The 115,343-nt window shown below is 44.5% G+C and carries 114 protein-coding genes, 5 tRNA genes and 1 riboswitch (2 of these 120 running past the window's edge); of the genes, 99 read left to right on the forward strand and 20 right to left on the reverse strand.

Features of this window, described 5'->3' with window-relative positions:
• From MHI32_RS05840 to MHI32_RS05855, 4 genes are all read left to right on the forward strand, one after another.
• Window positions 1-1,052, forward strand: the 3' portion of a protein-coding gene (locus tag MHI32_RS05840; RefSeq protein WP_076219625.1) for an extracellular solute-binding protein. The gene continues 271 nt to the left of window position 1, outside the view; only the last 1,052 of its 1,323 coding nucleotides appear in the window; the start codon falls outside the window, past its left edge; the stop codon is at window positions 1,050-1,052.
• 101 nt (window positions 1,053-1,153) lie between these two features.
• Window positions 1,154-2,035, forward strand: coding sequence for a sugar ABC transporter permease (locus MHI32_RS05845; protein ID WP_036686803.1), 882 nt, complete (start codon window positions 1,154-1,156; stop codon window positions 2,033-2,035).
• Window positions 2,036-2,048: 13 nt separating this feature from the next.
• Complete coding sequence (locus tag MHI32_RS05850; protein ID WP_076219626.1) at window positions 2,049-2,939, forward strand: carbohydrate ABC transporter permease; 891 nt, start codon at window positions 2,049-2,051, stop codon at window positions 2,937-2,939.
• Window positions 2,940-3,060: 121 nt separating this feature from the next.
• Entirely contained in the window at window positions 3,061-3,255 is a 195-nt protein-coding gene (locus MHI32_RS05855; protein WP_036686806.1) for a hypothetical protein, read from the forward strand.
• A gap of 26 nt (window positions 3,256-3,281) precedes the next feature.
• Here the strand turns inward: MHI32_RS05855 and MHI32_RS05860 are convergent, their stop codons facing one another.
• The 3 genes from MHI32_RS05860 to MHI32_RS05870 form a co-directional block, all read right to left on the reverse strand.
• Complete coding sequence (locus tag MHI32_RS05860) at window positions 3,282-3,767, reverse strand: hypothetical protein (RefSeq protein WP_076280204.1); 486 nt, start codon at window positions 3,765-3,767, stop codon at window positions 3,282-3,284.
• A 96-nt stretch (window positions 3,768-3,863) separates the two neighbouring features.
• Window positions 3,864-3,995 carry a cortex morphogenetic protein CmpA gene (gene cmpA, locus MHI32_RS05865; protein ID WP_094903512.1) on the reverse strand — a complete coding sequence of 44 codons (132 nt, stop codon included), beginning with the start codon at window positions 3,993-3,995 and terminating at the stop codon, window positions 3,864-3,866.
• Window positions 3,996-4,059: 64 nt separating this feature from the next.
• Window positions 4,060-4,422, reverse strand: a complete 363-nt coding sequence (locus MHI32_RS05870; protein ID WP_036686808.1) for a hypothetical protein — start codon at window positions 4,420-4,422, stop codon at window positions 4,060-4,062.
• Between the two features lie 120 nt (window positions 4,423-4,542).
• Between MHI32_RS05870 and MHI32_RS05875 the strand changes: the two genes are divergently transcribed.
• Window positions 4,543-5,004, forward strand: a complete 462-nt coding sequence (locus tag MHI32_RS05875) for a SprT family protein (protein WP_081383508.1) — start codon at window positions 4,543-4,545, stop codon at window positions 5,002-5,004.
• Here MHI32_RS05875 and MHI32_RS05880 read toward each other — a convergent pair.
• Window positions 4,994-5,632 (reverse strand): pentapeptide repeat-containing protein, encoded by a 639-nt coding sequence (locus tag MHI32_RS05880; protein ID WP_076282038.1) that lies wholly within the window; start codon window positions 5,630-5,632, stop codon window positions 4,994-4,996. The genes MHI32_RS05875 and MHI32_RS05880 overlap by 11 nt on opposite strands.
• 203 nt (window positions 5,633-5,835) lie before the next feature.
• On the opposite strand from MHI32_RS05880, the gene MHI32_RS05885 reads away from it, so the two are divergent.
• Window positions 5,836-12,681, forward strand: a complete 6,846-nt coding sequence (locus MHI32_RS05885) for an S-layer homology domain-containing protein (RefSeq protein ID WP_340012017.1) — start codon at window positions 5,836-5,838, stop codon at window positions 12,679-12,681.
• Between the two features lie 439 nt (window positions 12,682-13,120).
• Here the strand turns inward: MHI32_RS05885 and MHI32_RS05890 are convergent, their stop codons facing one another.
• Window positions 13,121-13,549: an Lrp/AsnC family transcriptional regulator gene (locus MHI32_RS05890; RefSeq protein ID WP_076277914.1), complete on the reverse strand. Its 429-nt coding sequence runs from the start codon at window positions 13,547-13,549 to the stop codon at window positions 13,121-13,123.
• Window positions 13,550-13,678: 129 nt separating this feature from the next.
• Between MHI32_RS05890 and MHI32_RS05895 the strand changes: the two genes are divergently transcribed.
• The 14 genes from MHI32_RS05895 to MHI32_RS05960 all read left to right on the forward strand — a co-directional run bounded on the left by MHI32_RS05895 (window position 13,679) and on the right by MHI32_RS05960 (window position 22,691).
• On the forward strand, window positions 13,679-14,431 hold the full coding sequence (locus MHI32_RS05895) for an MBL fold metallo-hydrolase (protein ID WP_340012018.1): 753 nt from the start codon (window positions 13,679-13,681) through the stop codon (window positions 14,429-14,431).
• 143 nt (window positions 14,432-14,574) lie between these two features.
• A tRNA-Asn gene (locus MHI32_RS05900) sits at window positions 14,575-14,650 on the forward strand.
• 7 nt (window positions 14,651-14,657) lie between these two features.
• Window positions 14,658-14,746 (forward strand) — tRNA-Ser (locus MHI32_RS05905).
• A 174-nt stretch (window positions 14,747-14,920) separates the two neighbouring features.
• On the forward strand, window positions 14,921-15,349 hold the full coding sequence (locus tag MHI32_RS05910; protein WP_340012019.1) for an oxidoreductase: 429 nt from the start codon (window positions 14,921-14,923) through the stop codon (window positions 15,347-15,349).
• An 84-nt stretch (window positions 15,350-15,433) separates the two neighbouring features.
• Window positions 15,434-15,904, forward strand: a complete 471-nt coding sequence (locus tag MHI32_RS05915; protein WP_280752569.1) for a hypothetical protein — start codon at window positions 15,434-15,436, stop codon at window positions 15,902-15,904.
• A gap of 51 nt (window positions 15,905-15,955) precedes the next feature.
• A complete protein-coding gene (locus MHI32_RS05920) occupies window positions 15,956-16,561 on the forward strand; it encodes a class I SAM-dependent methyltransferase (RefSeq protein ID WP_076278193.1) in 606 nt (201 codons plus the stop codon).
• Window positions 16,562-16,852: 291 nt separating this feature from the next.
• The gene (locus MHI32_RS05925; protein ID WP_076280575.1) at window positions 16,853-17,314 is read left to right on the forward strand and encodes a DinB family protein; all 462 of its coding nucleotides are present in this window, start codon (window positions 16,853-16,855) and stop codon (window positions 17,312-17,314) included.
• A 472-nt stretch (window positions 17,315-17,786) separates the two neighbouring features.
• Window positions 17,787-18,692, forward strand: coding sequence for a branched-chain amino acid ABC transporter permease (locus MHI32_RS05930; RefSeq protein ID WP_038569087.1), 906 nt, complete (start codon window positions 17,787-17,789; stop codon window positions 18,690-18,692).
• A gap of 10 nt (window positions 18,693-18,702) precedes the next feature.
• A complete protein-coding gene (locus MHI32_RS05935; RefSeq protein ID WP_076128228.1) occupies window positions 18,703-19,671 on the forward strand; it encodes a branched-chain amino acid ABC transporter permease in 969 nt (322 codons plus the stop codon).
• Window positions 19,640-20,422 carry an ABC transporter ATP-binding protein gene (locus MHI32_RS05940; RefSeq protein WP_076309316.1) on the forward strand — a complete coding sequence of 261 codons (783 nt, stop codon included), beginning with the start codon at window positions 19,640-19,642 and terminating at the stop codon, window positions 20,420-20,422. Before MHI32_RS05935 ends, MHI32_RS05940 begins: the two co-directional genes overlap by 32 nt.
• A 6-nt stretch (window positions 20,423-20,428) precedes the next feature.
• Complete coding sequence (locus MHI32_RS05945; protein ID WP_076106949.1) at window positions 20,429-21,130, forward strand: ABC transporter ATP-binding protein; 702 nt, start codon at window positions 20,429-20,431, stop codon at window positions 21,128-21,130.
• A 71-nt stretch (window positions 21,131-21,201) separates the two neighbouring features.
• Window positions 21,202-22,392, forward strand: a complete 1,191-nt coding sequence (locus tag MHI32_RS05950; protein ID WP_076099058.1) for an ABC transporter substrate-binding protein — start codon at window positions 21,202-21,204, stop codon at window positions 22,390-22,392.
• 138 nt (window positions 22,393-22,530) lie between these two features.
• Window positions 22,531-22,602 (forward strand) — tRNA-Glu (locus MHI32_RS05955).
• Between the two features lie 6 nt (window positions 22,603-22,608).
• Window positions 22,609-22,691: transfer RNA gene (locus MHI32_RS05960), tRNA-Leu, on the forward strand.
• A gap of 87 nt (window positions 22,692-22,778) precedes the next feature.
• Here the strand turns inward: MHI32_RS05960 and MHI32_RS05965 are convergent.
• Window positions 22,779-23,402 (reverse strand): hypothetical protein, encoded by a 624-nt coding sequence (locus MHI32_RS05965; protein ID WP_076128220.1) that lies wholly within the window; start codon window positions 23,400-23,402, stop codon window positions 22,779-22,781.
• 226 nt (window positions 23,403-23,628) lie between these two features.
• Between MHI32_RS05965 and MHI32_RS05970 the strand changes: the two genes are divergently transcribed.
• A complete protein-coding gene (locus MHI32_RS05970) occupies window positions 23,629-23,994 on the forward strand; it encodes a helix-turn-helix domain-containing protein (protein WP_036681672.1) in 366 nt (121 codons plus the stop codon).
• 88 nt (window positions 23,995-24,082) lie between these two features.
• A tRNA-Leu gene (locus MHI32_RS05975) sits at window positions 24,083-24,165 on the forward strand.
• Between the two features lie 67 nt (window positions 24,166-24,232).
• On the opposite strand, the gene MHI32_RS05980 is transcribed toward MHI32_RS05975, so the two are convergent.
• Both MHI32_RS05980 and MHI32_RS05985 read right to left on the reverse strand, forming a co-directional pair.
• Entirely contained in the window at window positions 24,233-24,742 is a 510-nt protein-coding gene (locus MHI32_RS05980) for a GyrI-like domain-containing protein (RefSeq protein WP_076280058.1), read from the reverse strand.
• Window positions 24,743-24,911: 169 nt separating this feature from the next.
• Window positions 24,912-25,391 carry a glutathione peroxidase gene (locus MHI32_RS05985; protein WP_038569095.1) on the reverse strand — a complete coding sequence of 160 codons (480 nt, stop codon included), beginning with the start codon at window positions 25,389-25,391 and terminating at the stop codon, window positions 24,912-24,914.
• 180 nt (window positions 25,392-25,571) lie between these two features.
• On the opposite strand from MHI32_RS05985, the gene MHI32_RS05990 reads away from it, so the two are divergent.
• The 15 genes from MHI32_RS05990 to MHI32_RS06060 all read left to right on the forward strand — a co-directional run bounded on the left by MHI32_RS05990 (window position 25,572) and on the right by MHI32_RS06060 (window position 38,979).
• On the forward strand, window positions 25,572-25,994 hold the full coding sequence (locus MHI32_RS05990) for an organic hydroperoxide resistance protein (RefSeq protein ID WP_036681676.1): 423 nt from the start codon (window positions 25,572-25,574) through the stop codon (window positions 25,992-25,994).
• 190 nt (window positions 25,995-26,184) lie between these two features.
• Entirely contained in the window at window positions 26,185-26,463 is a 279-nt protein-coding gene (locus MHI32_RS05995; RefSeq protein ID WP_036681678.1) for a hypothetical protein, read from the forward strand.
• 94 nt (window positions 26,464-26,557) lie between these two features.
• Entirely contained in the window at window positions 26,558-26,977 is a 420-nt protein-coding gene (locus MHI32_RS06000; protein ID WP_340012020.1) for a thiol-disulfide oxidoreductase DCC family protein, read from the forward strand.
• 79 nt (window positions 26,978-27,056) lie between these two features.
• Window positions 27,057-27,962 carry a copper amine oxidase N-terminal domain-containing protein gene (locus MHI32_RS06005; RefSeq protein WP_076307111.1) on the forward strand — a complete coding sequence of 302 codons (906 nt, stop codon included), beginning with the start codon at window positions 27,057-27,059 and terminating at the stop codon, window positions 27,960-27,962.
• Between the two features lie 35 nt (window positions 27,963-27,997).
• Window positions 27,998-28,432, forward strand: a complete 435-nt coding sequence (locus tag MHI32_RS06010; protein ID WP_076185827.1) for a DUF6526 family protein — start codon at window positions 27,998-28,000, stop codon at window positions 28,430-28,432.
• A gap of 185 nt (window positions 28,433-28,617) precedes the next feature.
• Window positions 28,618-29,781, forward strand: coding sequence for a hypothetical protein (locus MHI32_RS06015; protein WP_340012021.1), 1,164 nt, complete (start codon window positions 28,618-28,620; stop codon window positions 29,779-29,781).
• Window positions 29,774-31,006, forward strand: coding sequence for a CpaF family protein (locus tag MHI32_RS06020; protein ID WP_076099051.1), 1,233 nt, complete (start codon window positions 29,774-29,776; stop codon window positions 31,004-31,006). The genes MHI32_RS06015 and MHI32_RS06020 overlap by 8 nt, the downstream gene beginning before the upstream one ends.
• A 30-nt stretch (window positions 31,007-31,036) precedes the next feature.
• Window positions 31,037-31,840: a type II secretion system F family protein gene (locus MHI32_RS06025; protein ID WP_076280062.1), complete on the forward strand. Its 804-nt coding sequence runs from the start codon at window positions 31,037-31,039 to the stop codon at window positions 31,838-31,840.
• 13 nt (window positions 31,841-31,853) lie between these two features.
• A complete protein-coding gene (locus MHI32_RS06030) occupies window positions 31,854-32,726 on the forward strand; it encodes a type II secretion system F family protein (RefSeq protein ID WP_340012022.1) in 873 nt (290 codons plus the stop codon).
• A 13-nt stretch (window positions 32,727-32,739) separates the two neighbouring features.
• Window positions 32,740-32,928, forward strand: a complete 189-nt coding sequence (locus MHI32_RS06035; RefSeq protein WP_036681690.1) for a Flp1 family type IVb pilin — start codon at window positions 32,740-32,742, stop codon at window positions 32,926-32,928.
• Entirely contained in the window at window positions 32,925-33,596 is a 672-nt protein-coding gene (locus MHI32_RS06040; protein ID WP_340012023.1) for a TadE family protein, read from the forward strand. The genes MHI32_RS06035 and MHI32_RS06040 overlap by 4 nt, the downstream gene beginning before the upstream one ends.
• Before the next feature lie 27 nt (window positions 33,597-33,623).
• Complete coding sequence (locus MHI32_RS06045) at window positions 33,624-35,852, forward strand: hypothetical protein (protein WP_340012024.1); 2,229 nt, start codon at window positions 33,624-33,626, stop codon at window positions 35,850-35,852.
• 18 nt (window positions 35,853-35,870) lie between these two features.
• Window positions 35,871-36,851, forward strand: a complete 981-nt coding sequence (locus MHI32_RS06050; RefSeq protein WP_340012025.1) for a TadE/TadG family type IV pilus assembly protein — start codon at window positions 35,871-35,873, stop codon at window positions 36,849-36,851.
• A gap of 25 nt (window positions 36,852-36,876) precedes the next feature.
• Window positions 36,877-37,386, forward strand: a complete 510-nt coding sequence (locus MHI32_RS06055) for a prepilin peptidase (protein ID WP_312149731.1) — start codon at window positions 36,877-36,879, stop codon at window positions 37,384-37,386.
• 15 nt (window positions 37,387-37,401) lie between these two features.
• Window positions 37,402-38,979, forward strand: a complete 1,578-nt coding sequence (locus MHI32_RS06060) for a DUF6382 domain-containing protein (RefSeq protein WP_340012026.1) — start codon at window positions 37,402-37,404, stop codon at window positions 38,977-38,979.
• 27 nt (window positions 38,980-39,006) lie between these two features.
• Here MHI32_RS06060 and MHI32_RS06065 read toward each other — a convergent pair whose 3' ends face one another.
• Window positions 39,007-39,918 (reverse strand): TIGR01777 family oxidoreductase, encoded by a 912-nt coding sequence (locus MHI32_RS06065; RefSeq protein ID WP_076282024.1) that lies wholly within the window; start codon window positions 39,916-39,918, stop codon window positions 39,007-39,009.
• A gap of 39 nt (window positions 39,919-39,957) precedes the next feature.
• On the reverse strand, window positions 39,958-40,419 hold the full coding sequence (locus tag MHI32_RS06070) for a DUF2621 domain-containing protein (RefSeq protein ID WP_076128197.1): 462 nt from the start codon (window positions 40,417-40,419) through the stop codon (window positions 39,958-39,960).
• Between the two features lie 172 nt (window positions 40,420-40,591).
• Between MHI32_RS06070 and MHI32_RS06075 the strand changes: the two genes are divergently transcribed.
• The 14 genes from MHI32_RS06075 to MHI32_RS06140 all read left to right on the forward strand — a co-directional run bounded on the left by MHI32_RS06075 (window position 40,592) and on the right by MHI32_RS06140 (window position 56,143).
• Window positions 40,592-41,701 carry a deoxyribonuclease IV gene (locus MHI32_RS06075; protein WP_076206523.1) on the forward strand — a complete coding sequence of 370 codons (1,110 nt, stop codon included), beginning with the start codon at window positions 40,592-40,594 and terminating at the stop codon, window positions 41,699-41,701.
• Between the two features lie 65 nt (window positions 41,702-41,766).
• Window positions 41,767-42,666: a formyltetrahydrofolate deformylase gene (purU, locus tag MHI32_RS06080; protein ID WP_340012027.1), complete on the forward strand. Its 900-nt coding sequence runs from the start codon at window positions 41,767-41,769 to the stop codon at window positions 42,664-42,666.
• 175 nt (window positions 42,667-42,841) lie between these two features.
• A complete protein-coding gene (locus MHI32_RS06085) occupies window positions 42,842-43,591 on the forward strand; it encodes an SAF domain-containing protein (protein ID WP_076277691.1) in 750 nt (249 codons plus the stop codon).
• A 12-nt stretch (window positions 43,592-43,603) separates the two neighbouring features.
• Window positions 43,604-44,668 (forward strand): hypothetical protein, encoded by a 1,065-nt coding sequence (locus MHI32_RS06090; protein WP_340012028.1) that lies wholly within the window; start codon window positions 43,604-43,606, stop codon window positions 44,666-44,668.
• The gene (locus tag MHI32_RS06095; protein ID WP_340012029.1) at window positions 44,665-46,110 is read left to right on the forward strand and encodes an ATPase, T2SS/T4P/T4SS family; all 1,446 of its coding nucleotides are present in this window, start codon (window positions 44,665-44,667) and stop codon (window positions 46,108-46,110) included. Before MHI32_RS06090 ends, MHI32_RS06095 begins: the two co-directional genes overlap by 4 nt.
• Before the next feature lie 13 nt (window positions 46,111-46,123).
• Window positions 46,124-47,173 (forward strand): hypothetical protein, encoded by a 1,050-nt coding sequence (locus tag MHI32_RS06100; RefSeq protein WP_076282023.1) that lies wholly within the window; start codon window positions 46,124-46,126, stop codon window positions 47,171-47,173.
• An 11-nt stretch (window positions 47,174-47,184) separates the two neighbouring features.
• Window positions 47,185-48,054 carry a hypothetical protein gene (locus MHI32_RS06105; RefSeq protein WP_036681711.1) on the forward strand — a complete coding sequence of 290 codons (870 nt, stop codon included), beginning with the start codon at window positions 47,185-47,187 and terminating at the stop codon, window positions 48,052-48,054.
• Window positions 48,055-48,111: 57 nt separating this feature from the next.
• Window positions 48,112-48,321 carry a hypothetical protein gene (locus MHI32_RS06110; protein WP_076137569.1) on the forward strand — a complete coding sequence of 70 codons (210 nt, stop codon included), beginning with the start codon at window positions 48,112-48,114 and terminating at the stop codon, window positions 48,319-48,321.
• Window positions 48,322-48,326: 5 nt separating this feature from the next.
• Entirely contained in the window at window positions 48,327-48,470 is a 144-nt protein-coding gene (locus MHI32_RS06115; protein WP_162636675.1) for a hypothetical protein, read from the forward strand.
• Window positions 48,471-48,485: 15 nt separating this feature from the next.
• Window positions 48,486-48,866: a hypothetical protein gene (locus MHI32_RS06120; protein ID WP_076282022.1), complete on the forward strand. Its 381-nt coding sequence runs from the start codon at window positions 48,486-48,488 to the stop codon at window positions 48,864-48,866.
• A 20-nt stretch (window positions 48,867-48,886) separates the two neighbouring features.
• On the forward strand, window positions 48,887-49,384 hold the full coding sequence (locus tag MHI32_RS06125) for a hypothetical protein (RefSeq protein WP_076282021.1): 498 nt from the start codon (window positions 48,887-48,889) through the stop codon (window positions 49,382-49,384).
• A 35-nt stretch (window positions 49,385-49,419) separates the two neighbouring features.
• Window positions 49,420-50,070: a hypothetical protein gene (locus MHI32_RS06130; protein ID WP_340012030.1), complete on the forward strand. Its 651-nt coding sequence runs from the start codon at window positions 49,420-49,422 to the stop codon at window positions 50,068-50,070.
• 7 nt (window positions 50,071-50,077) lie between these two features.
• A complete protein-coding gene (locus MHI32_RS06135) occupies window positions 50,078-52,336 on the forward strand; it encodes a PKD domain-containing protein (protein ID WP_340012031.1) in 2,259 nt (752 codons plus the stop codon).
• Window positions 52,337-52,348: 12 nt separating this feature from the next.
• The gene (locus tag MHI32_RS06140; protein WP_340012032.1) at window positions 52,349-56,143 is read left to right on the forward strand and encodes a hypothetical protein; all 3,795 of its coding nucleotides are present in this window, start codon (window positions 52,349-52,351) and stop codon (window positions 56,141-56,143) included.
• Window positions 56,144-56,230: 87 nt separating this feature from the next.
• Here the strand turns inward: MHI32_RS06140 and MHI32_RS06145 are convergent, their stop codons facing one another.
• Window positions 56,231-56,863, reverse strand: coding sequence for a hypothetical protein (locus MHI32_RS06145; protein WP_076206555.1), 633 nt, complete (start codon window positions 56,861-56,863; stop codon window positions 56,231-56,233).
• A 303-nt stretch (window positions 56,864-57,166) separates the two neighbouring features.
• Between MHI32_RS06145 and tkt the strand changes: the two genes are divergently transcribed.
• From tkt to MHI32_RS06160, 3 genes are read left to right on the forward strand one after another with little or no spacing between them, the layout of a single operon-like run.
• Window positions 57,167-59,209 carry a transketolase gene (tkt, locus tag MHI32_RS06150; protein ID WP_340012033.1) on the forward strand — a complete coding sequence of 681 codons (2,043 nt, stop codon included), beginning with the start codon at window positions 57,167-57,169 and terminating at the stop codon, window positions 59,207-59,209.
• A 33-nt stretch (window positions 59,210-59,242) separates the two neighbouring features.
• Complete coding sequence (locus tag MHI32_RS06155; protein WP_036681729.1) at window positions 59,243-59,560, forward strand: pyrimidine/purine nucleoside phosphorylase; 318 nt, start codon at window positions 59,243-59,245, stop codon at window positions 59,558-59,560.
• Window positions 59,561-59,604: 44 nt separating this feature from the next.
• A complete protein-coding gene (locus MHI32_RS06160) occupies window positions 59,605-59,811 on the forward strand; it encodes a hypothetical protein (protein ID WP_340012034.1) in 207 nt (68 codons plus the stop codon).
• Window positions 59,812-61,323: 1,512 nt separating this feature from the next.
• Here the strand turns inward: MHI32_RS06160 and MHI32_RS06165 are convergent.
• Window positions 61,324-62,226: an NAD(P)-dependent oxidoreductase gene (locus tag MHI32_RS06165; protein ID WP_340012035.1), complete on the reverse strand. Its 903-nt coding sequence runs from the start codon at window positions 62,224-62,226 to the stop codon at window positions 61,324-61,326.
• Window positions 62,227-62,461: 235 nt separating this feature from the next.
• Between MHI32_RS06165 and MHI32_RS06170 the strand changes: the two genes are divergently transcribed.
• The 3 genes from MHI32_RS06170 (at window position 62,462) to MHI32_RS06180 (ending at window position 65,181) form a co-directional block, all read left to right on the forward strand.
• Window positions 62,462-63,817, forward strand: a complete 1,356-nt coding sequence (locus tag MHI32_RS06170; protein ID WP_036681734.1) for a glucose-6-phosphate isomerase — start codon at window positions 62,462-62,464, stop codon at window positions 63,815-63,817.
• Window positions 63,818-63,963: 146 nt separating this feature from the next.
• Window positions 63,964-64,596 carry a YigZ family protein gene (locus MHI32_RS06175; protein WP_076128170.1) on the forward strand — a complete coding sequence of 211 codons (633 nt, stop codon included), beginning with the start codon at window positions 63,964-63,966 and terminating at the stop codon, window positions 64,594-64,596.
• Between the two features lie 3 nt (window positions 64,597-64,599).
• On the forward strand, window positions 64,600-65,181 hold the full coding sequence (locus tag MHI32_RS06180; RefSeq protein WP_036681739.1) for a TetR/AcrR family transcriptional regulator: 582 nt from the start codon (window positions 64,600-64,602) through the stop codon (window positions 65,179-65,181).
• Window positions 65,182-65,327: 146 nt separating this feature from the next.
• Here MHI32_RS06180 and MHI32_RS06185 read toward each other — a convergent pair whose 3' ends face one another.
• Window positions 65,328-65,729 (reverse strand): secondary thiamine-phosphate synthase enzyme YjbQ, encoded by a 402-nt coding sequence (locus tag MHI32_RS06185; RefSeq protein ID WP_340012036.1) that lies wholly within the window; start codon window positions 65,727-65,729, stop codon window positions 65,328-65,330.
• Window positions 65,730-65,937: 208 nt separating this feature from the next.
• Between MHI32_RS06185 and cysT the strand changes: the two genes are divergently transcribed.
• From cysT to MHI32_RS06220, 7 genes are all read left to right on the forward strand, one after another.
• Entirely contained in the window at window positions 65,938-66,753 is an 816-nt protein-coding gene (gene cysT, locus MHI32_RS06190) for a sulfate ABC transporter permease subunit CysT (protein ID WP_076128166.1), read from the forward strand.
• Window positions 66,750-67,547 (forward strand): sulfate ABC transporter permease subunit, encoded by a 798-nt coding sequence (locus MHI32_RS06195; protein ID WP_340012037.1) that lies wholly within the window; start codon window positions 66,750-66,752, stop codon window positions 67,545-67,547. The genes cysT and MHI32_RS06195 overlap by 4 nt, the downstream gene beginning before the upstream one ends.
• A 1-nt stretch (window position 67,548) precedes the next feature.
• Complete coding sequence (gene cysA, locus MHI32_RS06200) at window positions 67,549-68,613, forward strand: sulfate ABC transporter ATP-binding protein (protein ID WP_076104838.1); 1,065 nt, start codon at window positions 67,549-67,551, stop codon at window positions 68,611-68,613.
• A gap of 317 nt (window positions 68,614-68,930) precedes the next feature.
• Window positions 68,931-69,998, forward strand: a complete 1,068-nt coding sequence (locus MHI32_RS06205; RefSeq protein WP_340012038.1) for a sulfate ABC transporter substrate-binding protein — start codon at window positions 68,931-68,933, stop codon at window positions 69,996-69,998.
• A 139-nt stretch (window positions 69,999-70,137) separates the two neighbouring features.
• The gene (locus tag MHI32_RS06210; RefSeq protein WP_076185771.1) at window positions 70,138-70,923 is read left to right on the forward strand and encodes an MBL fold metallo-hydrolase; all 786 of its coding nucleotides are present in this window, start codon (window positions 70,138-70,140) and stop codon (window positions 70,921-70,923) included.
• Window positions 70,924-71,235: 312 nt separating this feature from the next.
• Window positions 71,236-71,817: a GNAT family N-acetyltransferase gene (locus MHI32_RS06215; protein WP_340012039.1), complete on the forward strand. Its 582-nt coding sequence runs from the start codon at window positions 71,236-71,238 to the stop codon at window positions 71,815-71,817.
• A 17-nt stretch (window positions 71,818-71,834) separates the two neighbouring features.
• Window positions 71,835-73,619, forward strand: coding sequence for an ABC transporter ATP-binding protein (locus MHI32_RS06220; RefSeq protein WP_340012040.1), 1,785 nt, complete (start codon window positions 71,835-71,837; stop codon window positions 73,617-73,619).
• Between the two features lie 71 nt (window positions 73,620-73,690).
• Here the strand turns inward: MHI32_RS06220 and MHI32_RS06225 are convergent, their stop codons facing one another.
• Together MHI32_RS06225 and MHI32_RS06230 are read right to left on the reverse strand one after the other, a co-directional pair.
• Entirely contained in the window at window positions 73,691-74,494 is an 804-nt protein-coding gene (locus MHI32_RS06225) for a Cof-type HAD-IIB family hydrolase (RefSeq protein ID WP_036681768.1), read from the reverse strand.
• 12 nt (window positions 74,495-74,506) lie between these two features.
• The gene (locus MHI32_RS06230) at window positions 74,507-75,454 is read right to left on the reverse strand and encodes a DMT family transporter (RefSeq protein WP_076280081.1); all 948 of its coding nucleotides are present in this window, start codon (window positions 75,452-75,454) and stop codon (window positions 74,507-74,509) included.
• Between the two features lie 228 nt (window positions 75,455-75,682).
• Between MHI32_RS06230 and MHI32_RS06235 the strand changes: the two genes are divergently transcribed.
• The 6 genes from MHI32_RS06235 (at window position 75,683) to MHI32_RS06260 (ending at window position 82,821) form a co-directional block, all read left to right on the forward strand.
• On the forward strand, window positions 75,683-76,396 hold the full coding sequence (locus tag MHI32_RS06235) for a metal-dependent hydrolase (RefSeq protein ID WP_076128159.1): 714 nt from the start codon (window positions 75,683-75,685) through the stop codon (window positions 76,394-76,396).
• A 59-nt stretch (window positions 76,397-76,455) separates the two neighbouring features.
• On the forward strand, window positions 76,456-78,267 hold the full coding sequence (locus tag MHI32_RS06240) for a sensor histidine kinase (protein ID WP_076307126.1): 1,812 nt from the start codon (window positions 76,456-76,458) through the stop codon (window positions 78,265-78,267).
• Window positions 78,260-79,459, forward strand: coding sequence for a response regulator (locus MHI32_RS06245; RefSeq protein ID WP_076128155.1), 1,200 nt, complete (start codon window positions 78,260-78,262; stop codon window positions 79,457-79,459). Before MHI32_RS06240 ends, MHI32_RS06245 begins: the two co-directional genes overlap by 8 nt.
• Before the next feature lie 189 nt (window positions 79,460-79,648).
• Complete coding sequence (locus MHI32_RS06250; protein WP_076128153.1) at window positions 79,649-80,980, forward strand: extracellular solute-binding protein; 1,332 nt, start codon at window positions 79,649-79,651, stop codon at window positions 80,978-80,980.
• A gap of 107 nt (window positions 80,981-81,087) precedes the next feature.
• Window positions 81,088-81,963, forward strand: coding sequence for a sugar ABC transporter permease (locus MHI32_RS06255; protein ID WP_038569153.1), 876 nt, complete (start codon window positions 81,088-81,090; stop codon window positions 81,961-81,963).
• Between the two features lie 30 nt (window positions 81,964-81,993).
• A complete protein-coding gene (locus MHI32_RS06260) occupies window positions 81,994-82,821 on the forward strand; it encodes a carbohydrate ABC transporter permease (RefSeq protein WP_036681776.1) in 828 nt (275 codons plus the stop codon).
• A gap of 88 nt (window positions 82,822-82,909) precedes the next feature.
• Here MHI32_RS06260 and MHI32_RS06265 read toward each other — a convergent pair whose 3' ends face one another.
• Window positions 82,910-83,911 (reverse strand): lipoate--protein ligase, encoded by a 1,002-nt coding sequence (locus tag MHI32_RS06265; protein ID WP_076128152.1) that lies wholly within the window; start codon window positions 83,909-83,911, stop codon window positions 82,910-82,912.
• A 227-nt stretch (window positions 83,912-84,138) separates the two neighbouring features.
• On the opposite strand from MHI32_RS06265, the gene cobD reads away from it, so the two are divergent.
• The 4 genes from cobD to MHI32_RS06285 all read left to right on the forward strand — a co-directional run bounded on the left by cobD (window position 84,139) and on the right by MHI32_RS06285 (window position 87,792).
• A complete protein-coding gene (gene cobD / locus MHI32_RS06270) occupies window positions 84,139-85,227 on the forward strand; it encodes a threonine-phosphate decarboxylase CobD (protein WP_076307127.1) in 1,089 nt (362 codons plus the stop codon).
• 129 nt (window positions 85,228-85,356) lie between these two features.
• Window positions 85,357-86,094: an adenosylcobinamide amidohydrolase gene (locus MHI32_RS06275; protein ID WP_076128148.1), complete on the forward strand. Its 738-nt coding sequence runs from the start codon at window positions 85,357-85,359 to the stop codon at window positions 86,092-86,094.
• A gap of 49 nt (window positions 86,095-86,143) precedes the next feature.
• Window positions 86,144-87,103 (forward strand): adenosylcobinamide-phosphate synthase CbiB, encoded by a 960-nt coding sequence (gene cbiB, locus MHI32_RS06280; protein ID WP_340012041.1) that lies wholly within the window; start codon window positions 86,144-86,146, stop codon window positions 87,101-87,103.
• Window positions 87,104-87,111: 8 nt separating this feature from the next.
• Window positions 87,112-87,792 (forward strand): histidine phosphatase family protein, encoded by a 681-nt coding sequence (locus MHI32_RS06285; protein WP_340012042.1) that lies wholly within the window; start codon window positions 87,112-87,114, stop codon window positions 87,790-87,792.
• Window positions 87,793-87,897: 105 nt separating this feature from the next.
• Here the strand turns inward: MHI32_RS06285 and catA are convergent, their stop codons facing one another.
• Window positions 87,898-88,557 carry a type A chloramphenicol O-acetyltransferase gene (gene catA, locus MHI32_RS06290; RefSeq protein ID WP_248547842.1) on the reverse strand — a complete coding sequence of 220 codons (660 nt, stop codon included), beginning with the start codon at window positions 88,555-88,557 and terminating at the stop codon, window positions 87,898-87,900.
• 142 nt (window positions 88,558-88,699) lie between these two features.
• On the opposite strand from catA, the gene MHI32_RS06295 reads away from it, so the two are divergent.
• The 8 genes from MHI32_RS06295 to MHI32_RS06330 all read left to right on the forward strand — a co-directional run bounded on the left by MHI32_RS06295 (window position 88,700) and on the right by MHI32_RS06330 (window position 96,138).
• Window positions 88,700-89,248 carry an ATP-binding protein gene (locus tag MHI32_RS06295; protein ID WP_339281772.1) on the forward strand — a complete coding sequence of 183 codons (549 nt, stop codon included), beginning with the start codon at window positions 88,700-88,702 and terminating at the stop codon, window positions 89,246-89,248.
• 112 nt (window positions 89,249-89,360) lie between these two features.
• Window positions 89,361-90,812, forward strand: coding sequence for a PLP-dependent aminotransferase family protein (locus MHI32_RS06300; RefSeq protein ID WP_340012043.1), 1,452 nt, complete (start codon window positions 89,361-89,363; stop codon window positions 90,810-90,812).
• 13 nt (window positions 90,813-90,825) lie between these two features.
• Window positions 90,826-91,758, forward strand: a complete 933-nt coding sequence (locus MHI32_RS06305) for a D-alanine--D-alanine ligase (protein ID WP_340012044.1) — start codon at window positions 90,826-90,828, stop codon at window positions 91,756-91,758.
• Window positions 91,751-92,914: an aminotransferase class I/II-fold pyridoxal phosphate-dependent enzyme gene (locus MHI32_RS06310; RefSeq protein WP_036681793.1), complete on the forward strand. Its 1,164-nt coding sequence runs from the start codon at window positions 91,751-91,753 to the stop codon at window positions 92,912-92,914. Before MHI32_RS06305 ends, MHI32_RS06310 begins: the two co-directional genes overlap by 8 nt.
• A gap of 95 nt (window positions 92,915-93,009) precedes the next feature.
• Window positions 93,010-94,071 carry a nicotinate-nucleotide--dimethylbenzimidazole phosphoribosyltransferase gene (cobT, locus tag MHI32_RS06315; RefSeq protein WP_340012045.1) on the forward strand — a complete coding sequence of 354 codons (1,062 nt, stop codon included), beginning with the start codon at window positions 93,010-93,012 and terminating at the stop codon, window positions 94,069-94,071.
• On the forward strand, window positions 94,068-94,616 hold the full coding sequence (cobU, locus tag MHI32_RS06320; protein WP_076137512.1) for a bifunctional adenosylcobinamide kinase/adenosylcobinamide-phosphate guanylyltransferase: 549 nt from the start codon (window positions 94,068-94,070) through the stop codon (window positions 94,614-94,616). The genes cobT and cobU overlap by 4 nt, the downstream gene beginning before the upstream one ends.
• Complete coding sequence (cobS, locus tag MHI32_RS06325) at window positions 94,613-95,428, forward strand: adenosylcobinamide-GDP ribazoletransferase (RefSeq protein WP_340012046.1); 816 nt, start codon at window positions 94,613-94,615, stop codon at window positions 95,426-95,428. The genes cobU and cobS overlap by 4 nt, the downstream gene beginning before the upstream one ends.
• Window positions 95,429-95,811: 383 nt before the next feature.
• Entirely contained in the window at window positions 95,812-96,138 is a 327-nt protein-coding gene (locus MHI32_RS06330) for a YnfA family protein (protein WP_076128128.1), read from the forward strand.
• Window positions 96,139-97,463: 1,325 nt separating this feature from the next.
• On the opposite strand, the gene MHI32_RS06335 is transcribed toward MHI32_RS06330, so the two are convergent.
• Entirely contained in the window at window positions 97,464-99,152 is a 1,689-nt protein-coding gene (locus MHI32_RS06335) for a methyl-accepting chemotaxis protein (RefSeq protein ID WP_076282004.1), read from the reverse strand.
• A gap of 366 nt (window positions 99,153-99,518) precedes the next feature.
• Window positions 99,519-99,564: riboswitch (PreQ1 riboswitch) on the forward strand.
• A gap of 10 nt (window positions 99,565-99,574) precedes the next feature.
• Here MHI32_RS06335 and MHI32_RS06340 point away from each other — a divergent pair.
• The 10 genes from MHI32_RS06340 to MHI32_RS06385 all read left to right on the forward strand — a co-directional run bounded on the left by MHI32_RS06340 (window position 99,575) and on the right by MHI32_RS06385 (window position 108,145).
• Window positions 99,575-100,288, forward strand: coding sequence for a queuosine precursor transporter (locus tag MHI32_RS06340; RefSeq protein WP_076128125.1), 714 nt, complete (start codon window positions 99,575-99,577; stop codon window positions 100,286-100,288).
• A 278-nt stretch (window positions 100,289-100,566) separates the two neighbouring features.
• Entirely contained in the window at window positions 100,567-102,048 is a 1,482-nt protein-coding gene (locus tag MHI32_RS06345; protein ID WP_340012047.1) for an AMP-binding protein, read from the forward strand.
• On the forward strand, window positions 102,045-103,196 hold the full coding sequence (locus MHI32_RS06350; protein WP_340012048.1) for a thiolase family protein: 1,152 nt from the start codon (window positions 102,045-102,047) through the stop codon (window positions 103,194-103,196). Before MHI32_RS06345 ends, MHI32_RS06350 begins: the two co-directional genes overlap by 4 nt.
• A complete protein-coding gene (locus tag MHI32_RS06355) occupies window positions 103,193-103,594 on the forward strand; it encodes a MaoC family dehydratase N-terminal domain-containing protein (protein ID WP_340012049.1) in 402 nt (133 codons plus the stop codon). Before MHI32_RS06350 ends, MHI32_RS06355 begins: the two co-directional genes overlap by 4 nt.
• On the forward strand, window positions 103,569-103,910 hold the full coding sequence (locus tag MHI32_RS06360; RefSeq protein ID WP_052096837.1) for a MaoC family dehydratase: 342 nt from the start codon (window positions 103,569-103,571) through the stop codon (window positions 103,908-103,910). The genes MHI32_RS06355 and MHI32_RS06360 overlap by 26 nt, the downstream gene beginning before the upstream one ends.
• Window positions 103,911-103,912: 2 nt before the next feature.
• Complete coding sequence (locus MHI32_RS06365) at window positions 103,913-104,734, forward strand: SDR family NAD(P)-dependent oxidoreductase (protein WP_340012050.1); 822 nt, start codon at window positions 103,913-103,915, stop codon at window positions 104,732-104,734.
• Window positions 104,735-105,535 (forward strand): energy-coupling factor transporter ATPase, encoded by an 801-nt coding sequence (locus tag MHI32_RS06370; protein ID WP_076128113.1) that lies wholly within the window; start codon window positions 104,735-104,737, stop codon window positions 105,533-105,535.
• Entirely contained in the window at window positions 105,520-106,377 is an 858-nt protein-coding gene (locus tag MHI32_RS06375; RefSeq protein ID WP_340012051.1) for an ATP-binding cassette domain-containing protein, read from the forward strand. Before MHI32_RS06370 ends, MHI32_RS06375 begins: the two co-directional genes overlap by 16 nt.
• Window positions 106,370-107,173 (forward strand): energy-coupling factor transporter transmembrane component T, encoded by an 804-nt coding sequence (locus tag MHI32_RS06380; protein ID WP_340012052.1) that lies wholly within the window; start codon window positions 106,370-106,372, stop codon window positions 107,171-107,173. Before MHI32_RS06375 ends, MHI32_RS06380 begins: the two co-directional genes overlap by 8 nt.
• Before the next feature lie 6 nt (window positions 107,174-107,179).
• Entirely contained in the window at window positions 107,180-108,145 is a 966-nt protein-coding gene (locus tag MHI32_RS06385; RefSeq protein ID WP_076142180.1) for a nitronate monooxygenase family protein, read from the forward strand.
• Window positions 108,146-108,229: 84 nt separating this feature from the next.
• On the opposite strand, the gene MHI32_RS06390 is transcribed toward MHI32_RS06385, so the two are convergent.
• Window positions 108,230-109,324: a Xaa-Pro peptidase family protein gene (locus MHI32_RS06390; RefSeq protein ID WP_340012053.1), complete on the reverse strand. Its 1,095-nt coding sequence runs from the start codon at window positions 109,322-109,324 to the stop codon at window positions 108,230-108,232.
• A 225-nt stretch (window positions 109,325-109,549) separates the two neighbouring features.
• Here MHI32_RS06390 and MHI32_RS06395 point away from each other — a divergent pair, with 225 nt between their 5' ends.
• Both MHI32_RS06395 and MHI32_RS06400 read left to right on the forward strand, forming a co-directional pair.
• Entirely contained in the window at window positions 109,550-110,392 is an 843-nt protein-coding gene (locus tag MHI32_RS06395; protein WP_340012054.1) for an SDR family oxidoreductase, read from the forward strand.
• Window positions 110,393-110,417: 25 nt separating this feature from the next.
• Window positions 110,418-110,921, forward strand: a complete 504-nt coding sequence (locus tag MHI32_RS06400) for a GNAT family N-acetyltransferase (RefSeq protein ID WP_076142169.1) — start codon at window positions 110,418-110,420, stop codon at window positions 110,919-110,921.
• Window positions 110,922-110,938: 17 nt separating this feature from the next.
• On the opposite strand, the gene MHI32_RS06405 is transcribed toward MHI32_RS06400, so the two are convergent.
• Window positions 110,939-111,283 (reverse strand): helix-turn-helix domain-containing protein, encoded by a 345-nt coding sequence (locus tag MHI32_RS06405; protein ID WP_076128100.1) that lies wholly within the window; start codon window positions 111,281-111,283, stop codon window positions 110,939-110,941.
• A 91-nt stretch (window positions 111,284-111,374) separates the two neighbouring features.
• On the opposite strand from MHI32_RS06405, the gene MHI32_RS06410 reads away from it, so the two are divergent.
• The 5 genes from MHI32_RS06410 to MHI32_RS06430 all read left to right on the forward strand — a co-directional run.
• Window positions 111,375-111,635, forward strand: a complete 261-nt coding sequence (locus MHI32_RS06410) for a YqkE family protein (protein ID WP_036681837.1) — start codon at window positions 111,375-111,377, stop codon at window positions 111,633-111,635.
• A gap of 229 nt (window positions 111,636-111,864) precedes the next feature.
• Window positions 111,865-112,812, forward strand: a complete 948-nt coding sequence (locus tag MHI32_RS06415; protein ID WP_036681839.1) for an ABC transporter permease — start codon at window positions 111,865-111,867, stop codon at window positions 112,810-112,812.
• 2 nt (window positions 112,813-112,814) lie between these two features.
• Window positions 112,815-113,759: an iron chelate uptake ABC transporter family permease subunit gene (locus MHI32_RS06420; RefSeq protein ID WP_036681842.1), complete on the forward strand. Its 945-nt coding sequence runs from the start codon at window positions 112,815-112,817 to the stop codon at window positions 113,757-113,759.
• Complete coding sequence (locus tag MHI32_RS06425) at window positions 113,753-114,508, forward strand: ABC transporter ATP-binding protein (protein ID WP_036681845.1); 756 nt, start codon at window positions 113,753-113,755, stop codon at window positions 114,506-114,508. Before MHI32_RS06420 ends, MHI32_RS06425 begins: the two co-directional genes overlap by 7 nt.
• A 122-nt stretch (window positions 114,509-114,630) precedes the next feature.
• Window positions 114,631-115,343, forward strand: the 5' portion of a protein-coding gene (locus tag MHI32_RS06430) for a siderophore ABC transporter substrate-binding protein (RefSeq protein ID WP_282579687.1). Its footprint extends 292 nt past the window's final position; the window shows 713 of its 1,005 coding nt (coding positions 1-713); it begins with the start codon at window positions 114,631-114,633; its stop codon lies beyond the right edge, outside the window.

The raw sequence follows: 115,343 nt of genomic DNA on the forward strand, positions 1-115,343 counted from the left end.
ATAAGCTGAAGGTATTGTCTGCTTCTAACGAATTGCCAGACGTTGGGGTAACTTGGGCCGCTGGCTTTTTGCAGCCTTACGTTGAAGGAAATCTGTTCGCACCTGTAGATGACTTGTTGAATGGTGAATTGAAAGACAAGTTCGTCGCAGGAACTACAGAAGCTTATGCTATTAACGATAAAACGTATGCGCTTCCACTTGAGTTTAACATCGCACCTATCTACTACAATAAAGCTATTTTTGAAAAGTATAATCTTGAGGTTCCACAAACCTACGATCAGTTTAAGCAAGTTGTAAAAACACTATCTGATGGGGGCATTGCACCGATTGCTCTCGGCAATAAGGATCGCTGGACAGGATCGCTTTGGTATATGTATCTGGCTGATCGGATCGCAGGCCAACAGGCACTTGCAGGTGCGATCAGTGGATCAGGCTCATTTATGGATGAAGGATTAGTAAAGGCGGCATCAGAGGTCCAATCACTTGTAGACAGCAATGCATTTGTTAAGGGATTCAACGGTTTATCAAATGAAGAGGCAAAATCAGAGTTCGTAAATGGCAAGGCGGCAATGTACATGATGGGATCATGGGATCTGCCAAACTTCACAACGAATGAAGAAATTCCACTGGAATTCCGTAATAGTGTTGGTTTCTTCAAATTCCCGACAGTTGAAGGCGGGAAGGGAGACATTAACAGCTGGGTAGGTGGACCAGGTGTAGGATTATTTGTCGCTGAGAACTCTGAGGTAAAAGAAGAAGCAAAATTATTCGTCGAGTATTTCGTATCCAAATGGGGAGAGCAATCCGTAACTGGAGCAGGCGTTATTCCAGCTACGAAGGTGGACACCGCCACACTGGATCTACCACAGCTCTACATCGATTTGTTTAACGAAATGAACAAAGCTAGCAGCATCACTTTATTCGCAGATGTTCAAATGCGTGCCAATGCAGCAGAAACGCATCTGAATATGATCCAGGCTCTTTTTGGCAAAGCGGTGACGCCAGAGAAGTATTCCGAGGAGCATGACGCGGCCATCTCCAAAGGCAACTAAAGCTTCGACAACTAGGCGAAGGGGACAATTAGCTTATCCGGCAGCGTGATGCCGGATAAGCCTTTCCTCAAACGGTTTATGAAGGAAAGGAGTCGGACACTTTGGATAAAGTGATGTCTAACAAAAAAATAATCGCGTTATATGTATTTCCCGCCTTGCTTCTCATTCTGGCTATTGTATATATTCCGATTGTTCTAACGGGTTATTATGGACTGAATAAGTGGAATGGCATAGGTGCTCTGACTTTTATTGGATTTGATAACTATAAAGCTTTGCTAACAGACCAAACCTTCTGGAATAGTGCTTGGCATTCTCTGCAGTTAGCGTTGTTTTCTACCCTAAGTCTCATTATTTATTTGGCAATTGCTATGGTATTAGCCGCCCGGATCAAGGGAGCTAACTTGTTTCGCAAAATATATCTGATTCCGATGCTGCTATCGTCCGTTGCGATTGCGCAGCTTTGGCTAAGAATTTATCATCCGACGAACGGAATTGTGAACAGTTTATTAGTATCCATTGGTTTTGCTAATCCTCCTGCATGGCTTGCAGAGCCTACATTAGTTTTGTTTGCTTTATTTATTCCCATTCTGTGGCAATATGCTGGTTTCTATATTCTGATCTATTACGCAGCACTCAAGAATATCCCGACCTCTCTGGAAGAGGCGGCAAAGATTGACGGAGCCTCTGCCTTACAAATCGCTTGGAAAATAAAGCTCCCACTCGCAATGGAAGTCATTAAAGTTACGATTGTTCTGGCCGTTGTAGGTTCTCTGAAGTATTTTGACTTAATCTTTGTTATGACGGATGGAGGTCCTAATGGCTCTAGTGAAGTGATGGCGTCTTATATGTATCATCAGGCTTTTCGGGCTTATGATTTTGGCTACGGGAGCGCAATTGGTTTCTTCCTGCTCGTCATCTGTCTCGTCATTACTTGGGTCATTCGCAAATTAACTGCTACGAAAGATTCGATCCAATACTCATAAGGAGGGGCGCTTCATGATGTCTGGAACTGCAGGAAGGCTAGAAATCGGGCCAAAGACAGGCGGCGCTGGCACGGAGATCACACGTAAATTAGGCTACTCATTGCTATATATCGTGTTGATTGCCGTTGCTGCTCTGCAATTGTTTCCGCTTGTATGGCTGCTGTTTTTCTCATTAAAAAATAATCAGGAAGTGTTCAACCTTCCTGCTCTATCGTTGCCGATGAATCCTCATTGGGAGAATTACGCGAAGGTCTGGAATGTAGGGAACATCAACGTGTATTTCTTCAATAGCGTATGGATTACCATCGTGGCTACGGTGTTAACGGTTATCTTCGGGAGCTTGGTTACGTATGCAGTTACCAGGATGAAATGGAAGGGAAGCTCGTTCGTACTGGGATTGTTTATGGTAGCGATGATGATTCCTGTTCACTCCACGCTTATTCCGTTATTTAGTATATTCAATAAGATTGGCTTAACGGATCACCCTTTGTCACTTATTTTGTCTTATGTCGCTTTTAACATGCCGATAACGATTATGATTTTGCTGGGTTTCTATTACGCACTGCCACGCGAAGTGGAAGAGGCTGCAGTAATTGATGGTTGTTCCGTGAACAGAATGTTTTTTAGAATTATACTTCCTATGACAAGCTCGGTGATCGCGACTACAGCCATTATTAATATGATCTATAACTGGAACGAATTTATTTTTGTAAACACATTTATTAGTTCTGATTCTTACAAGACGCTGACCGTGGGGGTGCAAAACTTCATTGGTCAATATACGACGGATTGGGGTGCGATCGGGGCAACGCTTATGATCAGTATTTTGCCTATCCTGATTACATTCCTGTTCCTCAGTAACCGTATCGTTGAGGGAATTGCGGCGGGTTCGGTTAAAGGGTAAGTAGAAAGAAGACCTGAATTTCTCAGCTCGAAAAGCTGAAGAGAATTCCGGTCTTTTTTTTAATCCAATCTAGAATTTTGATTCAATCTTGAAAGCCTCGGGTTAATGGAGGCTATCAAAGATGAACATTCGAAAGGAGAGATTGCTGATGGAACCGGGCTATAAGGATAGAAGTGTTGAAGTGGAGCATAGGGAGGTACAACGGAAATCGGATTCCAGCGTTGTCGCATCTACCTTTATTAAATATGCTGCTTACATTATTATATTTTTTGGTTTTCTGTTCTTTTTGGTTAAATATGTATTTCCTAAGTTTTAATAAGGATTGATTCTTAAGGCGGAGTCTTATTGTTTCTCTGCGATGATCTTTTTTATTACTGCTATAGTTTCTGGTGCAGCATTCTCCAGCATAAACTCAATTGCAGCGAACTGCCGCATAACGTATCTGTGCTCAAGCTTTTCTAAAGGGTTGAAAAAGCCTTCTGGATAATCGATAATCTCCAGATCCCGCTCCGTGACCTGTCCTATGTATTCAAAGGCGTATTCGAATGTACCTTCCGAAATATATAAATCGACGATTTCTTCAATTCGCTTGCGATCAATATGATCCACTACAGTTAGATAATTAGGTGCACTCCAGTAGGCCCCATTTAGACAAGCACCACTTTGGATGTAGTCTTGTCGGATCGCTTCGATGTTCTTGAAGGTGTAGAAATCCGATGCCCAGCGGGAGCGGTCAGGGAATGTGACTATGACATAGAGATTATAATTGTCCTCTTCCTCAGTCCCACTTTCCGGAGACAGCTGTATATGTCTTGTTCTACTGATCATGACTATAAGTCCCCTTTCTTAACAAAAACGGATACCGTCTTTTTAAAAGACGATATCCGCTGCTTTAAATATGACCTAGATCTTAATCATCCGAGGCTATAACTTCATCTCATTACTCGATTCCGCAGAATTACGATAAAAGAACCAGCACTCATTCAGCAGCTTGATCTGACGGCGGTCTTTTTTGTAATAAGCTTTCATTAGCTGATGGCAGAGCCACTGTGGCAAGCGAATCCCTCCTCTAACAACTTACGTAAGTTAGAATATGGAGAAATAAGCCTAAAGGTGCGGATTACAGTAGGCTTTCTGCTTCCTCTTCATACCACTGCTCCAATTGAGCCTGTAGTGCTCGTATCTCAGTAAGCAGGGAGATCAGTGGGTAGTTCTTCTGCTCTTGAACAGAGGCGAAGGCTTGTTCCAATCTATTGATATAATCCAGACCGGACTCCAGGGAGTAATCCTCACGTAACAGATCCAGCGAATCGCACTCGGCGATGGCTAAGGGCAGATCCGGAACATTATCGGCTGTCAGCTTGTCGATTTCTTTATTCAGGCGTAAATTGAGCGCACTTAGTTGGTACGCATATTCCTCAGGCATTTCCACGAATTGTAATTCTTGATTTTGCTGCAAAATTACATACCGCATTTTCGGCATTGTTCATTCTCCCTCCGTACTTGTCTTCCTTCTTGACAGTTTAGCCTATGCACAAGTTACAATTCAAGTAGAGATCTTATTTCCCGTGGAAAGGACTTGTGATAGAACGCTATGGAAACTATGAGCAACGAAGAGCTGCAGCTGTGGATTGAGCAGGTATCACGGGACAGCTTTGGCGTGCCGTTTAGGCATAAGGCCAGCTTTAACAGCCGGTTGTCCTCAACGGGTGGCCGATATTTTACCAAAAGCCATAATATAGAGATTAATCCCCATCAGCTTGCCATGTTTGGCAGAGAAGAGACGGAGCGGATTATAAAGCATGAGCTCTGCCATTATCATTTGCATTTGGCTAAGCGAGGGTATATGCATCGTGACGCTGATTTCAAAAGCCTGCTGGCGCAAGTCGGCGGAAGCCGCTACTGTCAGACACTGCCGGGTGCAAAAGCTCGGAAGCCGCTGCCCTATCGATATAAGCTTGTATGCAGTGCCTGTGCCATGGAGTATCCGCGTAAGCGAAAAGTAGACCCTAAGCGTTATCGCTGCGGTAAATGTTCGGGCAAGTTGAAGTTATTTATTTTATAACCAAACCTAATAATCCGACAAAAGAAACAGCTTGCTGAGGCGAAATGATACATCCTTCTAAATCTTTGATATCCACGATCAAGCCACTGAACTCGCAGTCACTAAGGTCGATCCCATTAAGCTTTGATCCTGACAATGTGGCTTGATCCATATTACACTCGCTGAAGCTGATTTTTTGGAAATTTGACTGATAGTAGTCGGAACTCATTAATGAGCTGTTCTCAAAAGCAACCTGCTTCAGATTAGCGAATCGAAACGTAGCAAAATCCCCGATACAATCTACTACACGAACATTCTGGAATCTGCCTCTTGTAAAGTCTGTGCCGATGAGCTTGCAGTTTCTAAATTCAGTTCGATGAATAATGCCATTCGTAAAATCCACATTAGATAGATCACAGTGATCAAATATCACGTCCATAAGCTCGATCCCAGTTAGGGAGCACTCCGTAATCGTTACATTTTTAAAAATCACGCGATCAAAGCTGACCTTATTAGCCTCTTGATTATCAATAACCGTATCGCTGATGCTGCAACAGCTGAATTCGTCTTTAGTTTGCAGTGAATATATTTGCTCAGGAAGAAGAGAGTCTGGATCTGCTATTTTTGGCGAATCAATTTTGAAATTCATATGTACCTCCGTTTGTTTACTCCTTGCGGGTAGCTAAAACTAACTATCATCGCGTTAAACCGATTTGTCAATCTTCATGAAGGTTGTAGGGATTGGATATCCGTACAAATACACCTTTTTCTGGATAAAATCGCACATCGTTTTGTAAGCGTTCCCAAACTAATATGAAAAGGAAGTCCATATTAATTAGAGGGGGCACATGTATGAAACGAATCAGGTCCGCAATGGCGGGTCTGCTCGCGCTGCTGCTGATTTTTTCAAGCTTGCCTGTAATGGGAACCGGTAGTGGTTCCGTGGGAGCAGAAGGGGTTGGAGGAACAGGCGCTGAGCAAATTCCATCAGGTACGGTACTCATCAAGAATAAGTGGAAAAACAACTTTTTATATGAGACATCCGCAGGAATCGTGCGTTATGGCATGACCAATCCAGCCGATGCTTCAGCGCATTGGACGGTTGAGACGGTGAACGGGCTGTCACGAATCAAGAATGTGAAGACAGGCCATTACATTACAATGGCTGGTAACAACGGCAAAGAGGATTCACTTAAGGCGGCAGAACACCAAGGTTCAGGAAGTGTTGCGGATCAGTGGCTAATTGATACTTCCAATCGCAATGGATACATGATCATCCGAAGTGCGACTGTGCCAGAGGGGAAGTTGGTTATCCACGAGGAGAATCAGCTTGGTTATGCGCAAGTAAGCTCGGATATCAATGTTACGTTTGAGAGTCCGCAGTGGGCTTTTATAGATCTAAATGCAGCACCTGTACGGCTAGAGAGTCGTCTCCGCCCCGGTCAGGTAATGTATGAAAGTGAAGGGAATGTTCTTTACGGTAAACTGCCTGTCAGCAATGAAGCGGCCCAGTGGTATCTTGAATCAGGGACGGATGACGGAACAGTAATGATTCGCAACCGTGCGACAGGTCATTATATTAAGCAAAATGAAGTGACCTGGGCTGGGGTTTTTTCGCAGGAAGTCGATATGGATCACGTGAAGCTAAGTGAATGGGTCCAAGAGCATGCACCAGGCCCTGATGGGACGGGCTTCATTACCCTTCGTAACAGTGGTTTAACTGAAGAGGGGAGTCCATTATGGCTAAATCCACAATTCAGCGATGACAATAATGTGCGATCTAACAGCTGGCCGGGTTCAGCCTCTAATCCAAGCGCGCAGTGGAGAATCGTGCCTATTTCCGAATTACAGCCTGTACGACTGGCAACTTATACGGATGCACAAGTGGCTACAGATTTCTTATATGAATCCGCAAACGGCGAGCTTAAGCATGGAATTATTGCGCCAGATGCCGCTAACACCTCTGACTATCTATGGTATATAGAAGATTATGACGGTAATAAGCGTATCCGTAATGCGGCAACCGATCATTATGTTTCTTATAGTGAAGGTACTGCCAAGGCCTTGCAGATTAGTGGAAGTCAGCCGTCGGATCAATGGATTTTTAATGATTCCGATGATTATGATGATTACCAGACGCTTCAGAATCTCGAAAGCACAGGCATTTATTTGTCTACATTGGGTGGAGAACATGCGGGTGCGATTGGGGATGCGACTTCTTTGAGCGCTCAGTGGCAGCTTTTAGATCCTAACACACCGACTGACGGCACCGTGCCCTATTACCGGATTCAGAATGGCTGGAAGTCATTTTATTGGTATGAGAGTGTTGATGGTCTTTTAAAATATGGAAATATGCAGAAGGACGGCTCCGATCAGTGGCTCGTGGAGAAATATAACGGCCGCAAGCTGTTCAAAAACAAGAAAACAGGCCATTACATGAACACGATGAATATGCCAAATGGCCACCTTCAGGTCACAGAGCTTCCAGACAGAAATCATGTGGAACGAGAATACATCTGGACAGGCAAAAATGTTGGGAACAACACCTACGTAATCAGTAGCGTTCTCGACAAGGAACCTAATAAAATCCCAGAGAAGTATATTTCACTTCAAAACCTCACTAAATATGCTGAGTACGGAGTGATCAATCCAGGTTGGGGCAGTCCGCAGTGGAGATTTGTTCCGGTCACCGAGAAAAAACAAGATTTGTTCCGTTTTCAGCTAGATGCTGTAAATGGAGAAGATCAATATCTTAAGGATGGTCCTTTGCTGACTTCTTCAGCCGCACTAGAGGAATTGCCAGAATCCAAGACGGTTACTGAAGCTGTCTATGCTGACCTGGAATCTGCACACTCTAACGAAAATCTTGCACCTCTAGCTGCTGAGAACGAGGATGTAACAGTAGGCCAGGCTACTTATGGTCCACTTGATTTGAATGACGATTCCTTTGTCTGGCAGTTGCAAGAAATAGCGGGCAGCAATGGATCGGTGAAGATAAAAAATAAAGGCACTGGACGTTATCTCTCCCTTGAGCATATAGGTGGGGCTGTAGATGAGATTGATCCTAAAGTTAGCGTTCAAACTTTGCAAACAGTGTACGATGTATGGGCCAGCATTAAGTGGAAGGTTGATATGCAACCGTCCGGTGTGACTACCATTATGAGCTCATGGGCTGGTCACTATATCTATGGTGCGCCGGATGATAACGGCAACCCAATTCTCCGAATCAGTAAAGCTGCAGATACAGCGGAAAAAAGCAGTGCACATTTTACTGCTGAAGCGGTTGAAGCGATTGCTCCGCCACTGCCTGATTACCCTGTAAGATTCAAGAATGCAAGCAGCGGAGAGTATTTATACGAAAATGAGCATGGGGTTGTTCTGTACGGGCAGCCGTCAGCAGACAATGGATTTTCGCACTGGAATGTATCTGTGCAGGAGGGTAAACAGACGATCACCAACCGGGCAACAGGTCATTTTTTAACGCTGAATGGTGATTATTCATATTTGGAGAGCAGTAGTACAGATCCTGCTGTAGACGGAGCATCCGCCTGGGAAGTAAGCTTGGCTTCCGATTATACACATTACACCATTCGTAGTCTCTTTGGAGAATACGACGATGAATTAATAAATATTGCCAATAAGACAGGATATGCTGAACGTGCGCTTTTGCTAGAAAGTGAGGGTACGGCACTATGGACACTTGAGGCGGCTCCACAGGAGTTTACTACTCCATCTGGAGAACTGCGCAATAACAATACAACAACTCCAGTTCAAAATGATACCAACATCATAACCATTGTACCGAAAGGCATGGCTGGTAAAGTATTGGCCGAAAAAGAGGGGGCTGTCCTATATGCAGATGCTTCCGATATGGCGGCTCAATCCCAGTGGCTGGTCCAGGAGATAAACGGACGCAAACGGATTATGAATGTTCAGACACAACATTATCTTTCGCTCAATGAATCGGGCCAAGTGGTCTTGTTAGCTGCTGGAGATACAGAAAGATCCCAATGGAAGCTGGAAGAGAAGTTAGGTTATGCTCTTCTGCTAAGTGCGAACGGAACAGGTCTTCTTTCTCACAGCACATCGGCTGTTCAGCTTGGTTCTGCTGCAAATGGAACTGATAGTGAGCTCTGGAGCTTCTTACCTATCCCTGCTGATGCAATTTATGCAGGAGGAGAAGCATTCAAAGGGGAACGTGTTATACGGTTTGCAGTCAACGCCCAGCAGGCTGGGGAATACGATGCTGTTATTCGATACAAAAATACCGCTGCTGCCGCAACGGATCTGGCACTAGAGGTGAATGGATTAAACGAAGGGGGCAAGGTTAGTCTTGGCAAGTCTGCCTCTTGGAAGACTGTAGCGGTAAAATTGCAGCTTCGTGCAGGCATCAACACGGTTTCTCTAAGCAGTGACAACGTGGATTGGAGTAAAGTAACCCTTGATAGCCTGACCGTAAAAAACAGCGTTAACAAAACATACCGTGGAGCAACGGTTCCATATATCAGCTATGAAGCTGAGGATGCGGCAACAAACGGAACGCTGATTGGCTCGTCGCGGAAATATCTCAGCATGGCTTCCGAGGCTTCTGGACGACAAGCGGTGGCCTTGAAGAATACGGGAGATTATCTAGAGTTCAAGCTTGCAGAATCAGCTAACTCCATCGTTCTTCGATATTCTATTCCTGATAGTCCAGATGGGGCTGGTGCGGAAGAAACCTTGACTCTATATGTGGATGGAATTAAGAAGCAGCTTAAGCTGACATCCAAATATGCTTGGGAATATGGCAGCTACCCATGGTCAAATGACCCTCGCCAAGGCAGTGGACACCGCTTCTTTGACGAAATCCATGCTCTGATTGGTGATGCTCCTGCCGGAGCAACTATTCGCTTAGAGAAGGGAACAGGAGACAACGCAGCTTCTTACGTCATTGACCTGGTGGATATGGAGCAGGTTGCCCCTGAGTTGGCTCGCCCGGACGGATTTATTTCCGTAACGGATTTTGGAGCGGCAGCGAATGATGAGGGAGATGATACCGCAGCCTTCAAGGCAGCCCTTGCCGAAGCGAATGCGACAGGTAAAGGTGTGTGGTTCCCGGCGGGTACCTTTAATGTCGGTGAGGGTCTGCTGGATCTGGATACCGCTGAAATACGTGGTGCCGGCATGTGGTATACGGTTCTGAATGGAGCTAAGTTTTATGGTCACGGCGGTAAGGTTGGTGTTTACGATCTGATGATTGAAGGCGGCATTAACGAACGGGATGATGAAGCGATCACCAACGCTTTCCATGGTGCTTTTGGCCAAGGTTCGATTATACAGAACGTTTGGATAGAACATACCAAAGCAGGCTTGTGGTTAACTCAGCCGATGGGTGAAAAGGCGCGTACGAATGGTCTGTACATGGCAGGTCTGCGGATCCGCAATCTTATGGCAGACGGGATTAACTTTGCCGTAGGGACTGGCAACAGCATGATGGAACAAAGTGACATCCGCTATCCAGGGGATGATGGAATCGCAATGTGGTCGTTTACAGACGGCAAGTTGACGGATGTGAATGGTACGGAACGTACACCGAGCTATAACAACACGGCACGTTTTAATACGGTATCCTTGCCTTGGTTAGCGGATAACATTGTAGTCTTTGGGGGGAAAGATAACAAAGTCCAGGACAACGTGGTAAAAGACACTGTGACTAATGGAGCCGGGATTGCAGTGTCCACCCGTTTCACCGCCGAGCCATTCCAAGGAACAACGATTGTGGAGCGAAATACCTTGCTTAGAACTGGCAGCTACGATTCCGGTTACGGCGTGAATCTGGGTGCGTTATGGCTTTATGCTGGTGAGAGTGATCTGAAAGGAAAAGTACTCATTCGCAACAATACAGCACTGGACAGCACTTATTCGGGGCTGATTGCTCAAGGTGATCTAGAGGGAGATACTCTCACTTCCATTGATGGAGTAGTGATGACGAATAATGTATTAGATGGCGCAGGTACAAGCGGTATAGAAGTTACGAAAAATCTGAAAGGGAGTCTGTTGGTCGACAACATGATTATTCGTGGCGAACGGATGAACCTACTGACCAATGCCTCTCCTGACTTAAGCATTAAAGAACAAAATCAAGGAATAGCCTCAGCCATTAAACCGTTCTCTATCAAACTAGCAGATGGACAGAGCGGGCCTGTGGTATTAGAGCAGGGTAAGTCAGCTAAGCTTAAGGTACTAGATAAAGAAGGCAGAGATCTTACCGCACAAGCTACTCTAAATATTATGAGCAATGAGATTGCTACATTTACCAACGACAGTCTTAATGGAATTAAAGCGGGTATCACAGACTTCACGGTAACTGTGGGCAACGATAAGAGGGGATATACAATTGAGGTGCTATCACCTGGCGGGACAGATCCTGTAGACCCGATCAATCCTGTGGATCCAACAAGTACTCCTAGTCCGACGAGTACTCCAGAACCAACAAGTACTCCTGGTCCAACAGACCCTACAGGGTCAGTGAACCCTGTTCAACCCGGCACACCGACGGCTACACCAGCACCTACGCCAGCAGCTAATCATGATGCGCAGCTAAAAGCTAAGGCGACTGCAGGGCAGGCTGTTATCGAGATTTCAGCTAACGGTGACGGCACAGCCCGGTTTAGTGCAGATGCTTTACGTAAGGCGGCGGCACTTAGCCCCAAAGCTGTGCTTGTTATTGAAAGTGGAGGGATGAGCTACCGCTTCCCGTTAGAGCTTGTGGAGAGTGTGCTCAAAGCCGCACAAATGCCGGCAGGCACACTGGAGTTCAATGTAAATTCGCTAAGCGGAAAAGGATTGGAACAACTGCTTGCCAAAGCTAAGCAGCAAGGCTTTACTGTGCAAGGAACACCGGCTAATTTCACTCTAAAGGTAACGGATGGAAAAACCTCTGTAGCAGCAAGCGGGTTCGGTACCACTTATGTAGATCGTACATTTATGCTTAAGGAGGCGCTGGATGCGAAGACAGGTGTAGTCCTTATTTACGATGAACAGACGGGTTCCTTCCGTTATGTACCTGCATTGTATGAGCTCGTTAATGGGATGACCAAGGTTACGGTTAAGAGCAGTATTGCGAGCGGTGTATTTGTCGCTGCGCTGCACCCTGTGACTTTTGGAGATATTTCCACACATTGGGCGAGAAATGAGATTGAGAGACTTGCCAGCCGACTGATCTTGACCGGACAATCCACAGATACCTTTGCACCTCAGAAATCTGTCAGTCGTGCCGAGTTCGCAGCTATGCTGATTCGATCGTTAGGTCTTGTAGCTGCGAACACGACGAAGACCTTCAGTGATGTGTCCGATTTATCTTGGTATGCAGCGGACGCCAGAGCTGCTGCAGCCTTAGGACTGGTTCAAGGCTATGAGGATGGAACCTTCCGTCCGAACGCCCCTATTACACGGGAGCAAATGGCTGTTATGGCAGCCAGAGCAATGAAGCTGCTGAATCTAGAAGCTGAAGGATCTAGAGCAATCGTTGCTACAGATGTTTTCAGAGACGCTTCAACTATTTCCTCATGGGCTAAAGAAGCAGTGTCTGACCTGGTTGCAAAAGGTATTATGAAAGGTCAACCATCAGGCAGCTTTGCACCTAGCAGTGATACTAGCCGTGCAGAAGCCGCCGTAATTCTTGTACGGTTGCTTAGAGCAGCTGAATTATTGAATTAACTACCGCGGTAGAAGCTACAATATGGCATAAGTAAAAGGACAGCAGAGCAGCGATCCTCCGGTTATTGGAGGATCGCTGCTCTGCGTTTTTGACGATGGCTGGCCTGCTATAAAAGCTTATGAGCAAGCGAAAGCTCATTGACTTTGAGTAACCCAATCACTTGCATAAACACCAACATCGACACCTGCACCAACACCAACATCGCCGAGCTATCATTGGCTGAGGCTTACGGACCCCAATGACGCTATTGGCAAGTTATTAGCCTTTTGGGCAGGGTTTCGGACTCAAGTGACGCTATTCGTTCGAAAGAGGCTCATATTTGGTGTTTTTCGTGCCAATAGAGGCAATGGGGTCCGATAGTATGCCAAATATGCGATTATGCTGAGTTTAAGGTCAACTGGGTCCGATAGTAGCTTCATATCCGATTCCGATGCAGCCTTATTTCAGCTTTCCCATCGATAGATTGACTCTGTAATTTCCGAACTTCAGCAGTTCGTCGAGAAAACTATTCAACTCCTCTTGGCTTCCGGTACGAACACGTATCCAGTAGCAGCCTTCTCCGCTGACCCTATGTATTTCTTTTACACTATCATGCTGCTTTGCGAATGTCTGAAAGGCTGGGTGAACCGTATTCGAACCCAAAAACACAGTAATAAAGGCATGAATAGTCTCCCCAACCTTATCCGGATTCCAGCGTACCGTGTAGCCTTCAATCACTCCGGTGTCCTGCATTTTGCGAATACGTGCGCCCACAGCCTGACCGGTCATATGCACTTGCTGCCCAATATCTTTGTGACTGATCGTGGAATCTTCAATTAGAAGCTGCAGGATGCGAAAATCCACATCATCTATAAAATAAGAACTCATTATTATCTAAAATCCTTTCTGCGTGAAAGTAGAACAGGCCAATCTTTTTCCAATCTCAATGTATTCTGTTTCAAGGTCCAACTATAATTAATTGTAGCAGAAGATATCTGAAAGAAAGAAGGGCTTCCGATGAAAATACAGCATATTCGCAACGCGACCCTATGGCTAGAGTATGGTGGCAGTACATTTTTAATTGATCCTATGTTGAGTGAACAGGGTGCTAATCCACCTATTTTTAATACTGACAATGATCGCCGCAATCCGCTCGTTCCTTTACCGGGAGCCGTAGAACAATGGCTGAGTCCTAATGCAATTCTTGTCACACATCTTCATCAGGATCATTGGGATGCTGCTGCCATTTCTTTGTTGCCGCATGATCTACCACTATTATGTCAGGAAGGAGATGGAGATAAATTAGCGAAGCAGGGGTTTGAGCATACCACGGAAATTAGCGGTTCTCTGACGTTTAATGGAATAACTATAACACGTACTGATGGACGGCATGGCACTGGAGTGACTGGTAAACTTATGGGTAAGGTATCCGGGTTTGTGTTTCAGGCGGAAGGCGAACCTGTTCTATATGTGGCTGGGGATACGATTTGGTGTGATAAGGTGAAAATGGCATTGGATGTTTTTAAACCTGAGGTGACCGTTGTGAATGCTGGTGGTGCGCAGTTTTTAAGCGGATGCCATATTACAATGAATGAGCAGGATGTCGTAGACCTATGTGAATATGCTCCTTCTACTAAAGTGATTGCTGTGCACATGGACGCCATTAACCATTGTTTGGTTACCCGAGATAAGCTAAAAGCTCATTTAGAGAAGGAATCGTTGGGGGATCGGGTACAGCTTTCGCAGGATGGAGAATGGTGTAGTCTATAGACGGAGAGGGATGGAAATCTCTTTAAAAAATCTAGCAAGCGGCCGAATAATAGCATAAATTTGAAAACGATCACAAAAATTATTTTGCCCGCTTGACTAGACCTTGAAATCATGATAAATTAATTCATGTTCACTTGTAATGTTCCCTGATAGCTCAGTTGGTAGAGCACTCGACTGTTAATCGAGTTGTCACAGGTTCGAGTCCTGTTCGGGGAGCCATTTTCATGGAGAGATACCCAAGTGGCTATAAGGGGACCCTCTGCTAAGGGGTTAGACTGCGTAAGCGGTGCGTGGGTTCGAATCCCACTCTCTCCGTTCTGAATTACATAAGAAGAGCTTCCATTCTGGGAGCTCTTTTTTTGTTGTGTAAATTTATTTTTCGGTTGCTATATGCGATTCTGAGAACGGTGAATTCAATATTTTGGAAGGGGAATGGAGTGGAGGGATCGAATGTTTATTTGATAAGTGTGAAGAGTTTAAAGGAGGAGCATGAAAACTATAAATCAAATACAAACAAAACCGTCAAGCCGATATGACAGTTTTGATCCGGATCAAGAGGGAAATAAAAATACTATTTTTGCCGACATAATAATTGATGATAGGTCTCTTTACCAAATGTTAAAAAAATATGATAGGGTTCCTTCGCTCGGGTGGGGTAGTGAAGAGCATCAAAGGAAAATGATTAATTATTTTTTGTTAAACGAAATGCATGAATATTTGTACTACAGGTACCCAATATTAGTCTGTCCCTGGTGTGGCGATGAAGAATGTGGCTTTATATCCGTATTTATTGAGAGAGAAGAGGATCTTATTATATGGAGAGATTTCAAACTGGAACCCAGCAATAAAGCTATTGATGTTGGGCCTTTTTATTTTAAATGGGATGAGTACGAGAAAGTTATAAAAGAGACATTATAAACATTTCTGCTCGTTGCTATTGCTCTGTGTTTGCCAAGATGGGATCTCATTGATGAGAATCCGTGAATATAAGGAGTACGTTACATGAACAAAGATGAGTACTTTAAAAATCTAGCAGAAATAATTACAGACCAAATATACATTGGAGCATCAGAATCTGATATTCAAAAAGAAATTGAGACAAATATGTGGAGAATTACAATTCAACCTGACTTGGTGAAAGAAAATTTAATTGATGATTTCGACAATTTTATAAATAAAGTAATTGAAAATAGACAAGAACAGATTTATAGATCAAATTCAGCTAATGGTATGATCTTTTACCTGTGGTTTGATCTAATGGCTAGCCAGTTGAGATTCAACTTAATATCAGATGTAAACAAAGAACTACCATTTGCTTGCTCGATTCAATATACGGGAGATAAAAGAGAAGTTTTAGAAGATTTTATAAATTCACCGTTACATAATGGCCTACCAATAGAAGGATATGATGATAGTTTTGTAGAGAAAGAATTTGTATTAACAATCTATAAAAAACATTTAATAATATATTAGTTTATATCAAGGAAGACGGAAAACCATATAAGTCAAAGGAGTGGAATCAAAATGGAACTGTTTAAGCAGATCCCCTTGTACAGATTTTTGGCATTATGCAATGAAAGTGGTATGGAAAAAAACATATTAGACTGCGGGGCGGGAGGGGATTCACCTCCACTAAGTTTGTTTGCAAACTATGGATACAGTACATACGGTATTGAGATGAATGACGAACAAATTAAAAGAGCTAGTCAGTTCGCAACTGAAAGAGGACAGAATCTAAATATACAACAAGGCGACATGAGACAGTTGGCACTAAGTGATGAGTCGATGAGTTTTGTGTATTCATATAACTCTATTTTTCATATGAGAAAACAAGATGTGAAAAAAGCGATAAATGAAATGAAACGCGTTCTAAAACCTAATGGATTATTATTTGTAAATTTTTTAACTCTAAAGGATTTTAGAGTCGGCGATGGAGTTGATTTGGGGGATAATCAGTTTGAACAAATAGAAGACGATGAATTCGTAATACACTCTTATTATGATTATCATGAGGCGGATTCTATGTTTGATGATTTGCAGTTAATATACAAAGAAGATCGAGTACTGGAAAGAAAGTTTGAAGGCGAATGGATACGACAAGGATTTATCGATTACATATATAGAAAATAGCTGGATGCTGAAGAACATATTAGTAGCTCCGAAAAAGCTAGATAGCTGCGAACAATACGTTCACGCCGTGGACCACGAGGTGTTGGTTCGATAAAGGTAAAGGTTTGAAGAAGAGTTAGCTAGGTGGACAACCCCGCGAGTCTAATGCTAGCGACTGTTTCCTAGGTAATAAGTCGGAAATAAATAAGGTTATTTTTATATGTTTCGATGAAGCGAACTATGAACTATATAGGAATGAATTAAAGAGATTTTGTTAGAATTTTGATGTTTACCAGAAAAGGAGATGTGCCAATGAATAACAGATCAGATTTGCTAAATCAGTTTAAGGAATGGAATGGATTTGTTCTAGAAATTATTGATTTAGATTGGAAAACACCCATCGCTGAAGGAAAATGGACCATTCATGATGTTGTTAGTCATATTTTGTTATGGGATAAATACTTCTATGAATCGACGATCGAACCGATAGCATACGATAAAGCGATAACACTTCAACTTATTGATTTCGATCAATTCAATAATGATGCTGTTACATATGGTAAAACAAAAACCAAAGACGAATTAATAGAATTGACTGTGAAGTATCGTAACTTAATATTAGATTGTATAAGTAGTCTTGAGGAGGGAAAATACTCAGGCAAATATGTGGACGGAAGGTTTTCCTTTGAGTCCTATTTAAAGGATTTTATATCGCATGACCTACATCATATGATGCAGATTAAAGAATTAAACAAGAAAATGATGAGTAATTGACTCGTGACGGAAGTGCAAAGAATGGAGCTGACCACCCTAATTAGCTTTCTCTCACTCGATTATTGTGTGGGATAGAGCTTTTTTTTTGCGCAAAAATAGAGAAACAACTTGACCAGTAACTCATAATAAACTCGAAAAACACATATCCAAAGAGACAAATGTTATATTATTTATCATTAAATGCAATCTGTAGGTAAAATTAAAGACTCCCCCTCTGAAAATCAAACTTTAAAAATCTCCATAATTCTCCTGTTTTCTTCTCTTTACCCACTTTTTATTTCTATACATCCCAAATCATTAACTCAATGCGTTATGTAATATAACATTAAATATTGAATATTATAGTAAAAACCACAAATTTTACTGACGTATGTATAGTACTGTGTTAATATAAGTGACATAAAACAATGAAAATGAATGTAAGCTAAAGAAAGGTGTTTTTAAAAATAAATATGGGGATTGGGGGACGGCGATGGAGTATTTCATTCAACAGTTAATTAACGGGATTTCTGTAGGGAGCATCTATGCTCTGATCGCACTAGGGTACACCATGGTTTACGGGATTATTAAATTGATCAATTTCGCCCATGGGGATGTGTTTATGGTTGGGTCGTTTATTGGATTGTTCAGTGCCAGGTACTTGGCTTCAGCAGGGCTTCCTCCGATACTGGTCTTACTTATCTCATTGGTGATTTCTATGACAATCAGTGCGTTGCTGGGGATGTCAATCGAACGGCTAGCATACAAACCTCTACGAAAAGCTTCACGAATCGCTGTGTTGATTACTGCAATTGGCGTTTCTTTTTTGCTGGAATACAGCGGTGTGTTTGTGCTTGGTCCTCAGGCTAAAGGATTTCCGGAGATTCTTAATAAGCAGCAATACAACTTGTTTGGTTCCTCGATTCAGGTGGACTCCAATCAAATCATGATCTTGGGGACGACGGTTATTTTGATGATCATCCTTCAGTATATTGTGCACCGAACAAAGATTGGTAAAGCGATGCGGGCCGTTTCTTTTGATATGGAAGCAGCACGGTTGATGGGGATTAATGTAGATCGGACCATTTCAGCCACCTTCGCTATAGGATCTGCACTTGCGGCAGCAGCAGGCGTTATTTTCGGAATGACTTATAATTCAGTGGATCCGATGATGGGGGTGCTTCCGGGTCTTAAAGCTTTTGTGGCTGCCGTTCTAGGTGGCATTGGCAGTATTCCTGGTGCTCTGGTAGGGGGACTTCTGCTGGGCACAGTTGAGACAGAGGTTTCTTCTCTGGGATACTCTTCATGGCGTGATGGTGTGGCATTTGCTGTACTCATCCTAATCCTTATCTTTAAACCATCCGGGCTATTTGGTAAAAATGTCCGCGAGAAAGTGTAGGGAGATGCCTATGAAGAAGATAAACAAGTCATTTTGGATAGGCATTGTCTTTTCTGTCATGCTATATATCGTCATTCAAGTTCTTCTAACAACGGGAATATTTGATGATGTCATGGAGTCTACGCTAATTCTAATTTGTATAAACGTCATGCTGGCGGTGTCTTTGAATCTGATTAATGGGATAACGGGGCAATTCTCAATCGGGCATGCTGGATTTATGTCTATTGGTGCTTATGTTTCTTCCATTTTAACTTTGAACTTTGAGATGCCATTCGTGCTGGCGCTAGTAATCTCTGGACTGGTTGCTGCATTTTTCGGTGTACTTATCGGGATTCCGACCTTGCGGCTGAATGGAGACTATCTGGCGATTGCTACGCTGGGATTTGGTGAGATTATCCGGATTGTCCTGCTCAATACAGAATATGTGGGCGGAGCTTCAGGCCTAAGCGGCATCCCTAATCAAACGACTTGGACGATTATGTTTCTGTTCACATTGGTCACGATTGTTGTGATCAATAACTTTATACGTTCCACTCACGGCCGGGCTTGTATAGCGATTCGGGAGAATGAAATTGCTGCTGAAGCGATGGGGATTAATACAACCTTGTACAAAGTCATTGCTTTTTCCCTTGGAGCATTATTTGCGGGAATAGCTGGTGGTCTCTCTGCTCATAAGTTCTACGTCATCAATCCTGGCAGCTTTAATTTTCTGAAATCATTCGAAATTCTAGTCATGGTAGTGTTAGGTGGGCTAGGAAGTACAAGCGGGGCCATCGTGGGTGCGATTGTACTGACGGTGCTCTTCACGGTGCTTCAGGAATATCCGGAGCTGCGGATGATTATTTACTCGGCGATTCTAATTCTGATGATGATTTTTCGGCCTAAAGGGCTGCTTGGCAGCACGGGTTTTTCTTTCTTGAAATGGTCTAAAAAGGAGGTCAAGCCAAGTGACAGCATCAACAGTGGAAGTGCTTCTTGATGTTCAACACGCAAGTCGTGCATTTGGCGGGCTTAAGGCGCTTAACGAGGTATCTCTCCATATTAATAAAGGCGAGTTGATTGGGCTCATCGGACCTAATGGCGCGGGAAAAACAACCCTTTTTAACTTGCTGACAGGTGTATACCCGCCTTCCAGTGGCGATATTATCCTCAGCCATCAGGCAGTAGGCGGGATGAAGCCTTATCGGATTAACCGAAAAGGGGCAGCGCGGACATTTCAGAATATCCGTCTATTTACTTCTATGACGGTGCTGGATAACGTTAAGATCGCATTTCACCAGCATGCCAGACATTCGATGTTCACTTCCATGCTCCGTCTGCCTAAGCATTTTGTAGAAGAAAACGAAATTACGCAAAAGGCTATGGATATTCTCAAAATATTTAATCTTGCCGATCAATGTGATGAATGTGCCGGGAATCTTAGCTATGGAAATCAAAGGCGTTTGGAAATTGCGCGCGCGCTTGCAGCAGGACCTAAGCTTTTGCTATTGGATGAACCAGCCGCAGGGATGAACCCGAATGAAACTCGGGAACTAATGAATCTTATTGCCTGGATCCGTGAAGAGTTTGAGCTGACGATCCTGCTTATCGAGCACGATATGTCCCTGGTTATGGGGGTGTGTGACCGGATTTATGTGCTGGATCGCGGAATGTTGATTGCTGAAGGTACGCCCGTTGAAATACGGAATCATCCCAAAGTCATAGAAGCCTATTTGGGACAGGAGGCGTAGTGGACCATGCTTAGCGTACAGGGGATCAATGTATATTATGGGGCTATTCATGCCTTGAAGGATTTAAGTATGAATGTAAAAGAAGGCGAGATTGTAACTCTAATCGGCGCAAATGGAGCAGGCAAGTCCACGTTGCTTAAGACGCTTTCGGGACTGCTGAAACCCAAAACAGGCAGTATAGATTTCATGGATAAATCTATTACGAATCAGAGTGTTCAGTCTATTGTAAAACAGGGGCTTATTCATTGTCCGGAAGGCAGGCGTGTATTTGCTAATATGTCTGTGGAAGAAAATCTGGAGCTAGGAGCTTTTTTACAGGATTCAGGCAGCTTAGCTGCTGATTTTGCCAAGGTTTACTCCACCTTCCCGCGTCTTTTAGAAAGAAAAAAACAGCTTGCCGGCACATTATCCGGCGGGGAGCAGCAGATGCTTGCTATGGGGCGCGCGATGATGGGGCATCCCAAGCTTTTATTATTAGATGAACCCTCGATGGGGCTTGCTCCATTGCTCGTTCAGGATATTTTTCGGATCATCCAGGAAGTAAATGCCTCTGGAACAACAGTACTTCTTGTAGAACAAAATGCCCATCAGGCGCTTAAAATTGCTCATCGGGCTTACGTTCTTGAGACGGGCAGAGTGGTGCTTGAGGGAGATGCCAAGGAATTGGCAGATTCGGAAGAGATCAGAATGGCTTATCTGGGACATTAATTCATCGGTTAGTTCACAACAGTATCACAGAAAGAACCTATAAATTATTTATTTTGGGAGGCTGGAAGAGGATGAAGAAAATCGGGGCCATATTGCTGACTGCGTTACTGGCTGGTGGATTGCTGGCAGGCTGTGGGAACAAGACAGACAACACTACTGCTGAAGGTGGGAATGCTGGTGGAGGGACCATCAAGATTGGAGCAGACCTTGAGCTTACAGGCGGCCAGGCTTCCTTCGGTGATTCTGCACTCAAAGGGGCAAAGCTGGCGGTAAAAGAAATTAATGACGCAGGTGGAATACTCGGCAAAAAACTTGAGCTGATTGAAGCGGATAATGCTTCCAAGTCGGAAGAGGCGACACGCGCAGCGCAAAAGCTAATTACTACCAATAAAGTTGTAGCTATTATAGGTGCAACTACATCTACGAATACACTCGGGATTGTTCCCGTTGCTCAAGAAAAAGGCATCCCGCTGGTTAGCTCCTCAGCCACCAATCCCAAAGTAACAGTTGATGAACGTACTGGAGATTTGAACGAATGGGTATTCCGGGCCTCTTTTATTGATCCTTTCCAAGGTGAAGTAATGGCTAACTTTGCTAAGGATACACTTAAAGCAAAGACGGCTGTTATTTATACGGATGCTTCAAGCGATTATTCCAAAGGGCTGCAGACCTTCTTTAAAGCAACGTTTACTAAGAACGGTGGCTCAATCTTAAGCGAAGAATCCTATCAACAAAAAGATTCTGATTTTAAAGCCGTATTAACACGTATTAAAGAAGCTAATCCCGATGTTATTTATCTTCCAGGCTATTATGAGGAGGTCGGCAAAATCGTAAAGCAAGCTCGCGAAATGGGGATCACCGTTCCGTTTATGGGCGGGGATGGCTGGGATTCACCTCAGCTGGCTGAGATTGCCGGAGCGGATGCCCTAAACAATACGTTTATGTCCAATCACTATTCACCTGAAGATAGCTCGCCAGAAGTAAAATCGTTCGTAGATGCCTTCAAGGCTGCTAACGGTGATCTTGTTCCAGATGGGATGGCTGCGCTTGGATATGATGCTGTGAAACTAGTGGCAGACGCGATTACACGTGCGGATTCCACAGAACCTGAGAAGCTGAAGGATGCACTGGCGGGGACAAAGGATTTACAACTGGCCACGGGTAAAATCACAATGAATGAAACGCATGACCCGGTAAAAGCAGCTGTGGTGCTAAAGTTTGTAGATGGGGTACAAACCTTTGAGGCAAAAGTAAACCCATAAGCGTTGTGATTAGAGGCGCGTACCTTTATTGGTGCGCGTTTCTTTTAGTTTAAACTTTTTTTTAAAAAAGGCTTGTCAAAATTCTTATGGTTTGATATACTCATTTTTGTTGTGACAAGAAAATAACTTGTAAAGCATGGCCCGTTGGTCAAGGGGTTAAGACACCTCCCTTTCACGGAGGTAACATGGGTTCGAATCCCATACGGGTCATATTATGCGGTAGTGGTGGAATGGCAGACACGCTATCTTGAGGGGGTAGTGGGTGTATACCCGTGGAGGTTCGAGTCCTCTCTACCGCATACAAATAAAAAGTAAGAAACCCTTTGTTCGCAGAGGATTTCTTACTTTTTTTTATAAGATTAGAAGTGAAATTCAGTGACGTCAGGTCATCTCTTAAAAGCCCCAGCATACTGGGGATAGAGCTGTCTTATGCAGTCTGGGCAGATATCATGAGTGAATTGCAAAGAAAGCTGATGCTTTAAGAAATGTTCAATGGTGATCCATTCATCCTTGGGATTACGAATACATTTACAGGAAGCACAGATTGGGATTAGCTCAAAAGATGATGGTAAGGTTGAACGGAGGTTTATGATCTCCGGATGAAGAGGTTCTTCTTTATAGGGGCCCACATCATATAGTGAAATTATAAAAGTGGCTTCTGGGTGCGGATCTGAGAGAAATGGGTAGATCTCCAAACGGAAGATTCGTTTCCCTTTATTAGCGGTTTGTATGGAGAATTCGGAAGTATAAACCTGATGCTCTCTGCGGAGTATATATTTCACTGATTCATAAAGCTTGGCCCATTGATCGGGATCGACAATCACATCTTGCATGAGCTCTGAGTAATACGCGCCAATCCATTTCTTATTAGTAGAAAGACCATATTCATGACTAAAGGCCTTCCACCTGCTGTTGGTGAACTGGATAATCCCATGACTGTTGATTACCACCGCATTGTGCGGTAAAGCTTCAAGTGAATGGATAATGGAAGATGATAAGCATTTTGACAAAAGTCACCGCTCCCTCCTAGAGATCATTCAGGATGATAAGTTAACAAAGGGGGCCAGACGGTATTCTACAGATACTTGTCACCTGAGTCGCCTCTTATCGTCACTCCAGCCATATGATATAATCGGATAATACATAACAATACTAATTATATACTTTTTTACGTTATTTTGCAATAGGCAATTACGTAAATAAGTAATTTATTTTTAGATGGAGGGCGATTCACCGATGCAGACCATATACGAACGTATAGAATACCTGATTAAGCAGAAAGGTTTGACCAAAAAATCATTCTGTGAGCAGTTAAATATCAGCACAGGTAATATGGGAGATTGGAAGCGGGGGAAGACTACTCCAGGAACACATAAGCTGATTGAGATCGGTGATTTTTTTCATGTTAGTCTGGACTGGCTCATTCTCGGCAAAGATACACCGGATACTGTACGAGAGAGCGGCGTAGACTATGATTTGAGTGATGTTCAGCTATCGGAAAGCCGAGTAGATGAATTACTTCCAGCAGAAAAGAATTTTATCAAGGAATATATAGCTTTTGCTGAATATCGTAAACAGAAAATGGTCGACGAAGAATCTTAAAATCTGCATCTTTACTTTTGAGAAAAGTACATTTATAATAATGAATGTTGACCTCAAACAAATTTATGTTCTATGTTTTACACACCGCGCGGTAGTGGTGGAATGGCAGACACGCTATCTTGAGGGGGTAGTGGGTGTATACCCGTGGAGGTTCGAGTCCTCTCTACCGCATACAGAATGAAGAAAGAGGCCTTGCGATGCAAGGCTTCTTTTTTTGTTCAATCCTCAATCACACAACCTACTTCTTTACAAGCGGCACGCATAGATTGGCTTCGAATCCTTCATCATCCGGACCGGACTTTTCCGTGTATTGGATGTAAAAGACTCCATCAGGGTTGAACTTATAACCGGAATCCGGCAGCCATTCATTATGTATATAATTCCAGGTATGTTGAAAAGCCAACTGAGGGAATCCTTTTGCAGTAAATATAGCATAGGTAGACGCAGGAAGTTTCTTATGAACAAGGCCTTCAGGGATACAATCTAACTGCTCGACTTCAACACAAAGGAAAAAATCAATATCCCATGCGGTATGCTCCCACAGTTTAGGCACGGATGTACGGTTCTGAAATAGACCGAGATAACAACCGCTGCTTTGAACTTTTGTGGGTATAGCATCAAATTTTGCATCAATATCCAGCTCGCCAAAAACATATTCCCAAAGATTCGCATATGGCTCCCCGGATGAGTTTACATTTGTCCAGCCAATAACATTTAGTTCGGGTATATCAAGCAGTTGAACAGTCACCGATTGTCCCTCCCAGCAAAAATATTTCAACAATATTATAAAATATTCCAAGAGATTAAAGGGTGCTGATATATAGCGATATTATGACGTTCTTTCTAGTTAAAAAGGATACTTTACCGCATAACAACAGGGGGCTGTGTGATGTGGTGAGTATCCTTTTTCTAATGAATTATTTTAAAAGCTTGGAGATATCGGATTCGATCTGCTGTGGAGTGGTTTTAGGAGCAAACCGTTTTAGAACACGGCCATCTTGGTCAACCAGAAACTTCGTAAAGTTCCATTTCACGCTTTTTGAGCCTAAGACACCAGGGGCTTCTTTGGATAAGTATTTGAATAATGGATGTGCTTCATCGCCTTTTACGTCAATCTTCTCGAACATAGGGAAGGTTACCCCATAATTAATCTCGCAGTATTCCGCAATTTCATCACTTTCGCCAGGCTCTTGTCCAGCAAATTGATTGCTTGGAAATCCTAAAACTTCGAACCCGCGGTCCTTGAATTTCTCGTACACTTCCTGAAGACCTTTATACTGGGGAGTAAATCCACATTTGCTGGCAGTATTCACAACCAGGAGTACTTTACCCTTGTACTTTGACAATGATTCCTCTTCACCCTTAAGAGTGTTGACCTCAAAATCATAAATACTCATGGATGACACCTCCATAGCTAATTTAAGTTTTTAACAATTTAATTGTACACTATTTATGGTCTGGAGCCAAATAAGAAAGTATTATGAATCATTCCTCATCATCGTTTCAAATCATACCTGTTGTTTAAAGTATAAAGTATGAGCATGACCAATACAGCTTGATGAAGGAGAAGATGACTCATGAAAGCATTATACACAGCAACTACAACAGTCCATGGCGGTCGTGAAGGCTCCATTGAATCCTCGGATGGCGTGTTAAAGCATAATCTAAGCATGCCTAAAGAGCTTGGAGGGCCGGGAGGTTCCGGTACCAATCCAGAGCAACTATTCTCGGCTGGTTATGGAGCGTGTTACGAGAGTGCACTAGCGAATATCGCCCGTAAAGAGGGCGTGAAACTCCATGACGTGGAGGTCACTTGTAATGTGTCCATTGGGAAGGATGACAGCGATGGAGGCTTTAGACTTGCTGTGAGAATGGATGTGAAGCTGCCAGGGATTGAACACGACAAAGCAGAGGAACTGGCGAAGAAGGCTCACGAATTCTGTCCTTACTCCAAAGCAACCAGAGGTAATATAGAGGTTGAATTAAAGATTGTCGATTAAATGTATCTGTATATATTTTATGGAAATAATGGCTAAATAGAGACGTAAATCATAAAAGAGTAATAAATAGCTGCCGTGTTAGGCGTCTTTGGTTGACATCACCCTTAAAATTCTTTAATATGTCTAAGTATCTGAGAATGTGCCTGCGTGTGCAATTTACAACCAAAAATTTAAATAATGGGTGATGAAGATGTCTTACAGACCGAATATTACGAATGTGACCAAAGCCAGCAGCAACGATAAGGAAGGATTGTACGAGTTCATTATCAAGCTTGCTGATGGAACGGAGTGCCGCGCGTTTTATCATCGGTTTCCGGAATGGAAAATGACGAACATCAGCCGCCTGCTTAAAACTCCATGTCCAATTTGCCGCAAAGATTTCATCTGCAAATGCATGGAGGCATTCACTGCTGATTTCGAAGGGCAAATGATCGGGGATCAATGGATTGAGAAAGCAATCGCAGAATAATTAAAGAACGGCACTTGATGGCGCGGGAGGTTATCCCGCGTTTTTGTTTACCCAAAAAAGCAGAAATTTACGCCTTTAAGACAGAGGGGGAGCCATGAACGAGGAACTGAACCTTACGAAAGATAAGTCTATCGTGTTGATAGACGGAGTGTGTCATCTTTGCCAGGGGGTAGTTCGTTTCATTATCCCACGTGACCCCGACGCTAAATTTCTATTCGCACCTTTACAGAATGAGATTGCGGCAAAGCTAATGAAAGAGTCCGGACTTCAGCCTGGACAATTAAACACGGTGATTTTACTAGAGAACGGAGTGTATTATACAGAGTCGGCCGCTGTGCTAAGAATTGCCCGTAAATTGAGATTTCCTTGGCCTGTCACATACGTGTTCATCTTAGTACCACGCCCATTGCGCAATGCCCTTTATCGGTATGTAGCTAAGAACCGCTATCGTTGGTTCGGACGTGATGAGCAGTGTATGCTCCCTACCCCAGAGATCAAACGGAGATTTTTGTAAACCATAATCTGGGAGAATGTTATAATGAAACTATAAATGGGTACAGTTTTTTCATATTATCACTAGGGGTGAACGAATAGTGAAACGGAAAGGGCTTCTGCTTTGTATAGTCATGTTGTTATCTTTAAGTATGATCGGTACGGCCTCAGCTGCCCCCAAGCTTCGCATTATGGTGAACAATTCAAGTGTGGATGTTGGTGTGCAAATCGTGTCGGGGAAGACGCTGGTTCCGCTGAAGGCTTTTGAAAGATTCAAGAATACTTCTATTCAATGGGATGCCAATACCAAGCAAGCTACGATTGCTAGAGATTCTATGAAGATTAAGCTTACGGTTGGCTCACGGACGGCTTGGAAGAACTCGGAGGCTGTACAACTGGATGTATCGGCCAAAATAGTGGATGGAAGAGTAGCGGTACCCCTGCGGTTTATTGCGGAGGCTCTTGGAGCGAGAGTAACAGTAGATGCTGCTTCGAATACAGTCTGGGTTCAGGAACGGGCCAATGCTAAACTTGTGCAGAATTATAATAGTAATGACTTAGTTGTTTCCCGCATAGCTGCTCTGCAATTCCCGGTTGAAGAAAGAGAACCCTCCAAATTGACGGGTGATAATGAAGTATTGTCTATGACGTATTATTTTCCTGAAGGCAGATCTGATGGTTATTTTATATTGTATGGACATTTCGTAAAGTATTATGAGATCAAGGATAATATTGTAAAGGTAGTTTGGGAAGCTGATCTGGATATGTCCAAAGAGGCTACAAATAAAGATTTTACCGCGATATTCGGTTACCCAGTTGCGAAGGAATATGGTAAAGCACCTGTTCTAGCTCCATCCTATGCCTCTTTTTATACGAGTGTTTGGGGAAGTCAGATTATTTATGGAATGGTTAATGCGGATGGAACTACTAAAGTTTCAGGACAGTCTCTGTACTGGGGGAATAATGAACCTTTTGTCGTAGCTATTCCCGGAGAGACTAAGCTTTAAGCAATATATAAGTCATATAAATATGGAGATGAATGATGAACAAGGGGAAGCCTAAAGGTTTTATGCGTTTTGATTGGCCTTATCATTTTGTAACTATGCCGCTAGCGCTGATTATATTTGTATGGTCGGGAATTTATGTCGTTCAGGTGTTACGTGATGATGGTGCTCTAACAGTGCCCTTGCTATTATTTGGTTTATCTCTATGCTTATTATTTGCGATTACTCGAATTCGAATTTATGCCACAAAAAATCAGGATCGAGTAGTGAGGGTAGAGGAGCAGTTCCGGTATTTCCGATTGACAGGTGAAGTATTAAATCCAGAGCTTGAATTAGCTCAGATTATTGCGCTTCGGTATGCAGGAGATGAAGAGTTTCCGGCACTATGTCAGCGGGCGGTGAAGGAAAAGCTTAGTCCTGCCGATATCCGGTCTGCCATCAAGAATTGGCGTGAAGATACGATGAGAGTCTAAAAACCACTTGATGTGCGAAAAAACTTATTGCTGCCTTCTTATATATATGCTACTATAGCTGTAAATTAAAGGGATAGTAACGGAAGCACCGTTCAATGTACCGTATCCACGGTTATTGTCGGTGCTTTTTTGCTGTCTTTTTTTTGACAATATTTATGAATTTCTTGCGAAAGGAGAGAGGTTTTATGGCGGCAAGGATTGTACTCGCAGTGCGTGAAAGCCAATATATCGAACCATTGCTACACTATCTTCATCATAGTGAGTATGGAGAAATGCTGCGAATCACGGCTTTTAGTCGGCTGGATGCTTTTATCGATTTTATGAGGGGAGAGGATATGCCGGATGCTGTTGTAGGTGACGTTACTTTTATCGAGGCTTGGCTTGTGGAGGGAAGAACTAAGGTGCCTTGGGCAGTTTTGAGTGAGGAGGGAGCTTATCTTAGCAGGGGTTCTAAAAGCCTGGCTGGAGGCATCATGATTGCGAAATATCAGGCACTGCCTTCTCTGCTGGGAGCATTTATTCAACTATGTGAAGTGAAACGAGCTAGAGGTTCCTCTGTATTAGATGAACCGCTGCTGCTCGGTATCGTCTCCTCAAGCGGGAACACGGGCAAAACCACAGTAGCTATGAATATGGCTAAGCAGCTAGGTGAATTGGGGCTTTCGGTCTTTTATTTGAATCTTGAAAGTGTGGACAGCAGTGGATTATTTTTACGGCCCCCTGCAGGAAATACGCCTGGACTAGAGCGGCTCCTTTATGAAATCAAAGCCAGCCGGGATAAGGGTGGAGCCGATACGATTGATTTGGGGCAATACGTGATTAGGTATGATCACCTTCGAAGTGCTGCTTTTAGGCCAATTATTAATGTAAAAGAAATGCTGCAGATGACTACGCAGGATACGCTAGATTTGTTGGCGCTGTTGGTTGCGGAAAGAAATTTTGACGTAGTTATAATAGATACCGGCAGTATTGAAGAAGAACGTGCCAAAGCTGTGTTACATAAATGCGGAATTCTATTGTGGGTAGTTAGAAATGACGAGGTAAGCATTCATAAGACCATGAGATGGCTATCCCATTGCAATGCTCCTAATTCTGGTATGCCCAGCCAAGTGATGGACAAAAGTAGATTTGCCGTGAATTTTGCCGCAGAGGGTTTAGAGGTGTGGGCACCTCCGGAAGGAATTACCGTTGAAGGTGTACTTCCGTATATCCCATCTTGGACGCTGCAGCACCGTGAGGAGCTTTTTCTGAACTCACCACAATTCCAAAAGGAGATCTTACAGCTGTGCAAGCAGATTATAGAACCGTCGCTTCCGCAAGTATTCACTGGTAAGGGTTTACATGAATGAGGAAATGTTTAAGGCACTTCGCAGTGACATCCGGGCAGGATTAGATGTTACTTCTGCAGTTGGAAATCGTGAACTCACCCAATATATTGAAAGGACAATTTTGGACAGCGAAAATCTGCGTTATTTAACAGCACAGGAGAAACATGAGCTCGTGAAGAGATTGTTCGATTCTTTTCGAGGATTGGATGTACTCCAGCCCTTAGTGGATAATCCGGCGATCACTGAGATTATGATTAACAGCCATACTGAGATTTTTGTAGAAGAGGAGGGGCAGATTCGTCGTCTCCATTTGGAATTTGAGTCCAGCAGCAGGTTGGAGGATATTATCCAAACGGTTGTATCCGGTGTGAACCGGGTTGTAAATGATTCTTCTCCTATCGTTGATGCTCGGCTAAAAGACGGATCGCGTGTAAATATCGTGCTTCCGCCGGTAGCTCTGAAAGGCCCGGCGATGACCATTCGGAAATTTCCTGAAACACCGATGACGATGCAGGATTTAGTCCGTCGTGAAGCCTTAAGCTTGGAAGCTGCAGAGCTGCTGCAAATTTTAGTGGCTGCTAAATACAATATTTTTATTAGTGGCGGGACAGGCTCTGGAAAGACTACTTTTCTTAATGCATTATCTCAGTATATCCCCCCACAGGAGAGGGTCATTACGATAGAGGATTCCGCTGAACTGCAGATTGTAACCGTGCCGAACCTTGTTTCACTGGAGACCAGGAATGCTAACACGGAAGGTAGAGGGGAGATTTCCATCCGAGATTTGATTCGTTCTTCTCTGCGAATGCGCCCTAACCGGATTGTTGTGGGGGAGGTACGGGGAGCGGAATGTCTCGATATGCTGCAGGCTATGAACACCGGGCACGATGGAAGCTTGTCTTCCGGCCATAGTAACAGCGCACACGATATGGTCAGTCGACTGGAGACGATGGTGCTAAGTGCTGCGGAGCTTCCGGTAGCTGTTGTTCGCCAGCAAATTTCATCGGCAATTGATATCTTCGTACACTTATCACGTCTCCGTGATCGTTCCAGGCGGGTGATGGAGATCAGTGAGGTTGCGGGGTTGAAAGACGGGGAAGTGATCTTGAATCCCTTATATGAATTTCAAGAAGCTGGTGAACGAGAGGGAAGGGTGCAAGGGGGGCTGCTTCCCTGTGGTAACCCATTGTTGCATACAACGAAACTTAGGATGGCTGGTGTAAACTCCTATCCATTGGCTCAATAGAGATTCAAAATTCCAGAAGGGGGGGAGGACATGCTTAAGTTTAAATTTGTTGCTGCAAAGCCTGTAGAAGCGGATCCTGACGGTCCTTCGTTATTACCAGATTATAAGGTATACGAATTGACCTTGCTGCAGAGGATTCTGACCCTTACTGCAGGTGGACTGCTGATGTATGGAATTGGATATCTTTTTTATCATCATTGGCTGCTGTCGTTGCTGCTTATGCCTGGCGGAGCTTATGCCCCGCATATGCTGCGTAACTATCTACTGAAAAGACGTCGAAATGCACTGAATTTACAATTTAAGCAGACGTTATTTTCGCTGTCTTCCTCCCTTTCAGCTGGGCGTTCGGTGGAGAATGCATTCCGAGAGGCGGTTCAGGATTTACGTATGCTCGACCCGGAGGGAAGCAGTGATATGATCTCCGAGTTAAACATTATCTGTGCACGCATGGAATATGGACAGCCTGTGGAAGAAGCGCTGCGGAACTTTAGTGAAAGAGCGGGAATGGAGGACATCGAGCGATTCGCGGATGTGTTCTCGGTCTGTAAACGTACTGGTGGTGATCTTGTAGAAGTGGTGCGCCGTACATCAACGATTATCGGTGAGAAGCTGGATATTCAGCAGGATATTGCTGTAAGTATTGCTCAGAAGAAATTTGAGGCTAAGGCACTGCTTATAGCTCCGCTGATCATGGTGATGTTTATGAGTTTGACGGCTGGAGAATATATGGAGCCAATGTATACAGGAGCGGGTATAGCCATATCGACATTAGCGCTTATTGCTTTATTCCTATGTTATCTCTGGACTACTAAAATAATGGACATTCCACTGTGAAGGGGGTGAAATCATGCGCTGGCTATGTGCGGTGGTTACTGTTATTTTGCTGATAGTCTGGGTTCTACTGCGAATTCAATGCGGCAACAGATATGTCGCGTTACGCAGTCTTCCTATGGAAGGATTACGGCTTCGGAAGTTAGGCGAACCGTTATTACTGCTTATTGAGAAGAGTGGTATCGCCAGTCGGTTTCCCTCACTGTTGTTCAGAATTCAGCGTTCTCTACGGCGCAGTTATGGGATGCGTTATAGCGCAGAGCGGACCCTGCTGTTCATGGGTGAGATGCTAAGTTACAGCTGGCTGTTGCTTGTAGGTGGAAGCTTGATTACAGCATTTAGTGGCGAACAGGCAGGTATGATATTGGGTGTGTTTTTGGCAATTGCTCTACCAACCGCTATGGTCAGTGATCTGCACAAAAAGGTGAGAGTTAGGGAGCAGAATATTATGCTCGAATTGCCAGAGCTGCTGAACAGTATTGTGTTGTTGGTTGGCGCAGGAGAGACCGTGCAACGAGCTATTATTCGCTGTGTGGAAAGCCACCGGGGGGATACGAATCATCCTCTGTATAAGGAGCTAATGACTATGACTAGTGAATGGGAGGGCGGATATTCTTTCCAGCAGGCTTTTGAAAATTTTAGCAAGAGATGCGCTGTGCAGGAGGTATCGGTATTCACAACGACAGTTTTGCTGAATTATCGCAGAGGTGGAGCGGATTTTGTGCTATCGCTACGTGATCTGTCGCGGATGTTGTGGGATAAACGAAAGGCACTTAGCCGGACGCGCGGAGAGCAAGCATCCTCTAAATTAGTTTTTCCGATGGTAGTTATCTTTTTAATAGTAATTGTACTGGTGGGAACGCCAGCATTTTTGATGTTAAAAATGTAGGAGGCTGAAGCTGATGGTATCAACAATGTTGGACAGTATGAAGAACTTTTGGGAAGACGAGGAAGGTTTAGGAACTTTGGAGATGATTTTGATTATTGCTGTCTTGATTGCAGTTGTTCTTTTGTTTAAGGACAAAATTCAAGAGGTAGTAGAAGCCTTAATTAAAACGGCGGGTGAAAAGAGTCAGGAAGTATTCGATTGAACAAGTTTAAGGGTGATCAAGGCAGTTTTACTATTGAAGCGTCACTTCTGTTGCCGATCGTCATGTTTATTACGATGCTTCTTTTGTTTTTTTGCTTGTATAGCTATCAGAAGTCCATGCTGTTGCAAGTGGCCTCAGGAGCTACTGAGCGGGCGGCTTACAACTGGGACAACAGTCACAAGGAGGTCTCTGGTTCTTACATGGCTGGTGAGTATGACTCCCTTTATTGGAGAATTGGGGATGATGCCTTGTTAGCCTCATTATTTGGTGGAGAAGCTGGCAGTGCTGGCGTGACAATAGAGTTGCCCGGTGAATTATCAGAGAAGAGTGAATTGCCAGTGCTTAAACTGGGCCAATCGTCTACTATGATTCCGGACAATATGCCAGGAACTATGCGTTATGCTCACAGCCTTACAGGACGGAGAGTAAAGGCCGAGTTAAATCGTCTACTGAGCTTGCCTGTGCTTGATAGCATTCTATCGGATGAAGCTAACCCAACTGTTGAAACCCAGTCTATCATTGTCGAGCCTGTTGAGTTTATTCGTACGGTCGACCTGATGCGTTATTTTGGAGCTAAATTTAAAGGGGGCTCTGAGGGTAGTGGATCTGCAGTTTACATGGATAAGAAGGATGCTTCTGCTATGCTGACCAAGCTTCAGGATAAGTAAAATCTCTGTTCAAGGGAGGGGGTTTTAATGAAAAGTCTAATTACGGGTTGTCCTGCTAAGGGCAAAACAGAAGGCTCAGTTACAATTTTTCTAATCATGGTGCTGGCTTTCGTCTTTCTATTTACTGCTGTGCTGATTGATTATGCGCGAATCGCTGCGTTCAACGTTCAGGAGGAACGATTGGCGAGAGCCAGTATCCGCTCTGTTATGTCTTCATATCATGTTGAATTGCGTGAGAGATACGGTTTATTTGCATTCGGTGATAGTGATGGTGATATGCTGCTGTCCAAAGTGCTCAATGAAAATTTGCATAAAAGTGGGCGGGGGGATACGTTCAATCTCTTACCCTTTGCACTGGAATCCTCCTCTTTGGAATGGAGCCGGCCGCTGGGAAGTTATGATGTTTTTCGTCATCAAATACTGGAAGAGATGAAATATAAGGCTCCGGTTGATTTCGCCTTGGAGCTGGCAGGTAAATTCAAGCCGCTGTCGGGCGTAATGGCAGAGGCCTCAAGAGCTACTGAATTACTTAGTAAGCTGCAACCTTTATATGATGAACGTGAAGAGAATTTGGATCTAATGTTAGAGCGGAGAAGCCAAGCGGCGGAGAGTGGAAGAAGAGTACTGCTATGGATTATGAATCCGCCCGGAGATTCTATCTCGGCCCATTCGCTCGGAAGCATGCAAGCAGCCGCGGATATACCAGCACAGTATAGTGACTATCTTGGGAAATATTACGAAGATCTATATCGTGATAGTAAAAAGCCTGCAAAGTACACTTATCAGTTGGCACTTTATCAGAGCCGAACTTCAGAGATGTTGTCGCGGCTCCCATCCTTATTAACAACCTTTCATGAAGAACATGGACAATCAATGGAGGAAGCGAAGGATGCGTTAAACAAAGCGCAGCAATTGAATGACGAGATGAGAGATGTTTTGGCAGCTTCCCGAATAAGTGGCGTAAATCTGGCAGACGATCCTGCTAAGGACTGGGATATTCCGGGAAACTCGGGGGAAATAAGCGCTGATCCGCTTAAAAAGCTGCATGAACAGGAAGATGCCTTGATCCTCTCTTCGGCTGACATTAGTAGTATGGATAATAGTTTATTTATGCAGCAAAGTGTGTACGAGTCCATTGAACCGACGGTAACAGGATTATCAGGAGTGTTGCATGAAGCTTTGGGAGTCAACGGCGATTCCTACCAAATGATTTCCTCTGTTCTAGGGGCTTCGCATGTAGTGGACAACTATTATAAAAAATACGGTAAGAAGGGAAGTGTTATCGCTAGTGATTTGGCTTTTCTTGAAGAGCATCGCAGCTCGGATAAAGCACGTAAGCAAGTAGAGTGGGAAGCCAAATCCAAGCTGGGCGAGGTTAGAGCACTGCTGAACAAAATTAGAATGCTAGGTAGCGCAGCGGCAGCTTCGATGGAACGTTATCAAATCCTTCATCAATTTTATGAGGACAATGTTTCATTTAACAACGGATTGGAGTCTCAATCCTCTGATAAATCTGAAGTATCCTCAGATCCCTATGCTGCTGGAAGCTCGGCGATGAAGGATATTGACGGGATTTATGCAGCAATGAGTGGCATTATGGGGGGCGCTAGAGACAGGCTTTTTCAAACGGAGTATTCCGCGCTTTATTTTCAGCATTTTGATGTTTCAAAGTTAGCTAGTCTGGCACTGAATTCTCTGGAAGACACTAGTGAGCTCACAGATCAGCTTGATCCTCGCGCTCAGGAGCTGGAATACATTTTATACGGATTTCATAATCCCGCAGGGAATGTGGCCGCAGCCTATGCCGAAATATTCGCGATGAGGTTGTCCATTCGCACAATGGAAGGATTTATAGAGAAGGCAACCTTGGGAAATCCACTGGCTGTTCTAGCGGCGGCACTGTTGTGTGGAATCCAGCATGCCATTCAGGATATGTTGCAGCTTTGTGAGAAGGATGCGATTCCTTTATCCAAATATATGCCGGCGCAGCTGACTTACCGTGATCATCTGCGACTGTTCATGATAATGCATGGAGGCGGGGAAGTGCAGCTATCGCGGATGCTGGCTCTGATTCAACTGAACACAGGAATAAATCCTGCGGAAAGAAACACCTATGTATCATCGGACATTAAGCTCCAAATGCAGTTATGGTTTCTGCCAGGTGTAGTTAAAATGTTGAATTACACTGCTGGTTTTCCGGGAGAGGTACAAGGGAATAAGTATCTGAGGGCAGTAAAAGCTGATTATTCTTATTAGCGGGAGGTTGGTAAGGAGATGGGGGATGGGAATGGAATCAGAGGGGAGGACAAGGAAGAAGGTAGCATGGTAGTAGAAGCGGCGATGGTTCTTCCGTTCTTCCTGCTATTCGTCCTGTTCCTGATTTCTATCGTACAGATGACCTTGTATTCGACAGCTTTGCAAAGTACAGCATCAGACACTGTAAAGTCTATCTCAACTCATATGTATCCTGCGGCTTTGGCGGTGCAGAAATGGGGAACATCCAGCGAAGTAAGTGATGATTCAGGAGGGGATGACAGTGATCATTCTGCTGGCCTGAATTGGACTATTCCTCGCTTGTCACTTACTGATTGGGGCGATAGTTATGCTGAGTCTTTACCCAAGCCGTTAAATGAGTGGGTTATGTCGGCTTTAGAAAGTGGTGAGGGACCGTTGCAGAAGCTTCAGGCAGAGACTAGTGAAAGTGTACTTGATCTTGCGATCAAACCTTTATTGAAACCATACCTGACATCAGATTTACTGGATTATGAGCGAATTCATGTATCTAATGTTATGGTGCCGGAGCTAAAAGAGGGTACTCGTCCCTACCTTGGGCTAGTGGTTAGTTATAAGCTGCCGATGAAGGTCCCCTTTCTAAACCAAAGTATTGTTTTAGAAGCAAGTGCTGTTGAACGCCTCTGGATCGGGGATACGGGAGAAGGCATAGCCAAGGAGGGGAACGGTACTGGCCAACCAGATGAATTTATTGAAATCTTAGAAAAGCCGAACCCGGCTGTAGCGAATAAGCAAGGCAAGGTTCGTGCCAGAATACCGCCGAATGCTACTGCCAGCTTGTCAGTCTTTTATAAGAGCGGGGGCAGTACTGCCAAATATTTAGGCTGGAAACAAGCGGATGCAGATGGATATATCGAGTGGGAATGGAAAATTGGTGTAAATACCACACCGGGCTCGTGGCCGTTTGTTATACAACTGGATGATGGTAGATCTGTTGAGGTTATGTTCACAGTAGTGAAGTGAAAGGGTGGAAAAAGGAGTGTAATAAATGGCAGAGTGGACATTTTGGGGATGTCTACCGTTTTTAGCAGCGGCACTGATTACAGATTTGAAGTCGATGAGAATACCAAACTGGATCACCTTGTCAGGCTTGCTCACCGGTCTGCTTGCACAAGGGGTGATCAATAGCTGGCATGGACTGCTGAGGGCTTTCGGGGGAGCTGCTGTAGGATTTACAGTCCTTCTGATCATGCATTTAATAGGGGCGGTTGGCGCGGGGGATGTTAAGCTTTTTGCTGGAATCGGAGCGTGGACAGGGATGTTGTTTACGCTGCAAGTCGTCATGTACTCCGTACTATTTGGTGCTTTAATAGGCTGGTTAATTGTTTTAAAGAGACGGGAGGCGGTCAGTCGTTCGCGTAAGATCATCAGCAGAATTTCTGGATTTATTTTATGGAAGAGCCCGTTTCTATTAAAAAATAACGATAGTGAACTGTTGAAATTTCCCTTCATGCTGGCAGTAATTCCTGGTTCCATATGCGCTTATCTATACTTTTAGTTCGGGAGGTGATGTTTGTTGTTCGGATTAACCCGTGATTTTATACAACAGGATGGTATATATATGATCCTTGGTGAACCCGAAGAAATACCTGCGGAGAAGCTTAATTTAATTCAGGCGCGCATGCTGATGAACACCGACATTCCTCATCATTTGAGGCTGTTACTTAGAGAAATAGATATGAAGGTTACTATGGAATACGCTGTTTTACGCAAAAAAATGCTTAGTCATCTACTCAAAGGAGAGAAGCTAAGTATGAGTTCATTTTTCGGGTTATTGCTGCAAATTGCCCAAGGCATGGAAGATGGCAGGTTATATATGCTGCGGGCGGAACAGTATGCTTTGCATGCGGATTACATTTTTATTGAAGGGTCGTTACAGAGCGGTAAAGTATACCTGACCTACATACCCATTCAGGAGAATAAGTCTGGTTCAAAGCTTGGAGAGTCACTCAAGTCACTAATCATGGTGTTAATGGCATCTATCACAGAGCTAACTGGCAGTGGTGTGCAAAGACTATTGCAATATTGCAGTGAAGAGGGATTTACTCCAGCTGGCTTAAAGATTCTTTTATCAGAGTTGCTGACAGAAAGAGAGCCCGTTACACCTGAAAGACAGCTTCATGAAGGCGTAAAAGAATATCTAGTGAAAGAGGCAGCAGCTCCACCATTAAGAAAAATATATGAGCATCGCGAAGATAAGGGATTGGAGCAGCCGACTGCTACTCCTTGGATCAGCAGCTATCCAAATCTTAAGATAAAAGAGGAGGAGAGCGTGTCTCTAAGCTTGGAGGATGAGCAGGTAACGAATCCGCAAGCCTCAAGCTCAAGAACCTATATAGTGCTAGGGTGTCTATTAGGCGATGCACTCCTGTGGAAGTTTCTATATTTGGATAGTCCAAAGCCGTTATGGCTTGCCGTCTGTGGAGTTGTGACGATTGTATTGGCTGTTTTAAGCTGGATGGTTTGGAGCGGAAGGCTAAAGGTTGGTAAAGAAGATGAGGATTGTCTGAGTGAGGATTCTGAAGATACTAACTGTAATCCGAGTCGGAAAGAATTGGAGTGGAATTTTGGCAGGAACCCTGTGGCTTCTACACGTCCTCCAGCAACAATCCCAAAGGTAACTCCGCAATTCTCAGATTCAGCAGCTAACGTTCCGGTAACCCGTCATGAATCACTAACAGAGGAACATTGTTCTATTAAAGCACCAGAAGCCATAGCACCAACAACTTTATTATCACAGGAGAAACCGCCTAAGCAAGGACGACAAATCGAAAAGCTGGATCGGAGTATTCCTTATCTCCAAAGAAGCGGTGAGGAGGGTGAAGAGGCGGAAATGATCGAGTTAAATCGAACTAGCTTCATTATCGGCCGATCGGCAGAGGTGGCTCAATATGTGGAAAGATCAGAAGGAGCCTCTAGAGTACACGCTGAAATATCTAGAAGCACCAGCGGATATATTCTGAAGGATCTTGACTCCAGAAATGGAACGCTTTTTCAAGGTGAAGCCATGGTCCCGTATAAAGAGTATCCACTAACAGAGGGGACCACATTTAAAATTATAAAAGGAAGCTACACATTTCATACAGCATGAAGGTGAGTTTTAACGATGAATGTGGCTCTACAATTTTTGTTTTTTCAAATCTTCTAAAGCGACTTGAAGTGTAGGGAAGGTAAAGTCAAAGCCATGATTTAATGCCGCTGCGGGCAGGACGCGCTGACCTTTGAGTAGGATTTCGGATAATTCCCCGACTGCTGTTTTTAACAGGAAGGCTGGCAAAGGGAACCAGTGCGGCCGTTTGTAGACTTTGCCAATCGTTCTGCCGAACTCTTCGTTCGTTACCGGATGTGGAGCAGTCGCATTAACAGGTCCGTTAATCGTTGGATTTTGCGTACAGAAATCAATTAGACGCACAATATCCGTCAGATGGATCCAAGAGAGCCACTGCTTTCCAGAGCCAATGTTGCCGCCAAAACCTAATAAATAAGGCAGCTTCATTTTGGGGAATGCTCCGCTCTCATTGCCGAGCACAACTCCGGTACGCAGCTTGACCACGCGGATATCATGGTAGGTTTCATCTGAAGCCTCTTCCCATGTCTTAACTACTTCTGAAGGGAAATCCATGACCTGGGCTGGTGAGGATTCACTAAAAGTATCCTCTAAAGAGGTACCGTAAATCGCCACGGCGGAAGCCTGAATGATTACGGAAGGTTTTTGCTTCATTTGATCTACTAACTTAGCTGCTGCGGAAACGGTTGCAAGTCGGGACTGCATAATCGCCTTTTTGCCACTTGGACTCCAGCGCTGGCTAAGGGAAGCTCCGGCGAGATTAATTAGGGCAGCTGCATTTTCCACTGGAGCGGGATTAGAACTTAGACTGTCCCAGGTGTGGTAACTCAGCTTAGGATGAATTGTTGTTGCGTCTTTTGGTAAATTCCGACCTACAATAGCAACTTCATTACCTGCTTGCAGCCAGTATTTTGCTAGTTCGCTACCTATAAAACCGGTGCCGCCACATATCACATATTTCAAAGGAGGGCCTCCGTTCTAAATCGTACAATTCATTAAAAATTACTTAAACAAATGCTGGTAAGCAGAGTAATCGATTTTATTCTTTTCGAGAAAATTGATAAGAAAACGGTTATCGCGCCGCGGTGTGGCAACTATGTAACCTTTAATGCAGTGATCGCGAGTAACTTCTTTTGCATTGCTCTCGACGGCGATTTTTCCGATCTCGGCAGCAATAGAATGCTTCGCAATATCACGAAATGGACCAGGTACAGGCTGAACAAGCTGGTCCAAAAAGGCTTTTGTTTCGTCACTCCAGAGCGGGCGGCTACGTTCCACCCAGTAATTTTGCCAGTCTAGCTTTGACTTTCCATCAGCTTTGGGCAGGACCTTTAGGAATTTGCGGAACATAAAAAAACCGCCGATACACATGGAACCAAGCAGCATAAATGTCCAGAAAGCGATAGAGTTCATAAACCAATTGCTCGGTGTGGATAATAAACCAAGTCCTGATTGGATAAACATGCATACACCACCTTTTGGCAATGAGGATTCTCACACGAATTATTCTCATATTAAAGTATAGCTTATTTCCAAAGTTTTGCGAAGCAGAACCCGGCATATTGGCCTCGTCTAGATTTATTTTTCCGATCACGGTAGAATAGGGGTTAATTCGTGAAGGAAAGAGGGAAGAAGTATGCTGAAAATAGGTTCACATGTGTCTTGCTCGGACAAGGGTCTTTTGACCGCAGCAAATGAAGCAAATGAGTATGGTTCCAGCTCGTTTATGATATATACAGGAGCGCCGCAGAATACGCGCCGCAAGCCGATTGATGCCATGTATCCCAACGAAGGGAAGCAAGTTATGAAAGAGAATGGTGTAGAGGAGATTGTTGTCCATGCACCTTACATTATTAATCTCGCTTCCTATAAAGAGAATACGTACCAACTGGCTGTTGATTTTCTGCAAGAGGAAATACGCCGTACCCATGCACTTGAGGTCAAGCATATTGTATTACATCCTGGTGCGTTCACTGATAAAGATGCTGAATATGGTATTCAGCGGATTGCAGATGGCCTGAATGAGGTGCTTGGAGGCACGAATGAAACGGAAGTGCATATCGCTCTAGAAACTATGGCTGGTAAGGGAACAGAGATCGGCCGCAGTTTTGAAGAAATCGCTTCTATTATTGCTAAGGTCGAACATAACGAACGTCTATCGGTCTGTCTTGATACTTGCCACATTCATGATGCTGGTTATGATATCGTTAATGATTTGGACGGTGTTCTCAACAAATTTGATGAGACTATCGGGTTGAATCGTCTTGGTGTAATCCACATTAATGACAGTAAAAATCCATGTGGCGCTCGCAAAGACCGTCACACGCCAATTGGCTCGGGTTGGATTGGGTTTGATACGATTAACAAAATCGTACACCATGAAAAGCTGGAAGGTCTGCCTTTCATTCTGGAGACCCCATGGATTGGTAAAGATGCTAAGACACAACGTCCGATGTATGAGGTGGAGATCGCTTTGCTGCGTGGTAACGTAGCTGAACGCTTTGGACCGGAATTCGTGCAGGATGTTGAAACATTACGTGAATTTTTTGCCAAGCAGGAGATTGATTCCCGTCAATATGTACTTAATGTCTGGGAGCTGCTGAAGAACGATGCCAAAGCTAAAAAAGCTGATCCACGTGAACCACTGGAGCGTCTGTACGATGAAGTTGTCGCTGCCCAGCTGTTCCCGCAACTAAGCGAGGAAGCTATTAATCATCGTTTAATTGCTTGGTTAGCAGGCAAATAAGTGCTCGTGAACGCTTAAGCTATACTTCAGATTGCGTATGTAGATGAGAGGATGGGAAGAGGGTCATGGAATTACACGTAAAAAGAAACAATTCGTCAGGTGTCGAGCATTATTCCAACCGGGCACGTATGCTCATTTCCTGTCCTGACGGACCGGGAATTGTGGCGGCTGTATCACACTTTCTGTATCAGCATGGCGCAAATATTGTGCAGTCGGATCAGTATACGATGGATCCAGATGGTGGAATGTTCTTTATGAGAGTCGAGTTTGACCTACCTGAATTAGGCGATCGTCTGGAAGAGATTCGCTCTCAATTTGGCGGAGTGGCGGAGCGTTTTAAGATGGACTGGAAGATTTTTAATGTTCGTCATAAGAAGAAACTTGCCATATTCGTCTCTAAAGAAGACCATTGTCTTGTTGAACTGCTCTGGCAGTGGCAAGCGGGCGATCTCGATGCCGATATTGCCCTCGTCGTTAGTAACCATTTGGATATGAAATCTTATGTCGAGTCGTTTGGCATTCCATTTCATCATATTCCAGTCACAGCGGATACTAAGGATGAAGCAGAAAAACACCAGTTAGCGGTCATCGGAGACGATATCGATGTTATTATATTGGCACGGTATATGCAGATTATCTCGCCGTCCTTTATTGAGCATTATCGCCATCAGATTATTAATATTCACCACTCTTTCCTGCCTGCCTTTATTGGCGGCAATCCATACGCCCAAGCGTACCAACGTGGGGTGAAAATTATCGGGGCAACCGCTCACTATGTTACTGAAGAACTAGATGGTGGACCGATTATTGAACAGGATGTGCAGCGGGTAAGCCACAGTGATGATGTTATTGAGCTGAAACGGATTGGGCGTACCATTGAACGTGTCGTTCTGGCTCGTGCGGTGAAATGGCATATCGAGGACCGGATTCTCGTCCATCAGAACAAAACTGTAGTATTTAAATAAATGTATTCTCCGGTGAAAGCAACGGTTATGCCCGAGGGCTTTCACCGGAACCCTTTAATTTAATAGTTCACTAAATCTCTATCAGGTAAAAAAGCATTTTACCAGCAGCTTGGCTATTTATGCCAAGGTGCTTTTTGTCGTTCTCAAAAATCATGTAGTTAAGGAGGTGGAAGGTTTGGCGTTACAGCGAGGACGTTTGTTAAAACGTAATTATTTTTTCGCAAGTCTCATTTTGATTACTGGATTCGGGGGATTGCTAGGTTATGATCTCTATTTCAAGCCCTACGTGCTTTCCCAAACCGTGGTCAAAGTTAAGGTGCGAGCTGGGGAATCTCTACCTAAAAATTATGAGCTGAAAGCAAGTGATTTGTATCTGGATTCTGTTCAGACCAAGGATATACCTTCTGGTGTAATTACGGAAATCGCACAAGTGGAGTACAAAATTACGAATGTGAATCTGACTAACGGTAGTATTTTGACAGCATCACTGGTGGATGTTAGTGATTTAGAGCCTTTGCAGGATGAAGGTATATTTCCTATTCCGAAGGAGGCTATTTATGCCATCAATGGTTCGTTGCGAAGCCGGGATAAGGTAGACATTTATCTTGTAGAAGGTGAGCGAGAGAAGCAGCGAGAGGCGCTTGGTTCAAATACAGTTAAAAAAGAAAACGAGGAACAGGTGAAAAAACAAAGCTTGCTTAGCGATCCTGCTAAAGAGATCTTTTTATCTGGAGTTACCGTGAACTATGTGCGAACAGAAGACAATAATGATGTGCAGGATTCTGAGAAAGGCAACAACAATAACCGATTCACTTCTACTGGCAAGGTGGCGACACCAGAATTGAAGCTGAAGAAAAGTGAGGGTCAACGGCTAGGGCAATTTTTGGAGCAGGGCAAAAAACTGTGGATCGTACGGGTAGAGTAGGGGGAGATTGCCTTGAAAATATTTAGTCTGGGCATAGATCAGTTAACGATTAATGATATCAAAAACGCGGGATTTAATGTAGTTACACAAAACGTGTATCCCGATCCGGCGCATACCGAAGGTCATATGTTAATGGTTACTAGTGACCAGGTATCTGTTCAAGCGCTTAGCGAGCTGCGATACAAATATCCAAGCTCTATGATCCTGTATTTATATCTGCAAAAGGGAATTCGCGGCTATCAAGCTGTGCATATGTTATGTGAAAGCTTAGGTCTATATTTTATTCCTCCTCGTTCTACCTCGTCAGCAGTGATAGAGAAGATTCGTTTTATCCTGGAAGAGGATGACGAGGAACGGAGCAATTTGGTTGGCTTTTTTGGCTCAGGTCCAGGCATTGGCTGCACGAGTGTGGCGAAGCTGTTCGCAAGACGAATTGCTGCGGCAGGTCTACGTGTTCTTGTACTTGGTTTGGATTTATATGACCCCGGGTATGACCGCAAAGCGACGATAAGTCTAGACAAACTGCGCCCCAAGCTTACAGGGAAGATGATTCATGATGAAGATTTCGAGCAATTGATTAGGCAGGATGGCTATTTGTATCTACCGGGTAATTACGACTACTTGAGTGTCCAGGATTATCTGGAGGAAGAGATCGAATATTTCTTGGCTAGAGCTGGAGCAAATGCGGATGTGGTTATTGCTGATTTCGGTTCAATTCCCGAGAGTGCTGCGTGGTATGTCGGTATGCAAAAGTCGTCGTTACGCATGATTGTCACTCATCCTAAACATGAACATAGATTAGAACCTCTATTCGAGCTTGCGGGGCATATAGATCTGCGTCCGCATGATTTCCAGCTGATCATTAACCGCAGTAATGTGGAGGAAATATCTTCGTCCAAAAATATGGCCCTTAGATTTGGCACTGAAATCTTGCTGGAGCTACCGTATTACCAGCCCTTGCAGGAAAGCTTGCCTCTAGGCAAAAAAGAGCTACAGCATGTGGATGATAAGGTACATTCTCTATTGGTGTCGATGGGATTAGCGCCAGAGGCCAAAAAGAAAGGGATATTTCTATGATTGAAACTCTCGCGAGTCGTCCACTCTTTTCTCTAAAACAAAGCGTGTTACGTACTAGCAAACCGGGCAAGGAAGATTTTTATGCTTTTTTACAAAAAATGAAAACCGAGATGAACGAAGGGCTAGAACGTGAGGATGATGCTTACTTCGAGCTAAATGCAAAGGCATTAATTGGCGATCCGCAGGCAGTTAGCTTTTTTATGAATGAGATTGAGAAGTACTTACGAAAAACACCTTTTACTGGAAAGGTTCCAGAAGCGTACCGAACGGCGGCAGAGGCCCTGTATCACGAGTGGAAGGGTTTTGGACCAGCGTATCGTTGGTTTACTGATCGTGCATACAGCGAGTCAACCGGATTACAAATGATTGGGAAACAAATTTTTTATAACCATAAAGGTGAGTTTATAGCTTACCCGTATGAGATGCCTTCACTGGATCGGGTGGAGCAGCTGAAGCGTTCCTTGCTAAAAAGTGATCCCAATAAAAAGCTGAACAAGGATAATCCTTCGGTGGAGTTCAAAATGGATGATCCGCTTTGGCCAGGTAGATTTATTCGGCTTGCGATTTGGGTATCACCTAGGGTCTGGGAGGGTTTTACTACGATATCACTGCGGCGACAGGTTGTGGATTTTCTGGATTTGGAGGATCAAGCGGGTACGGAATGTATTCCTGCCGAGGCGGTTGAGTTCATTCGGGCGTTATCGTCCACGTTTCGCAATACCATTATTGCGGGTGCTGTAGGGTCAGGAAAAACAACCTTTGCCAATACGATCGTTGGTGAGCAACTGCTTGGCTCTTCCTCCTGCATGGGAGTAGTGATGATTGAGAAACATCCGGAATCCATTTTACCGTATCAAATTAAAGGCCATCGGATTATTCCAATTCAAGCTGCGAATGAGGAACTGATGGAGGTGGGAGTAGAGTCGCTGCGGCATGACCCAAATATTTTGTATATGACAGAGATGCGTTATAACGAGTGGGAATTTTATTTGTGGAGTGGGGAAAAAGGATACGACGGGATCACCGGAACCTTCCACACCGTGGATTCGGAGGACATTCCTTATCAAGGTGCGTTTGCTGTGTCGACAAGAATTGGCGGGAGTCTAAAGGGGCATTTGATTTCTGCGCTGAAATCATGCGAGCTGGTGTTTATTTTGGAGAGTGTCCCGAACGGGAAGAAGCGGCTGGCGCGAATATCAGAAATCTTTTACGAAGAGGATAGAAATTCAGTGTTTGCTAATGATCTTATGCGCTGGGAGCCGGAGGAAATGTGTTGGTCTTATAATGACAAGCTGACGAAAAATCTGATGCTGAAAATGACTAAGAAAAATGCGGAGGCTACACAGATTGTCCAGAAAGAGCTGGGGCGACTTGCATCAACAAAGCCGATGGATCAGCCGCTTAAAGAAAGCTTGAAATCTAAGATAGTACTTAATGAGTGAAGGAGGTACAGCTATGGATTTACTATTTTATATTTTTCGTTTTGTCCTTCATTTATGGATTGTGTGGGGACTGTGGTTACTCACCAAACTGCTCATCGAAAGGCATTTACGGCAGGTAGTCCAGAAATTCGATTTTCGAATTAAACATAAGATGAGTATTTTTGGCAAAAGAGTTAGCTCGGTTAAAAAAAGGCTGTGGCTCTACCGCCATCTGGACAAGCTTCTGTATTTCGTACACCGGAAGTATGAACCGGGTATTAGCGTTATGCGTTTTGTTATGCGTACAGCCATTTTGTTTATTGCTGTTTTCTTATCAGGACTACTGACACTTAGTGAGCTCCCTGGAAGGTTGAGTTTTAACAATCCTTTTTTGGAGGGGATTACTTTTAATGAAGGACAGCCGATTCAGGGGGCGTGGAGATTTCCGCTTTTTATAGCTGTAATATCTGCGACGATTCCTTATTTTCGTATGAGATACATCTATGCACAGCGGAAGGTACATGGAAGCTACGATCTCCTCGATGTAGTCAAAATCTCCACCAAATTCACACATTTGTCGGTAGATTCGATTCTTGATCGTACAGCGGATTTTCTAACAGATAAAAATGTACTAAAGAGTCCTCTGAAGCTGCTTGGTGCCGCATTTTCTAATTACAGTAATGAGAAGGAGCTTGTTGAGGAGGCAGGGAGATTCTCCAGTGCGATTGGCACCACCTTCGCTTTAGAGTTTATATCAGATCTGCTCTATGCCGAGAAGGAGGGAACCCGTTATTTAAAAAGCTCGCTAATGCTGTTGAATCGTTCTATGGAGCAGCAGAGAGAGACGATTTTAACTGTAAAAGCAGGAAGCAGAGATGCGATCAGCCTTGGCTTATATGGGAATCTTCTGGTGCTGGTATCTACGGTTGGTACCTTTATGTATATGCTGAAGCCCGATATCTATTTTCAACTGCAGTTCGAAACTACGGTAGGTCTTTCCTTTTTGATGGTGATCGTCTCCGGCCTTTTTATCTCTTTTGTGATCAGTACTATTCTTGCCAGGCCCAAACTGGACTACCACTAAGGTGATGAACTATGGATAGATTATTACTACTAATTACAGTGATCGGGATCGTGTATGTCGCATTACTTGTGTTTGTGAGCAGCAGCAGTAAGCAGGAACGATATCTTGTCCGACTGGGCATCCGGTGGAATTCGCTGGGTGAACACGTGCAGAGTGATAGATTTCAGCAATTGTTGAATGAATGCGGTTTATCAATTTCGGCTCGAAAAGTTACGCTATTTCGTTATTCAGCGGCAATCATCTATTTATTTAGCCAAGTCGTCAGCGATTTCATCCGATCTGTTCCTTTTTCATTCTATGACCCTCTAATTGCTCTACTTATTCTCGTAATCAGCAGTCCGATGCGTTATCTTCCGCTTGGTTGGGTGTTGGCGTGGCTTCACCAAAAGACGAATATTCAAAAAGATGGCGAGTTGATCTCCTTCATTCGTCTCTATGAGAATAATCGCCTACGTAAGCGCGGATATGTGCAGTTTGGTGCTTTTTGTGGGAGTACAGCGGGACATTTTCAATATATACGTCAGGATTTGTATGAGCTGTCAGAACGGGCAGTAGATGAGGGTGTGGAGGGGGCGATTGAATGGTTTTGTGCCAAATTTCCGGATAACCATCACTTTATTAATGACATCCGGTCCATTTTGCTGGCGACAGAAGGCATGGATGATGACACGGAAGCTGCAAACTATTTGCGTGAACAAGGCAAGATTATCTCCAAAATCTCCAGCGATCAGTATTTAAAAAAATGGTCTTTCATCGGTGATCTATCGACGATTATTAATGTTATTCCATCGATTGCTACTTTTTTGATGATCGTTGCCATGGCGATGCAGTACATTTTGCTAATCAAGGGAAATTTTAATGGAGTCGGCATGTTCCAGTGAAAAATTGTATATTCAACCTTATTTTTAAAACCTAAAATAAAAAGGGAGAAATTAACAATGAAAAAAGACGCTATTTCTACAGGTTTGTTTATCGCTATCGGTTTTTTGTGTGTGGCCATCGTAATTGCCATTTTGATTCCTCTGGTGCGTGACGTGATTAATGCTGCCGATGATAATAGACCGACGATCCCGGGGGTATCTCTAACTCAACCGCTGGATTCCAGCCAGACTGCACTAACTATGTCCATGACTCACGTTTCGGTATAAGTCAGATGAAAAAAGACTCTATTTCCGTCGCTATGTTTTTGGCCATTGGCTTTGTAATTGCGGGGATGTTTGTCACGGTAGCTACGCATATGATCGGCAGCAGTCAGGACGATATCATCTCACATACTAAGCAAGTGGAACAGTATTAGAAGGAGGCGTGTCTAATGAAGGAGACCGTCCTCCGGGCATTGTTCATGTGGCTAGTCCTGTTTATTATCCTGCAGCCTATCTTCACCTACATAGATTATCTGCTAGATTTACAGGTCAAAGCGAATACGTCCTATATCACACAAAAAGCAGCAACAGAGGGGATGGTTACAGCTTCTATGCGGAATGAAGTAGTTTCAAATCTGAAGGCGATTGGATTTTCTGAAGCATCGATAGAAATTACTAGCAGTACAGACACCGTTCAAGAGCGAAAGCAACGAATTGATGTGTATGTAACCGCGCCGCGGATAAATCTGTTTCCTTATAATTTTTCTACGGTTTCGCAGCCGACTCGATATTATGGGCATGGATCAATTATGAGTGAGTATCTCGATTGACTAAGGGATGAGCGTAATTTATGGATTACATTATTAAGCTGGCATTTGTCCTACTGATCTTTATCTACTCCTGGTTCTTTCAGATCCAGAATCAGGAGTGGGACCAGCTGCGCAGCATGTTAAAAGACGCAAATAATATCGCTGTTCACGATGCCGCACAGGAATTAGATGAGACCGAATTGACTCGTGGTCGTCTGATTATAGATCCTACAGAAGCGTACGATACTTTTCAGCAAACCCTGCAGAACAATCTAGGCCTTGATAGCGGCCTTTTCCCCCAAGGGAGCAATCGTTTTAAGACACAAGTAAAGATTGTGAAATTCGATATTATTGATGATTCCGATGGTGTGACGTTTCCACTTTTATACGAGGATAGCGAATATGGCATAACCAAATACATCGCAGGTCCTTCGGTTATTGCCGTCATTGAGACGGAGCACCCGGTTCTGATCTTCAGATCCAAAACACAACAGCCCATTAGGGTGCCAGCAGTTCAGGAATATAAGTTCAATAAGTAAGAAAAGCCAATTAAAGAAAAGGGAGAGATTCAGTGATGAAGAAGAACATTTTAAGAGCAGCTTTGACTACAACAATGTTACTTAGCATGGTATCGGGGCAAAACGTGATTACTAACGCAGCAGCGGTTACACCAGTAACCGCATCTACACCATCAGCTACAGCAAAACCTGCTGCTACACCAGCACCCATTATGAGGGATAACTTAAGTAAATATGGTTTGAAAAAGGATTTAGAGTTGCCGGTTACGGTTACGGCGGGTGAGCTTAGTTATACGCTGGAGAAGATTATGATTTATGATTTCAAGTCAAAAGATGCACAAAATTTAGTGAAAAAATATGATTATGAATCTTTTGGAGGGCTTGTTAGTAACCCAAAGTATTTTATTTGGACTAAAATTACAATTAAGAATAACAGCAAAAACACTGTGAAAAGATCATTGAATGATCGTGAGAAATTATGGACGTTAAGTTTACAGGGTAAATCTCAATTAGATACAATTTGGCCAAAAGCTAATGTGAAAAAATTAAATAGTAAGGAAGCCTATTATTACTACACCATTAAGCCAGGGGAGCAATTAAGTACTTACCAAGCTTATTTGTATGAGGAAGACTTTAAATACTTTGTTATTCGTTTATTCTATGGCGGTGAATTTGACGAAAAATTTGTAGTTAACTCACAGGAGTAGAGTAGGAATGAAAAAAATAATCATCTCATGTCTATGCATTATACTACTCGCTTCCCTAATGACAACCATTTCTGTAGAAGCAGCTGAGATGAAATTGATTTCGGTTGCTGTTCCTATTACTACAGGGTTACAAGGATCAAGCAATGCTGCTAAGGACTTTTATCTGGAACTTCCTAGTGGAGTATCTAGTTCATCAGTTAAGACAGGTACTTTTAAATATAGTGGATCTAACGAAAAAACCAACCTTTCTCTTGAGAATGGGAAAATTAAGGTTACATTAAAGGGAGTCTCTAATCAGAAGTATATAAAAGAGGTTCAGGGTTATAGAGCTTCTTTTGAGTCGCTTTATGAGTCTGAAATATACAATTCTATATGGTTATACTCAGACGGTAGAAGATGGCAAATCAACGAGTACGATGAATACAAAGATCAAATGAAGACAAAAGACGTAGCTGCTGCAGATGGTTATCCCTCTAAGAATCCACCAACAACGGTAGTAACTGCAGGACCTTTTCAAAAAAATGAATACCTAAAGTGGTATAACGGATCGAAGACGGAAGTTATTGATTCTCAAGATGTTATTCAATCTACCATAAAACCTTATGTTGTTAAGAAATCTTCATATGCCCAAGATCCAAAATTTAAAAATGGAAGAGTAATTATAAACTATTCGATTCCTAAGGGCGTCCCATGGGATCCTGAAAATAATGATGGTTTAACTGGAAAGGCAGAAGGACGAAGATATCTAGCATTCGCAGAATATTATTACACGGCAGACGCTAAAGTAACCACCTACAGCTACGGGGGAACAGTCAGCTTTGAATATGGTCTCCCAGATGAAGCTACACTCACAGGTTCTGCAATTCTAGAACAACCTAATCCAAATCCAATTAAGTTTGATAATAAGAATGTGCCAGTTAAAATCGCTTTGAAGGGTGAACTGCTATCCTATAAAGATATTTCGAATATTTCAGAATGGATTTTTTATGCCAAAGAGAAAGGTAATGAAGGCTCACTCCAGACAAAAAAGATGTATATCAAAACTCTAACGGCAAACGAAACTTTCAAGTTTGAAATTCCGAAGGAGAAAGTGGCAGGTAAAAGTAACTACAGTCAAGTGTACGAACTAAGTATAGTAGTGAGATTTAAGAATGAAGTCGTGACCAAAAGAAGTAAGTTCGATTCGTTAAAAGAATCTTTTACAGTCAAAGCAGGAGTGTATACAACCTCAGGTCCTCCGGGCGGAGGGTTTCCAGGTCCTACATCACCGCCAGAACTACCGAGAGAGTTAAAACCCCCAGTAGCTCTTATAAATGCACCGAAGACTGTAAAAGCAGGACAAGAGTTTGTAGCCAGTGAAGCAGGGTCGTATGACCCCGATGGTTATATTACGGATTACTTTTGGGATACGCCTAATGCTAAGGGAGAATTGAGCACTTTGCCAAGGGGAACGCTTTGGTATGATAAAGACCATTTGGGGGAACAAACACTTGCTTTGACTGTAATGGACGACGACAAAATGACTGGAAGTACTAGTACTGAGGTTAATGTCATTGAGCCAAAACCAGATGCATCTATCAGGGTAGATGGTACATTAAAGCAAAATCGAAAGGTTATTATACAAAGTTACGTTAGTAGCCCGACCTACTACCCATTAGTAGATGCTAAGACTAAATTCACCATCACAGCCGTATCAGGTGGAACGAATTCTGATATTAAATATAGCGGATCACTGAACGGAGTATATAGCAAAGATGTGCTATTCAAGAAGCCAGGGAAATATAAAGCAACCATTTATGTGGAGAATTCATTAGGGCTAACTGCGAGAAACGAAACAACTTTTGATATAGCACCAGACCAGAAACCTTTTGCATACTTTACGATGGCTGGAACAGCGTATCGCAATCCTGCAGATGGTAATCAAGCGACCCTATCAATAGATGATATGTCGTACTCACCAGACCAAGATATGGTGGCTCGAAGGCTTTGGGAATACCGCTACGATTCTGATAACAACGGAAATTTTTCAGGGGAACCATGGGTTATTTTTAATAATGAGAATTTAGATCGTTTGAATCTTAAGGTAAGGGAAGTCGGAAAATACGAAGTAAGACTAACTGTATTTGAAGAGTTTGGCCAGCCGACCATCGAGGAGTTTGTGACGCAGGCTGATCGGCAATCCATAGATTCAGAAGCTACACAAAATGTGATCGAACGGATCTTCACGGTTAAAAATCAGGCACCTGATGTCGATTGGTCATGGTAGAGAGGATTAGAGATGCAGAAATTAAAAAAAACAATTTCAACGTTTATGGCCCTTGTATTACTACTTCTTTCATTCCCTGAATTTTATTCGGGGAGTGCAAAGGTAGAGGCGACAGGTGACCCAAATATCATCAATTTTATGGATATCCGTCTTGAAGGATTTAATAAAACAACTCCTTGGGAGCCAGCTATGGGGAATATAGGATCTTTAAGTTTGAATATGCCTGCTATGACCCTAACCAATATTACTTTTGATCTAACAACAAGAATACTGCGCTACGATTATGTACCTGATGCGCCTGTAGTTTTAACATCAGGGGATATTAATTGGTACTATGATACGCAGCGTACTAGATTTCTTAATATTTACAGTTATATGTACAGGACAGATGGAAGTGGTAATACTGATTATGCTACTGATGCCTCATGGAGAATTGAAGAAATGCCACCTGTGAAAAGTTCGGATAGTCTTCAGTTTAACCTTGATAGAAATACAACCGCTTTTTATGAAAGTTATGCTTATCCAGCGAAGTATGGCATTCCAAAAGCCCTTAAAGTCGCACTAAGAGCAAGTGATGCGCAACACCAACCTAACGAATGGATGAATGGTTGGCATAACAACGTATATTATGATTGGGATAACATACCTCTAGTAATAAATTCAGCACCTACGCTCACAGTGACTACACCAAGCGAGCAGCAGCTACTGAATGAGCCAGGATTCAGTGGTATGAATATCGAAGGATATGTTCGAGATGTGGACAATAATGATCTAGTCGTTAGTGCTGAAATTCCTAATGTGTTCTATAAACAAGTCAATGTCCAACAGGCACTGAATAATAAATGGTTTTCCATCCCAATAGATGTTTTGGCAGACGGAATTCCTCCCGGACGCCACAATATCATTATCAAGGTTGTGGATCCCTATAATTATAAGGATGAGAAATCGTTGGTCGTTACTGTATCCTATAGGCTTAGGAATAAATCCTTTATATTGATTAACACTCCTATAGACTTATCAACCACATACAAGGACTATGAAGGAGATTCTAAATATCAAGAACGCTATAGATACGATCATACCCCGTATTTCTTCGATAATTCGATGGGTATCATTTCGGATAGTGGGTTATGGCGTTCAGAAAGGTATACCTCCTTTCCATATAGCGGACTGTATAACGCAACCTTTCAAGCACGAGATAATCCTAAAAACGATGACCGATTCGATGACTATCGTTTATGGAGCCGAGATAATTTATCTTCAATGACCTATCATGTTCATCGGAAGCCAATTGCATTGTTTGCTGCCAAACTGGCGTGGGGATCTCTTCAGCTAACAGATAGTTCCTACGATTTGGACCACATCACGGCTGTTAATAAGGGACTTATAGCTTGGCAATGGCAGTATAAAAAAACTGATTCTGAAATATGGACAGATGGTCAACCGCCAGCTCAATTACTGAGTTCTGGACAATATGACATACGTCTTAGAGTACGAGATGTCGATGGCGAAAATGGGTTAGGGGTCTGGAGCGACTGGTGTGTAAGGACGGTGGGAGCTGCAGGTAATCTACCTCCCGTAGCGTTATTTACTGTTGATCCTAATATTGTTTCCTATCGTAAAACTACTACCATAACAGACAAATCGTTTGATCCGGATAATGATCCATTAGATGTGTATTACTGGACGGTTATCAAAGACGGTTGGAACAAAGTTTGGGAGCATTGGGGTGGAGCTACAACGCCACCTAATATCGCAGCTTTTGGGATCGGTAATTATCAAATTAGTTTACAAGTGCATGACAACCGAGGTTTATGGTCAGATTGGTATCGCCAAAATGTCCAAGTGATTAATCACCCACCCGCAGCAGCATTTAACATGCCAGCTGAAGTATATCGAGACACTGTAATTACAGTGGATAATCTAACACCAGATCCTGATGAAGATGGAGATTCGCTTGCTTATTTATGGTACGCCAAACTCAGCAATAGTCCTTATTATTATGCTGGCAGTAACCGCAACCAATCTTTGACGATACGAGATCTTATTGCTGGAAACGGAATTTCACCGCAGCAGGCTATATCAGAAGGATGGGAAATGCGCCTTAAGGCAACAGACGTACCTAATCCCTCAAGTATTGGAGCTTTAAGTTCCAATGCAACACGCGTATTTACTGTTAAAAATCATGTTCCAACAGCTGCTATTAAGGGTCCATCGGCAGTATTCCAATATGATACCCGACAATATACATCTTTTGATGAGGATGGAGATCCCTCCGACGTCGCTAGTCTGCAATACTTCTGGAAAGTAACAGATAGTGATGGCATTACGCAATGGTTTCGAACTCCTAGTATTGATGTTAATTTTCCTGAGTCCGGTATCTATACATTAGAACACTGGGTTATCGATCAGATCGGTGATAAGTCTAATATAGCTACGTTGAAGGTGAGTGTTACTAAAAATCTAGCGCCCTCAATGACATTGATAACCCCGGCGGGAACCGTAACCAATCCATCCGTTATAGATGCCGAAATACAAGGAGATCCATTAATTAAATGGAATTATACAGACCCAGAGAGTGATCCGCAGGAGAAGTACCGTTTAGAATTTTTTTCAAAAGACGGACTCTTAGTTAAGACAGTTGAAAACCTTGACACCACAGGTCAGCTTCGGCAGTATCAGCTCACTAACCATACATTTAATCGATTTGAATACTTCACCGTATATGGGCGGGCTTATTCCAAATTAACCTGGTCAGAAATATCTAACGAAAAAACGTTTATCATCGACAATCCGCCGCAGCCCGGATTCACACTTATCACGGATACAGGCAGAGATGCTGCCAAAGAGCCGATTTATCGCACGGATCTTCTAAATATCAAGAGCAAAGCGACGGATCCAGACCTTCCAAAAGGAGATACGATCAGCCATAAGTATGATTTGAAATCATCTAACGGGACGGAAGAATTGGCTAGTACTCAAGCTGAATTTACGAAGAAATTCACCTCAAATGGCGTCTTTACCTTGAAACAAACCGTTACGGATTCTCTAGGACTGTATCGAGAGCTATCTCTGAGTATCACTGTAGCCAACCGCAAACCGACCGTAACGATAACGTACCCAACAAGTACTGACTCAAGTAAGCCTATGATCGCAAGTACGCTTACACCAATCATCAAGTGGGATTATCAAGATGAGGATGGAGATGAACAAAAGCGGTATAAGGTACAAATTATCAACTTGGCGACAGGGATGGTTAAAGTTCAATCTGGCGAACAAAATTCAAGTGCCAAACAGTGGCAAGTGCCAACTGGAATATTGGTTGAGAACGAAAAATATGCCGTGGAAGTGGAAGCTTTTGATGGTTATAACTGGAGTGATATCTCAGCGCGTAAATATTTTATGGTTAATCTACTGAGTATTAAAGGTGGGGTCCAGCACACAGAGGAATGGAATAACAACCGTAAAGGCTACAATTTGAACAAGAGCGGTAATGAGGAGAGTCCAAGAGGCTACAATGTGTTTTGGGCAGGTGAGCGATTTATATTGCAAGGGATAGCAACCGGTCTACCTGATACTGTTGAGGTAACGATGACGGGAGGTTATTCTACGCAACTAAATCCAACGAACAGTGACAAAACCTTGTGGATAGGCGAATTATATGATCCAGCATTTGTGAAACTTCCCGATGGTCCAGTGAAATTTACCTTCACAGCTAAGAATGAGTACAATACCAAAATTGATACAGTTACTGTTGTGATCGCTGGCGATTGGTCCGAATATTTTCGGAACCATCGTGTGAAGTAATGATACATCTACGACTTTATCCTTTTTCCATCTAAAAAGGGCTACGCGGAAATACGAGCCGCATAGCCCTTTTTTACGAGCAACAACTTATATAACTCCTTCAGTCCGTTCTTCATTCATTCTCATCATTCTTGTCGCAACGGAAGGGGTATGTAAAGGTATATTCGTCGAACGTGCAGAGGCTCTTTGAGCTCTACGCACATAATAGGATAACTTTCCGCTGAATATTTTATGGGAACAGAGTGAAAGAGCGAAATCCTCCGGGGTAACAAAGCATGAAGGCTTATTCACAGGCTGAACTGCGGTATTTTCAAATAAGGAAGCAACAAAATGAGAGCAGAAATAAGCGTTCTCTCGATCTATTTTAACATTTAGAAGTACGCCGATCAGGCCTAAAAGATGGTATTTATAACGTTCCTGATTTTTCATCATCCCTTGGACATGATTGTACATGGCATCGTATTCCGCTGCACTGACACGTAACTGATAAATAGAGCAATTTGCGCTGCTATAGAAAGGGTGAATGAAATTTTCTTGAATCAGACCCGCGACGAATGGATTGTGCATTTTTTTTCTTCCGAAGCTGTACACCTCACGTAGTTCACTATCAAAGGCGATCGAAGCATGGTTCAGATCAGCTTTTGTAAACCACTTAATGAAACCACTGAAGGCTGTACCTGTACCGGTAAGCACAATATAAACATCCTTTTTCGAAGTCATGTTCAGAATTCCTTTCCACTTGGAGATATTGGATAATGAATGAAAATTTTACTTGAGTAACTCCATCTTACTTTATATTCGAGCATTGTAAAACAAACTTTAGTCGCAATAGAAAACTAGACCATAGGCTAAGTAAAAACCCGTCTCATGACATAGTTACTTTTGCGTATATAAATGCGTAGATATTGCAAAACATAAGCTGTCAAACAAAGAGTTTTTAAAAACAATTGGAATTGCTTCCACACTAGTGATACAATAAGAGTCAAAATGACATTCTTGAGATTTCAGAGGAGGAACTATTAAATGAGTGAACAAGAACAAGCGATCCAGAAGGAAGAAAACTCAACAGTAGATAACCTGTCTATCACAACAATTCGTACTTTGGCTATTGATGCTATCGAAAAAGCGAATTCCGGCCATCCAGGTATGCCAATGGGTTCTGCACCAATGGGCTACCAACTGTTTGCAAAAACAATGAATCATAACCCTGATCATCCAACATGGGTAAACCGCGATCGTTTTGTATTGTCCGCTGGACATGGTTCCATGCTTCTGTACAGCTTGCTGCACCTTAGCGGCTATGATCTTCCTATGGAAGAATTGAAACAATTCCGTCAATGGGGTAGCTTGACTCCTGGTCACCCGGAAGTTGGTCACACAGCTGGTGTTGATGCAACTACAGGTCCGCTTGGACAAGGTATTGGTATGGCCGTTGGTATGGCTATGGCCGAAGCTCAATTGGGCGCAACCTACAACAAAGAAGGACATAACGTAGTTGACCACTATACTTATGCTATTTGTGGTGATGGTGACCTTATGGAAGGGATCTCTTCTGAGTCCGCTTCTCTTGCTGGTCATTTGAAACTCGGAAAATTGGTTGTATTGTATGATTCAAATGATATTTCCCTTGATGGTAAATTGAATCTTTCTTTCTCCGAAAATGTAGCTCAACGTTTTGATGCTTATGGTTGGCAAGTTCTGCGCGTAGAAGACGGAAATGACCTTCCGGCTATTGAAAAAGCTATTGCTGAGGCGCAAGCTGAGACTAGCAAACCGACTTTGATCGAAGTGAAAACAGTTATTGGTTATGGTAGCCCTAACAAACAAGGTAAAGGCGGCCATGGCGGTACTCACGGTTCCCCACTTGGAGCAGAAGAAGCTAAGCTGACCAAAGATTTCTACAAATGGGTATACGAAGAAGATTTCTATGTGCCTGATGAAGTTCGTGTACATTTTGCAGAAGTGAAGAAAAACGGAATCGCAGCTAACAAAGCTTGGGACGACAAATTTGCGGCTTACAAAAAAGCATATCCAGAGCTGGCTGCACAATTCGAAACAGTAATCAATGGTGATCTTCCAGAAGGCTGGGATGCTAACCTTCCAACTTACACTACTGAAGATAAAGCAGTATCGACTCGTGTCGCTTCCGGTAGTGCGCTTAACGGTCTGACTGCTGGCGTTCCTCAGCTAGTGGGCGGTTCCGCCGACTTGGAAAGCTCCACTATGACGCATTTGAATGGTTTGACATCTTTCACACCAGAATCTTATGATGGCCGCAACATTTATTTCGGCGTACGTGAGTTTGGTATGGCTGCTGCAATGAACGGTATTGCTCTGCACACTGGTCTTAAAGTATTCGGAGGAACATTCTTCGTATTCACAGACTACCTGCGTCCAGCAATTCGTTTGGCATCGATCATGAAATTGCCAGTAACCTATGTACTGACACATGACAGTATTGCAGTTGGTGAAGATGGTCCTACGCATGAACCAATCGAACAATTGGCTTCCCTGCGTATCATCCCAGGTCTGACTGTTATTCGTCCGGCTGATGCTAACGAAACTTCTGCAGCATGGGCTTATGCTATGGAAAACAAAGAGAATCCGGTTGCTTTGGTTCTGACTCGTCAAAACTTGCCAATTCTTGCTGGAACCGTAGATGGCGTTCGTGAAAACATCAAACGTGGTGGTTATGTTGTCTCTGATTCCAAAAATGGCACTCCACAAGCACAGCTTATCGCAACTGGTTCTGAAGTACAGTTGGCAGTTAAAGCGCAAGCTGCTTTGGCAGAAGAAGGCATCGATGTTCGTGTAATCAGCTTGCCAAGCTGGGATCTGTTCGAAAAACAAGACAAAGAATATCGTGATTCCGTAATTCTTCCAGGAGTCAAAGCCCGTCTTGCTATCGAAATGGCACAAACCTTCGGATGGGAACGTTACACTGGTGACCAAGGCGATATCCTAGGCATCACTACTTTCGGAGCTTCCGCACCTGGCGATAGAGTTATGAAAGAATACGGCTTTACTGTAGAGAACGTAGTAAGCCGTGTGAAAGCACTTCTGTAATTAACTGAATAATCATTAGGGGGAGAACAAGTAATGAGTCAGTTTAACAACGCAACGATCGAAAAAGCAGCCAATGTATATTATGGCGGACAAGTAACCAGCCGTACGGTAATTTTGCAAGATGGATCTAAAGTAACATTGGGCATCATGCTGCCGGGTGTGTATGAATTTGGTACAGATGGTCCTGAAATTATGGAGATTCTGTCCGGCGATCTTAAAGTGCTGCTTCCCGGCACTGAGGTATGGCAGGAGATTAAGGGAGCGTCAACGTTCAATGTTCCTGGCAACTCTAAATTTGCGTTGGAAGTATTTGAAGTAACTGATTATTGCTGTTCTTACCCGGTTCTATAGAAAACAGACTTTTCTAAGGGCTGTCCTATAAGTAGCTTTTTTCTATGAGTGAGACGACCCGGATTCAATTTAAAAATCGTAAAAGTCAGCAAGGCAGCGGTTCTCCCGTTATTGGAGGATGGCTGCTTTTTGTTGTGGCTGGTGATTGCTTGATGTTCAATTATGTATTCATTATGCTCCTTTTGCAGCTTAAGGAAGTAGATGACATTAGGGCTGGGTCGGATCATCAGCAAATTAGCACTGAGTCATAACCATCCCCACCGCGTACGGACCCAGAGGACGCTATTAGCAAATTTATAGCCTTTTGAGCAAGTTTTCGGACTCCAGTGCAACTATTTCATAGAAATAGGCTCATAATTGGCGCTTTTTATGCCAATAGCGACTATGGAGTCCGATAGCATGCCAAATGTGGGATTATACTGCGAATAAGGTCAGCTGAGTCCGAAGGTGCTGTGTCATCACCAACTTGGCACCTGGTTAGCGCCAACCCACCGCGTACGGACCCAGATGGCGTTAGCGCTGGAGCAACACCAATTTAGTACCGGATCACCACCAATCCTACCGCTGTAGCACCTGGTCACCACCAATCCTACTGCTGTAGCACCCGGTCACCACTAATCCTACCGCGTACGGACCCAGATGACGCTATTAGCAAATTTATAGCCTTTTGAGCAGGTTTTCGGACACCAGTGCAGCTATTTCATAGAAACAGGCTCATAATTGGCGCTTTTTATGCCAATAGCGACTATGGAGTCCGATAGCATACCAAATGTGAGATTATGCTACAAATAAGGTCAGCTGAGTCCGATGGCGCTGTGTCATCACCAACTTGGGCACCCGGTTAGCGCCAACCCACTGCGTACGGACCCAGATGGCGTTAACACTAGATCAACACCAATGTAGTACCGGGTCACCACCAATCCTACCGCTTAAGGACCCAGATGACGCTATTAGCAAATTTATAGTCTTTTGAGCAGGTTTTCGGACACCAGTGCAACTATTCCATGGAAATAGCCTCATAATTGGCGCTTTTTATGCCAATAGCGACTATGGAGTCCGATAGCATGCGAAATGTGAGATTATACTGCGAATAAGGTCAGCTGAGTCCGATAGAGATAGCTGTGTACCGCAGAGGTTACTTAGTTAAAGGAGCTTGAGGTTTGGAGCGAGGGAGAGGTTCTAGAAAATACGGGATATACCGTAGTCATCAAGCAATCAACTTGGTACCAATTTGCTACTAAACAGCAGCTCACCCAGTGACTCCTCCAGTAACTAAACAGCAACTAAACAGCAGCTCACCCAGTGACTATCCAACAATTTCTCCAGTATCTATCCAACAATTCAGCGCTCCTTCAGTAACTTTTCTGAAATTATCTAACAACTCATCCAGTAACTTCTCCAGCACTTACCCAACAATTCAGCACTCCCTCAGTAACTTTTAAGCGACTATTTAGCAACTCATCAGTAACTCCACCAGAACTATCCACCGTTTCATCACTAATACAGTAACTTTTGCGACAAACTAGTACTTCGCGACCTTCTTAGTAACTATCCCACCAACACCACCACAACGTTCTGAGTAACTCCACAGCAACCAATATTTTCTTGCACTACAACTGTTAATTTGGTATTATAATTATACGAACAAACGTTCGTATAATTGGTTCGACAATGGGATTGTCCATAAAGAAAAGACCGCATCGCAATATCATGTGCGAGGCGGTCGTAAATGTTCTTATGAAGTAGGTTTTGAGCTCTTGGATTTATTTATTGGATACATTTGCACCCATCTTTTGGCCGATCCACTCTTCGTAACATTTCACTACGGCAGAGAGATCTTCTTCACCATAACCTTGGGTGAATCCAGCTTGGAACATGCTTTTAGCCAAGCCCAGCATAGGAGAAGGAACGCCTGTTGAATCGCTATGGGCAGAGGCAAGCTTCAAATCCTTAAGCATTAGAGCGAGAGAGAATTGATTGCTGAAATCATCTTCTATGATTTTACGGCCTTTAAGCTCAGCTTGTTTGCTGCCCGCAGAACCAAGTTGTACTAGTTCCAGGAACTTGTCTGCTGGTACGCCTGATTTAACGGCAATGGCGAACCCTTCGGCTAGGGCAACATTATGAATACCTACCATAGCATTGTGAGCCAGCTTGGCCACAGCGCCGCTGCCGTTCTCACCCATATGTAGCAGCTTCTTACCCAAAGTATCAAAGATATCACGATGTTGTTCTATGACCTCAGCACTACCGCCGACCATGAACACTAAGGTTCCTTCAATCGCTGCTGGTTTGCTTCCAGTTACTGGCGCGTCTAGGAAATGTCCACCGCGCGCTTCTACAGCAGCGGCAATTTCACGAACTAGTCCTGGTGAAATTGTGCTGGAATCAATAATTAGTCCACCAGGCTTCACAGCATCAAGTATACCATTTTGACCATAAAACACTTCACGAACCGAATCATCATTGCTGATCATGGTAATAATAACATCCTTACCCTCAGCCGCTTCGCGGGGCGTGAGAGCAGTCTGGGCACCTTCTGCTTCAAGAGGTTTACACTTGGCTGCCGTACGGTTGTATACCGTAACCTGAAAGCCGCCACGTAGTAAATTGGAGGCCATAGGCGCACCCATTGTTCCGAGTCCGATAAAACCGATTTGTTTCATTTATATAGCCACCTTCCGTTTTCTTTATTCTATCACGGCACTTTGTCCAGCACCACAGCACACCTATGTCTTTTGATACAGGAAACGCTTCCAAGGAACTTTGGAAAACTTGGTTCTAATGCCCTCTATGTGCCCTAAGACCTTGCCAGTCAAGGCAAATTAAAGTATCCTAATTATAAAGTTGTAACAAACGGTTTTAAATTTAAAGAGATAAAACAGGAGGTTACCAATACCGATGTCTAAGAAGATTAATTTTGACTACACAAAAGCTCTTTCGTTTTTTAACCAACAAGAAATCGACAACCTTGCCGCCCCAGTTAAGCTAGCACACGAACAGTTGCATAACAAAACTGGTGTAGGCTCTGACTACCTTGGATGGATCGATCTGCCGACAGCTTACGATAAGGAAGAATTCGCTCGCATTCAACAAGCTGCTAAGAAGATCCAAAGCGATTCCGAGGTACTGATTGTAATTGGTATCGGAGGTTCTTATCTGGGAGCACGCGCAGCTATTGAGGCGCTATCGCATTCTTTCTACAATAACCTTTCTAAAGATAAACGCAAAACTCCAGAAGTTTATTTCGCTGGTAATAACATTAGCTCTACATACATCACGCATCTGCTTGATCTAGTAGAAGGTAAAGACTTCTCCGTGAACGTAATCTCCAAATCTGGAACTACTACTGAGCCAGCGATTGCTTTCCGCATTTTCCGCGCTGCTCTGGAGAAGAAATACGGCAAGGAAGAAGCTCGTAAACGCATTTACGCTACTACAGACAAGGAAAAAGGTGCCCTTAAGAAATTGGCAACTGAAGAAGGTTATGAATCCTTCATCATTCCAGATGATGTAGGCGGACGTTACTCCGTATTGACACCTGTAGGCTTGCTGCCGATTGCTGTAGCTGGCATTAACATTGAAGAAATGATGCAAGGTGCTGCTGCCGCTGCGGATGAGTTCAACAATCCAGATGTAGCTACTAACCAAGCTTATCAATATGCTGCAGTTCGTAACGCTCTATACCGTAAAGGTAAAACAACTGAAATCCTCGTCAACTATGAACCTTCCTTACACTTTGTATCTGAGTGGTGGAAACAATTGTTTGGCGAAAGTGAAGGTAAGGACTTCAAAGGAATTTATCCTTCTTCCGTTGATTTCTCCACAGATCTACACTCCATGGGTCAATTTATCCAAGAAGGTAACCGCAACATTTTTGAAACGGTTATCCAAGTAGATCAAGTAGCTCATCATGTTACGATTGAGAATGATCCGGATGATCTGGACGGCTTGAACTTCTTAACAGGAAAGACTATGGATTTCGTGAATAAGAAAGCTTTCCAAGGTACAATGCTTGCACATACAGATGGTCAAGTACCTAACCTTATCGTTACTATTCCTGATCAAACACCATACACCTTTGGATATTTGGTGTACTTCTTTGAAAAAGCCTGCGGTATCAGCGGATACTTGCTCGGTGTTAACCCATTTGACCAACCAGGCGTAGAAGCATACAAGAAAAACATGTTCGCATTGCTTGGCAAACCAGGTTACGAAAAAGAAAAAGCAGAGCTGGAAGCAAGACTTACTGAATAGTATTGCAGTAGGTTTTACAATGGCTATTAATCACAGAACATTCATACTAATGTAAGTCACCAGGAGCAGTCCATAGGTAATCCAATACCGGGACTGCTCCTGACATTATATGAAGACATCATATGTAAATAAGGACTGGAATAATTATGTTAGAACAATATCAAACGGTCCGCTCTTCCGGCTCAAAGGAAGTTGTGATCCGTAAATCCCGTTTCATTGGTCATGTTATGCCAGTGGAGAATGAAGAAGAAGCTTTGTTGTTTATCGAGGACATCAAGAAGAAACATTGGAACGCAACGCATAACTGTTCTGCTTATGTGATTGGGGAGAGAGACGAAATCCAGAGGCAATCGGACGACGGGGAGCCGAGTGGGACAGCCGGCAAACCGATTTTGGAAGTAATCCGCAATCAGGGAGTTAAAAATGTCGCAATCGTAGTTACCCGTTATTTCGGAGGCATTATGCTGGGTGCCGGTGGGCTGATTAGAGCTTATACGGATGGAGCAGTGCTTGCGCTTGAAGCAGGAGAAGTAATCACCCGTGTACTGAGACGAGAGGTATTCGTAGAGATCGAGTACACTTGGCTGGGCAAGGTTGAGAACGAACTTCGAGGAAGAGGGATTCAGACTGGCGAGACTTTGTTCACCGACAAAGTAACGTTGTTATGTTTGCCGCGAAATGATGAGGGTGAGACTTTTATGGCATGGATAACAGATCTAACCCAAGGGCAAGCCCTGATAACAGAAGGGCGGCGGATTTACTACAGCGAAGGGGATTAGTATATGGCAAGGAGAGCAGTGGAGCAGGAGTTGTCGAGGGAAAGGATTCTAGAGGCCGCTAGGCATCTGTTTATAACCAAAGGGTATCGGGCAATTTCAATGCGAAGTATTGGTCAGCATTTGGGATATAGCCACGGCTCTCTCTATTATCATTTCAAGGAAAAGGCGGAGTTGTTCTACGCTATTGTTGTAGAGGATTTTAATCATGTGGCTGCTTTACTCAGTCAAGTGATGAATAAACCGCCTGAAGAAGGAATGACAAGGGTAGAACAGCTGATTATGGAATTTATTAGATTTGGAATAGATCATCCCTACCAATATGAAATTATGTTCATGATTCGCGATGAGGAATTGCTAGCTTATTGTAGAGCAGAACAGGGACGATGTTTTGATTTATTCTCCAGTATTGTGCGCCGTCATATGAAGGAAGAGGGATATGTGTCTGAGGACTGGCAGAATGTGCCGTTAACAATGTTCTTGTCTGCACACGGATTTATTTCTTATTATATCCAGGACAAAGTATCGTTTGACGATGTGAAAGAGGCAGCGTTAGCTCATATAAAGGTTTTATGTCGCAGCCTTTAACATGCTGTTTTTTTTATAGATCTTCACTTTAAAGCTGTGCATTGGTATAACACTGCTTCTCTGCTTGATGAAAGTATTACTAGACTCTAGTTATTGTCTAAATGGCCGCTCCGCAGCGATAACGGAAGCGGCCATTTGTATGTTTATTATCCCTCTACTATTTTTAAGAAACATTGCCGGCGTCTAGGTCCATCGAACTCACAGAAATAAATACCTTGCCAACGACCGAGAATTAATTCACCTTCGTGGATGATCAGGGTCTGGGAAGGCCCGGTAGTAATAGATTTAAGATGAGAGGCAGAATTGCCTTCCGCATGCCGATACTTCGGATGCTCCCAAGGGTAGACCTCATCCAAACGCATCAGAACATCATGCTTCACATCAGGATCCGCATTTTCATTAATAGCAATACCAGCAGTGGTATGAGGACAATAAACTACAATCAATCCGTATTGAACTCCACTTTTTTTTACATAAGAAATGACTTCCCGAGTAATATCACGTAATTCATCCCGCTTTGTAGTAGTGATCTCCAGAGTATGCAACATAATCAATCCCCTTCCTGTGAGGTGCCATTTTTTAGTGTACCTTTGATACATATATTTTAACCCAAATTCACTTGAAAGTAATTGACGGCGGTGAGAAGGATTTGGTAAAGTAGTAATAATATAAAACCAAGTATATAAATAGGAATAATTAATGAGGATTTTGGTTAGTATACCGACCGGTTATCCGGAGGTGGGAGGGCAAAAATCATTGAATTCGCTACTTAGACACAAAGGCTGGACTTGGGGTTTCCGAACTACAATTTTGCTCTATTTTGTAGTATTGATCGTGTTGCCCATACTCGGGGTCTATTACAACTCTTTTTCTCTTGGTTTTGGCAATTTTGTGGAAAGCGTCAGCGATCCAATTGCTTGGAAGTCGGTGCTGCTAACCTTAAAGCTGGCGATTTTCGCTACTTTAATTAATGTTTTGTTAGGAACTATGATTGCTTGGGTCCTTATTCGTTATCAATTTGCTGGTAAAGCGCTGCTCAACAGTCTAGTCGATTTACCTTTTGCACTGCCAACAGCTGTCGGAGGTTTGATGATTCTACTGCTGCTTGGACCAGGTAGTCTTATCGGCAAAGCAGCTGAGGCACTTGGATTTGAAATTGTTTTTCATCAACCGGCTATCGTAATTGCTATGGTGTTCGTGACGTTTCCATTCGTGATTCGAGCGGTTCAGCCCTTGCTGGAGGAATTGGACCCATCCGAAGAGGAAGCAGCATATACAATGGGTGCCAAGGGGGCAAGGGTATTCTGGCAAGTTATTCTTCCATCAATGGCGCCTGGGATGATCAGTGGTGGGATGCTCGCATTTTCAAGGGCGCTTGCGGAATTTGGTGCAGTGGTACTCGTCGCAGGTAATATTCCGGGCCGTACGCTTGTATCTTCTGTTTTTATTTTTGGTGAAGTTGAAAGTGATAATCCAGTCTCCGCCGCTGCGGTTTCTGTTATTCTCTTGACCTTATCCTTTCTTATTCTTTGGCTGATTAATATGCTGCAGATGCGGGGGAGACGCTCATGAGGAAATTATGGATTGCTCTTACTTATTTAGTGTTTTTTCTGCTCATTGCTGCTCCATTAGGAAAAATGGCTATCGGTGCTTTTAGTGAAGGATTAGGTGGTTTCTGGAATGCTCTGACTAGGCCTGAAGCGCTGCATGCGCTCATGATGACTGGGCTTGTTGTGATAGTAGTTACGTTATTAAATACATTGTTCGGTATTATGATGGCTCTGTATCTTGTTCGGGCGAACTGGATCGGCAAGCGTCTAAAAGGATTATTGAACAGTATTGTGGATTTGCCTTACGCGGTATCCCCTGTAATCGGAGGATTGATGATTGTCCTGTTGCTGGGTCCCGATAGTACCTTGGGAGCGATTTTTGAGGGGATTGGACTAAAGATCGTTTATGCGATTCCCGGGATGATCATTGCCACTTTATTTGTTACCTTTCCTTTAATGGTGCGTGAGGTTATGCCGGTGCTTCAGGAGATTGGTTCACAGCAGGAGGAAGCGGCTTCGACATTGGGCGCTCGTAGCTGGACTATTTTTTGGAAGGTAACTTGGCCTTCGATTCGTTGGGCGGTTGTGTATGGTGTCATTCTTACGGTGGCACGTTCACTTGGAGAGTTCGGCGCGGTACTTGTGGTTTCGGGGAACATTATGAACAAAACTCAGACGGCGACAACTTTAGTCTATCAGGATGTTGAGAATTTTAATGTGACGGCTGCTGGAGGAATAGCGCTAGTTCTGGCTGCATTTTCCGCAGGTCTGCTGCTGTTGATGGAATGGACCAAGAGAAGAAAGGAAGTGCAGTAATATGCATGTAGAAGTGCGGGGGTTAAACAAGCATTTTGGAGATTTTCATGCGGTCAAGGACGTCAATTTCACCATTACAAAAGGTCACCTGATTGGATTGCTCGGCCCAAGTGGAGGCGGGAAAACCTCAATTCTACGTATGCTGGCGGGACTGGAGTCACCGGATACCGGAGAGATTATTTTTCATGGTCAGACGGTGAACAATCTTCCTCCTCAAGAACGTGGGATCGGCTTCGTTTTCCAGAACTATGCACTCTTCAAACATATGACTGTATTTGATAATATCGCTTTTGGCTTAAAGGTTAAAAAGGCTAACAAAACAGCTATCCGCGATCGTGTTATGGAACTTGTAGAGCTTACAGGGTTAAAAGGGTTCGAGAAACGTTATCCGCATCAGCTATCAGGGGGACAACGTCAGCGTGTGGCTTTTGCACGTGCGCTTGCGCCTGAACCACAGCTGCTGCTTTTAGATGAACCTTTTGCTGCTATTGATGCGAAGATCCGCCAGGAGCTGCGCGCTTGGCTGCGTGAACTGATTGAGCGTGTAGGTATCACCTCTATTTTTGTAACCCATGACCAAGATGAAGCGATTGAAGTAGCGGATGAAATTATGATCATTAATCAAGGACGTTTGGAACAAAAGGGTACCCCGTGGGATATTTACAAGGAACCCAAAACACCGTTCGTGGCAACATTTATCGGCGAATCTACGCTGATTGAGAACGCTTCTGAGGTTAAGGGCTTTACAGGTGCGGGGGACGGCAAGCCTACCAAAGCGCTGATTCGTCCTGAATATATTGAAGTGGGTAACCTGCATGAGTTCAAGATGGCTTCTGCCACGGAAAAAGGTGTTGTGAAACATCTGCATTTCCGCGGCAGCGAATGGCTCGTTGAGGTTGAAGTAAATGGTCACAAGCTGGTCACCTACCGTTCGTTGGAGAAAGAAACCTTGCAGCCGGGTCAGGAAATCTCAGTACTGGTACATCGGGCTTATCTGTTTAATGATGAGCGCAGCTGGATCCAGGAGAACAACCTGAAAGAAGATCCAATGCCGATTTTTATTTAAAAATAAATAAAATTATTTTCAATTTCTTTTGATAGTAGCGAATGTGATTCGCTAGGATTAGAGGAACTGATGTGAAGGCCAGAAGTAATGAAGTGGAAGTTTGGAACTGTAGGAGCGGAGCGACCGCCTTTGTTTCCGGATTTAATCCGCTGAGGATATAAAATTAATAAATCTGGGAACAACAGCGGCCGAAAGTCCAAACATTCCGCGTAATTACGGCAAATACCGAACGTTGGATACTTGAATTTTAAGTTTCAGCCATAGAGCTACTTTCAAGGAAATATTAAAAATCATTACCTCGAAGGATGTGGGCCGCAATGAATATCAAAAGGAGCAGACAACTGCACGGATGTTTTGCTGCCCTAATGCTGGCCATACTCACGCTGACAGTAGTCGGTTGCGGGAATGAGAAGGCAGCTACGACGATGGCAGAGCCTTCGAAGCAAGGGGATGTTACGCTGGTAATTGGCGCATACAGTGTGGCTAAGGATGCGATGCAGGATATTTTGCCGTTATTTGCTGCCAAGTGGAAGGCGGATACGGGTCAGGATATTAATTTTCAGGAGTCTTATGAGGCTTCAGGGACACAGGCGCGAGCGATTGTAGGTGGATTTGAAGCGGATGTGACGCTGCTAGCTATGGAAGGTGATGTCGAGAAGCTAGTTAAGGCTGGACTCGTAGCGCCAACATGGAAAGAGCAGGGTGAAGAAGGCATGGTAACACGTTCAGTAGTAGCTCTTGGTACCCGCGAAGGGAATCCCAAAGGCATTCGCGATTTTGCGGACTTAGCCAAGCCGGGGATTAAAGTGTTATATCCAAACCCGAAGACCTCTGGTGGTGCGCAATGGGATATCAACGCGATCTATGGGGCTGGTCTGAAGCTGTCAGAGGAGCAGGAGGGGGCAAAGGATCCAGCAGCAGCCAAAGCTTTTTTAGAAAGCATCCATGCCAATGTAGAGTCTCTGGATAAGAGTGGCCGCGCTTCTATGGCAGCCTTCGAGTATGGAGTGGGGGATGTAATTGTCACCTATGAGAATGAACTGCTGGCTCGGATTGCTCAGGGAGTCAAATACGAAGTCATTATTCCTAAAAATACAATTCTGATTGAGAATCCGGCGGCTGTTGTAGAGAAATATGCGGATGAGCATGGGACACGCATAGCATCAGAAGCACTGGTTGATTTTTTGATAACCCCACAGGCACAAGAGATCTTTGCAAAATATGGCTTTCGTCCCGTGGATAAACAAGTCTATGCTGAGCACAAAAGCGATTACCCTGATCCGGCGGGCCTCTTTGATATTAACTATTTAGGAGGCTGGGATGAGGTGCGAAGCTCACTTTATTCCAAGCGTGGAATTTGGTATCAGGTACTTGCCGGAATATAAGGTAGAGGTATAACAAAAGAGTCATCTCAGCAGTTCATCTGTGGTGGGGATGGCTTTTTTTGGTGGGTCTCTTTAAGATAGAGAGAGGGTAATTTAGATTTATTACTTCGTTGAAGAGAACCTGAAGGAGAGATAGCAGATGGATACGTTGGTGTTTTTGGGTACAGGGGATGCCATGGGGGTTCCTCGGGTATATTGCAGTTGTGAGACCTGTACAGAGGCAAGGGAACAGGGTAAAAATATTCGCCTGCGCTCTTCTGTACTTATAGATAATGGCAGTGACTTTTTAGTGATCGATTGTGGGCCTGACTGGCGGCGTCAGATGGAGGCGCAGGGAGTACGGAATATGCGCAGACTGCTGGTGACACACGCTCATTTTGATCATATTGGTGGGCTGCCGGAATGGGCGGATTCTTGCCGCTGGATGGGATATAAGGGCCAGCTCTATGCCCCAGCAGAAGTGATCCCGATAATAGAGCGGCAATATCCATGGCTGCGCAATCAGATCGAGATGATTCCTTGTGATGAAGGCATAGAGCTAGACGGCTGGACAATTGATACCTGGAAAGTGAACCATGGCAAGAATGGATACTCGTATGCTTTTCGTCTGGAGAAGGAGGGCTATGTATGGGTGTATTGTCCAGATTCCATTTCTCTTGGAGCTGAAGAGACACGCCTGATGCATGGAGCTGACTTGCTGGTATTAGGTACAAGCTTCTATTACGAAGCAGCGGAGTTATCGACTCGTTCTGTATACGATATGACGGAAGCAGCGGAGCTGCTGCAAACTGTGAAGCCTCAAAAGGCAATCTATACCCATATGTCGCATGATGTGGATATGAGAAAATCATATATTTTACCGGAAAATGTTACGCTGGCCGAGACGGGGATGAGAATACCCTTAGGATCTTCGGAGATCAGCTGAAATTTAGATAAAAAGAAAACTCCCTTTCGCTGGAAGGGAGTTTTCTTGATCCTATTTAACCTGTTATATTCCGCCTTGTTGAATCCGTTTAATGAACTCTTCAAGCTAATAAATGGAGTGGTCCGCTTTAGTTGAGATATTCACTAAATCAAAAAGGGACATCATTCGGGCAACTTCAGCCTGTTGATGTTCCTTTTGTGATTTCTATTGCATTCAGTATTCAGATCCCGATATATACTATATAATCAAAAAGCATATCGTATTATTTTTACATATTTAGAATAATTATCATCTCCAAAGGAGGAGTACGAAGTGGCTGACTCCAAGGATCCAATCCTGCTTGATTTTCCCGAGAGTTTTGAAACAGAGAGGCTGCTCATTCGTGCCCCTTTATGGGGAGATGGAGTTAGCATGAATGAGGCTATCCGTGAAAGTATAGATGAATTGAGACCTTGGATGGCTTTTGCTCAAGTAATACCCACATTAGAAGAATCAGAGAAAGTTACTAGAGAAGGCAGACTGGAGTTTCTAAAAAGGGATAAGCTACATATGCGTATTTTTAGAAGGGATACGGAGGGTTTTATCGGCTGCATTAGCCTGCATCATCTAAACTGGGAACTCCGCAATTTTGAGATTGGTTATTGGATCCGGAGCGCCTGTGCAGGCAAAGGATATATGACAGAGGCCGTAAATGGAATCACCAATTTTGCCATACGGGAATTAGGGGCGAATCGTCTCGAAATCTTTTGTAGTGCACGAAATACCAAAAGTGCCGCGGTAGCCGAACGTGCGGGTTTTACCCTGGAGGGGATCCTGCGCAGTACGAGTCTTGGTCATGATGGGGAATGGCATGACAGTAAGGTGTTCGCTAAGGTTAGAGGTATAGAATTTTAAGTGAGAGGGCTGGTTCTTTGAAGCAGAAAGGCGTATTTTCAAGATTAAGTACATATATGTTAAGGCACAAGCTCTTATATACGATTTTATTATTTACGACTTTATTTGGAATTGTTCTGGATTTAACGATTGCTTGGCTGCTCTCAGTAATTACGGATGCTGCGGTTAGACTCGATGTGAAAGCTTTTAAAGGGCTGGTTATTTTCGGATTAATCTACTTATTAGTGAGTGCAATTAATGGTTTCATCGATCGATATCTTAAAAATAAAATCGCAGCTAAGATCAGAAATGAGCTGCGGTTGGATATGATGCGGCATGCCTTAGCTCTTCCTCAGTCTTATTTTGACCGTAATCATTCCGGGGATTTATTGTCCCGCTTTACTAATGATAATCAATCTGTTGGTAATGCTACAGGCGAGGTAATGATTGATCTAATCCGTAACCCTTTACTAGCCCTCGCGGCATTTGGTTATTTGCTCTATATTAACTGGCTACTGGCATTGATCTGTTTTGCAATGGGGCCTTTGATGTTCCTTACGGGAAAAATCTTTGGTTCAGCGATGCGTGAGAACAGTGTGAAGATTCAGACTAATATGAGCAAGATTACTTCCTTTTTACATGACATTCTAGGCAGTAGTATGGTGTTTAAATCCTTTAGCATTGAACGCAGACTAATGAAGCAGTATCAGGAGCATAGTGAGAATATTACTTCTGAAGAATTGAAGCGGGGAAGAATTGAGGGAGCTACTGGCTCATTCTCCTCTTTTTTGGGAAACTTTACGTTTCTTCTGGCGCTGGTCGTGGCTGGTTATTTTGTGGCAAAAGGATCACTTGAGGTCGGTGCGATGATTGCTTTCATCCAGCTCATGAATTATTTAGTGATGCCGTTCTCGTCATTGCCGGGACTGATCAATTCGATGCAGCAATCACTTGGGGCGGCGGGACGGATCTTTGAGGTGTTGGATAGCCCGGTGGAGGTTGAGACCCTTCCAGAAGTGGAGACTAAGCAACCAGAATTTGAGAGTATGGTTATGTCGTCGATCTCTTTCTCGTATCCGGGAGCAGAGAGACAAAGTATAAACAAGATTAGCTTAGAGCTTCAAAAAGGAACACAGATGGCGGTTGTGGGACCGAGTGGTGGAGGTAAATCTACGCTTTTCAAACTATTGCTGGGATTGTATGAACCCGATGAAGGCGAAGTAATAATCAATGGGCAGCGGATCAACGAGATGAGTCTGGCTTACCTTAGAAGTTATTTTTCCTATGTGCCGCAAGAGGCAGGTCTTTATACAGGAAGCATTCGTGATAATATCCGGAATGGAAATCCAGAGGCGGATGAGCAAGAAATTCTGGAAGCTTTGCGAAAAGCGAATGCCTATGATTTTGTAATGGAATTGCCTGAGGGACTGGATACTGATATTGGTGAGGAAGGCTCACGACTGTCCGGGGGACAACGTCAGCGGCTTTCCATTGCAAGAGCAATTCTGAGAAACGCTCCTATTCTACTGTTGGATGAAGCTACTGCTGCACTTGACAATGAATCAGAAAAACTGGTACAGCAGGCCATTCGTAAACTAATGGGAGACAAAACTACACTCGTTATCGCGCACCGTTTATCTACGATTCAGAACGCTGATATCATTCTCGTGATGGAGAATGGTGAAATTGTGGAGAGTGGAACGCATGATGTACTGCTTGCTGCTGAAGGAAGATATAATGATTTGTACTATTCTCAGCTAGAGCAGGAAGAAGAGAGTGGAATGGGAACCGAGAAAGTGGAATTAGCTTCTACAGGAGTTTGAGTTTTGGAATAAAAAAGGGTGCAGCAACGTCATGAAATATGGCGTTGCTGCACCCTTTTGCTTAAGGAAGTTTAGTTCACTTTATTAAGAATGAATTTATCAATCGCATATTTCACGCCATCGTCATTGTTGCTTAAGGTCACGAAATCAGCAATTTCTTTCAGAGCAGGAATAGCATTCTCCATAGCGACGCCAAGTCCGGCAGCTTCCAGCATCTCATGGTCGTTCCAAGAATCACCTACAGCGATGGTCTCGGAAAGATCACAGCCGTAATGTTTGGCCAGGAATTCAAGTGCAATGCCCTTGGTTCCTTCATGATGCATGATTTCCAGGAAGTGTGGTTTGGATTTGGTAATATGCACGGAATCGCCAAGCAATTCATGCAGGATTGGAGCCAGTTCATCCAAGAAATCAGGATCATCGATAATTAGCATTTTTGGTGTTTTTTGCGGGACAAGCTTTTCCCAGTCAGGCTCAATAAAATATTGCGTTTTATTCAAGTCCGTATAGTCTTTGATCTTTTGGTTGTCTTCACGGGCATATAGCTTGTCGTCAATGTAAGTTTGCAGATGCAGATTATGCTCCACGCAGTAAGTGAACAGCTTGCGGACTGCATCTTGCGGGACGTAACGCTCATACAGTACTTTTTCATCGAGCAAGTTCTTAACGAGTGCACCCTGGTAAGTAATGATAGGTACGTTTAGTCCAGTTTGACGGGCAATGGCTTGAGCGGAAGCGTAAGCACGGCCTGTAGCAAGGGTTACAACAACACCTGCGGCAACAGCCTCTTCAAGCGCAGTTTGGGTAGCAGGTGTTACTTCCTTGTCATCATTAATCAGAGTGTCATCAATATCAATCGCGATCAATTTGTACATTTGTCTCTCTCCTTATCTCTTTCTAAATAGATGTAATTTGGAAAAATAACTCTTCTTATGTTGATTCTGACCCGGTTCCGGGCTCAGCTCTGCCATAAGCATAGCCCCCAGAATACAACCACAACCGAGCAGAGCGGACAACCCGAGTGTTTCCCCGCCAAAGGCTAAACCCGTCAGAACGGCAAATACCGGTTCTGTGGCATAAATAACGGCTACCCGTGATGGGGTAGTATATTTCTGACAGGCGGTTTGAATCCAGAAGGCAAAAGCGCTGGTTGGCCCGATGGAGATCAGCAGAGCCCAAAGCACATCTGGGTCCTTAATCAGCTCCCTGCTGTGGGCGAGCGGTGTTGCCCCTTCAAAAATAAGCGAGGCAGCAATACTGAACAGCCCAACGAAAGCAAGCTGCAGAGTAGCTAGCGGCAACGCCGGATAATGAGGTGCATAAACGCCAGTATAGGCTACCTGTAACGCAAAAGCTATGGCACACAGAAGAATCAAGGCATCGCCTTTATTCAAGGATAATGCAGAGCCCGTGAAGGTCAACAGATAAAGCCCGATTGCGGCGAGTGCCGCACTGAACCAAGTGTATCGTGAAATCGCATGCTTCAATAGGGCAAGAGACAGAAAGGGAACTAGGACAACCGATAGCCCGGTAATAAAGCCGGTATTAGAGGTTGTTGTATATAGAAGTCCCATCGTCTGAAAGCCATAGCCCATAAACAAAAAAAGGCCAAGCAGCAGAGAATCGCGTACCATGCGGAAACTAAGCTGTTTCCAATCCTTGCGGTAAAAAATAACTGTGATTAGAGCCAGCAACAGGGCAGCGCCCATAAAGCGGATACTATTAAACGCGAGCGGTGGCAACACCTTGACAGCATTTTGTACAATCAGAAAGGTACATCCCCACATCATCGCCACCAATAGCAGGCTAAAATCGGCTATACGGGAACGCTTCACTACTTAGGTCATCCTTTCTTCAGCAGCTGCCGTCTCTATGTAGACGACAAGGTCAAGTTGTCCAAATTGTATCGTATATTCATGGGGAGGACAAGATAGAAATCGCGTAAAGGCTTATATACTAAGCGATTTCAGCGTTTTATGTAGACAAAAAAACCGGGTCTTGATATACTTCGATAACCGCACATTTGTTCTTGTTTTTGCATCTTAGAAAGGAGCGGTTTCACTATGATGGGCAGATCCCATTTAATTATCAGCACCGGGGTTACCCTATCTGTTATGAGTTTGATGGCCCATGAGATTACAATCCCGGTTATTGCCGTCGCCGCATTAAGCTCGCTCCTGCCAGACATTGATGAACCGAATTCGTTACTGGTACGCAAGGCGATTCCTGACTTTCTGCTCAGGGTACTACAGGTTGCTTTGATAGGAGCAGCGATTTATCTTTATTTTGCAGGAATCGTTGAAAGTCCTTGGAATATTGTACTGGCCCTACTTGTGGGGAGTGTGACTTTCCTGCCGGGAAGAAAGCTGCGGCATCTGGTGATGGTACTAATCGCTACTGCGGTATTTGCATACGGAGGGGCATATGACCCTTGGAACTACATAGTAGCTTGTATACTCGTAGTTACATCACTTGTCCCGCATCGTGGATTGACTCATACCTTATATGCTGTTGCAGGCTGGAGCACTTTATTGTATTTTGCTTCATCGGGTATACAGGATGGTGGCAGTCTATGGATAGCAGGCGGCATGTCTTATGCGCTTCATCTATTAGCCGACTCTCTCACCCAAAGGGGAATTACGCCCCTGCCGCCCATTCCATTTAAGCTGCGTCTAAAGCTAATGAGTACAGGCACGAAAAAAGGTGGAGCTGTAGAGAATGTTTTTATCCTGCTGACACTAGCCCTAGTTGTATATGTATTTATACTTTCTCCTTGAGATTTACGGATATGAAGCACATAATGAATTACCGCTAGAACACACAGGAGGCGGCTGTTATGCGGGGGGATTCCTTAGTGAAGTGGTTTGGAAGATTGCAGATTCGTAATAAAATTATCCTTATTTTTATACCGTTGATCATTTTTCCATTGCTTGCTTTAGGCTTGCTCTCAGGACAGATGTTCAGCCGTTCGATGATCGAAAAGGCTAAGTACAATTTTAAAGATGAATCCAAGCTCATCATGCAGCAAATAGATACGATTGTAAAAAATACGGAGAGTAGTGCTAACATTATAACTACCGACATCCATCGGATGTATGCTGAACGTCCGTTGTTATCCTCGACAGTGGAGCAGACGCGGTTTCGCAATTTAATGCAGAGCCAGCTTTCTATCGATCTGATTATTTTTCCGGATGTTGATTCTGCTGTGTTTGTGGATACGGAAGGCCAGATTTATTCCTCTTACGCCTACGGTAATCCTAACGAACAGAAGGTATTCACCAGCGATATGCTGGAGAAGGCTAAAGAAAAAGGCAGCTACGGGGTTAACCGTTGGCTTCCCATGGAACAGAGAGATTATCTGGTTAGTGATCCGGCAGTTCCGGTGCTCACACTAAGTAAAGTCGTGTACAATCTTAAAACGGGCAACCTAATAGGTACATTATTTGTGAACGTAAAAGAAGATGCTCTCTCTGCTTTTCTGGAAACCGCTAGAGAAACCTCTTCGGACAAGAAATATTTTGTAGTAGACGGAACGCAAAGGACCGTGTCTACACCTGATAAATCAAAGCTCCTACTGAAGCCTGAGGACAGACTGAACGATAGTCTTAGGAAGACGGGAAGCTCTGTCTCGGAAATTATCGGCAGGGGGAGCGGGCGAGAGCTGGTCACAGTGACGTATTATGATAAGCTGAATTGGAAGCTTGTGAATACCATTTCGCTGCAAAAGTTAACCGCTGATATTCATCGCAATATAACGTTAACTATATTCGTGGGAATAGGATGCCTGTTACTGTCTCTGCTGCTTGCAGGAAAGCTGTCACAGATTATCGTAAATCCGCTTCTTCAGGTGACGAAGGCGATGCGTAAAGTAAGGGAAGGCGATCTGAATGTCACCTCACCAGTGACTACAGAGGATGAGACGGGGCTGATCTCCACCGTATTCAATTCCATGGTTGGTCGTATTCAGGAGCTGATGCGGACGATTACGAATGAACAAGTCCGGAAACGTGAATATGAACTAGCTCTGATTCATGCCCAGATCAAACCACATTTTCTGTACAACACACTGGATACGATTTATGTACTCAACGATTTGGAGCTTAATGAAGCGGCTCGGGATACGACCAAGGCACTGGCAGACTTCTATCGGGTTGTTCTTAGCAAAGGAAACGAGGTTATTCCACTGTCCGAGGAAGTATCAAATGCAGCTGATTATTTGGCTATTATGCAGGTTCGCAACCCCGACGTATTACGTTACGAGATTAATATCCCGAAATCTCTCGAAGGAGTCAAGGTACCCAAATTGTCCCTACAGCCACTCATAGAGAATGCAATCTACCATGGATTAAAAACAAAGGGTAGTCAGGGGCTTATCTCAATAGAGGCTTATACACACGGAAGAGAAGTTATCATTACCGTGGAGGATAACGGTGTTGGCATGTCCGAGGAACAGGTGTCCCGGATTGTAGAATACCGCTCACGAGAAGGAAAACCGGCATCCATTGGTATATACAGCGTTCATGAACGGATTAAGCTGTATTTTGGAGAACCATATGGCCTATCGGTGGAAAGTAGACTGGGAAAGGGTACTGTTATGAAAATGACGATTCCCGGAACGGAAGCGCAGGGGGGCAGCATAGATGTATAAAGTGATGGTTGTAGATGACGAGCCGCTGTTTCGTTATTATATGCGGACCAAGCTGGATTGGAGTAAATATGATTTCAGTGTCTGTGGTGAAGCGTCAAATGGCAGAGAAGCGCTGGAAGAAGCGGAACGGACGAAACCTGATTTGGCTTTAGTGGACATTAGCATGCCCTATATGGACGGTATGGAGCTGGTTACCCGGTTACAGGCCAATGCTCCTGATATGCTGATTGTTTTTGTAACAGGGCACAATGAATTTGATTATGCGCAAAAAGCGATTCGCTTAGGTGTACAAGATTATTTATTGAAACCGTTTAACCAGCAAGAGTTTAACGAGATGATGATCAAGGTGAAGCAGCGCCTTCAGTCACATAAAATAGGTGCACGCAAAGCTGGTAAGCCGGAAATAATTGCAGAAGGGACGGCTTCTAGTAAGCTCTTTCCACTCCAAATGGACGAGCAGAATTCCTCTGAAGGGATAGAGGAGTTCTCCTTTCCATCCAAAGAAATCACTCATCTTGGAATTCAGGATGCCATGCTGATGGCGTTAAAGATGGGGGATGGCGATGCAGCGGCGAAGGACATAAGCAAATTAATTGAGATTCTACGACGCCAGAAAGGGGGAGGCAGCTATTCCTTTACTCTTTTAATGAGTATAGTATCCCTTTGCCTTGCCTATGCTGGAGAAAGAGGGATCAATCCGGAAAGTCTCTGGAAACCAGCAGGTTCATCAGAGCAGCGGCTACGGGAGATGGATAACTGGGATGAGACCGAAAGCTGGATAAAAGGCTTGTACAGTAAAGTCATTGATCAAGGTCGTGAGCACCGCCCCTCTAAGTCGTACAATTTATTCATTGCCGCCAAAGAGTACATCCGGGAGCATTATTCCGATTGTGAGCTGACAGTTGACCAGGTGGCGAATGGCGTGTATGTAGATACCAGCTATTTACGGAAGGTTTTTCGAAAAGAAGGTGGAATCTCTGTACTTGATTTCATTACCTATACTCGTATGAAGCAGGCCAAGGAACTGCTTGCTGGAGGAAATGTGAGACTGTCTGAAATCGCCGGTAAAGTGGGCTATAATGATCCGAATTATTTCAGTAAATGCTTTAAAAAACACTATGGCATGCCGCCGTCTGAATTTGAGCAGCTGGCTGCCCGTTCCCGCCATATTGGCGTTAATAATGAAATTTAATAAACAAATTTGGTGGCGGCTCTCTGGTGAGGCCGCTTTCATTTTGTCCTGTTTATTACCGATTGTGCCCGATATGGCTCTTTTTGGGTCTTCAAGGCTCAAATATAATAGAAACAGGACGATGAAAACGCTAACAAATAGCGGATTCAACTAGCTCCACTAAATAGAGCATCAGAAAGGGGATTCATTATGAGCAACAAGCTATTCAGAACACTGGGGGTTGCAACCGTTTTATCCTTAGCTTTCTCACTTACAGCCTGTGGTGGTAACAATGCCGGAAACGGTGGTTCAACCTCTGAAGATTCCAATACGACCGCTGGGAACACCGATAAGAAAATTCAAATAAAAATTTATGCACAGCATTTTGACGAAGATACTTCAAAGCCATTTGATTATGCCGTAGAGGAATTAAAAAAGGAAATGCCGGAGGTGGAGATTGTACTGGATGAGGCTGTTCAAGATGGCTACCAGAAGCTGAAAACATATGCCGCGACTGGGAACATGCCGGATATTTATGAAACAGACTGGCCTACACTGCAAACCTTCGCCAAATCTAAAAATGTCGAGCTGCTTGATGAATACCAAGCCACCAAAGATTTCAAAGCGAATCTAAACACAGGGAATGAGTCCCGTCTGATTGCCCCAGACGGTCATGTATACGCATTCCCATATACGGGAATCGAATTCCAAATGTTGTTTTACAACAAGGATATCTTTAAAGAGGTAGGCATCGAGATGCCGATCAAGACGATCGATCAGCTGGCTGAAGCGGCTAAGAAGCTTTCTACAGCAGGGTATACACCGCTCTCAATTTTCGCGAAGGAGAAATGGATTACTACTTCTTTTTATAGCGGACTTGTGACTCGTGAGGAGACGAAAGGGTTTGGCCCACTCGAAACGAAGGGAACGACAACATTGCCTTCGCCTTATGTAACAGCAGCAGAACAAATGAAGAAGCTGGAAGAAGCAGGCTTGTTCGACGTCAATGCTACGAATACCAATTATGATCAAGCTTCATCTTTGTTCTACCAAGGAAAAGCTGGCATGTTCGTCAACGGTCAGTGGGAAATCTACAGCAGTGCTGAGAAGCTTGGGGATAAAGTGGATTGGATGTACTGGCCAGCTAAGGACGAAGCGACTTATGAGAACAACAAAATGTACATTAACGGTGCCGGAGGCCCTGGTGGCTTTGCCGTTTCTCCTAGCAGCAAGAATGTTGAGACTGCAGTGAAAGTAGCTAGTTTTATCGCACAAAAATATAGCGAATACAAATATACACAGCTGGGTAGCCCGATCGTAGCGACTAAAGTGGATAAAGAAATGACCGGTGAAGTGCCTGCCATGATGAAAAGAATCGCTGAAGAAGTGCTGCCAAACGTGAAGGGTTACGCCAATGCGGTAAGCAGTGTTCAAATTAAAAATGCACTGGACGACAATACACAAAATATGTTGATCGAAGGATTCTCGGCTAAGCAGTTCACGGATAACATGAACCGAGTGCTGAACAAAGAAAATAAATAATTAGAGAAATAAAATAAATAAAAATTGGTCCATGCCCTGCAGCTCACCCGGATCGAGCCCTTATATCGGGTGAGCAGCTTGGTAAGGAAGGAGTGGAATCTTACCGCATGCATAAATACTTAGGTAATAAGAAAGCCATAATGCTGTTTCTGCTTCCCGCTCTGTTGATTTATAGCGTAGTGATTATCTATCCGGTGCTTCAATCCTTTTATCGTAGCTTTTTCGAGTGGGACGGGCTCAGTACGGCTACTTTTAACGGATTGTCCAACTATGTAGAGATGTTTGATGATCCATTGCTTTTGACATCCCTTCGTAACGGCCTTATTTTTGCACTGGTGCTCGCTGTATTTCAGATCGGATTGGGAACCATTCTTGCGCTTGCCTGTGCCGATCCGCGAATCAAAGGGCGTAAGTTGTTGAAAACAGCTTATTTTATCCCCGTAGTTCTGTCGGTTACGGTTGTTTGTCAGCTATGGATTGCCATCTACGATCCGAATAACGGATTGATCAATAGACTTTTTGAAATTTTGCATATTCCTTATCAACAAAACTGGCTCACTTCTCCAACCACATCCATAATTGCGATTGCCTTTGTTAATGCCTGGCAGTTCATGGGTTACCAGTTCAGTCTTTTATATGCGGGGGTTAAATCTGTCCCTGAGCAGTACATGGAAGCTGCCACGATTGACGGTTGCTCCAAATGGATGGCGCATCGTAAGGTGACGATTCCAATGATGAAGGAGACGTTCAAATTCTGTCTGATCATTGCCATTACTTCAGGAATCGGTGCTTTTGTACAAATGTTGATTATGACTAACGGCGGACCGGGAACGAGCAACTATACGCTTACCTTTATGATTTATCGTTATGCTTTCTTGGAAAGCAACTACGGCTATGCCTGTGCGGTATCGGTTGTGCTTGTCCTTCTGTCGCTTCTGGCCACCATTATTATCAACAAGACATTTGACCGAAATGAAGCATAAGGCAGTACGCCGGAAAGGAAAAGGAACGTTATGAAAAAAGTGAGAGCATTGCTCATACAGCTTCCCTTATGGATTTATTTTATCATTTCCATCTATCCGCTATTATGGATGATTTCTTATTCTCTGAAAAATAACGATGAGATTTTTGTCACCAACCCTTTCGGATTTCCGACTAATTTCCGGATTGAAAACTATGTGGCCGCTTGGTCACAGTTCAATATACCGCGATATTTTACGAATAGCTTGGTAGTCTCTACGATTTCAACGCTACTTATTATCATATTATCGCTGATGTTCTCATTCGCAATTTCCCGGCTGCGGTGGAGATTCCGTGAAGGGGTTAGATTGTATATGACGATCGGAATGTTCATGCCGCTGCAGGTAATTATGATTCCACTTGCTATACTCGTGCGGGACTTACATCTGACTAATACCTACGGTGGGCTGATTGTTCCTTATGTCGCCATTGGATTGCCGTTCTCTTGTCTGGTATTCTACGGCTTTATGAAGGGTATTCCTGGGGAGCTGGAGGAATCCGCTTGTATGGACGGCGCGAATGTATACCGGATGTTTCTGCAGATTATTGTGCCGGTTGTAACGCCAGCTGTCGCAACAGTAGCCATTTTTCAATTTCTGAACAACTGGAATGAATTTTTGCTGGCTTATATTCTGATCTCTGATGAGGGGATGAAAACACTGCCGCTGGGTCTATTGTTCTTCCAAGGCCAATACAGCACAGACTGGGGTGGCATGGGGGCGGTTATGACGATGGCGAGTCTGCCAATGGTTATTGTCTATTTGTTCTTTAGTGAGCAGGTAGAACGGGCTATGACAGTTGGATCTGCTGTGAAAGGATAAAGCGAAGTATTAATTCATGCAAAAGAGGACTTCTGGCGAATGCGCAGGAGTCCTCTTTTTGATTCAAATCATGACCAGTGAATTCATCCTATTCCTCTAGGAAGACCAATCCGATAAAATCCTCCGGCTCAATACGACCGAAATAATGCTTCAAATCGAGATCAGCTAATGCTTCTCTAACCTCAGCCTCGTCATAACGTTTGCCACGAAGTGCATTTTCAACATCTACTACGTCACCGACTCCGAAGAAGTCACCATAGATTTTGATGTCTTTAATGAGGGAATCTTCAATATCCATCCGAATATCAATAATTCCGGCAGGGAATTTGCGCGTGTGTTTAACGTTGCTTTTTGGTGACAGACCGTAGTTCCAGTCCCAGTTCTGGTAGTGCTCCTTGGAGATCTCATTAATTTTGTCCCAGTCGGCTTGTTGCAGCTTGTACTGAGGAACCTCCGAAGGATCCATACCAAAGATCGAACGCAGCAGGCCGGCGCGGAACTCCTCGATCGTCATATCTGTACCCAGCAGCTCTTTGATATTCGCTACACGGCTGCGTACGGATTTGGTGCTCTTTGATTTAAACTTCTCTGGATTCACTTTTAGAGAGGCTTGTACATCATCTAAATTAAGATTGAACATCAAGGTACCATGGCTGAACATACGTCCGCGTGTGGAGAACTGAGCGTTACCGGAAATCTTTTGCTCACCAACTTGCAGGTCATTCCGTCCGCTTAGCTCGGCGTTAACACCCATGCTTTGCAGGTAATCGATGACCGGTTGGGTGAATTTCAAAAAGTTATGAAAGGATTGGCCGTCATCCTTGGTAATAAAGCTGAAGTTCAAATTTCCAAGATCGTGATAAACAGCTCCACCGCCGGATAGACGACGTACGACCTGAATATTATTATCTTTTACATACTCTTGGTTAATTTCTTCGATAGTATTCTGGTGTTTCCCTATGATGATGGATGGGCTGTTGATATAAAAAAGCAGGTAACTCTCGTCCATCGGCAAGTGCTTCAGCGCATATTCCTCAATCGCCAAATTGATGGATGCGTCAGTAATCCCTGTGTTATCAATAAAAAGCATAGTGAATTCCTCCGTCGCAGCAAAATTGATTACAACCTTCATTTTAAACCAAAAGCGGTTTTTTAACAAAAGAGATCACATTGTTGAGATTCATGTCGGTTTGAGAGAAGCGGGGGATTTAGCTGATTCCTTCTGCGAAAGCATTGACGTTCTTCCGGCAAAGAGGCAATAATGGTGGCAATGACATACATATCGTGCTAGAGAAAGTAGATAGAGGGAGTGTAATTATGCTTGAAAAATATGGGCATGGCGGTGATTTGTTGACGGCAGCGGAGCTCTATGGAGAAGCTGGGGGCACATTTCTCGACTATAGTGCCAACATCAATCCACTCGGTCCTCCACCGCAAGTTTTGGAGCTGCTCAGAACAGCACTGTCAACGGTGGTGGCATATCCGGACCCTGGACACCGACGCTTTAAACGCCTACTGGCGGAAAATCTTGGCGTAGATAATAGCTGGTTAACTGTGGGCAACGGAGCAGCGGAATCTATGGCTTTGCTGCTGCTGGCGATAGCTCCGCAAAAGGTTGGCATCGTGGAGCCTGGTTTCTCTGAGTATCGGCAGCTTTCCGTACAATTTGGCGCTGAAGTATTATCGGTTCAGGGGACAAGGGAACAGCATTTTCGCGCTGGAGTGGAGGAGATTGCCGGGCTGTTGGAACAGGTGGAACTGTTATTTCTCGGACAGCCGAATAATCCCAATGGCGTTCAGTATGCTGTGGAGGAACTGCGCTTGTTAGCGCAGAAGGCTGAAAGCTGCGGGACTTATTTGGCTGTGGATGAAGCTTTTATTGACTTTATCCCGGAGTCAGAGCGAAATACACTCCTGCCGGAGCTAGAGCGGTTTCCGCATACGGTTCTGGTGCGGTCGATGACGAAGTTTTATGCGATTCCCGGCTTGCGTCTCGGGTTTGCGATTTCACATCCGAAGCTGGCGAAGGCGATGAGCGGAAAGCAGGTCACCTGGAGTGTGAACGGCTTGGCGCTACTCGCAGGGGAAGCCTGCCTTACAAGTGGACGTGACTATGAACAGCGTACGCGTGAGCTTATTGCAGCAGAACGCGAAAAACTGCGGCAGGGTCTTATGCAGCTGGGCTGCGATGTCCCACCGGGAGAAGCCAACTTTCTGCTCTGTGGCTTGCCATCACCGTGGAGCGCGGCTGAGTTTCAGACTAGGCTTGGCCGCGTAGGTATACTAGTGCGCAGCTGCGCTATGTATGCAGGGTTAGGTGCTGAGCATATTCGAGTTGCCGTTAAGGGACATGAGGATAATGCCCGCCTTTTGCTGCAGATGGCGGAGATTCTAGCGACTAAGTGACAGGTGCATGTAGTCTTTAATGACTCTATGTGCGGAGCGAGCTGACAGCGCTATTGGTGTGGCATCCTTTCGAGGATGGTTGTAAGTATTCAATGAAAGAAATGAGCGGTGAAAGGAGCGGGATCGGCTATGGTGGAAGTGAAGATTCCATTTAATCTTACAGGGGGAATCAGGGAGTATCGTCCGGCCGTCTGGCCAGGGCTTGCTCTGCAATGGAAGGATAAGCATCTGCTGCTGGAGCTGCCAGCAGAAGCCGATGGTTTATCGAGCGCGTTCTACGGCGGAGGAATGAACCGGCTGCAGCGGGCTGTCAATTTATATGTTGATCGCAATTACGAATGTAGTGATCCTGTCCAGGATATGGAGAATAAGCTGCGCGATTGGGGTTATCCTTTATCCGGCTGTGCTGGTCTGATGACGGCTGTGCCGCTAGAGCATGCAGCGGTAGCTGAAGAGGACACGGGTTCAGCGGGGATTTTTGTTTGCGTTACAGCCGCCGCAGGAAATGCTGCGCGCGCAGGTGTGGAACGCAATGTGCTGGCTGTGTATCGGCCGGGTACGATTAACATCATGCTCTGCATTGATGGCCGCCTGACACCGGCGGCCATGGTCAATGCTGTGCAGACAGCTGTCGAAGCCAAAGCTGCTGCGCTGGCAGATCTCGGGATTACCGATCCCGAGAATGGCCTGATCGCAACCGGCACGACTACGGATGCTATTGTACTCGCTGTGAGCCAAAGCGGGCGATACAGCGCCGAGCATGTATATGCCGGAACAGCAACCGATCTTGGAGGCGCTATCGGCCGGCTTGTATATAGCGCTGTGACGGGCAGCCTGCTGTCGGTGCAGGCAAGGAAGGACGGCTAATGAGAATGGATAGCTGGAGAAGTAGAAGCTTGTTCAGAGGTGATTGCTTGTGACAATCGCTTTGGTGTTGCTTGCAGCTTATGTGATTGACCGGATCGTAGGTGATCCGCGTAACCTGCCTCATCCCGTAATTGGTATGGGCAAAGCAATCACGGCTCTGGAGCGGGCGATCCGTCGTTTATGGTCCCGCCCGCAAAGCCTACGCAGAGCAGGGGTGTTGCTTCCGCTATGTGTGGCGGGCGGTGCTTGGGCACTGACAGCCATCCTGCTATGGCTGCTGTCATATATCTCACCGTGGCTCGTCTGGATAGCCGAGGTTTGGTTGATTTCAACCACGATTGCCTCCAAGGGACTAAAGGATGCAGGAATGGCGGTGTACGTGGAATTGCAGAAGGGCGATATTCCTGCTGCCCGCAAGGCGTTAGGGATGATCGTGGGACGTGATACGACTTCGCTAGATGCACCGGAAATTGTCCGTGGAACGGTGGAGACCGTAGCAGAAAACATCGTCGATGCGATTATTTCTCCGCTTTTCTACGCGCTGATTGGCGGTGCACCGCTTGCTATGGCTTATCGGGCGGTCAATACACTCGATTCAATGGTTGGTTATAAGAACGATAAATACCGTGATCTCGGCTGGGCATCTGCCCGGCTCGATGATGTGGCTAACTTTATCCCGGCACGAATTACGGCATTGCTTTTGGCTCTATGTGCAGGGATGCTTCGTCTGGATTGGCGCAGATGCCTGCAAATGGTGAAGCGGGATGCACATCTACATCCAAGCCCTAACAGCGGTTATCCAGAATCAGCTGTGGCTGGCGCACTCGGCATCCGACTCGGAGGCGAAAATGTGTATCATGGCGTCGCTTCTTTTCGGGCTTATATGGGTGATCCGGTACGTACGATGGAACCGGATGATATCATCCAGACCTCGCGGATGATGATGCTCTGCTCTTCAATATTTGTAGGTCTATGCGCGGTTTTGGCATGGATATGGATTGGAGGCTGAGCGTCGGTATGGCAATTCCCTCTATAGAGCTTGAGCTAGTGCTTATCCGACACGGGCAGACGAAATGGAATGTTGAGCATCGTTACCTGGGACATACGGATCTTCCATTGCTTCCTGACGCAAGTGAGCGGTTATCCCAACCTCAGCAGCAGATCTGCCTGCAGACTGAGTTATCAGGTGGTTTTTGGCGTGTGTTCTGTAGCGATTTGCTAAGATGTCGGGAGACCTTGGCTTTCGGAGCACCTTCACTAGAGCAGGACGCTGTTTACGATCAGCGGCTTCGTGAAATGAACTTCGGAGCTTGGGAAGGCTGCACTTATGAGCAGTTGAAAGATAACTCTCTATATAGACGTTGGATTGATGATCCTTCAAAGGTTACACCGCCAGAAGGAGAATCGTGGACAGCATTCGATGCTCGGTTGCGTAGTTTCCTGTTGGACTTAGGTCAAGCTGCTGTGGCTGCGTTTGGATGCTGTGCTATCAAGGAGAAAAAAAGTGAGGTTACATCGAATAGAGTATTGGTAGTGACGCATGGGGGTGTAATCAGGAATTTACTTGCACAGTTAGTTCCTGGTCTCACATTCTACAATGCAGTGGCTCCTTCTCCCGGGAATGGAATGGTACTAAAAATACTCTGGCAGCATGGACAATGGTCAGCTGATAAAGCTCATATTTTGGAAAAAGGATGATTACATGAAAAAAGGGTTCCACGTCATTAGGAAAACCTAATAGGTGGAACCCTTTATGTTTGAACTATCGTTTGCTGTCAGCAGAATAACATGGTTAATTAGATATTAGGTAATAGGTAACCATTCCTTATAGGTATCTGCACGTGATTGTAATTCATTATACAGCATGCTGGCATGGTAACCGTCACACACGGCATGGTGGAATTGCCCCGAGATGGGTAATAGTATTTTTTTGTCTTGCTGAAAATATTTCCCTATCGTAAAGATGGGAAGTAGGTAGGTTCCCTCGTTATACACATTCAGGTTAAAGCTTGTGAAGCTGACCCACGGAATGCTGGAAATAGGGAAGGTGTTCGGTGGTTCGTTTGCTTTAGCGATAAATTGTTTCACGCTTCCGTACATTTTCATATCATCGAGATAACGGTTATAGAAATCATTAAACTGTTCACCGTACGAAGTCCAGATGCTTGAGAAAGTCTTATCATCATCATGGAAAATTGTAAAACTAGGGGACAAGCTATCCCAATAACCTAATCTACCTTCAGAATCAAAACATGTGCGGAATTCACTATGACGGTTCACCACCGTAGTTATCATGTGGATTAGTGCTGGGTACAGCTTAATTCCCTTTAGCTTGAGCTCTGACAGTAGAAGGGTGATATCAATATTTACAGTCATGCTGTAGGTGCATCTGACATTGTTTAAATAATGTTCAAAATAGGGTTTTCTACTCCAGTTATCAATGACAATCGGGATAAAAATCATTTATTATGACCTCCTAAAATTATTTCATTTTTCATTTTAGGAGGTCTGCTGGACTGATTTCACCATATCCTTATCACAATCCCTTGAGAAAGTATTTTGTAACGATGAGTATACCATCAATTGGAAGGGAGATGCATTTATAATGCTGACCGAAAAGTTGGTTATTGAAAAATTGCTTCAGCAAAAGCGTACGAGTGTTGCTTCCAGCGTAGTGATGATGTGCGGTGTAGCGGGGTCGGGTAAAACAACCTTTGCTAAAAAGCTGGAGAAAGAGGGATTCGCCAGACTTTCGATAGATGAAGATATTTGGGCCACGCACGGCCGTTTCGGGGTGGATTATCCAGAGGACAATTATGAGTCCTATAAGGAAGAGTCGGAGATAAAGCTGCGGGGGGAGCTGGTGAATCTGCTTCAGGCAAAACATCATGTTGTTATCGATTTCAGCTTCTGGCAACGTCAGAGACGGAACGATTACAAGCAGCTCATTGAGAGTTATGGTGGCGTGTGGGAACTGATTCACTTAAAGGTCCAGCCGGATGAATTGCGTCAGAGACTGCTTATCCGGAGTGAACGTTTTGACGCCAATGCCGCATTTCCGATTACGGAGGACATATTAACCCGGTTTTTAAATGGTTTTGAGATCCCTTCTGGAGAAGGGGAGCTTGTGATTGAGCATAGATCTGTAACTTGATTTTTTGGGCATTTGTCCTCTTATAGAACCACAGCCGGATTAAAATCCCATGGCTGTGGTTCTTTTTTTAAGCGAGTGATTGTGCCATGATAGTCATGGGGGCGATTGAGAGATGTTTAAGGATTTTAAGCTCATAGCCGGACGGCCGGTGTATATACAAATTAAAGACTATATGAAGCACTTAATCATAAAAGGCGGTCTGCAAGGCAATCAAAAGCTGCCCTCCACACGAGAGCTCAGCACATTGCTTAAGGTTAGCCGCAACTCCGTAATCTCTGCTTATGCAGGGCTTGAGGATGATGGCTTTGCTTATGCCGTGCAAGGGCAAGGAAGTTATGTTGCTGCTACGCCGCCCGGCAGTGAAACGATCTCTTCCTGGACGATGGACTGGAAGTCACGTCTCAATGATCACGCGGTGCTGGCAGAGGAACTGGATATCATGAAGCGCGGGATTCGAGCGGAGAAGGGGACGATCTCCTTCACCAGCATAGCGCCTGATGAGAGTCTTTTTGATCTGGATAATGTGAAGCGATCCTTTATGGATCGGATGTCGGTAGAAGGCAACGTTCTGCTAAATTACGGCTATGCCAAAGGGTATAAGCCTTTAATAGACTATTTGAAGCAGTATATGGAGCACAAGGGCGTTGAAATGAAGGGCAAGGATATATTGATCACCAATGGTTTTACTGAGGGATTCGATATTGTATTGTCTGCTCTGAGTAAAAAAAATGGTTCGGTCATTTGTGAGAATCCGACGCATCATACAGCGATCAAAAATTTGAAGCTGAACGGTTTTGAGATCACCGGGATTTCGATGGAGCGTGATGGGATTGATTTGGCGGAGCTGGAGAAAGCATTGCAACAGCAAGCTTTTGACTGTGCATACTTCGTCCCTTCTTATCATAATCCAACCGGAATTGTAATGTCTCCAGAGAAAAGACAGCGGCTAATGAAGCTGATGAATTGCTACCAAGTCCCGGTGATTGAGGATGGTTTTAACGAGGAATTACGATATTCGGGCTCACATGTGGCTCCACTTATCGCAGCAGCAGGCAGCGGCAACAGCGTGATTTATCTCGGCAGCTTCTCCAAGGTATTATTTCCGGGACTACGTGTAGGTTGGGTGCTGGCGGATCAGGAGTTGATCAATTCCCTCGAAAGCGTCAAGCGCGCACGTACCATTCACACCTCGACGCTGGATCAATCCATTTTGTATCAGTATTTATTGGGTGGTCATTTAGAGAAGTATTTGAAAAAAGCCAGAGCAGAATACAAACGAAAGTATGAATTAACCCTGCAATGCTGCAAGGATTGTATTCCTTATACGGCGCTGTCAGGGGACGGTGGCCTACATCTTTTTGTAACCTTCGCGGAGGGCTTTAATACAAGGACGCTGTTGGCGGCCTGTCATGAGCAAGGGGTTATTTTTACAGCAGGAGATATATTCTTCACAGACGGTAAAGGGCAAAATACGATACGGATCGGTTTCTCCAGAGTGACGGATGAGGATATCCGCAAGGGGATCGAGATTATTGGCAGAACAGCTCGACAACTAATGGGATAAAGAGGTGCTTGAGATGAAGGTAGGCGTAATTATGGGCGGGGTATCCTCAGAATATGAGGTATCCATGAATAGCGGTAGAGAAATATTGAAGAATCTAGACCCCAATAAATATGAAATTATTCCAATTGTGATCACCAAGCGTGAGGAGCTTATTGAGCAGGCAAAAGGGATCGATATCGCACTGCTTGCACTTCATGGAGCTTACGGCGAGGATGGTACGGTTCAGGGAACGCTGGAGACGATGGGGATTCCGTATACGGGCAGCGGGGTTTTGTCTAGCAGCATTTGCATGGATAAAGATCTCTCCAAAAAGCTTATACGCTGCGCAGGCGTCAATACAGCAGATTGGCTATGCTGGGACAGCATAAAGGATTATTCGGCTGAAGCGGTGGAACGGCTCGGATATCCTGTTATGGTGAAGCCATGTTCAGGCGGCTCGAGTATCGGAATGGAAAAAGTGAGCAGCAGCGAGGAGCTGTTGTGCGCAGTGCAGAAGGCTTTTGCCTGTGATCAGTCGATTTTGATTGAAAGCTACATTCAAGGTCAAGAAATCACCTGTTCTATTCTAAACGGAGAGCTGCTGCCTATTCTGGGAATTACCTCAGCAAATGCCGAGTGGTTCGATTACAGTGCTAAGTATGAAGAAGGCGGAGCAGATGAACGGGTCATTGAACTGCCTGCTGAGGTGCATAAGCGGGTACGCGAGGCTGCCTTGAGCTGTTACAAAGCACTAAAATGTAGCGTGTATGCACGGGTTGATATGCTGCTTAAAGAGGGGATTCCTTATGTGCTGGAGGTGAATACGTTACCAGGCATGACGAAGGCCAGTCTTTTACCCAAAAGCGCGCAAGCGGCAGGCTACACCTTCAGCGGACTGCTGGACGAAATCATCTCCCTTTCCCTAACAGAAAAGAGTGCAAAAGAAGAGGTGTACAGTCATGCATAATGAATGGATTGCTCCACGTGTGCGGGAGATTGCACCCTCGGGGATTCGGGCTTTTTTTGACCTAAGTACGGGGAATCAGGATATTATATCGCTGGGTGTAGGGGAACCGGATTTCGTTACACCGGAGCATGTAAGAGCTGCCTGTATTCGGGCCTTGAATAATGGGGAAACGATGTATACGCCAAATTCCGGTTTACTGGAGCTTAGAGAGGAGATCGCTTCTTATCTGCACACAAGTTTCAAACTTCGCTATGAGCCAAACGATGAGATTATGGTTACGGTGGGAAGCAGCGAGGCTGTGGATTTGGCATTACGAGCTTTCATTACACCTGGGGATGAGATTATCGTCCCTTCTCCGAGCTATATCGCATATTCGCCGATTACCCATTTGAACGGGGGGGTTACGGTGGAGGTAGAATCATCGGCCGAGCAGGGGTTTAAGCTTACTGCTGAAGCGTTACGGAAGGTGATTACTCCGCGTTCCAAGCTTCTTATGGTGAATTTTCCGACTAATCCTACAGGTGCAGTAATGACTTATGAAGATTGGCTGCCTATTGCACAGATTGTAAAAGAGAATAACCTACTGGTCATTTCAGATGAAATTTATGCCGAGCTTACGTATGACAGTCAGCATGTCAGCATCGCCTCTCTTCCCGGGATGCTGGAAAGGACGATTGTGATTAGCGGCTTCTCCAAAGCTTTTGCAATGACTGGCTGGAGAGTGGGTTATGCTTGTGGCGATCGAGAATTAATTGCTGCGATGCTAAAAATCCATCAATACACTGCGATGTGTGCCCCAGTGCTCGGTCAAATTGCTGCGATTGAATCATTGCGCAATGGAATGCAGCATAAGGAACATATGAAGCAATGCTTCGATGAGCGGAGAAAGCTGCTGGTTAGTGGATTTCGATCCATAGGACTACCTTGCCATGAACCTGCGGGTGCATTTTATGCCTTTCCTTCCATCGCTCACACCGGAATGAAATCAGAAGACTTCGCTTTGCAGCTGCTCAGGGAGGTCGGTGTCGCTGCGGTTCCGGGTCATGTGTTTGGAGCAGGCGGAGAGGGTTATATCCGCTGCTCCTATGCCGCTTCCTTACAAAAATTGACGGAGGCGCTGGAGAGAATCGAAGATTTTATGAAAGTGAAGTTGTAATTCTAGAAGTCCCCCTCTATCATAGATGGGGGCTTTTCTGCGAATATGAGATAGAATAGGTTATACGGATACATTTAATAGGAGGTCGTAATTATATGCTTTCAGATATTCAAGACGTAATTAAACAAATCACTCCGGCTGATGATCAGTCCATCCTCAAGGCGGAGCATCGGCTGAACATTCTGACCAAACCTCCGGGCAGTTTGGGACAATTGGAACCTCTGGCCGTTAAGCTCGCTGGAATTTCGGGTACGGAGCAGCCTAGTTTCACCAAACGAACAGTTGTTGTGATGGCTGCTGATCATGGGGTGTGCTGCGAAGGGGTTAGCGCATTTCCACAGGAAGTCACGCTACAGATGGCCCATAACTTTCTCAGCGGTGGAGCGGCTGTGAATGTATTGGCACGTCAAGCTGGGGCAGAGGTACAGTTTGTTGATGTCGGCATAAACGGCGATCTTAGTCATGTCGATCTGATTGATCGTAAAGTGCGCCGGGGAACGGATAATATGGCTGTGGGACCTGCGATGAGTCGTGAGGATGCCATGAATGCTCTTCTTGTTGGGATAAGCGTTGCGCAGGAAGCGGTTAAGAACGGCACGGAGATTTTTATAACAGGCGAAATGGGCATTGGGAATACTACGGCTAGTGCTGCCATTCTATGTGCTCTCAAAGGAATAGCCCCTGAAGTAGCTGTGGGACGAGGAACGGGAATTGATGATGAACGTTTACTACATAAAATTGCAGTGGTGGAACGCGCCTTAAAGGTAAATCAGCCGAATTCAGCAGATCCGTTGGATGTGTTATCTAAAGTTGGCGGACTGGAAATCGCTGGCTTGGCGGGACTGATTCTTGGTGCCGCTGCTAATCGGACACCTATCATTTTGGATGGTTTTATTTCGGGGGCGGCAGCGCTTGTGGCAAAAGCCCTTGCACCTGAATCCATCGCTTATATGATAGCGTCTCATGTATCAGGAGAACGGGGACACAAGTTAATGCTGGAGCAGCTTGGGCTTGAACCGCTGCTTAACCTCGGTCTGCGATTGGGTGAGGGAACAGGGGGAGTATTATGCCTTCATTTAATCGAGGCGATCTGCCGCATTTTGAGCGAAATGGCAACCTTTGAAAGTGCAGGCATCTCTGGAGCTGGTCAACGATGAGCATTCTTGTAACGGGAGGTGCACGTAGCGGGAAAAGTGGTTTTGCAGAAAAACTGATACAGTCACTGGCAGATCAGGCCTTCTATGTAGCAACCGGACAGGCCTTTGACGACGAAATGAAGGAACGGATTGCTCTGCATCAGCATCAACGAATGGAAAGTGGTTACGCTTGGGAGACGCTTGAGGAACCGTATGATTTACCAGATCTGCTAAAGCGATTATCGGGGGAAAAAGCGGTGCTCGTAGATTGTTTAACCTTATGGTTATCCAATGCATTATTGGCTGTGGAAGGTTTTGAAAATAGACAAGAGCTTGTTGAGAGTGAAATAACAAGGCTTGAAGACAGTGTGCGTTCTTTTCAAGGGACGCTTATTCTGGTCACTAATGAGGTTGGCGACGGGATTGTTCCGGAGTATGCGCTTGGCCGATTGTATCGTGATCTGGCGGGACGAATGAACGCCCTGATCGCTCGGCAATGCGAACAGGTCTTTCTAGTAACTGTTGGAATTCCGATTGAGCTGAAGAGCAGGGAGTATCGTTTATGAAGGAGCGTAGGGATGCGGCCGTAGCTGCCTTTCAGTTCTTATCCCGATTTCCTGTAAAAGGTGATCCGGGATTCTCTCCTGAACTGCTGCGCCGGAGTGTAATCTTCTATCCCATGGTAGGCGCAGCAATTGGGCTGTGTGTAGCTGCTGGAGCAGCCCTGACGGGATTGCTTTTACCTGCTTGGCCAGCAGCTGTGCTCACTCTGATGCTGTGGGTAGGTCTCACTGGCGGGTTGCATCTTGATGGCTGGATGGACAGCGCGGATGGTCTGCTCAGCTATCGGCCACGGGAGCGAGCCCTGGAGATTATGAAGGACAGCCGTGTGGGTGCGATGGGCGTACTCGCCTGCGTGCTGCTCCTGCTGTTTAAAGCATCTTTGTTGGCAGCTCTAATCGAAGGCTTCGCCTACTACGAGCTGCCGCTGCTCTTGGTACCAGCGGTCTGGAGCCGCTGGTATATGGTACGGGCAATGGTGCGTTATCCCATTGCCCGTGGAGACGAGGGGCTGGCCGCGAACTTCGCCGGCCTAGCTTCCTCGCATGAGCGGCGCGCGCTGGCAGTCGCCGCGCCGCTCTCGCTGGCCGCCGCCGCTGCGCCACTGGCACTCGGCGCTGGCTTAGCCGCGTGGCCGCTGCATCTGGCGGCAGCTCTGCTGCTGCCGGTCGCGGCCTTGGCCTGCGGCACCGCGGCTGCACGGCGGATCAGCAGCCGGCTCGGCGGGCTCACCGGCGACGTGTACGGCGCGCTGAACGAGCTGCTGGAGGTTGTGCTGCTGCTAGTGTTATTGCTGCTCCAGCACAATTTAATGTGAGCTCCACGGATAAACCTTGAGTAATTTGGTGTAGGTGGTACTACGGATGAACCTTGAGTAATTTGCTGTAGGTAGCTCCATGGGTGAACATTGAGTAGTTTGCTATAGGTAGCTCTAAGGGTGGATCTTGAGTAATTTGCTGTAGGTAGCTCCATAGGTGGATTTTAAGTAATTTGCTGTAGGTAGCTCCGCAGATGAACATTGAGTAGTTTGCTGTAGGTAGCTCTAAGGGTGGATCTTGAGTAATTGAGTAATTTGCTGTAGGTAGCTCCATGGGAGAACCTTGAGTGGTTTGTTGTAGGAGTTCTACGGGTGAACCTTGAGTACAATTTGTTGTGAGCAACCTTTGCGTTTTTATGAGATAGATAGGGAAGAGGGATGACATGTTATTTGCCATTCTGCTGTTTATAATTGCTGGGCTTGCTGAGATCGGTGGCGGATATTTAGTATGGTTATGGTTGAGAGAATCACGGCCACTTTGGTACGGTTTAGTGGGGTCTTTGATTCTGATAGCGTATGGGATTATCCCTACGTTGCAAAAATTCCCTTCCTTCGGGAGAGTGTATGCGGCTTACGGCGGGGTGTTTATCGTACTCGCGGTCTTATGGGGATGGCTTGTAGACAAGAAGACACCAGACGTATACGACTGGGTCGGAGCTGTTATTTGTGTGATCGGTGTATCGGTTATCCTCTGGGCACCGCGGCACTAGGTTGAGTGAGGTTTGCTTAGTCATAAAAGCGGAATGAAAGCTGAGTAACCCAGTTTTTACTAAGTGAGTAACTTGGCTCCGGACTCAGGAGACCTTATTTGTGATAAAAGGGGTAATTTGGAGCGTTTTCGGACACCATAGACGCTATTTGAACAAAATAGGCTGAGTCTGGGTTGATTATGAGGCAATAGCGTCTCTCGAGTCCGAAAAAGCTTCCAAATGGCAGTTTTTCGAGTAATAGCGGCATCTGAGTCCGCAAGCCAGCAGCAAATGGCGTGCTGAGTCTAAGTGAGAGCTTCGCGCAAGCTAGCGCATGTAGCCGAGTCTATTGCTGTAGGTAGCATCCACGGAGGGACTTTGAGTAGTTTGCTGTAGGTAGCATCGACGGATGAACTTTGAGTAATTTGCAGTAGGTAGCATCGACGGAGGAACTTTGAGTAATTTGCTGTAGGTAGCATCCACGGAGGAACTTTGAGTAATTTGCTGTTGGTAGCATCGATGGATGAACTTTGAGTAGTTTGCTGTAGGTAACATCGACGGAGGAACTTTGAGTAATTTGCAGTAGGTAGCATCCACGGATGAACTTTAAGTAATTTGCTGTTGGTAGTGCCACGGATGAACTTTGAGTAATTTGCTGTTGGTAGCGCCACGGATGAACTTTGAGTAATTTGCTGTTGGTAACTTGGCTCCGGACTCAGGAGACCTTATTTGTGATAAAAGGGTTAATTTGGAGCGTTTTCGGACACCAGAGGCGCTATTTGAGCGAAATAGGCTGAGTCTGGGTTGATTATGAGGCAATAGCGTCTCTCGAGTCCGAAAAAGTCTCCAAATGGCAGTTTTTCGAGTAATAGCGGCATCTGAGTCCGCAAGCCAGCAGCAAATGGCGTGCTGAGTCTAAACGAGAGGATTGCGCAAGCCAACGGCAAATGGCGTGCTGAGTCTAAACGAGAGGATTGCGCAAGCCAACGGCAAATGGCGCGCCGAGTCTAAGCGAGATTATCGCGCAAGCCAGCAGCAAATGACACGCCGAGTCTAAGCGAGAGTATCGCGCAAGCCAGCAGCAAATGACGCGCCGAGTCTAAGCGAGAGTATCGCGCAAGCCAGCAGCAAATGACGCGCCGAGTCTAAGCGAGAGTATCGCGCAAGCCAGCGGCAAATGGCGTGCCGAGTCTAAACGAGAGTATCGCGCAAGCTAGCGCATGTAGCCAAGTCTAATCGAGGTTCCGCGCAAGCCTAGCGTATGCCCCCAAGTCTAAGCGAGCCATCGCAAACTAAAAACCCCCGTTCAACACTTTCGTGTGAACGGGGGTTTTAATTTACAAGCGTTAAATCTTAAATTGCTGCACAGCTTCTTGGAGTTTCTTGGCTTGCTCATACAGATGTTTAACGGTTTCTGCATGGCCTTCCAGTTCGACGCGCTGCCGCTCTGAGTTAGCAGCGAGTGTGTCCGCACTTTCTTGCGATCTTGATGTAATTTGTGCAGTTTCTTCGACGGAAGCACTGACTTCTTCTGTACTTGCTGAGATTTGCTGTGTAGCCGCAGATACGGATTGGATGCTGTGATTGATGCTTTGGATAAGAATCAGGAGGTGATTAAAGGCATCACCTGCTTCTGCTACTTTGCCGACTCCAGAGGCAACCTCAGAATTCACGTGGTTCATCTCGGTAACGGAGCGGCTCATATCTTCTTGAAGCCCAAGTAGGAAGTCACGGATCTGTTCGTTTGCGTTACGGGATTGTTCAGACAGCTTGCGTACTTCTCCCGCAACAACAGCAAAGCCGCGTCCATGCTCTCCTGCGCGTGCAGCTTCAATTGAAGCATTCAGCGACAGCATTTGGATCTGTTTCGTAATTTCAGTAATGCTGTGAACGACTTCTCCGATCATTACTGAACGCTCATTCATGATTTGTAATTGATCCAGCGACTGTAGGGAAGCACGTTCAACCTGGCGCATTTGCAGCACAGCGCTTTGAGCAATTTCATTACCGCCACTTGCTTCAGCGGAAGCCTCACTGATTTGCTCCGTGACTTCATTCGCTGCTGAGGCAATACTTTGAATGCCTAAATTGATTTCTTCCATTGCTCTCGAGTTATCTGATGCACTGCTAGCGATAGTCGTACTACCTTTGCCGATTTCTACTACCGATGAGCTGGAGTGTTCCGCCATATTATTGAGAACCTCAACACGTTCTTTTAAAGAGTTGGAATCCGCAACGACAGTATTAGAGGTTACCAGTACATGTCCAATCATTTCTTTCAGGCGTTGGGTCATCGCTTGGAAGCTTACGGACAACTGTGCAACTTCGTCATTTCCTTTAACTGATAATTCTTCGGTGAAATCTCCCTCTGCGAGCCGGGCACTATAAGCTGCCAGTTTTGAGATTGGACGTGTTATACGCACACTCATGAACCATGCACCAGTTAGGCCGATGATCAACGTCAGAAGTGTGATTCCGGCACTTGTCCATAGAATACTGTCTGTTTTTTCTTGAATGAAGCTTACGTCACTGCTTACACCGATAACCATCGTACTTCCGGGAATACCGATATAAGCTGTTTTATGTATACCATGTGCGTCGCTATATGTATCGCTTAGTCCAGTTTTTCCTTTAGAGGCTTGTTGCATTGCAGAAGATACGGTGACACTTTCTGCCCGTTGCAATTTTGCATCGTGATCTGCGGATAGAATCTCAGCTTCTTTTCCCTTCAGATTGACCAGAAAAATGGTTTCCACTCCATGTTGTTTCCTCTTTTCCTGAAAATAGAACTCGAGATTGGTGGCAGACTGATCGTTCTTATTTAGGGTTTGCTGGGCGTGCATTACGTTGAGATTCTTATATACGTCCTGAGCAGCGGCAGTAAGGATTTTGTTAATCTGCGGCATAACATAGCTGTTGAAGATACTGATAGAGATAAAATAGAAGCTGGTGCTTAACAAAAGAGACGTGAGCAACAGAACAACAAATAATAAACGCGTAAATTTGCGACTGATCGAATGCTTGATACGAAACATATCGTTCTCTCCTTTTTTTATGGACGATGAGGTCATTTCTTTTTTGGTCTTCACTAGATACTCCATGCCAACTGCTGGAAATTGGCGACCCGAGATATATTCCATAGTTATGTCATATTTCTACTAAATGGATCGGGAATAAGGTGTTTGATACTATTCTATAGAATTAACCTCTGGATGAATAGTGAAAGTTTTGTCCTATAGAGCATTTTTTTCTGAAAAAAATGAATTATTGCTGACTATTTTAGATAATTGGCGAAAAAAAAGAAATGGAACTACCAATTTCATATAAAAATATTATTTTTATGGATTGTTAAGCGCTATTGTGATAGAGTATTAATGTTTTGTTCCGAAAATTTAATATTGTAAGCCGCGGTTCGTAACCATCCCGCGTAAACAAAACTAGGAGGAATTTCAGTAATATGTTTAATTTGCTGTGGGGAGTTTTATTTGTTATTGTCAATTTTGCTTTTTTTCTACTCTGTTACCGCTTGTTCGGGAAAAGTGGAATGTACGCCTGGGTAGGTATTGCTACTGTAATTGCTAACATTCAGGTAGCTAAGACGATTGCTATGCCATTTGATATTGTGATGACACTCGGAAATACGATGTATGTCACTTTATATATGACCAGCGATTTACTTAATGAGAAGTACGGAAGAGCGGAAGCACGTAAAGCGGTCTGGTTTGGTTTCTTCACCTTGCTTATGACTACAGTCATTATGCAGATGGTATTAGTATTTAAGCCGCAGGAGACCGATATCGCTCAGTCTTCTTTGGAGACGATTTTTGGGCTGATGCCTCGACTAGCTTTGGGTAGTCTTACTGCTTACTTCATTAGTCAGTTCCTAGATGTTCGGTTGTACTCTTGGATTCGTAAATATTACAGCACCTCAAGTCAGCTGTGGATTCGTTCCAACGGTAGTACGATGATTAGCTCCTTTGTGGATACACTTATTTTCTGTACCATTGCGTTTGCGGGCTTGTATGACTGGAATGTATGGCTTGAAATTTTGCTTACGACTTATCTAGCGAAGTTCTTACTAACCGCAGTAAGCACACCTATCTTATATATCGCCCGAACCTTTACTTTTGCTGAAGAGGGTTCACCATCATCCGTTCAAAAGAAGGACTAAACAACAATACAGCCAGCGCGTACCGATCATAATCGATGCGTGCTGGCTGTTTTTTCGTTGTAAGATGGACTTAATCGTTACATGAAAGATGTGTACATAAAAATAATATAAAGCTAAAATAAGCTATCGTAGCAATTCTAGCGGGTTAGTTTAACAGGAGCGCCGGCGATGGCGCTTATCACATATCCTTTAGTTTGGGCTGGACTTGCGGGGCAGTCCGATTGAAGAGAATGTATATAATCGGTAGTCACAGAAATTACGAACAGGTGTGATCAAGGATGAATCTAGTAGTTCCTATACTGCGTCATGCAGCACAGCAGCCCGACAGCATTGCCTTAACCCATGACCAAGCAAGTCATACCTATGCCACATTAGTAAAAACGATGCGGAGAATCGCGAATGGCTTACAGCAAAAGGGTCTGAGGCATGACAAAATCGCGATTTTATCTACGAATCGTATTGAATTTGTTGAGGTTTTTTTGGGGGCGATTTATGCGGGCTGTGTTCCCATTCCCTTAGATCCCAAGTGGAGTGCTAATGAACTGCAGGTTATTATAGAGCAGTGCCAGCCGACAATGATTTTTGCCGAGCCGGAAGCCGCAAAGAATCTGGTTTTCAAGGATCAAACGATCCCAACGCTGACCTTCTCAAATAAACGAACAGGTTCCTATGATCAGTGGCTGGCTGCCCTGAAGCCGGAGGCTGAGTTGGATGAGACGAATGAATTATTATTTATTGGCTTTACTTCAGGCACAACCGGATTGCCCAAAGGTTATATGCGTACCCATTTATCATGGTTAAAAAGCTTTGAGGTTTCGAATATTGCTTTTGAATTGGACGCTATGAAGGATGTTTTGGCACCAGGTCCATTTGTGCATTCCCTATCCTTATTCGCCGTAATGCAGAGTCTATATGGTGGAGCAACCTTTCATATCACACAAAAATTTAGTGCCACCCAGGTGTTAGAGCTGTGCCAGCAAATTGCGGGCGTGGTGCTGTTCGTCGTACCAACAATGATCGAATCCATGATGCAGCAGGCTGTACCTGGGCAGATACAGATTGATGCGGTTATTAGCTCAGGTGCAAAGTGGTCGGAGTTGTCCAAGAAAAGGGGCATGGAAGTGTTTGGTGGAGCGCGGCTTTATGAATCCTACGGTTCTTCAGAAGCGAGCTATATTAGTTATTTGGATGTTCTGACCGAGCATAATCCGACCTCTGTAGGCAAACCTTATCCCGGGGTGCAAATTTCCATTCGTGATGACCAGTTCCGGGAAGTCCCTCCTGGGGAGATTGGGCAGCTATATGTGCGTAGTGATATGATATTTTTAGGCTACCATCAATTGCCGAATGAGACAGCAGCAGCTTTTAGAGAGGGATGGCTTGTTTTAGAAGACTATGTTTATCAGGATGAAGCTGGTTATTTATATATGGCGGGACGTTTGAAGAATAAAATCATATCCGGAGGGCTGAACGTTTATCCGGAAGAAATAGAGAGGGTGCTGGAGTTTCTTCCGGAAATAGATGAAGTGATGGTGCTTGGCGTGCCTGACGATTACTGGGGAGAACAGCTGATAGCCCTCGTGAAGTGGAGCGGAGAACAGCATTTATCTGTCGAAGAAATTAAGAATTATTGCCGCCAGTATTTAGCGAGCTACAAAGCGCCGAAGCAGCTGCTAACCGTGGATGAATTTATCTATACAAGTAGCGGGAAAATTGCCCGGCAAGCGATGAAAGACTATGTGAAAAGAGCGATGATATGATAGAAGCAGTAATTGTCATGGCAAAACGTACACCGGTTGGCAGAATGGGTGGCTTATTAAGTACACTTGAGCCGGAGGCATTACTGGCGCCGCTTATTCAGCATATTGTAGCCGAAACGACCTTGCCTAAAGAACTGATCGATGATGTCATTATTGGGAATGTTGTGGGCCCAGGAGGTAATATTGCCCGGGTAGCTGCGCTTGAAGCGGGGCTGCCTGTTTCGGTTCCGGGTGTCACCGTGGATCGTCAGTGCGGATCTGGGCTAGAGGCAATTAATATAGCAGCAAGACTGATTCAAAGCGGCGCTGGTGAGATTTATTTAGCGGGTGGTGTCGAAAGTACGAGCCGTGCTCCATGGAAAATGGCTAAACCACAGACGTTAATGGGGGTTCCACAGCTGTATACCCGTGCACATTTTACGCCTAGCTCTTACGGTGATCCGGATATGGGAATTGCTGCAGAGAATGTAGCTAGGAAATACGGGATTTCTCGAGAAGAGCAGGATCAATATGCCTTAAAAAGCCATCAAAAGGCGGTTCATGCTCAGCAAAGTGACCGGTTTCAGCAGGAGATAGTACCTCTTCAGGTAGAGGGGCAGTGGGTGAGCACCGACGAATGTCCTCGGGCAAATACGAGTCTGGACAAGCTGCAAAAGCTGCCGCCAATTTTTGAAGAAAAGGGTACCGTCACTGCTGGAAATGCCTGTCCTATTAATGATGGCGCAGCGCTTCTATTAATGATGTCTCGTGAGAAATGCCAGCAGCTTAAGCTTACCCCTATTTTGCGGGTCGTGGATGCACAAGCTGCGGGTGTAGATCCGAACTATTTGGGTATGGGGCCTGTACCAGCTGTGCAAAAGGTGTTAAAACGCCAAAAGCTTACCGTTGCCGATTTAGATATCGTAGAGTTTAACGAAGCTTTTGCTTCACAAGTATTGGCATCACTGAACGAGCTTCAAATTCCACAGGAAAAGGTCAATCTTGGCGGGGGGGCATTAGCAATAGGCCATCCATACGGAGCTTCCGGGGCTATGTTAATGACTCGCTTATGTGCTGAAATGCAACATGCCCCTTACCAACGAGGGCTTGCTACTCTGGGAATCGGCGGTGGGATAGGTCTGGCAACACTCGTGGAGGTTATAGAATGAACAGTGTCCGACATCAGATCCATATGACTGCTGAATGGATTTCGGACTATGCACAGAGTATTGAAGCACCCGTGCAGACGATAAATGGAAAGCTGATCGCTCCTGCGACGATGCCTATTATTTTCTGGCAAGACTTCGATATTCCTTGGTTAATCATCGGTGAACCCTTGCTTCACGGCACTCAGAAATTTTCATATCAGGCTCCGATTACGGCGGGGATGATTTTGGATTGTGAATTAGCGTTAACGGGCGAGGTGCAAAAAGAAGGCAGACAGGGTAAACTGACTTTTTACAAACATACGCTGGTTTGTAGGTGTGAGGGTGAGCTTATAGTCACCGCAGAAACGGTGTTAATTCGGGTAGGTGATGATCATGATAAAAAAGTGCATAACAGCTGAGGCTATCCGGCAATATGCAGCTGCTTCCCAAGATTTGGCGCCTATACATCTAGATGCAGAGGCCGCAGCCAAGGCTGGTTTGGAGCGACCCATCGCACATGGGATGTATCTTATGGGATTAGCCCAATCTTTGTATATTGCTGAGCACCCTACACAGTGGATCACTCAATATGATATGAAATTTCATAAGCCAATAGAGGTCGATAGTGTCGTGATTTTTGATTTTGCAGCGGACGATTGCTTTGTGAAAGTGATCCTTACAACAGAAGCTGGCGATGTTATTGCTGCGGGAGCTTTTGCAGTGAAAGAGGTGTAGTGATGAATAAAGTGGCCTTAATTACTGGAGCAACAAGAGGGATCGGACGTAGTATCGCCATGCAGCTTGGCAAGTCAGGTTATATAGTGGTTGTAAATGGTACGAAACAAGTCTTAATTGATGAGGTTGTGCGCGAGATCCGCCAGGCAGGCGGAGAGGCGCTAGGGTACGCTGCTAATGTAGCCGATTCCGTCGCAGTCACTGCCATGGTAGATGAGGTCATTGCCCGATACGGTCGTATCGATGTATTGATAGCTAACGCGGGAATTGTGCAGGATCAGAAATGTCAACGTATGACGGATGAACAGTGGAAGAATGTTCTGGATGTGCATTTAAATGGCACTTATTATTGCATTCAACGAGTATTACCACATATGCGTGAAACAGGTGGGGATATCCTGTTGATGACCTCTGCTGCTGGACTAGCAGGTTCCGTAGGTCAGGTGAATTATAGTGCAGCCAAGGCTGGAATACTGGGCATGATGTGGACGCTCGCAGCAGAGCTGAAACGTGACCAGATTAGGGTCAATGCGATTTCTCCAGCGGCATTAACAGATATGACCAGACCTATAATTGACCATTTGAAGGAAAAATATTTCAGTCGTAATGAACCTTTGCCTGATTTTTGGAGAATAGGTGACGCTGAGGCTATTGCTTCCTTCGTGACTGCATTGTTGAGGGAGTCCGACGCGGATTTAACCGGTGAAATCTTTGCCGTGAATGGATCAAAAGTGACAAAATGGGAGAAGCCTGCACCTGCATTTTCCGAGAATAGCATTGAGGCATTTTTTGCTGCTTGGCACCGTCAAAAGGGGACTGAATAAATGCTTACCTTCGATCAAGTTTGTTTTTATTATAAAAAAGGACAACCTCTCCTGGAGGATATTAGCTTTACGATAGACGCAGGGGAGTTTGTGGCGATAGTCGGGGCGAATGGTTCTGGCAAATCCACTATTGCAAAGCTCATGGACGGACTGCTGCTGCCGCGAAAAGGGACTGTACAATTTAAGAGCTTGGACACAGCAAAACCAACAGATCTTGCGGAGATTCATCAGCAAATCGGTTTTGTTTTTCAGAATCCAGAGGATCAATTTATCACCACAACCGTTATGGATGAGGTGCTTTTTGGTTTGGAGAATATCCGTGTGCCGAGGGAGGAAATGCGCAGCCGATTGGATCATGCCTTACAGGCCGTTCATATGGAGGATTATCTGGAAGCTATGCCACATCAGCTATCAGGAGGTCAAAAGCAACGTGTCGCTATCGCAGCTATATTGGCGATGCGCCCGCAAGTCATTATTTTTGACGAGGCTACCTCAATGCTTGATCCTCAGGGAAGACAGCAGGTTCTTTCCATCATGCAAGAGCTGCATCGTCAAGGCCTGACGCTTATTCATATCACCCACCATATGGAGGAAGTGTTTGCAGCAGAACGCGTATTGCTCCTGCACCAAGGACGACTTGAGTTTGACGGCGATCCACTGACTTTTTTTGAAACCATGCCTGTTGCGGACTATCAATTACAACTGCCCTTCGCAGTGCGTGTACATACATTGCTCCATTCAGCAGCACCGCTAACAGCCGATTGGAAGGGGATAATTCGATCACAATGGTCTACCAATTAAAAAATCTAAGTGTGAACTATGCCGATCATGTGGCTTTGCGAAATATAAACTGCACTATTCCTGAAGGCAAATGGATTTCTATTATCGGTCCAACAGGCGCAGGAAAGTCTACCTTTGTCAAAGTGCTGAAGGGCTTGATTCCCACCGTAAAAGGAGACTATTGGATTAACCAGCAGCCTGCCAGCAGAGATGCTAAAGGACGCTTAAAGGTTGTCCCCGAGTTGGGTTTCGTTTTTCAATATCCGGAGCATCAGCTATTCGAAACAACGGTGCATAAGGAGCTTGCTTTTGCTCTGAATCAGCAGGGTGCTTCACGTCAGCAAATTACAGAGGCGATTGAAATGATCTTGCCGCAAGTGGGTTTGCCAGAGGGGATTCTCCCCTTAAATCCATTCCAGCTAAGTGGTGGTGAAAAGCGCCGTGTAGCTATTGCCTCTGTACTGATGACAAATCCGAAGCTGCTGATATTGGATGAACCGACAGCGGGTCTCGATCCAGCTAGCCAAGTGTCTTTGCTGAGGCTACTAAAGGAATGGCAGCAACAAGACAATCGCACCATCCTCTTCGTTTCGCATCAGATGGGTGATGTTGCCGAATTCTCAGATGAGGTCATGGTTTTTCGTGAAGGTCAGTTAAAAGGGCATCATGATATCAGAACATTGTTTCTGGAAAAGGAAGAATTACTGCTGGAACTTGGACTATCCTTGCCTGAACCCGTACAGCTCTTGAAGCTAGTGGAGGAATTATCTGGTCAGAAGATTGAAGTTGCCAGTTGTAAAGAGCAGGATATCTTCGAAGCGATTTTGCCGATTTGGCATTCGAGGGGGCAAGGGCATGGCTGATTCCGTATTAGTCGGTCAATATGTGGAGACACATTCGATTTTTCATCGTTTAGATCCTCGTACAAAGCTTGTAAGTATCGTGATGCTCATGCTTAGCTTTATGATGCTTGGTACGGGGCTTAGTTATGTTGTTGCAACCTTTTTTGTATTGGGAATGTTATTACTGTCTAAAGTTCCTGTGCATTTTTTTGGGCGAGGGCTACGGCCGGTATTATTTATTTTATTATTTACTTTTGTTTACAATGCCGTGTTCACCAAGGGGACGATTCTCTGGTCATGGTTTTTTATCGAGGTGACTGAAGAGGGATTGCGGATAGGATTACGTTTTGTATGGCGGATTATATTGCTCATCTTGTTAGCCTCAATTCTGACATTAACTACTAAACCGCTAGACTTAGCTTATGGTCTGGAGAAGCTGCTTGCCCCTCTGTCCAAATTGGGGGTACCCGTAGAGCAGTTCTCTTTAATGATAGTGATTGCGATCCGTTTTATCCCTACCATCAAGGAGGAGCTTGATCGTATCCTTCTCGCACAAAAGGCTAGAGGTTATGATCTCACAGTATTATCACTGCCTAAACGGATATATGCGTACATTCCGATCATTATTCCTCTGCTCTTCACAACGATTCAACGTGCTGAACAGCTGAGCTATGCAATTGATGCGCGTGCTTATGGGAATGGTAAAGGAAGGACTTCTTTTAAAAGACTGCAATTTCAGCAAATAGATTATCTGGCAGGGGGAGCTGCCCTTTTAATTGCCGTGATTCTACTTTGCTTAAAGATAGGAAAGGTGTAGATGAAGATGAAATGGAATACCCGTATTACGGAGTTATTACACATAGAATATCCTATTATTCAAGGAGGACTTGCTTATTTAGGTTATGCAGACCTTGCGGCTGCGGTTTCAAATATCGGTGGACTGGGTCAGGTCACAGCAATGAGTCTTCCGGATGCGGAGGCCTTACGTGCAGAAATACGTCGGGTACGAACACTAACGGACAAACCATTTGGTGTTAATTTTGCTATCGGCATGCATGGGATTGGTTATGAAGATCGGGTGCAGGTCGCCATCGAAGAGCAGGTTCCCGTGGTGAGCCTCACTGGAGGGAATCCAGCCCCTATACTGGAAATGTTACAGCCCACCGATATTAAAACACTTGTGCTCGTCTCCTCACGCAGACAAGCCCAAAAAGCTGAACAATTAGGGGCTTCTGCGGTTATTGTTGTTGGGCATGAGGGAGGGGGCCACTTAGGGCGTGACGATGTTGGAACCATGGTGCTCGTTCCCCAAGTGGTTGATGCGGTTAATATTCCTGTGATTGCTTCCGGAGGGATCGGAGATGGCCGTGGATGGATGGCTGCTCATGCACTTGGGGCTGAAGGAATCGAAATGGGCACTCGTTTCGTTGCTACAGTGGAATGTGTTCATGCGGCCGCTTCTTATAAAAAAGCTTTAGTAGAAAGCTCAGAGTCGGATACGGTTGTAATCAAACGTTCTATTGGAGCACCCGCACGAGTGTTACGTAGTGACTACATTGATCAAATTCTTGAAATCGAGCGCGTGACACCGACCTATGAAGCATTAAAAGAGTATATCAGTGGTGCAGCCAACAAGCGCTGGATCTATGATGATATCAAAGAAGAGGGCATCGGCTGGGCAGGTCAAGTGACAGGAATGATCCAAGATATTCCTACAGTCGCGGAGCTGATCGGCAGGATGGTGAAAGAGGCTAAGTTGGTTCGCGGGATGTGGGGAACACAGGTTTGAATTTAAAAAAACACAGAGCGGCGATTCTCTCTTTATTGGAGGAATCGCTGCTCTGTGTTTTTGGCTATGGCTTGTAATTCTTTTCTACAAATGAAGAATAGTCAGTTCCTTAGGGAAGCTTGTTAAGGTCTCTGCACCTTCAGCTGTAATAATCAGATCATCTTCGATACGTACACCCGCTAGTCCAGGCACATAAATTCCTGGCTCAACGGTGAACACATTGCCGATCTCGATAATGTCGTCGTTCTGTCCGTGAAGTGATGGATATTCATGAACATCCATGCCCAGTCCGTGTCCGACACGGTGTGAGAAATATTCTCCGAATCCAGCTTCTTCAATTACATCACGTGCAGCTTTGTCGACTGAGCCGAAAGGTGCTCCAGGATTGGAGGCAGCGATCCCAGCTTCGTTGGCAGCCAGCACAGTGTTATAGATAGTGACTAGCTTGTCGTCTACGGATTCAATAGCAAAGGTACGTGTAATATCAGAAGCATAACCATCGGCATACACCCCGATATCAAACATCAGGAAGTCGCCGGGTTGAATGACCCGGTTGCCAGGAACACCGTGAGGCAAGGCAGTTTTCGGACCAGAAAGCACCATAGTGTCGAAGGAAGGGCCGGAAGCGCCAACCTTTTTCATTAGATATTCTAGCTCCGCCACTAGATCGTTTTCTGTAACGCCTGTTTTTACGTGGGTAAGAACGCGGCGCAAGGCTTCCTCAACTAGCTCAGCGGCATGTTTCATGCGATTAACTTCATCCGGGGTCTTTTTGGAGCGCATGCTGCGCAGCAATGGACCAATATCACTAAACCGTTCAGCTGGAACAGCAGCGGTTAGGTGCTCAAAACGGGCTACTGAGAAATGTTCCTTTTCTATGCCAAGAGTACCTAGCTTACTGCTGCCGAAACAATCTTTTAGCAGGTTATAGGGATTATCAGTGTCAGTGTGAGTTAGAATTTTGGTGACCGAAGAAGCCGCTTGAGCCGCTTCTGCATCCAATGCAGGCAGAATGAGCATAGGCTCTTCTCCGCGTATCAGCAGCAGACCCAGAAAACGTTCATGCGGATCGCTGGCGAAGCCGGTTAAGTAGTAGACATGCTTGGGATCTGTTACGAGCAGGGCATCCAGACCTTCGCCCGCCATTTGCTGCTCTAGGCTTGTCAGAGCATTATTCATAGTTGGTGTTCCCCTTTCAACTTCACGATTAGAACTGCAATATTCCTATTATAGATCAAAAATAGACCAGACGCACCTGACGAACTATAACTATCGTTGGCTAATCATGACATGAAGCTTTTCTTAACCCTACTAGTTGGTGTAACATATCTTTAAATATACTTCTCCTAAGGTTAGGCTGAAGCTTATTCGGGTACGGTTGTTGAGAGAGGAGTGATTCTTGCAATGAGAGGAACAATCGCACTTGTTACCGGAGCGAATTCCGGTATGGGGCTGGCCACAACAGTTGAACTGGCTCGCAAGGGAGCTAAAGTTATTATGGTTTGCCGTAATCGCCAGCGGGGAGAAGAAGCACATGCTGCCGCCAAACAAAAGAGCCGCTCCGAGGATATCGAGCTCATGTTGTGTGATCTGGCTTCACTTGAGAGCATTCGCAGCTTTGCTGAGGAATTCACTATGAAATATCCGATGCTAGACATACTTATCAATAACGCCGGGGTAGTCACGATTAAGCGTCAGCTTACGAAGGACGGCTTTGAGATGGATCTTGGCGTAAATCATTTGGGGCATTTTCTACTTACCAATTTGTTACTTAAGTCGTTGCAGGCAGCAGAGCAAGGCCGTATCATTGTGGTTGCCTCCGGTGCTTACAAGATAGGTGCGCTCCATTATGAAGATCCAACCCTCGCTCGCCGTTTTAATCCTGCAAAAGCCTATGCCCGATCCAAGCTAGCCAATATTCTGTTCACGCGGGAGCTGGCTTCGCGTCTTCACGGAACAAGGGTGACGGTGAATTGCCTGCATCCAGGAGCAGTGGGGACGAATATAGGTGTAAACCGGGAGACTGGTTTCGGCAAGTCGGTACTTAAGTTACTCTCATACTTTTTCTTAACACCTGAACAAGGTGCCGATACAGCGATTTATTTGGCTACAGATCCCGATCTTGGAGAGGTAACCGGTCAATATTATTATCGAAGAAAGATTAAACAACTGTCTCCCAGAGCGCAGAATACAATAGAAGCCGAACGGCTGTGGCAATGGAGCCAGGAGCAGGTCGGCCTGAGTTAATTAACACATTTGGAGGGATTAAGGGATGAATTGGGAGAACAGCAGAATTGAAGATGCAACATCTGCAGACTTAGCAGCTATTGTAGATATTTATAACTCAACGATTGCTGGGAGGGTGGTAACTGCAGATCTGGAACCCGTTACTGTTGCAGACCGGGAGAAATGGTTTCTTGAGCATAATAGCCATCACCGTCCCTTATGGGTACTGAAGCAAGGAGATGAAATTGCTGCATGGTTCAGTTTTCAATCCTTCTATGGTCGTCCAGCGTATAATGCAACAGCAGAAATCAGTGTATACGTGAATGAAAAGTTCCGTGGTGGTGGTGCGGGCAGAATTCTTCTGACAGAGGCCATTGAGAAAGCCCCTAGTCTCGGAATTAAGAATCTAGTCGGCTTTGTATTTGGACATAATGATCCAAGCCTTGGTTTGTTGAAAAAGTTTGGTTTTGAAGAGTGGGGAATGCTGCCTGGTGTGGCTGAACTTGACGGTATAGAGCGTGATTTAGTCATTGTCGGCCTTAAAATCTAACGCCTCATATAAAACGCTTACATTTTGAGAGTTGAATTTAGATTATCGGTGTCACAATCGACCCATTCTTTGGACCAACTCTGTAAGTCTCGGATGACTGATTCCAGGGCAAGACCTTTATCCGTCAAAGAATATTGGATCCGCACGGGGGTCTCTGGGAACACTTCTCGAAGAACGATCCCTTCCTGTTCCAGCTCTTTGAGCCGTTCGGAGAGCAGTCTTCCACTGATGGGCAATGCCGCTTCAATTACATTGAAACGTTGGGGTCCTTGAAGGAGCTGGTAGATAATTAAACCAGTCCAACGCCTGCCGATAATATCCATACTTTTTTGTAGCCGGGGACATAAATCATTGGACTTCATAGGGCTCACCTCTTAGTAAACATTATAAACGAAAAGACCAATAACTTAAACAAATTCCAATTTAATTCAGTACTAGAAAGGATGATGGACAGTGGCTAAAAAAAAGAAAATGCCTACCACACCAAGAGCCGCTACGAATGATGGCCCTGCTACGTTAAAAGATCTGCTAAGCAGTGATGTTCTAGGAAAGCTGAAGGCGCAATCTGATGCGTTGAAAGCGGAGGAAAATGACCGTAAAGAAGCTGCCCGTAAGGCAGTGGAAGATCAGCGCAAGGCTGAGCAGAAGCGGTTGGATAATGATTTTGCACATCTGCTGGAGAACAGTAATCAGGATTGGAAAAAATATAAATAAATCCTATAGCTTAGCGCTAAAAATATGGCAGAGATTAAAGAGGCACCCGTTAGGGTGTCTTTTTTTTATGTAACTTAAGCAGATAAGCCTAAGTCTTAATTATTTTAAATTTAAGTATATGAAAGGGTTGACCCTCAAAGTGGGCTTAGGTATAATTTAAAACATTGCGAATGAAAATCATTATCATAAAAGCGCATTTGTAAACTATTAAACAGATAAGGAACAACTCATGAAACTAAAATATTTGTCCCTACTTCTAATAGTATTTTCATTTATATCTTTGTTTATAGGCGTTAAAGATATATCCCCATTAGATCTCTTTCATCTTACGGAATCTCAAGCACAGACCTTGCTGGTAAGCCGGATTCCCCGGTTAGCCGCATTGATTATCGCTGGAGTCAGCATGAGTATTGCCGGATTAATTATGCAACAGCTGTCACGCAATAAATTCGTCTCCCCGACTACGGCCGGAACGATGGATTCCGCAAAATTTGGTATTCTCGTATCCCTCATGTTATTCACAGGCGCAACGCCAATGCAGAAATTGCTGGTTGCTTTTGTTTTTGCACTATTGGGCACCTTTATTTTTATGAGAATCCTGGATCGGATCAAGTTCAAGGATAGTATTTTTATCCCGCTGGTCGGACTCATGTTCGGCAACATTGTAGGCTCGATTACCACTTTTTTTGCGTATAAAAATGATTTGATTCAGAATATCTCGTCTTGGATGCTTGGAGATTTCTCGACGATTATCAAAGGCCAATACGAATTAATTTATATCAGCATTCCACTTGTCATCCTGGCGTATCTCTTCGCTAATAAATTTACGGTAGCCGGTATGGGCGAGGATTTCTCCGTTAATCTTGGCATGAATTACAAAGCGGTTGTCAACGTGGGATTGGTAATTGTAGCGTTAATCTCTTCTGTTGTCATTTTAACCGTAGGTACGATTCCATTTCTGGGTCTGGTAGTACCTAACATTGTAACGTTGTACATAGGAGATAACCTCAAAAAAAGTCTGGCGCATACAGCCATTCTCGGAGCGGTGTTCCTCCTGTTCTGCGATATTCTGGGCAGGCTCATTATCTATCCATATGAAATATCAATCAGTCTCACGGTAGGCGTCATCGGTAGTGGTCTGTTTATCTACTTGCTGATGAGAAGAAAGGCGAACTAGAGATGAAGACAAAACTAACTATATTATCTATAAGTGCTGTCGCTCTCATCGTCTTGTTTATGACGTATCATGCTTTGGGAAATTGGGACTACGTTCTGCCCAGCCGGGGAAGAAAGCTGGCGGCCATTCTGATTACCGGAGCTGTGATAGCTGTCTCTACCGTAGTTTTTCAGAGCATCACGAACAATCGTATTTTGACACCAAGTATTCTCGGGCTCGATTCCCTGTACATGTTAATCCAGACGTTCGGTGTATATGCCTTAGGTTCATCGAATATGACCTTTATGAATAAAAACATCAACTTCTTGTTCTCTGCGTGTCTCATGGTCCTGTTTTCAGGCGTATTGTATAAGCTAATGTTCCGTAGGGAAGGACAAAATATTTATTTCCTGCTGCTGGTAGGGCTGATCATGGGGACGATGTTCCAGAGCGCGTCTTCTTTTATGGAAGTGCTTATTGATCCGAACGAATTCCTGATTCTACAGGGGAAAATGTTTGCCAGCTTCAACAATGTCAGCAGTGACCTATTGATTCTTTCCACCATTGTTCTGACGCTAACTACGTTGTATTTCTTGCGATTTGTTAAGTATTTGGATGTTATTTCGCTTGGAAAAGATGAAGCCATTAATCTGGGCATCAATTATGACTATGTGGTCAAAAGGCTGCTAGTTATTGTATCTATCTACGTTTCGATCTCGACGGCTCTAGTGGGGCCAATCACTTTCTTAGGTTTGTTGGTAGCTAATGTGGGACACCAGCTGTTCCGTACCTATAAGCATGCCTATCTGATTCCTGGAACGATTCTGCTGAGCATTGTTGCGCTTGTCGGCGGGCAGTTCCTGGTCGAACGTGTTTTTGGATTCAATACTACGGTTAGTGTGATTATCAATTTTGCAGGCGGCGTCTACTTCGTCTATCTGCTGTTAAAGGAGAATAAGTCGTGGTAGAAGTTAAAAATTTAACCAAACGTTATGGCGGAGTAACCGTCGTTGATGATGTGTCTTTGTCCATCAAAAAAGGCGCAATCACCTCGTTTATCGGACCAAATGGTGCGGGTAAAAGTACACTGCTCTCCATGATCAGCAGACTTATCTCCAAAGACGCGGGAGAGGTGCTGATCGAAGGTAAGGAAATCGGTACCTGCAAAAGTAATGAGCTTGCTCGTAAAATATCGGTGTTAAAGCAGTCCAATCATATTAGCGTACGCCTCACTGTGAAGGAGCTCGTTTCTTTTGGGAGATTCCCGTATTCACAGGGGAAGCTGAGTCCGGAGGATCGGGCGTTCGTTGACGAAGCGATTGCTTACATGGATCTCCAAGAGATGCAGGATAAATATATTGATCAGCTCAGTGGAGGACAACGCCAGCGGGCATATATTGCCATGGTTATGGCTCAGGATACAGAGTACATTCTGCTCGATGAACCGCTCAACAACCTTGATATGAAGCATTCCGTCCAAATTATGAAGGTGCTTCGCCGCTTGGTGGACGAGAAGGGGAAGACGATTGTGCTCGTTATCCACGATATTAACTTTGCATCTTGTTACTCTGACTACATTGTTGCGCTTAAAAATGGAAGAGTAGCTTCCTCGGGTACAGCGGATGAAATTATAGATTCTGCAGTTCTTAAAGAGGTATATGACATGGACATTCCTATTGAAACTATAGGAGGCCGAAAAATCGGTGTCTATTTCTAAAAAGGTAACTATTACTATGTGGATATTATTATGACGTAACGTAAGAAGTGAAAGGCGCCAGCTTCTTAACGCATACGCGAATAATTCAAATAGCTTCACTATAAAAATTAGGGGTGAATACATTGAAGAAGAACTTATCTTTACTGATTATGACAGTATTTCTTGCGGTAATCTTGGCGGCTTGTGGCTCCAATAATGCAGCAACTTCAAATAACAACACAGCAGCGGCAGGCAATTCGGAAGCTACTACTGCACCAACAACGGAAGCTACTACAGCACCGACAGAGCTTACTTTCAAGCATGCGCTTGGCGAAACAACTATCAAAAGCAATCCGCAAAAAGTGGTTGTTTTTGACTTCGGTACACTGGATACGCTGGATAAACTGGGTGTAGAGGTGACTGGAGTGCCTCAAAGTAATGTACCGGCTTATCTCTCTAAATATAACGATGCTAAATATGAGAATGTTGGGGGTTTGAAAGAGCCTGACTTCGAAAAAATAAACAGTCTTTCTCCGGACCTGATCATCATTTCCGGCAGACAACAGGATTCTTACGAAGAATTCAGCAAAATTGCACCTACTCTGTATGTGGCTGTAGATAATGCAAACTACATGGAATCTTTTACGAATAACGTGAAAATGCTGGGTCAAATTTTTGGAAAAGAAGCAGAAGTAGAAACTGAGCTTGCGACTATCAATGATTCCATCAAAGCTTTGAATACGAAGGCAACAGCTGATGGCAAAAAAGCACTTGTTATTCTTGCGAATGAAGGAAAAATCAGTGCTTACGGTGCAGGTTCCCGTTTTGGGATTATCCATGATGTGTTCGGATTTGC

Origin of the sequence: Paenibacillus sp. FSL H7-0690 (genome assembly GCF_037980415.1) — a bacterium.
Taxonomy (GTDB): Bacteria; Bacillota; Bacilli; order Paenibacillales; family Paenibacillaceae; genus Paenibacillus_AQ; species Paenibacillus_AQ odorifer.

Bases quoted from the DNA above. Each gene is read 5' to 3' on its own strand.
- MHI32_RS05850 (WP_076219626.1), top strand. From the start codon at position 2,049: ATGATGTCTGGAACTGCAGGAAGGCTAGAAATCGGGCCAAAGACAGGC.
- MHI32_RS05855 (WP_036686806.1), top strand. From the start codon at position 3,061: ATGAACATTCGAAAGGAGAGATTGCTGATGGAACCGGGCTATAAGGAT.
- MHI32_RS05860 (WP_076280204.1), bottom strand. From the start codon at position 3,767: ATGATCAGTAGAACAAGACATATACAGCTGTCTCCGGAAAGTGGGACT.
- MHI32_RS05870 (WP_036686808.1), bottom strand. From the start codon at position 4,422: ATGCCGAAAATGCGGTATGTAATTTTGCAGCAAAATCAAGAATTACAA.
- MHI32_RS05875 (WP_081383508.1), top strand. From the start codon at position 4,543: ATGAGCAACGAAGAGCTGCAGCTGTGGATTGAGCAGGTATCACGGGAC.
- MHI32_RS05880 (WP_076282038.1), bottom strand. From the start codon at position 5,632: ATGAATTTCAAAATTGATTCGCCAAAAATAGCAGATCCAGACTCTCTT.
- MHI32_RS05885 (WP_340012017.1), top strand. From the start codon at position 5,836: ATGAAACGAATCAGGTCCGCAATGGCGGGTCTGCTCGCGCTGCTGCTG.
- MHI32_RS05890 (WP_076277914.1), bottom strand. From the start codon at position 13,549: ATGAGTTCTTATTTTATAGATGATGTGGATTTTCGCATCCTGCAGCTT.
- MHI32_RS05895 (WP_340012018.1), top strand. From the start codon at position 13,679: ATGAAAATACAGCATATTCGCAACGCGACCCTATGGCTAGAGTATGGT.
- MHI32_RS05910 (WP_340012019.1), top strand. From the start codon at position 14,921: ATGAAAACTATAAATCAAATACAAACAAAACCGTCAAGCCGATATGAC.
- MHI32_RS05915 (WP_280752569.1), top strand. From the start codon at position 15,434: ATGAACAAAGATGAGTACTTTAAAAATCTAGCAGAAATAATTACAGAC.
- MHI32_RS05920 (WP_076278193.1), top strand. From the start codon at position 15,956: ATGGAACTGTTTAAGCAGATCCCCTTGTACAGATTTTTGGCATTATGC.
- MHI32_RS05925 (WP_076280575.1), top strand. From the start codon at position 16,853: ATGAATAACAGATCAGATTTGCTAAATCAGTTTAAGGAATGGAATGGA.
- MHI32_RS05930 (WP_038569087.1), top strand. From the start codon at position 17,787: ATGGAGTATTTCATTCAACAGTTAATTAACGGGATTTCTGTAGGGAGC.
- MHI32_RS05935 (WP_076128228.1), top strand. From the start codon at position 18,703: ATGAAGAAGATAAACAAGTCATTTTGGATAGGCATTGTCTTTTCTGTC.
- MHI32_RS05945 (WP_076106949.1), top strand. From the start codon at position 20,429: ATGCTTAGCGTACAGGGGATCAATGTATATTATGGGGCTATTCATGCC.
- MHI32_RS05950 (WP_076099058.1), top strand. From the start codon at position 21,202: ATGAAGAAAATCGGGGCCATATTGCTGACTGCGTTACTGGCTGGTGGA.
- MHI32_RS05970 (WP_036681672.1), top strand. From the start codon at position 23,629: ATGCAGACCATATACGAACGTATAGAATACCTGATTAAGCAGAAAGGT.
- MHI32_RS05985 (WP_038569095.1), bottom strand. From the start codon at position 25,391: ATGAGTATTTATGATTTTGAGGTCAACACTCTTAAGGGTGAAGAGGAA.
- MHI32_RS05990 (WP_036681676.1), top strand. From the start codon at position 25,572: ATGAAAGCATTATACACAGCAACTACAACAGTCCATGGCGGTCGTGAA.
- MHI32_RS05995 (WP_036681678.1), top strand. From the start codon at position 26,185: ATGTCTTACAGACCGAATATTACGAATGTGACCAAAGCCAGCAGCAAC.
- MHI32_RS06000 (WP_340012020.1), top strand. From the start codon at position 26,558: ATGAACGAGGAACTGAACCTTACGAAAGATAAGTCTATCGTGTTGATA.
- MHI32_RS06010 (WP_076185827.1), top strand. From the start codon at position 27,998: ATGAACAAGGGGAAGCCTAAAGGTTTTATGCGTTTTGATTGGCCTTAT.
- MHI32_RS06015 (WP_340012021.1), top strand. From the start codon at position 28,618: ATGGCGGCAAGGATTGTACTCGCAGTGCGTGAAAGCCAATATATCGAA.
- MHI32_RS06020 (WP_076099051.1), top strand. From the start codon at position 29,774: ATGAATGAGGAAATGTTTAAGGCACTTCGCAGTGACATCCGGGCAGGA.
- MHI32_RS06025 (WP_076280062.1), top strand. From the start codon at position 31,037: ATGCTTAAGTTTAAATTTGTTGCTGCAAAGCCTGTAGAAGCGGATCCT.
- MHI32_RS06030 (WP_340012022.1), top strand. From the start codon at position 31,854: ATGCGCTGGCTATGTGCGGTGGTTACTGTTATTTTGCTGATAGTCTGG.
- MHI32_RS06035 (WP_036681690.1), top strand. From the start codon at position 32,740: ATGGTATCAACAATGTTGGACAGTATGAAGAACTTTTGGGAAGACGAG.
- MHI32_RS06045 (WP_340012024.1), top strand. From the start codon at position 33,624: ATGAAAAGTCTAATTACGGGTTGTCCTGCTAAGGGCAAAACAGAAGGC.
- MHI32_RS06050 (WP_340012025.1), top strand. From the start codon at position 35,871: ATGGGGGATGGGAATGGAATCAGAGGGGAGGACAAGGAAGAAGGTAGC.
- MHI32_RS06055 (WP_312149731.1), top strand. From the start codon at position 36,877: ATGGCAGAGTGGACATTTTGGGGATGTCTACCGTTTTTAGCAGCGGCA.
- MHI32_RS06070 (WP_076128197.1), bottom strand. From the start codon at position 40,419: ATGTTTATCCAATCAGGACTTGGTTTATTATCCACACCGAGCAATTGG.
- MHI32_RS06075 (WP_076206523.1), top strand. From the start codon at position 40,592: ATGCTGAAAATAGGTTCACATGTGTCTTGCTCGGACAAGGGTCTTTTG.
- purU (WP_340012027.1), top strand. From the start codon at position 41,767: ATGGAATTACACGTAAAAAGAAACAATTCGTCAGGTGTCGAGCATTAT.
- MHI32_RS06095 (WP_340012029.1), top strand. From the start codon at position 44,665: ATGATTGAAACTCTCGCGAGTCGTCCACTCTTTTCTCTAAAACAAAGC.
- MHI32_RS06100 (WP_076282023.1), top strand. From the start codon at position 46,124: ATGGATTTACTATTTTATATTTTTCGTTTTGTCCTTCATTTATGGATT.
- MHI32_RS06105 (WP_036681711.1), top strand. From the start codon at position 47,185: ATGGATAGATTATTACTACTAATTACAGTGATCGGGATCGTGTATGTC.
- MHI32_RS06110 (WP_076137569.1), top strand. From the start codon at position 48,112: ATGAAAAAAGACGCTATTTCTACAGGTTTGTTTATCGCTATCGGTTTT.
- MHI32_RS06115 (WP_162636675.1), top strand. From the start codon at position 48,327: ATGAAAAAAGACTCTATTTCCGTCGCTATGTTTTTGGCCATTGGCTTT.
- MHI32_RS06120 (WP_076282022.1), top strand. From the start codon at position 48,486: ATGAAGGAGACCGTCCTCCGGGCATTGTTCATGTGGCTAGTCCTGTTT.
- MHI32_RS06125 (WP_076282021.1), top strand. From the start codon at position 48,887: ATGGATTACATTATTAAGCTGGCATTTGTCCTACTGATCTTTATCTAC.
- MHI32_RS06130 (WP_340012030.1), top strand. From the start codon at position 49,420: ATGAAGAAGAACATTTTAAGAGCAGCTTTGACTACAACAATGTTACTT.
- MHI32_RS06135 (WP_340012031.1), top strand. From the start codon at position 50,078: ATGAAAAAAATAATCATCTCATGTCTATGCATTATACTACTCGCTTCC.
- MHI32_RS06140 (WP_340012032.1), top strand. From the start codon at position 52,349: ATGCAGAAATTAAAAAAAACAATTTCAACGTTTATGGCCCTTGTATTA.
- MHI32_RS06145 (WP_076206555.1), bottom strand. From the start codon at position 56,863: ATGACTTCGAAAAAGGATGTTTATATTGTGCTTACCGGTACAGGTACA.
- tkt (WP_340012033.1), top strand. From the start codon at position 57,167: ATGAGTGAACAAGAACAAGCGATCCAGAAGGAAGAAAACTCAACAGTA.
- MHI32_RS06155 (WP_036681729.1), top strand. From the start codon at position 59,243: ATGAGTCAGTTTAACAACGCAACGATCGAAAAAGCAGCCAATGTATAT.
- MHI32_RS06160 (WP_340012034.1), top strand. From the start codon at position 59,605: ATGAGTGAGACGACCCGGATTCAATTTAAAAATCGTAAAAGTCAGCAA.
- MHI32_RS06165 (WP_340012035.1), bottom strand. From the start codon at position 62,226: ATGAAACAAATCGGTTTTATCGGACTCGGAACAATGGGTGCGCCTATG.
- MHI32_RS06170 (WP_036681734.1), top strand. From the start codon at position 62,462: ATGTCTAAGAAGATTAATTTTGACTACACAAAAGCTCTTTCGTTTTTT.
- MHI32_RS06175 (WP_076128170.1), top strand. From the start codon at position 63,964: ATGTTAGAACAATATCAAACGGTCCGCTCTTCCGGCTCAAAGGAAGTT.
- MHI32_RS06180 (WP_036681739.1), top strand. From the start codon at position 64,600: ATGGCAAGGAGAGCAGTGGAGCAGGAGTTGTCGAGGGAAAGGATTCTA.
- MHI32_RS06185 (WP_340012036.1), bottom strand. From the start codon at position 65,729: ATGTTGCATACTCTGGAGATCACTACTACAAAGCGGGATGAATTACGT.
- MHI32_RS06195 (WP_340012037.1), top strand. From the start codon at position 66,750: ATGAGGAAATTATGGATTGCTCTTACTTATTTAGTGTTTTTTCTGCTC.
- cysA (WP_076104838.1), top strand. From the start codon at position 67,549: ATGCATGTAGAAGTGCGGGGGTTAAACAAGCATTTTGGAGATTTTCAT.
- MHI32_RS06205 (WP_340012038.1), top strand. From the start codon at position 68,931: ATGAATATCAAAAGGAGCAGACAACTGCACGGATGTTTTGCTGCCCTA.
- MHI32_RS06210 (WP_076185771.1), top strand. From the start codon at position 70,138: ATGGATACGTTGGTGTTTTTGGGTACAGGGGATGCCATGGGGGTTCCT.
- MHI32_RS06225 (WP_036681768.1), bottom strand. From the start codon at position 74,494: ATGTACAAATTGATCGCGATTGATATTGATGACACTCTGATTAATGAT.
- MHI32_RS06235 (WP_076128159.1), top strand. From the start codon at position 75,683: ATGATGGGCAGATCCCATTTAATTATCAGCACCGGGGTTACCCTATCT.
- MHI32_RS06240 (WP_076307126.1), top strand. From the start codon at position 76,456: ATGCGGGGGGATTCCTTAGTGAAGTGGTTTGGAAGATTGCAGATTCGT.
- MHI32_RS06245 (WP_076128155.1), top strand. From the start codon at position 78,260: ATGTATAAAGTGATGGTTGTAGATGACGAGCCGCTGTTTCGTTATTAT.
- MHI32_RS06250 (WP_076128153.1), top strand. From the start codon at position 79,649: ATGAGCAACAAGCTATTCAGAACACTGGGGGTTGCAACCGTTTTATCC.
- MHI32_RS06255 (WP_038569153.1), top strand. From the start codon at position 81,088: ATGCATAAATACTTAGGTAATAAGAAAGCCATAATGCTGTTTCTGCTT.
- MHI32_RS06260 (WP_036681776.1), top strand. From the start codon at position 81,994: ATGAAAAAAGTGAGAGCATTGCTCATACAGCTTCCCTTATGGATTTAT.
- MHI32_RS06265 (WP_076128152.1), bottom strand. From the start codon at position 83,911: ATGCTTTTTATTGATAACACAGGGATTACTGACGCATCCATCAATTTG.
- cobD (WP_076307127.1), top strand. From the start codon at position 84,139: ATGCTTGAAAAATATGGGCATGGCGGTGATTTGTTGACGGCAGCGGAG.
- MHI32_RS06275 (WP_076128148.1), top strand. From the start codon at position 85,357: ATGGTGGAAGTGAAGATTCCATTTAATCTTACAGGGGGAATCAGGGAG.
- MHI32_RS06285 (WP_340012042.1), top strand. From the start codon at position 87,112: ATGGCAATTCCCTCTATAGAGCTTGAGCTAGTGCTTATCCGACACGGG.
- catA (WP_248547842.1), bottom strand. From the start codon at position 88,557: ATGATTTTTATCCCGATTGTCATTGATAACTGGAGTAGAAAACCCTAT.
- MHI32_RS06295 (WP_339281772.1), top strand. From the start codon at position 88,700: ATGCTGACCGAAAAGTTGGTTATTGAAAAATTGCTTCAGCAAAAGCGT.
- MHI32_RS06300 (WP_340012043.1), top strand. From the start codon at position 89,361: ATGTTTAAGGATTTTAAGCTCATAGCCGGACGGCCGGTGTATATACAA.
- MHI32_RS06305 (WP_340012044.1), top strand. From the start codon at position 90,826: ATGAAGGTAGGCGTAATTATGGGCGGGGTATCCTCAGAATATGAGGTA.
- MHI32_RS06310 (WP_036681793.1), top strand. From the start codon at position 91,751: ATGCATAATGAATGGATTGCTCCACGTGTGCGGGAGATTGCACCCTCG.
- cobT (WP_340012045.1), top strand. From the start codon at position 93,010: ATGCTTTCAGATATTCAAGACGTAATTAAACAAATCACTCCGGCTGAT.
- cobU (WP_076137512.1), top strand. From the start codon at position 94,068: ATGAGCATTCTTGTAACGGGAGGTGCACGTAGCGGGAAAAGTGGTTTT.
- cobS (WP_340012046.1), top strand. From the start codon at position 94,613: ATGAAGGAGCGTAGGGATGCGGCCGTAGCTGCCTTTCAGTTCTTATCC.
- MHI32_RS06330 (WP_076128128.1), top strand. From the start codon at position 95,812: ATGTTATTTGCCATTCTGCTGTTTATAATTGCTGGGCTTGCTGAGATC.
- MHI32_RS06335 (WP_076282004.1), bottom strand. From the start codon at position 99,152: ATGTTTCGTATCAAGCATTCGATCAGTCGCAAATTTACGCGTTTATTA.
- MHI32_RS06340 (WP_076128125.1), top strand. From the start codon at position 99,575: ATGTTTAATTTGCTGTGGGGAGTTTTATTTGTTATTGTCAATTTTGCT.
- MHI32_RS06345 (WP_340012047.1), top strand. From the start codon at position 100,567: ATGAATCTAGTAGTTCCTATACTGCGTCATGCAGCACAGCAGCCCGAC.
- MHI32_RS06350 (WP_340012048.1), top strand. From the start codon at position 102,045: ATGATAGAAGCAGTAATTGTCATGGCAAAACGTACACCGGTTGGCAGA.
- MHI32_RS06355 (WP_340012049.1), top strand. From the start codon at position 103,193: ATGAACAGTGTCCGACATCAGATCCATATGACTGCTGAATGGATTTCG.
- MHI32_RS06360 (WP_052096837.1), top strand. From the start codon at position 103,569: ATGATAAAAAAGTGCATAACAGCTGAGGCTATCCGGCAATATGCAGCT.
- MHI32_RS06365 (WP_340012050.1), top strand. From the start codon at position 103,913: ATGAATAAAGTGGCCTTAATTACTGGAGCAACAAGAGGGATCGGACGT.
- MHI32_RS06370 (WP_076128113.1), top strand. From the start codon at position 104,735: ATGCTTACCTTCGATCAAGTTTGTTTTTATTATAAAAAAGGACAACCT.
- MHI32_RS06375 (WP_340012051.1), top strand. From the start codon at position 105,520: ATGGTCTACCAATTAAAAAATCTAAGTGTGAACTATGCCGATCATGTG.
- MHI32_RS06380 (WP_340012052.1), top strand. From the start codon at position 106,370: ATGGCTGATTCCGTATTAGTCGGTCAATATGTGGAGACACATTCGATT.
- MHI32_RS06385 (WP_076142180.1), top strand. From the start codon at position 107,180: ATGAAATGGAATACCCGTATTACGGAGTTATTACACATAGAATATCCT.
- MHI32_RS06390 (WP_340012053.1), bottom strand. From the start codon at position 109,324: ATGAATAATGCTCTGACAAGCCTAGAGCAGCAAATGGCGGGCGAAGGT.
- MHI32_RS06395 (WP_340012054.1), top strand. From the start codon at position 109,550: ATGAGAGGAACAATCGCACTTGTTACCGGAGCGAATTCCGGTATGGGG.
- MHI32_RS06400 (WP_076142169.1), top strand. From the start codon at position 110,418: ATGAATTGGGAGAACAGCAGAATTGAAGATGCAACATCTGCAGACTTA.
- MHI32_RS06405 (WP_076128100.1), bottom strand. From the start codon at position 111,283: ATGAAGTCCAATGATTTATGTCCCCGGCTACAAAAAAGTATGGATATT.
- MHI32_RS06415 (WP_036681839.1), top strand. From the start codon at position 111,865: ATGAAACTAAAATATTTGTCCCTACTTCTAATAGTATTTTCATTTATA.
- MHI32_RS06420 (WP_036681842.1), top strand. From the start codon at position 112,815: ATGAAGACAAAACTAACTATATTATCTATAAGTGCTGTCGCTCTCATC.